Raw genomic sequence first — 115343 nt, 5'->3', positions numbered from 1 at the left:
GATGGTTCGGTCGTCGTCGAAGCATTCGAGGCGATCCATCGGCTAGTCGTACTCCAGAACACAAGGAGATACGACAGATGATGGTATGGCCCATTCGCGGCAGCTTCGGACAGCGGAAGGTCCGGGCAAGATGACCTCGCGGGGATCGATGACTGTCGAGTACCTGCTGCTCGGCCTTTTGGCGCTTCTTTGGGGATCGTCCTACCTCTTCATCAAGGTCGCGGTGACCGACATTCCACCGATCACCCTGATCGCTTTGCGGGTCAGCGGCGCGGCCCTGTTTCTTTTCGTCGTTCTGCTGGTGCGGGGCGGCCGGATGCCGCGCGATGCGAGGACATGGGCGATGTTGGGGGTTCAGGCGACCTTCAACAGCATCGGGGCCTGGACGGTGCTTGCCTGGGGACAGCAGTTCGTCGGCGCCGGGCTTGCCAGCGTCCTGAACTCGACCTCCCCGATCTTCGTCTTCCTGTTCACCACCCTGATCACCCGCCACGAAACGCTTGGCGGGCGGAAGCTCGCCGGCGCCATCCTCGGCCTTGCCGGCGTCGTGCTGATCGTCGGCGTGGACGCGCTCTCGGGCCTGGGCAGCGCGGTGGCGGGCCAGCTGGCCTGCCTGGCCGGTGCGATGCTCTATGCGGGCGCCGCAATCTACGGCAAGAGATTTTCCAAGGTCGGCGCGCTGGAGACCGCGCTCGGAACCATGATCTGGGCCAGCGTCGTTCTGGTGCCTTTGGCATTCATCGTCGAAGAGCCGATGACGCTGCGCCTTGGCGCTCCCGCCCTGGCCGCGACGGCCGCTTTGTCGATCTTCTGCACGGGAGCGGCCTTGCTCGTCTATTTCCGGCTGGTGCACACGCTCGGCTCGCTCGGCGTGGCGAGCCAGAGCTACCTGCGCGCCGGAATCGGCGTAGTTCTCGGGATTGCGTTTCTGGGCGAGACCCTGACGCTGCCGGTCGCAACCGGGCTCCTGGCCGCGATTGCCGGCGTGGCCCTCATCAATGCCCCGTCCGTCCGCAAACCGGCGAAGTCCATCGGTTAAGCGCAATCAGGTCGAACGGCGCTCCTCGATCTGCCTCCTCAAACCATCGGAGGGTCCAGCCGTGCAAAGCCTTCCTGCCGGCGATATGGGAAATGGGGGTAAGGCGCGGGCTTCGTGCTTGCCGCATCCAGACGCGCGATCTGATCCTCGGTCAGGGCCCAGCCGACAGCCCCCAGATTGTCGCGGAGCTGCTTTTCATTACGCGCTCCGATGATGACTGACGAGACGGTGGGGCGCCGGAGAAGCCAGTTGAGCGCGATCTGCGGAACGGTCTTGCCGGTTTCTTCCGCGATGGCATCGAGTACGTCGACGACCGTGTACAGATACTCATCGTCTACCGGCGGTCCGAATTGCGCGGTCTCGTGCAAACGACTGGCCTCGGGAATGGGATTGCCCCGGCGGATCCTGCCGGTCAGCCGCCCCCAACCGAGCGGGCTCCAGACGATCGCGCCCAACCCCTGGTCCGCCCCAAGCGGCATCAGGTCCCACTCATAGTCCCGGCCGACGAGCGAGTAGTAAGCCTGATTGGCGACATAGCGCGGCCAGCCGTGTTTTTCCGCCGCGGCGAGCGACTTCATGATCTGCCAGCCGGAGAAATTCGAAACGCCGGCGTAAAGAACCTTTCCGTCGCGCACGAGCTGGTCGAGCGTCGAAAGCACCTCTTCAACCGGGGTGAACGCATCAAACGCGTGCAGTTGGAGAAGGTCGATATGGTCGGTTTTCAAACGCCTGAGCGCGGCCTCGACGCCTCTGACCAGCTTGTACCGGGATGAACCGGCAGCATTCGGCCCGTCTCCCACGGGCAGGCTCATCTTGGTGGAGAGCAACAGCGTGTCGCGACGGCCTTTCACCGCCTCGCCCAGCACTTCCTCCGACGCGCCGTCCGAATAATTGTCAGCGGTGTCGAACAGATTGATGCCAGCTTCCAGACAAATGTCGACGAGACGGCGCGCCTCCATCACATCGGACGTGCCCCAATGGCTGAAGAGCGGTCCGGATCCGCCGAATGTGCCGGCGCCGAAGCTCAGCGCGGAAACCTTGAGGCCGGATTTTCCGAGATAGCGATACTCCATAATGATAATCTCCTTAGCGTAAAGCTGTGTGTCGGGATGGATGCGGGGAACGGGCATGTCGCCGTTCGAGCCCGAAAGCGCCGAGCGCGATCATGATGGCGAGGACGGGAAACGCCGCCGCGGCGAGCGGCAGCGCCTTCAACCCCGACCCTTGAGCAATCACGACGCCGCCCGTCCAGGCGCCGAGCGCGTTGCCAAGGTTGAAGGCCGCGATGTTGAGGCTGGCGGCGAGACTCTCGCCGGCTCCGATTGCCTTGGAAAGGACCCATGATTGCAGCGGCGGCACCGTTGCAAATCCCGCCGCGCCGAGAAGGCCCGTCAGCGCGATCGCGGCGACCCGGTTTTCGAGCCCGAACGTCATGGCCACAAGGACGATTGAAAGCGCGCCCATGCTGCCGATGAGCGCCGTTTTCAGCCTTGTATCCGCGAGCCTGCCGCCCAGCAGATTTCCCCCGACAAGACCGAGGCCGAAGACCAGCAGGATCGGTGAAACGGCGCTGTCGGCAAATCCGCCCACCTGGGTGAGTAGCGGCGCGATATAGGTGAACAGGGCGAAGACTCCGGCAAAGCCGAGAACCGTCGTCAGGAAGCCGAGCAGAACCGGGGCGCGGGAGACGGCTTTCATATCGGCCTTCCAGTCCGCTCGGCGCGCCGGCGACGTATCCGACGGGACGAAGAGGATGAGCACGACGAATGCCAGCATACCGATCCCCGTCACCGCCCAGAAGGTCGTGCGCCAGCCGAATTGCTGCCCGATCCATGTTCCGGCCGGCACGCCGAGAATGTTCGCCAGTGTGAGGCCCGTGAACATGATTGCGATGGCGGACGCCTGTCTCTCCCTGCCGACGAGGCTTGCGGCGAAGACCGAGCCGACGCCGAAATAGGTGCCGTGGGTCAGCGCCGTCAGAATGCGCGCCGCCATCAGCAGGCCGTAGGTCGGCGCCATCGCGCAGGCCGCATTGCCGATGATGAAGATCGCCATCAAGCCGATCAATACGTGCTTCCTGTTCATGTTTGCCGACAAGACGCTGAGGACCGGCGCGCCGGCCACGACGCCCAGCGCATAGCCGGAAATCAGCATGCCCGCCGCGGCGACGGACACGCCGAGATCGCGACCGACCTCGAGAAGAAGGCCCATGATGACGAATTCGGTGACGCCGATGCCAAAGGCACCGGCGGCCAGAGCATAGAGTGCGAGTGGCATGGCGGGTCCTGTCCGTGCGGTTTTCGATAGACAGATCCTAGCCCGCGAATTTATAGTGAATTAGTCGGCCGATAAGAATATCATAAGTGAATTCAATTCATATGTCTCGCATCAACATAAACCGTAGCGGTGAAATGGAAGTCTTCGTTCGGGTTGTCGAACTCGGCGGGTTCACCCATGCGGCGCGGCAACTTGGGATGACGCAGTCGGCCGTCAGCAAGCTGATCTCCCGACTGGAGGCCCGGCTCGGCACACGGCTTTTCAACCGCTCCACCCGGCGTCTCGATCTGACCGCCGAAGGCTGCTCGTTTTACGAGCGCGCATCGGCAATTCTGTCGGACATCGAAGAAGCCGAGCGGCATGCCGGGCGAGGCGAACAGCCTGTCGGGCGCATCCGGCTGAATACGAGCGCATCCTACGCGGCGCATGTGCTGGAGCCGGTCCTGCCGATGTTTCAGGAGCGGTACCCGGAGATTGTGCTGGACATCGTCCTGACCGACAGCGTGATCGACCTCTTGGCAGAGCGGACCGATGTCGTCGTGCGCGCCGGGCCGCTCAAGGATTCCAGTCTCGTCGCGCGCAAGCTCGGTGAATCGCCGATGATCATCGTCGCTGCGCCGGACTATCTTGAGCGCGTCGGAGAACCGGCATGTGTTGCGGATATCGAACGGCACAAAAGGATCGGCTTCGGCTATCCGCGCGAAATCGAAGGATGGCGTTTTATCTCCGATGGCGAACCCGCCCAGGCCTGTCCCGCAATCGGCATTCAGGCCAGCGATGGAGAAACCGTCCGCCGACTGGCAATCAGGGGGCTCGGCCTCGCGCGCCTTGCTGCCTTCACCGTGCGAGACGACATCGCGGCCGGCCGGCTGATGCCGGTGCTTGATGCGTTTCATACCGCTGACAATGAAGCATTCCACGCCGTCTATACGGGACAGGGCGGCCCTCTTCCCGCACGCGTCAGAACCTTGCTGAACTTCCTGGCCGAGCACGGGAAAGTGGACTGACCGTGACAGGTCTCGCGAGGTGCGGCCATATTACAGGACCTCGCAATTCGCGTTGATACCGCTTAAGAAGCGCTTTAGGCCGTAGATATCATTACCGGAAAAAACACTCCGAAAGGCATTTAAGAGGATGACTGTACAGGACAATCGCGCGACATCGGTGCTTTCCGAGATCATGAGTGATCACGCCTTCTGGCGGTCGCTGCGTCAGGATCTGCACGCACATCCCGAGCTCGGCTTTGAGGAACACCGGACCAGCGAGATCGTCGCCAGATTGCTCGAAGAAGACGGCATTGCGATCCATCGCGGACTTGGCGGCACTGGGGTTGTCGGCACGCTGAAGGCAGGCGACGGCAACCGGGCCATCGGCCTGCGCGCGGATATGGATGCGCTTGCCATGCCGGAAACGGCGGACCGGCCCTATAAAAGCACCGTCGAGGGCAAGATGCATGCCTGCGGCCATGACGGACACACGGTGATGCTTCTGGCGGCGGCGCGCTATCTGGCGCGGACGAAAGACTTTTCCGGCACGGTTCATTTCATCTTTCAGCCCGCCGAAGAAGGCCGCGGCGGCGCGAAGAAGATGGTAGAGGATGGGCTTTTCAAGCTGTTTCCCTGCGATGCGGTTTACGGACTGCACAATATGCCGGGTCTCGATATCGATGAAATGGCCGTGGTCGAGGGGCCGCAGCTTGCCTCTTCGGATAGCTGGCGCGTCACGTTCAAGGGCACCGGCACCCACGGCGCAAAGCCGCATCTCGGACGCGATCCGGTGACGGCTTCCGGCCATTTCATCGCAGCGCTGCAGACGATTGTCGGGCGGGTGGTCGATCCGCTTCAGCCCGCGGTCGTTTCAGCCTGCTCGGTGAGGGCAGGCGATCCGAATGCGCTCAACGTCATTCCGGATATCGTTGAAATCGGCGGAACCGCGCGCGCCTATTCGCCCGAAACCCGCGACCAGCTGGAAGAGGAAATAGGCCGGCTTGCGCATGGCATGGCTGCCTCTTTCGGCATTGAGGCCGAGTATCGGTTCATTCGCCGCATTCCGCCGGTCGTCAATGCGACGGAGCCGATGCAAACGGCGCTGCAGGCAGCTGAAACCGTCTTCGGCGAAAAGGTGCGCACGGCCTTTCCGCCCTCAACGGCTGGCGACGACTTCGCCTTTTTCGGAAATGAAGTGCCAGGCTGCTATGTCTGGCTTGGCAACGGTCCGGCCGTGGACGGCGCTTTGCACCACAACACGGCCTATGACTTCAACGATGACGCCATCGGCTACGGCGCAGCCTACTGGGTGCGGCTGACAGAGACCGAACTGCCCGTCAAGACCGACTAGAAAATCTGCCGCAGCACCGGGCTTTCCAGCACGGTTCCGGTTTCAGCATCGGCGATGCCCATATCGGTCTGGTGCGGGCCGGCGTTGCAGGCAAGCGTTGCACCGACCAGCGCCTTGAAGGTGAGATAGGGCGGCTCCCAGTCAACGATTGTTCCGGCAGCCTTGCGCACGGCCTCGAAATCACGGGCAACATCTTCAAGCGGTGCATCCGAGATCAGGCCCAGCAGCGGCAGGGCAAGCAGTGCTTTCACCTTGCCATCAGCCACTACGACCATGCCGCCGCCGCTCTCGATCAGCGCATTGGCCGCCACCGCCATATCTTCCGTGTTCTGGCCGAACACTGTGAGGTTATGGCTGTCGTGCGAAACCGTGGTTGCGAATGCGCCCCGCCATTCTCCCCATCCGCGCAGAAACCCGGTTTGCGGCTTCGCTGCTGCTTGACCGTGACGGTGGACGACGCTGATCAGCGTTGCGCCGTCTGGCGGACATACAAATCCGTTCTGCACATCCGCCTCCGCCTTGCCCCAGCGGGTAAACCGCGGTTGGTCGATGGTGGCGACCTCGACGCGCGTCCCCTTGGCCTTCACCCTGAAATCATCCGATGAAAGCGGCTCAACCTTCATGGAGCCCTTGAGCATGCCGGAAGGATGATCGGAAACGGCAGCATTGAGGCACCCGTCAGAGGCGATGACCTTGCCATCGACAATAACGTGGCGGGCCGCAAACGCCTCAAGATCCTCAAAAATCGCGATATTGGCGCGCCGTCCGGCCGCGATGAGCCCGAGATCGGTTCGGTTCAGACGCCGCGCGGCATTCAGCGTGGCCGCCTGCAGGGCCTGAACGGGGGGCAAACCGCGCGCGACCAGCGCCCGGATGAGCGCAACCATACCGCCTCCGGTCAACAGGTCATCCGGAAAGACATCGTCGGTGCACAGCGTCAGCGTCTGTGGCCAGACGGGCAGGCTCTTCAAAGCCGCGACAAAGTCATCGAACAGGTAAGGGTGCGAGCCGCGCAGCTCGATTGTCAGCCCGGCGCGCAGTTTCTCCAGAAGGTCATCGCCCGATGTCAGCTCATGATCGGAAGACACTCCGGCGCTCATGAAGGCCGCAAGCCTGTTGCCGGAAAGCCCGCGCGCATGACCGAAAACCGGTTTTTGTGCATGAAGTCCGGCATTGACGATGGCGCTCATGCGCGGACTGCCGGAAATAACGCCCTCCATATTCATGACTTCGGCGATGCCGCCGATTTCCGGTCTCTCAAGAAGTCCGGCAATCGTTTCCGGCCCGAAATCCGCGCCAGCGCGTTCAAGCCCCGGCGCTGACGGCACACAGGATGGCGCCAGAACGGTGGTATCGAGCGGCAGATCGCGCGCGGCCTCAATCGCCCAGTCAACAGCAGGAACACCGGCGACATTGGCCAGTTCATGCGGATCCCAGACAACCGACGTTGTTCCACGCGCCAAAACGGCTCTGGCATAGGTCGCAGGCGTCACCATCGAGCTTTCGACATGCATGTGCATGTCGATGAGACCCGGCGCGATGAAGGCGCCCGTCGCATCGAGACGGTGCGCGGCGTCGCTGCGGCTGCCGGGAGGGATCACTGCCGCTATCATGGAGCCGGAAAGGCCGATATCGGCCTTTCGCAGTTCACCGGTTGCGACATCCACCACTGTGCTGCCGGAAATCAGAAGGTCGAATGGCCGCTCACCACGGGCAGCCTCAACCGCTGCGGCGCGTATTCCGGGATCGTTAATGTTTTTCATCGCCGAGCCTCCGCCAGCAATGCGCCCATGATCGTGTCATGCGCGGCATCGGCATCAACCTCGGTGATAATCGATGCGTTGAAATCCGCCTCCGGTGCGAGTTTGTAAGCACGGGTTTCAACGACACTGCGTCCACGGGTGATGTGTCCGGCCGTTTCAAAGGCCAGATGAACCGGCTGCAGGGCAACAAGCGACGGGTAACAAAAAACCACTGCCGCCGCAGGATCAAAAAACGCCATTTCGGTGCGACCCCGCCTTGCGGCTATGTTGAGAAATCCTTCTGTTAGGTCGGCCAGAAGCGGTGCGTTCCTTCCGTTTTCAACGCGCAGCGCCGCTACATCGCCTGCGTTGATCGTGACCTTGCGGCAAAAATCGAGGTCGGCCATGACAAAGGGGATGCCACGCGAAAGCACGATTGAGGCCGCTTCCGGGTCAGCCAGTGCGTTGAACTCGGCGGAAGCGGTGTGGTTGCCGCTGGTGACGCCGCCGCCCATCCAGACAATCTCGCTGATCCGGCTGGCAAGGTCGGGCCGCGCCAGACAAAGGGCTGCGATATTGGTCGAAGGCCCAAGTGCCAGAATACGCTTCGGCCCGTCATCCTTCGAAAGCCAGTCGCAAAGGGCAACGAAGGCCGGATCGGATGGCGGAAGTGTCGCTTCCGGCAGGCTGAGCCCCGCCGTCGGCATGCCGGCATCGCTGAGGATCGAAGCTGCGGTTTCCACCGCCCCCATCACCGCCCGGTCAGCCCCGGCATGGATCGGGAAGGTCCAGTCGAAAACCCTTGCCGCCGAGGCGGCATTACTGCTGACCTTCGCCAGCGTCGTGTTCCCAAAGGTCAGCGACAGGCCGTCGATCCTCTCACCGCTTGCCTGAACGGTGAGGATGGCGGCGATGTCGTCGAACCCCATATCCGTGTCGATCCAGACGCCCATGATCGCCGCCTATCGCTTCAGGATAACGGCGTCTTCGACCCGAAGATCGAAGGCGAGTTGCTGGCCCAGGCTATGCGCCGGTGCGCTGGCATCCACATCGACCTTGATCTGACCAAGCGGTGTTTCCAGCACATATTCGCGCATCTGACCGACAAAGGCCGCGCCGATCACCGTGCCAGTGAAGGCCCCTTCGCCAAGGCGCACGAAACGCGGCCGCCATGCCAGACCCTTTGCATCCGCAGGAAGCGCTTCGGGAAGCAAGAAGGCTTCGCCTTTGCCTTTGAGCTTGCCCGCTTCAACCGTGAAAATGTTTTCGAAGCCGACGAAATCGGCAACGAAGGCGGATTCGGGACGGTTATAGATATCCTCCGGCGTTCCGAGCTGTTCGATGGCGCCATCTTTCATCACAACGATCCGGTCGGCCAGCGACAGCGCCTCCGACTGGTCGTGGGTCACGAACACCATGGTCAGATTGTTGGCCCGCTGCACCCGCTGAAGCTCGGTGCGCATTTCAAGACGCAAACGTGCATCAAGGTTCGAAAGCGGTTCATCCAGAAGCAGCACTTTCGGATCCATCACCAGCGAGCGGGCAAGGGCCACGCGCTGCTGCTGACCGCCGGAAAGATCGGTGGGGCGTCGGCCGGCATAATCGCCGAGGCCGACAGCGCTCAAGCCTTCACCAACGCGAGCAGAAAGATCCGAACCGCGCATACCCTTCAGTTTCAGCCCGAAAGCGACGTTTTCAAACACCGAAAGATGGGGGAAGAGCGCATAGGACTGAAACATCAGCCCGACCTCGCGCTTGTTCGGCGGAACGCGGGTGACATCGCGGCCATCCAGAAAGATCTCACCGCCCGACGGCGTCATCAGCCCGGCAATGGCACGCATGGTCGTCGTCTTCCCGCAACCCGAAGGCCCAAGAAGGGCGATCAGCTCACCTTTGGCAATTTCAAGGTTAAGCCGCTCAACGACGGTGTTCTTGCCGTAGGAGAGCGACAGGTTGTTCAGGGAAAGCAGAGTTTGGTCAGACATAGCGGGTAAAGCCCAGAAAACGCTCGGCGACAAACACAATGCCGATCGAGAGGAAAGCAAGAAGTGCGGCGAGTGCGGCGACGGATGGATCGTAAGTGGTTTCCATATAGCCGATCATATCGATGGGCAGCGTGCGAACGCCCGGCCCTGACAGGAACAGTGACACCGGCACCTGATTGAAACTCGTCACGAAGCCGAGAATGAAGGCCGAGAGCACGCCGCCGCGAATATTGGGCAGCACCACGCGGAAAAACGCCCCTGCCCGGCTGGCGCCGAGCAGGATCGCGGCCTCTTCGATATCGGAGCGCAAATTGTTGAGGCTCGCCGAAACCACGCGCACCGCATAGGGCAGGATCAGCGCGGTATGGGCGACGAACAGCGCCAGCGTGATCGACAAGGACAGCGGCACGACGAAATAGCGCAAGAGCGCCAGACCGACGATGATCCCCGGCACGATGATCGGAGAGGAGACGATCAGCCGCACGGTTTCCGCAACCGGAACCTTGTAGCGCGACATGGCATAGGACGCCGGAATGCCGAGGATCAGCGCGGCCAGCGTGCCGAAGATCGCCAGAAACATCGACATGGCGAAGCTGTCGCGGAAGCTCTCGACGGAGAAGACCTTGATCACCCATTTCAGCGAAAGCCCCGGCGGGGGAAAGGCGAGATTGTTGCCGGATGAAAGCCCCGCCATCACGATGACGATGAACGGGCCGATCAGAAAGACGAGCGTCAGCGCCAGCGGCAGGAAGATGAAGAATTTCGATCTCATTTGCCACCTCGCGCGGATGCGATTTTCTTGAGCAGGAAGTTGGCGGAAAAGGCCATGGCCATCAGAATGAAGGCAATCACACTGGCCGAGACCAGATCATTGGCAACGGTCACGCGCTGATAAAGCAGGGTTTCCAGCATCAGCACCTTGGAGCCGCCGAGAATGGCCGGCGTGATATAGGCGGTCATGGAACCGGTGAAAACCAGCGTTCCCCCGATGATCAGCCCCTCGCGGGTGAGCGGCAGGATCACCTTCCAGAACACCTGAAACCAGTTGGCGCCCAGAACGCGTGCGGCGGGCACGGCATCGCGCGGCATGTTTTCCAGCGCGGAAATCAGCGCAATGATCATCAGCGGCAGGAAAAGCTGCAGCAGGCCGATGGTGACGGCCGTTTCGGTAAAGAGAAAGCGGATCGGCTCGTCCGAAAGCCCGAGACCGACCAGCGCCTTGTTGATGATGCCGGTGCGCCCCAGAAGCACGATCCAGGCATAGGTGCGCGCCACCGGTGAAATCATCAACGGCAGAACGATCAGCCCGATCATCCGCCCCTTGCTCTTCTCGTGCAGGCTGACGGTGGCATAGGCCGCGGCATAGCCGATGATGGCGGCAATGACGGTCACCAGTGCGGCCAGTCTCAGCGTGCGGAAAAAGACGGTGCGGTTCAGCGATTTCGAGAAGAAATCGGCATAGGCCGAAAGCGTCCATTGGCCATCGATATGCACGCCCTGCGCCAAAAGCACCACGACCGGAACCAGAAACACCACTCCGGCGAAAAGGGCGGCCGGCAGAACAAGCGCCATGGCCTCAACGCGGCTTTGAAACATGAGGTAACTTTCTCTTGTCAAACAGCACGGCGGCGCAATCGCCGCCGTGCACAGGCAAACCCGGATGGGACAAGGTCTGCCGGTTTCAGCCGGTCTTACTGACCGACGTCTTCATTCCACTGCTCAAGCCACATATCGCGGTTATCCAGCAGAACGTCGGAGGGCAGAAGATGGAGGTTGTCAGCCGTTTCCGCGCCATAGGTCAGGTTATCGGCAACCGCGTCGGAAACCACGACCTCCTTGTTGGCGGGGCTGTCCACCAGCGCTTCTGCAAGCTTGGTCTGAACATCCGTCGACAGCCAGAAATCCATGAACTGCATCGCCAGATCTTCGTGGCCGCTGTCCTTGGTCATGACCATGACATTGAGGCCGCCGGTCTGGCCTTCCTTCGGCGTTGCCCATGCGATGGGAAAGCCCATATCGGTGAACCGGCCCCAGGCGAAACGGCCGATGGGTGCTGCCCAGATTTCCTCCTGCTGCATCAGCTGCGCCAGCTGCGAGGAGCGAACGTAGAAAGTGACGAAATCGTCGCGATGCTCGGCAACCGCATCGATCGGCGCCGTCAGATTGTAATCGTCATTGCCGATGGCCTTGCCGAGCATGTAAAGCGCGGGCGGGCCCTGATTGGTGGTGACATTGGGAAATGCGACGCGGCCAGCCAGTTCCGGGCTCAACAGATCCTCCCAGCTGTCGATCGACACCTTGTCGGAGCGGTAGGCGATCGATGTGGCGTAAAAGGTGTAGCCGACGCTCTTGCCATCGCCATTGGGATCCTTGGCGATATCGTAAAGCTTGTCGTAGCTGGACAGCTTCGAATAATCGATATCGGCGATCAGCCCCGCGCGCGCGGCCGAAAGCGCATCGGCCATCGACATGACGGCCATATCGACGACGGGGCTTTCCTTGTTGGCCTCCATCTTGGCCAGCCGCTCCACGCTGTTGCCGGTTTCAACGACAATGTCGCAATCGCAGATTTCCTCGAACGGGTCGTAGACGATCTCCTTGAACGCATCCTGCGCGAAGGCATAGACGGAAATCGTCAGCGTCTTGTCGGCGGCTGAGGCGGTTCCGGCCGAAAGCGCCAGCGCCGCGACAGCGGCAGATGTGAGAAAGGTCTTCATGGGTTCAGTTCTCCTTCAGAGGTTTTGGTGATCAATGGCTTTTCAGCTTCTTCTTGTGGAGCCGGTCCGGTGGATCGGCGGATGACAAGGGTCATGGGAACGCGGTCGCGGGCAGCCTTCACGGTCTGGCCGTCGGCTTCGGCTCGTGTTTCGATCGCCTGTTTGAGCGCGGTGATCGCGATTTCAGCGACCGCGGGCATATCCATCCGCACGGTGGTCAGCGCCGGGGTGACGACGCTTGCAAACATCAGATCGTCAAAGCCGGAGACCGACGCCATGGCCGGAACGCCGATCCCGGCATTTTGCAGATGGGTGAGCACCTTCAGCGCCTGCAGGTCGGAGACGGTCACAAAGGCGGTGAAGCCTTCCGCATACCACTGCGTCGCATCGAACCCGTCTCCTGCCGCCATTGACGGGCTGTCGAGCCAGATCGTTTTTGTCGTGGCGGCGGCAAGGGCTGCGCGTACGCCTCCAAGCCTGTCATTTTGAACAATGGAATTGCGATGATTGCCGATCAGCAGGATTTTCCGGTGACCAAGAGCGGCCAGATGCTCGCCCAAAAGAAAACCACCACCCCAGTGATCGGCGGAAACCGTGTTTCCGGGCGTCGACGGAGAATCGATCATCGCCACCGGACAACCGATATCGCCGACGCGCGTACCGCGCCGCGGCACCACGATCATGCCGTCAACGCCGTGATCCTTCAAATGCCGGATGGCTTCCGTCTGCGCCTGGATGCTGCCGCGCGAATCCGCAATCAGAACGCCGAGCCCGGCATCGGTCGCCGCGTTCTCGATCGCTTGTGCGATCTGCGGAAACAGCGGATTGCCGATATCCGGCAGGACAAGACCGATGACGCCGGTCAGCCCGGTGCGTAGTGCGCGGGCCGACAAGCTTGGCACATAGCCCAGCTCGTCCGCCACCTCCCGTATCCGTTTTGCCAGATCCGCCGAAACCCGCCCCTTGCCGGAAAGCGCATTGGAGACCGTTGCGGTGGAAATATCCAGCCGATCCGCGATCTCGGTCAATTTGGGCGGGCGCTGCTGCATTCGTGTCATATCTTGCTTAAACGATTAAGCAAACATGTCGAAAAACGAACGCAATGTCGAGTCTCGTCGGCGCTTTTTGTGTGACGAGGCCTTCCGGTTGGTTGAGCGCCCCGGCATGGATAATCCGGAATTGCCGATGCCTCTGTAGCTATTGCTTGCCGAATGGTGGCCCGACGGACACCGTGGCGGAACGCACTGCAATCACGGCCTGCTGCGGCTTCCGCAAGCTGAGCGGGCCGACCTCTCGGGAATGAAAAAGCGCGGGGCCTTGCGTCCCGCGCTGACGTTTTTCAGGCTGCGACGATGCTTAGCCGAGCACTTCTTTCACAGCGTCGACGGTGGCCGAGACGATGGTGTCGGCCTCCGCGCGGGTCAGGCAGAAGGGCGGGGCGTAGCCGATGATATCGCCCTGCGGCATGGCGCGGGCGATGACGCCGCGCTTGAGCATGGCTGCGGACACCGAGGGGCCGATCTTCTTTCCAGCGTCAAAGAAGGTGCGGCTGTCGCGATCCTCGACGAATTCGACGGCGCACAGCATGCCTTCGCCGCGGATCTCCCCGACATTGGCGTGGTCGCCGAGCGCGTCGGACATGGCCTTGTTGAGATAGGCGCCGGTCTCGCCGGCATTCGAAACAAGGTTCAGCTTGTCGAGAAGCTGCAGGTTGGCAACGCCCGCCGCGGCGCCGATCGGGTGCGCGGAATAGGTCCAGCCATGACCGATCGGGCCGTTCTCGTCGGTGCCCTGCTCGAGGACCTTCCACACCTTGTCGGAGATGATCGAGCCGGAAAGCGGAGCATAGGCCGAGGTCAGACCCTTGGCGATGGTGATGATGTCGGGCTCGATACCGTAATGGGCGGAGCCGAACATGGTGCCGAGACGGCCGAAGCCGGTGACCACTTCGTCGGCGATCAGCAGGATATCGTGCTTTTTCAGCACGTTCTGGATGGCTTCCCAGTAGCCGGCGGGCGGCGGCACGATACCGCCGGTTCCCAGAACCGGTTCGCCGATGAAGGCCGCGATGGTGTCCGCGCCTTCCCGCTCGATCAGGGCCTCGAGCTCGCGGGCACAATGCGCCACGAAGTCTTGTTCCGACATCGCCAGGTCGTCGCGGCGGTAATAATAGGGCGCCTCGGTGTGGATGACGGTGCTGAGCGGCAGGTCGAACTTCTTGTGAAACAGTTCAAGCCCGGTCAATGAACCGGTCATCAGGCCCGAGCCGTGATAGCCGCGCCAGCGGGAGATGATCTTCTTCTTCTCCGGCCGGCCGAGGATGTTGTTGTAGTACCAGACGAGCTTGATGTTGGTCTCGTTGGCATCCGAACCTGACAGGCCGAAATAGACGCGGCTCATGTTTGCAGGCGCGCGGTCGATGATCATCTTGGCAAGCGTCACCGAGGCTTCGGTGCCATGGCCGACATAGGAGTGGTAGTAGGCGAGCTCCCGGGCTTGCTCGGCGATGGCATCGGCGACTTCCCGGCGGCCGTAGCCGATATTGACGCAGTAGAGGCCGGCGAAGGCGTCGAGCAGCCTGTTGCCGTCGCGGTCCGAGATATGGACGCCTTCGCCGCCGGTGACGATCCGGTTCTTCAGTTCACCACGGGCGAACTGGCCCAAATGGGTCGAGGGGTGGAAGAAGTGATCGTGATCCCACTGGTCAAGCTGGTCGTTGCGAAGCATAGGCTTTCCTTTCGATTATCGTTCGTGTGTGTTGTTGCGCGGTTCCGCCGCAGGCTCACGCCCAGTCGCGGCAGACATATTTGACTTCGGTGAAGGCTTCCATGCCGAGACGCGAACCTTCGCGTTCGAGGCCGGACTGCTTCATGCCGCCAAAGGGGATCGGCGCACCGGTGACCTTGGTGCGGTTGACGGCAACCATGCCGAACTGCAGCGCCCGACTGGCGCGGTAGATGCGGCGCGGGTCCTGTGTGTGGAGATAGGCGACGAGGCCGTATTCGGTGTCGTTGGCGCGGGCAAGCGCTTCTTCCTCGGTATCGAAGGGCGCGATCGCGGCCACAGGGCCGAATGTTTCCTCATGCATGATGAGGGCGTCGGCGGGCACATCGGCAAGCACCGTCGGCGCGAAGAAGAGGTCGCCGGCTTCGTGCCCCTTGCCGCCGGTCAGCACGCGCGCACCTTTCTTGACGGCGTCCTCGACATGCTGGCGCTGTTTGGCGACGGCCTTTTCGTTCATCAGCGGGCCGATATCGGGATCGTCCATGCCAATGCCGACCGACAGCATGGCGGTGCGGGCGGCGAATTTTTCGCAGAAAGTCTCGTAGACCGAGCGTTCCACGAAAAAGCGGTTGGCGCCGAGGCAATCCTGGCCCGAGGTTGCGAACTTGGCCTTGATCGCCTCGTCGACGGCCTGGTCCATGTCGGCATCGGCAAAGAGAATGAAAGGCGCATGGCCGCCGAGTTCAAGCACGAGGCGCTTCACGGTGTCGGCGGAGCGCCGGTAGAGATGCTTGCCGATCTCGGTGGAGCCGGTGAAGGACAGCGCGCGAACGCGGGGATCGTTGAGCCAGGGCTCGACGATCGTGGCGGCATTCCCGGTGACGACGTTGAAGACGCCGGCGGGAAGGCCTGCGCGTTCGGCAAGCTCGGCCAGCGCGAGCGCGGAGAAGGGGGTCTCGGCGGAGGGATGAACCAGCACGGCGCAGCCGGCGGCAAGGGCCGCCGCGGCCTTCCGGGTGATCATCGCCGAGGGGAAGTTCCACGGCGTGATGAGCGCTGCAACGCCGAGCGGTTCGCGCCATACCTCGACTTCGGCATCACGCAGGTGCGAGGTCACGCTCTCTATGTTGGGGCGCTTGGCTTCCTCGGCGTAGAACTCGATGAAGGCCGCAGCATAGTCGATCTCGCCGCGTGCCTCGGAGATCGGCTTGCCCTGTTCGAGCACCATGATGCGGGCCAGGTCCTCACGATGTTCGCCCATCAACGCGAACCAGCGCCGCAGCATCGCCGAGCGCTCCTGCGGCAGGAGGCTCGCCCATGCGGGGAAGGCGGTCTGCGCAGCGTCGACTGCGGCGGCGCTGTCATCACCGCTCAGCGCCGCGACTTCACCGAACTCGGAGCCGTCGGCCGGATTGGTCACGCTGAGCGACGCGCCGTCGGTTGCCGCCGTCCACTTTCCGTCAATGTATGAGAAGCTGCGGAGCAGTTTGGGATCGTCGAGACGGGACATGTCCCGGCGGTCGGTATCGATGCGGTGCGCTTCTGCCATGTCTCTCTCCCGTTTTGTCCGTGGTGGATCGCCGCTCAGGGCGGGGCGATCGGATGCGACGAGACTATCGGGCGGTTTGCAGTCGGTTCCTCTTATCGGAATGTCCCGGGCAGAGGATTCCTCTTTTTTGCGGGGTCGAAAGGGAGAGAAATCAACCCTTGCCGGGTGGCGGCAGCAGGGCCTCGAAGGGAATGCGGCCGGATTTGACGGGCTTGGTGACGATATAGGTGAAGTAGCGCGCAAAGCCCGCGCCTTCGCCGAGCAACTGGTCGATCATGCGCTGGTAGGTGTCGATGTCCCTGCAGACGACATGCAGCAGATAGTCGTAGCCGCCCCCCAGCGCCCAGCAATTGACGATCTCGTCGTAGCGCTCGACAGCGCGCTCGAAACCCTGCATGGTTTCGACCCGGTGATTTTCGAGTTCCGCCATCACGAAAACCTCCACATGGGCGGCAATTTTCTTCAGGCTGATTTCCGCACGGTAGGCGGAAATAATGCCGGCCTTCTCCAGCCGCTGCAGCCGTTCCCAGCAGGGCGTGGCCGACAGGGAGACGCGCCTGGCGAGCTCCGTCTTGGAGATGCGCCCCTCGCGGTCGAGTACGGACAGGATCTTGATATCGCGGTCGTCGAGCTTGATCATTGCGGGTTTCCACGGAAAGGCGAGGGGCTTGTCAATTGTCCCTTTTTCGGGTCACACTAAATCATGACAATATGGCCTCCACAACCTGGGACGCTTCGTCGTCCCGCTTATCGTTCGCTGGCCGACGCGGTTATGCAAGCAATTGAAAGCGGTCAACTCAAGCAGGGTGACCGTCTGCCCACCCACCGCAATCTCGCCTACGATCTGGGGCTCAGCGTACAGACGGTGGGGCGCGCCTATGACGAGCTGATCCGGCGCGGCGTCATCAGCGGCGAAGTGGGTCGCGGCACCTTCGTGCGCGCCACCGGCAACGAGACCCGCACGCCCTATCTGCCGCGCAATCCCGACGGCCCGATGATCGATCTGTCGCTACTGAAGCCGGTGCTAGAGCCTATGCATGCCGCGTTGATGAAGCAGGCGCTTAAGGACCTCGCCGACGATCTGCCAACCACGATCTACGCGTCGTTCAGGCCGGCCACCGCACTGGGGAAGTACCGCGAGAATGCCATCAAGTGGCTGAGGCATTGCGGAATAGAGCTGCAATCGCAGGGTGTTATGATCACCAACGGGTCGAGCCCCGCTATGGCGCTGGCGGTCCTGACCGCGGCCAATGGCGGCGACCTGATCGCAGCCGAGACACTCACGCATCATACGCTCAAACCCCTTGCCGGCTATCTCGGCTATCGCCTGCGCGGCGTGCCGTCCGACGACCAGGGCATGATCCCCGAAGCGCTTGAACGGCTGAGCCTTCGCGAGACCGTTCGCGCAGTCTACCTGATGCCGGCAGGCCTTGGCCCGCAGGCCCGGATCATGCCGCAGGAGCGTCGTCGCGCGCTCGTCGAGGTCGCCCGGAAACGCGATATCATGATCATCGAGAACGATGCCTGGGGGCCAATGCAGGCCAAGCGGCCGGCGCCGATCGCCAACATGGCGCCCGAGCGGACCTTCTATTTCACCGGGCTGACAAAATGCGTGATGCCGGGCCTGCGGCTGGGCTTTCTCGTTATGCCCGAGGGGCTGGAAGCTGCGACCGCCAACCGCCATCTCGTTGTCAACTGGATGGCAACGCCCATGCTTGCGGAAATAGCCGCACGCTGGATCGAGGACGGGACCGCCGAGAAGCTCACACGCTACCAGGCCGACGCCTTCGCCGAACGCAACCGGCTGGCCGAAATCATTCTGGCGGGCGTCCCCTTCAGATCCTCGCCGAACGGCATGCATATCTGGCTGCCGATGCCCCCCGGCTGGAGCGAGGACGACTTCGTCTCCCATGCCCGCCAGCAAGGCGTTGCGGTGGCACCCGGAAGCGCGTTCGCGATTGCCGATGACTATCCGGAGCCGGCGGTGCGCGTGTGCCTTGGAGGGCAGTCGATCGAGACGCTTGACAGTGGTTTAAGGGTCATCAGCCGGATTATCCGGAGCCGCTTCGAGCCGGCGCTTTTGACCAATTAGGGCGGCCGCGCGCTGCCAGTCCGTTCGTTCTAAGGCCAAGCCAGCTGCCGTCCGACCCTGTTCGAAATTGTAATGATTTAATATAATCATTGACTCTAAATTGTCATTGTTTCACCGTTGCCAAATCAGAACAATAATAAAACTAGAGCGGGAAACACCGGCACGATCAATTCGGATCGTCGAAGCCGGAGACAGCGCAGACCGATTTCAAGGCAATATTCCTGCCCGGTACCGCCGCGGCAGGCCCCTATGCCATTGCGGTCGCGCACCAACACAATGGGAGCAACCATTTATGCGCATTAACAAGCAGATCCTTTTCAGTTCCATTGCTGCGACCGTGATGACCGTCGCGGGTCTCGGCAGTGCACACGCAGCCACCTGGAAGTACGCCTTCGAGGAAGCCATGGACGAGGTGCAGGGCAAATACGCCCAGAAGTTCAAGGAAGTGATCGAGGCCAATTCCGACCACCAGATCCAGCTCTTCCCGTTCGGCACGCTCGGTGAATCCGCCGATATCATGGAACAGGCCCAGTCCGGCATCCTTCAGTTCGTTGACCAGTCGCCTGGCTTCACCGGTTCGCTGATTCCGGAAGCCCAGGTCTTCTTCGTGCCGTACCTGCTGCCCACCGACCAGGAACAGCTCGCGCGTTTCTACAAGGACTCCAAGGCCGTCAACGAAATGTTCCCCGAGCTCTATGCCGAGCAGGGTCTTGAACTCCTCACCATGTTCCCCGAAGGCGAAGTCGCCATGACCACCAAGGAGCCGGTGGAATCCTGCGCCGACCTTGAAGGCGTGAAATTCCGCGTCATGACCAACCCGCTGCTGGTTGAAAGCTACAAGGCATTCGGCGCGACGCCGACGCCGCTGCCCTGGGGCGAGGTCTACGGTTCGCTGCAGACGAACATCATTCAGGGCCAGGAAAACCCGACATTCTTCCTGTATTCGACGAAGCTCTATGAGGTGACCGACTACATCACCTATGCCGGTCACAACAACTTCACCACCGCGGTGATGGCCAACAAGGACTTCTTCGACGGGCTGAGCGAGGAAGACCAGGCGCTCATCGAGAAGGCCTCGAATGAAGCCTACGACTACATCGTCGACTATCAGAAGGGTCTGGCTGATTCCGAGCTGAAGAAGATCACCGATGCCAAGCCCGAGATGACGGTGACGGTGCTGAATGAAGAGCAGCGCGCGTGCTTCAAGGACGCCGCCGCGGACGTGGAAGCGACCTTCATCGAGATGACCGGCGAGTCCGGCCAGAAGATTCTCGACCAGATGAAGGCCGATCTGAAGGCTGCCGAAGAAGGTTAAGTCCCGATACGGCTGGACTAATACCGAGGATCAGGAACAGGACCGGGCGGGTTGCAGCCCGCCCGGTCTCTTTCAGTATCGGGAACTTGTGAGATGACCGACAGCGGCGACAGTATTGACCGGCATGAATCCACTCTACCCGGCGTTCTGGGCGTGATCGACACGACCATCAGCCGGATAGAATCCTTCTTTCTCGCCACCGGCGTCCTGCTGATGGCACTGAACACGGTCGCCAATGTGGTGGGCCGTTTCGCGTTTCAGCAGAGCATCTTCTTTTCCGAAGAACTCAACCGCATTCTCATCATTCTCATCACATTCGCTGGCATCTCCTATGCGGCGCGGCACGGACGCCACATCCGGATGTCGGCGATCTACGACGCCCTGCCGAGCAATGTCCGCAAGCCGCTGATGATAGGCATCGCGCTGGTGACCGCGCTCTTCATGTTCGGGCTTTGCTATTACTCGATCGGCTACCTCCTGACGCAGGCATCGCGCGGTCGCGTGCTTCCCGCCCTTCAGATTCCCGTCTGGATCACCCTCGTCTGGGTGCCGGTCGGCTTCTTCATGACCGGCGCGCAATATGTGCTGACCGCCATCAAGAACATGACCTCGCGGGACATCTATCTCTCGACCAGCGTGCTCGAGGGATATGAAGAAGACGAACTAGAGATCTGAGGACGGCATCATGGCAGCTACAATTTTCATCGCGATGATCGTCCTCCTGCTTCTGGGTTTTCCGATGATGATCCCGCTCATCGTCGGCGCCTTCATCGGATTCGTCACGATGTTCGGCGGCATGGGGCAGATGGAAACCATGGTCCAGCAGATGCTGGCGGGCATCCGTCCGGCGTCGCTGATCGCGGTTCCGATGTTCATCTTCGCCGCCGACATCATGACGCGCGGACAATCGGCCGGACGTCTGATCGACCTGGTGATGGCTTTCGTGGGCCACATTCGTGGTGGTCTTGCGATTTCCACGGCGTCAGCCTGCACGCTTTTCGGCGCGGTCTCCGGTTCCACGCAGGCGACGGTGGTGGCCGTCGGTTCGCCGCTTCGGCCGCGCATGCTGAAGGCAGGTTACAAGGACAGCTTCATCCTGGCGCTGATCGTCAACGCCTCCGACATCGCCTTCCTGATCCCGCCGTCGATCGGCATGATCATCTACGGCGTCGTATCCAACACCTCGATCGCTGAACTCTTCATCGCCGGCATCGGCCCGGGCCTGCTGATCCTCGTGCTGTTTTCGATCTACAGCTACATCTACGCTGTACGCAACAACGTGCCGACCGAGGAGCGGGCAACATGGTCCGAGCGCGGCAGGGCGCTGCTTGCAGCACTCTGGCCCATGGGTTTTCCCGTCATCATCATCGGCGGCATCTATGGCGGCGTCTTCAGCCCGACCGAAGCGGCCGCGGCCTGCGTGCTTTATGCCTTGCTTCTCGAAGTCGTGGTGTTCCGTTCGATCACGGTTGGCGAGGTCTACCAGACCGCCAAGTCGACCGGCCTGATCACGGCCGTGGTATTCATTCTGGTGGGCGCAGGTGCGGCCTTTTCATGGGTGATCTCGTTTGCGCAGGTGCCGCAGGCAATCCTCGGCGCCATCGGCATTACCGAGATGGGGCCGATCGGCGTGCTGTTCGTCATTTCGATCGCCTTCTTCGTCGGCTGCATGTTCGTCGATCCGATCGTGGTTATCCTCGTTCTGGTGCCGATCTTCGCGCCGGTCGTGGATGCCGTCGGTCTCGATCCGGTGCTTGTCGGCGCCATCATCACGCTGCAGGTTGCGATCGGGTCGGCCACGCCGCCGTTCGGCTGTGATATTTTCACGGCGATCGCGGTGTTCAAGCGACCCTATATCGAGGTGATCCGCGGGACGCCGCCCTTCATCCTCATTCTCATGGGGGTCGCGGTGGCCCTGATCTTCTTCCCGCAGATCGCACTCTTCGCGCGTGATCTGGCATTCAGATAAACCGGGAGGAAAAAGAATGTTCAAAACGATTGTCGTTGCCGTCGACGGGTCGGAAGGCTCGAAGAAGGCCATCCGTTACGGCGCGCAGATGCAGGCGCAGTATGAGGGCGAGCTTCTCATGCTGACCGTATTTAGACACCACTCACTGCTTGAGGGTTCGATGTCGATGGTGCGTCCGCAGACCCCGGAGAATATAGACGACGCCATGCGCGGCTATGCCAAGGAAGTGGCGGATGAGGCCAAGGTGCTGGCCAGGGAAGCCGGCGCCACCAAGTTTCGCGCCTTCATCAAGAGCGGCCAGCCGGCGCGCACCATCGTGAAATTCTCCGCCGATCACGGTGCCGATCTGATCGTCGTCGGCAGCCGGGGCATGGGCGATATAGAGGGTTTTCTGCTGGGCAGCGTTTCCCATAAGGTGACGAGCCTGGCGTCGTGTCCAGTACTGGTCGTCTGACGCCGCAGCGCGTCTGTGCGTTTCCCGGAGAGCGTGATGGCAGAGCCACAAGTTTCGATGTCGCCACAACAGATCGGCTATGAGAGCCCTGGCGCAACTGTGCGTTTCGGTCTCATCGCTCTCGCGACCGACATGACGACGGAGCCGGACTTCGTGCGGATCTTTCCGCCCGAGGCGATCGCGCATACCACCCGCGTGCATTACGCCAATCCGACGACGCCGGAAAACCTGCGCAAGATGGCGCCGCTTCTCACCGATGCCGCGGCCCTTATCACGCCGGGCGTCCCGCTTGTCGGCATCTGCTATTCCTGCACGTCGGCATCGGCCACGATCGGGGTCGAGACGGTCGAGCGATCCATCCATGCCGTGCGGCCTGGCATCCCGGTGGTGCTGCCCACCGGCGCCTCGACGCTCGCTTTCAAGGCGCTTGGCGTGTACCGTATTGCCATCGTCACGCCCTATCTGCCGGAAGCAAGCGAGGCCGTTGCCGGATATTTCGCTTCACAGGGCTTCGATGTCGTAAGCCATCACTGCCTGGGGCTGGCTGATGATCGCGACATGGCGAGGCTTTCGAAGCAGACGATCGTCGAGGCGGCAATGGCGGCCGACGGTCCCGATAGCGAGGCGATATTCCTTTCGTGCACAGCCATGCCCGCGGTCGGCGCGATTTCAGAGATCGAGGAGCGAACCGGAAAGCCGGTGGTGACATCCAACCAGGCGAGCGCCTGGGAAATGCTGCGCCGCGGCGGATTCAGGGACTGGCGTCCTACCGAATACGGAAGACTGTTCACGCTTCAGCTTGACGGCGTGAACGCAGGATTTGCGGCATGACCCAATCGGATTTCATCGGTATCGGAGAAATCGAGGCGGCGCGCGAACGCATTGCTGCGACCATCCGTCAGACGCCGGTCAATGTCTCCGAAACGCTTTCGGCGATTTCCGGCGTGCCGGTGCATTTCAAGCTCGAACATCTGCAGCATACCGGCAGCTTCAAGCTCCGCGGAGCGGCCAATGCTGTATCCCTTCTGTCGGACGAGGAGCGGGCGGCAGGCGTTGTCGGCGTGTCCACCGGCAATCACGGCCGCGCTCTGGCGTATGCAGCCAAGGCTTCGGGCGTGCGCTGCGTGATCTGCATGTCGCGACTGGTGCCGCAGGTGAAGGTCGACGGCATCCGCGCGCTTGGCGCGGACGTCCGCATCGTCGGCAGGTCTCAGGACGAAGCCCAGGCCGAAGTCGACAGGCTGGTCGCCGAAGGCATGACGATGATCCCGCCTTTCGACCATCCCGCGGTGATCGCCGGGCAGGGAACGCTGGGCCTCGAAATCGTCGAACAGATCCCCGATGTCGAGACCGTCGTCGTGCCGCTTTCCGGCGGCGGGCTGATTGCCGGGGTGGCCGCCGCCTGCAAGGCGCGGAACAAGGATATCCGCATCGTCGGCATCACCATGGAGCGCGGCGCCGCGATGATTGCAAGCCTGAAGGCGGGCGCGCCGATCGAGGTCGAGGAACTGCCGACGCTTGCCGATTCCCTCGGCGGCGGGATCGGACTATCGAACCGCTACACCTTCGCCATGACCCGCGGTCTCGTCGATGAAACCTGGCTGCTCAACGAAGCCCAGATCGCCGCCGGCATGCGCCACGCCTACTGGCAGGAGCGGCAGATCGTCGAAGGGGCCGGGGCGGTGGGGATTGCCGCGATCCTCGCTCAAACCTTCAGGCCGAGAGGGCCGGTCGCGCTCATCCTGTCCGGCGGCAATGTGGACATGGAGCAGCATTTCCGGGTCATCGGCGGCGAGGATGTCGACCTCATGAAAGTGCTTGCCTGAGATGCCGAAAATCAAGATCCTCACCCAGTCCGATCTGATGAAAGCCGTGCCGCTCGATGGCGAGGCCGTCGATTGCGTCGAGAACGCATTTGCGGCCCTCGCCGGGGGAAAGGTGGTCATGCCGCCAATCCTGAGCCTCGCGATCAAGGAAGCGAATGGCGAAGTCGACGTGAAGACGGCCTATGTGCCCGGCCTCGACAGTTTTGCCATAAAGGTCTCGCCCGGCTTCTTCGACAATCCGAAGATCGGGCTGCCGAGCACGTCCGGGCTGATGATGGTTTTCTCGGCCAGGACCGGGGTTCTCGAAGCGCTGCTCCTCGACAACGGCTATCTGACCGACGTGCGCACCGCGGCCGCCGGCGCGGTGGCGGCAAAGCACTGCTCGCGCGAGGATTCCGCGACGGTCTGCATTTTCGGCGCGGGCATGCAGGCGCGGCTTCAATTGAAGGCGCTGCTGCTCGTCCGTCCGGTGAAAAAGGCGCTGATCTGTGCCCGCGATATTGCCAAGGCCGAGGCGCTGGCCGAGCGTATCGCCCGTGAGAACGGCATCGAGGCTGTGACGGTGGCCGATCCGCAAGCCGCCGTCGGCGCGGCGGATGTCGTGATCACCACGACGCCCGCGAGCGAACCCGTCCTGAAAGCGGGTTGGCTGAAGCCCGGCCAGCACGTCACCGCCATGGGTTCCGACCAGCATTCCAAGAACGAGATCGAGCCGGCATGTCTGTTGAGGGCCGATGCCTATGTGCCCGACCGACAGGCGCAGACCGCGGAACTCGGCGAACTGCGTTCGGCGATTGCGGCGGGCGTCGTGCCCGCTGACAAGCGGTTCGCGGAACTCGGAGAGATCATCACGGGCACCGCCATGGCGCGGCGTTCGCTGTCCGACCTCACGATTGCCGACCTGACCGGAACCGGGGTGCAGGACACGGCGATCGCAACGCTCGCCCTCAAGAAGGCGGCTCAATTGGGTCTCGGCGTCGCGTTCGACTCCGAGGCATGACCGGCCGCCACACGGCATAGAAAGCAAAAGACATGTCCGCACCGCAACTGGCCTTTTCACGCAGCGAGTTTGCCAAGCGCATCGAGAAGACGCGCAAGGCCATGGAAGACCGCGAGGTGGAGGTCCTGATCGTCTCTGATCCATCCAACATGGCCTGGCTGACAGGCTATGACGGCTGGTCATTCTACGTGCATCAGTGCGTCATCGTCGGTCCCGATGGCGATCCCGTCTGGTTCGGCCGCGATCAGGATCGCAACGGCGCCAGGCGCACCTGTTTCATGTCGAAAGACGACATGATCGGCTATCCGGACCACTATGTGCAGTCGGATGTTCGCCATCCGATGGATTTTCTCGCCGCTCGGCTCGCCGAGCGTGGCTGGGACAGGAAGCGCATCGGCGTCGAGATGGACAATTACTGGTACACCGCGCAGGCCCATGCCTCGCTGCGGCAGCACCTGCCCAATGCCGCCTTCGTCAACGCCAACAGCCTGGTGAACTGGCAGCGCGCGGTGAAGTCGGATCAGGAACTACTCTACATGCAGCGTGCGGCCCGCATCGTCGAGCGCATGCACCAGCGGATCTTCGAGAAGGTCGAGCCCGGGATTCGCAAATGCGATCTGGTGGCCGATATCTACGACGCCTCGCTGAGGTTCGACGATGATCTCGGGTTCGGCGGCGACTATCCGGCGATCGTGCCGCTCCTGCCATCGGGTATCGATGCATCCGCGCCGCACCTGACCTGGAGCGACGAGCCGCTGCGACTGGGCGAAGGCACCTTCTTCGAGATCGCCGGCGTGTATCGCCGCTATCACTGTCCGCTGTCGCGCACGGTCTTCCTCGGCAAGCCGACAGAGACCTTCCTCAACGCCGAAAAAGCCGTGCTCGAGGGCATGGAGGCCGGCCTCGAAATGGCGCGCGCCGGCAATCTTTGTGAAGATGTCGCCAATGCCTTCTTCGGCGTCTTGAAGAAATACGGGATCACCAAGGACAATCGCACCGGCTACCCGATCGGGCTCTCCTATCCGCCGGACTGGGGCGAGCGCACCATGTCGCTGCGCCCGGGCGACAAATCGGTGCTCCAGGAAAACATGACCTTCCACTTCATGACCGGTCTGTGGATGGAAGACTGGGGCTTCGAGATCACCGAGAGCATCGTCATCAAGGAAGGTGGGCCGGAATGCCTCGCCAACGTGCCGCGCAAACTGTTCGTGAAGGGCTAGACTATCCGTCTTGCCGCCTTGCGGCCTTCTCTATGACCCATCCGGTGCCTCAGTAATTTTTAGTGTAGATTTACTGGACAGAGGTCAAGTTCCCTTCTTTCGCCTGCTTACATGCCGATGCTCCGAATTGACGAGCGGCATCTGAACTGTCTCGCCGCGTCTGACGGTGGCCGCGGTTCTTGCTGAAAAGCCTTGTTCGCCGAATCGCGTCACCGCAGGCGAGGGATGACAACCGGAAGCAGCCGGAACCGATGCTTGCGCTTGCAGAAAATATGATATTTATAGTCATGTTTGAACCTGACCGAAGCGCTGAAGCGGTTTACGGTATCGTCATGTTCCATCGGCGGCAGCGCATGGGCCAACACGTTGAAAACGGTAACCTGTCTTGACCTATCGGCATTCGATGTTGAGCCATACGAAAGGCATTCGCCCGGTCGCGCCGGTCCAGTGGCGCGGGCTTGACGGTCTTGTCGGCGTCTATTGGGAGGCCGAGGGCGATCGGGACGCGAACGCCTATTATCTTTCGCCGGATCCGCGGATCGTCATCTTCTTCAACGATGTCTCGGACTGCATTCGCGTTTCGAACCGTAATGGCGCGTTTTCCGGGCATGAAAGGCCGCTGACGCAGGCGATCTACGTACCGGCGGGCGTTCCGATGTGGACGCAGTTCACCGCCCGGCATCGCTTTTCCCATCTCGATCTTCATCTGCATGAGGACAGGATGCTGCGCTTCATCGCGCCATCAATCGGCGCCTCCGCAGCCCGCGCCGTCTTGCGCCGTCCGGCCGAAACCCATGATATCGGTCCGATGGGCACGCTGGCGGGCATGATCGTCGACGAGGTGGCAAATCCCGCCCGCCATCCGCTCTATGCCGAAAGCCTTGTCGGCAGCCTCGCGACCGCACTGCTGGACATTCCCGCCGATGCCGGAAAGCCCGCTTCCGGCGGCCGGATCACCAAAGCGCAGATGAACCGGCTGCTGTCACGCTTCGAAGCATCGCCCCACGCGCGCATGACGGTTGCGGAGATGGCCGAGACCGTCGGACTTTCGGAAAGCTGGTTTTCGGAAGTCTTCCGGCAGACCACGGGCAAGACGCCGCTGCAATGGCAGCTTGCCAGACGCGTCGAACGCGCGAAGGATCTGCTCGTCGGAAGCGACATCAGCGTTGCCGATGCCGCCGCCGAGCTCGGCTTTTCCGATCAGGCGCACCTCACCCGCGTGTTTCGCCAGGTCACCGGAGAAACGCCGGCAGCCTGGCGCAAGACGGCGCTCCCAAGTGCGCGCTGACCCGCGCGAAATCGCGCGTTCCTTTTCTCACCAGGACTGGCGCAGCGTCACATAGACCGCGCGACCCTGATTGTACCAATCGGCGCCGTAGCCGCCATAGGCGACATGTTTCTCGTTGAAGAGGTTGGTGGCGTTGACCTGCAGCGTCGTGTATTCCGCGACATCATAGCTGAAGGCGGCGTCGAAGGTGATGTTGGGGTCGGATTTGACCTTGTTGTCCTCGCCGAAATAATAGGAGCTCTGGTAGCGCGCGCCGAGACCGAAGGTCATGTCGCCGCGCCGGCCTTCGCCTTCCAGCGTATAATCCACCCACAGGGAGGCGACATTGTTGGGAACGAAGCCGAGCTGGTTGCCGACATTGCCGCTCGTGCCGTTTTCGACGATGTCCGACATCATGTAGGAATAGGCCGCCGTGAGGCTGAAATTGTGCGGCAGTTCGGCCTTCGCTTCCAGGTCGATGCCGCGCACCCGCGCCTCGCCGATCGACTCCTGCATGCTGGTCGCCGGATTGGTGACGGTGATGTTGGTTTTCGTCAGATCATAGACCGAGGCGCTGAACAGCGCCGGGAAGGCCAGCGGGGCGTATTTGACGCCGACCTCATACTGCTCGCCGCGCTCCGGCTCGATTCCGAGCGTCGGCGGCGCCACCGACTGGGCATAGCTTGCATAAGTCGAGACTTCGTCGGTGATCCGGTAGGTCAGTCCCGCGCGGCCGGTAAACTCGCTGTAGTCGCCCTCGGTCGTGATGCCGGTGAGCCGGTTGCGCTGTTCCAGATCCAGCCAGTCATTGCGCAGGCCGACCGAGGCGATCAGCTTTTCGGAGAAGGTCAGTTCCTGCTGCAGGTAGACCGAGGCCGTGTTCTGGTCGTTCTTCGTGCTGGCATAGGGGCCGCTGTAGTCGGGGCCGCCGGAATAGACCGGGTTGGTCCAGTCAATGCCCGGCGCTACATCGTAATAGCTGTCATTGGTGCCTGAGAAGGTCTGGTACTGCAGGCCCGCAACCGTGCGGCTTTCGACATTGGCGAAGAACGTATCGTACTGGAAATGCGCGTCGATGACGAAATCGTCGTAGTCGCGGGCGCTGCCGAAGTAATAGCGGTCGGCGATCGTGTCGCCATTGTCGACCGGCTCGTAGACATAGGCATAACCGAACCCGGTCTTTGAGCTCGCATAGCGCGCCCGCGAACTGAAGGTCAGCCCAGAACCGAAATCATGGTCGAACATCCAGGTAACGGTGTTGCGGGTCACGTCGTTGTAATTGTAGTCCGGCTCGCCGAGGTAGAAGCTGCGGTCGAAATCCGACCCGATCGGATGACCGCCGCCGCCCGGCGTGCCATCGGTATCGAGATAGTCGTAGATCAGCGTCATCGTCGTGGCATCGTCGATGCGCCACGTCAGGCCGCCCATGATGAAGCTCTCGTCGTCATTGGAATAGTCATATTCCGCGTCGGCGTTCTGGAACTTGCCGGTCAGCCGATAGGAGAGCGTGTTATCCTCGGTGATGTTGTCGCCGAAATCGAAGCCCACCTCGGCGTGGTCGTAGGAGCCGCCGGTGATATAGGCCTCGCCGAACCGCTCGCTCCGCGGCGTCTTCGACACAAAATTCACCGTGCCGCCGGGATCGGAGACGCCGAAGATCGTCGAATCGGCGCCCTTGAGCACCTCCACCCGCTCGAAAGCAAACGGCTCCTCGCGCACGCCACCGAAGGGCGAGCCGAGCGAAAGACCGTCGCGATAGGTATAGGCGTCGAAGCCGCGAATCTTGTAGAAATCGAAGCGGTCGTCGGAGCCGTAGAAATCGGTGGTCACGCCGGCGGTGTAATCGAGCACCTGTTCCACCGTCTGGGCGTCGCGCTGCTGGATTTCCTTGGACGTGATCACGGAGACCGAAGCTGCGGTGTCGAGGAAGTCCGTCGCCAGCTTGCCGCCGCCGGAGCTTTCGAACGCAACGATGGAGGTGGCATCGCTGCTGCCCATGCCGCTGGTGTTGACCGTGACAGGCTCCAGAACGGTAGTCGCTTCGCCCTGATCCTGAGCGTGGAGGGGTATCGGGCTTGCGGCCAGCGCCGTGCAGCCAAGAAGGATAGCCACCCTCCGCCTGATCATTCCGTGCCGTCCATCATGTTTGCTTGTTGCGTGATTCATTGTCAGCTTCCAGAAATCGCGTCCCGCGGACTTTAGGTTCATTGCGGCAGAGCGCCGGCTCGCGGTTGCGAAGCGGCCTTTCCGGCGCAATCATCAGGTTCAGGTTGCGATTAACCTGATTAATTTAGTCTAGTATTGTATGTTTCCACGGTTTTGTAGGATTCCCCTGCAACTTCACTGGCTGCGGCAGAACGCCCTCGCGGTCGGCTTGACCCCCCTTATTGAACATGACAATTAGGGTCAACTTTAGCCACCCGGAGAGATCGCCATGTCGCGCTTGCCTGGTTTTTCCCTGCTCATTGCCGCTATCGCGCTGTTCGCTTCGACCGTCGTGCGCGCGGGTGAGCCCCTTGCCGAACCGATTATCGTCCCCCATGCCTTCGGCGAGACCGTGATCATCGAGAAGCCGGAGCGGGTCGCAACCGTTGCCTGGGCCAATCACGAGGTGCCGCTGGCGCTCGGCGTTGTGCCGGTGGGGTTTGCGGCGGCCAATTTCGGCGATGATGACGGCGACGGAGTATTGCCTTGGGTCACTGACAGGCTCGATGAACTCGGGGCCGACACGCCGGTGCTGTTCGACGAGGGCGATGGCATCGATTTCGAGGCTGTGGCCGCCGTCAGGCCCGACGTCATCCTCGCCGCCTATTCCGGCCTGACCCGCAGCGAATATGACACGCTGAGCCAGATCGCGCCGGTCGTCGCCTATCCGGATGCGCCCTGGGCGACGAACTGGCGCGACATGATCCGACTCAACAGCGCAGGGCTTGGCATGTCCGAGGAAGGCGCGGCGCTGATCGCGCGGATCGAGGCCGAGATTGCCGCCGAGGTTGCCGAATACCCGGAACTTCAAGGCAAGAAGGCGATGTTCATCACCCATCTCGACGCCACCGACCTCAGCGTCGTGAATTTCTACACGACGCACGATACCCGGGTGCAGTTCTTCGGCGATCTCGGGCTGGAAGCCCCCGAAAGCGTGATCGCGGCCTCGAAGGATGGTAGCTTCGCCGGGTCGATCAGCGTCGAGCGCATCGATGCCTTCGACGACGTCGATATCGTCGTTACCTATGGCGACGATACGCTTCTCGAGGCCATGCGGCAGAACCCGGTTTTCCGGCACATGCCGGCTGTCGAAAACGGCGCCGTCGTCATGCTCGGCCGCAATCCCCTCGGCACGGCGGCCAACCCGACCCCGCTTTCGATCTCGTATGTGCTTGATGACTATGTGGCAAAGCTTGCCGCAGCGGCCAGAAAGTCAACCGCAAAGCCAGAATGAGGCGGCAGGTTACGATAGCCTCCGGCATTGGTGTCGGCGGAAGAGCGTTCTGGCTGGCCGTGGCCGTTCTCGCTGTCGTCGTTCTGGCGGCGGCCTCGCTGGCGATCGGCACGCGCGGCGTGTCTTTTTCCGACATCGCCGCCGCCATTGCCGGGCACGATGAAACAATCGGCGAAGCCGTGGTGGCGATGCGCATTCCGCGCACGGCGCTTGCCGTGCTGGCAGGGGCAGCGCTCGGGCTTTCCGGCGCGCTGATGCAGGGCATCACCCGCAATCCATTGGCCGACCCCGGCATTTTCGGCGTCAACACGGGGGCGGCGCTGGCGGTGGTCATCGGCGTGGCCTGGTTCAATATCAGCTCCTCCAACGCCTATATCTGGACCGCTATATTCGGCGCGGGCGCCACCGCCGTCTTCGTCTATCTGGTCGGCTCGCTCGGACGCGGCGGGGCGACGCCGCTGAAGCTGACGCTGGCGGGAGCGGCAACCTCGATCGCGTTTGCTTCGCTGGTCATGGCGATCGTGCTGCCGAGAGGCGACATCGCCGGCGGCATCCGCTCCTGGCAGATCGGCGGCGTCGGCGGGGCCACATTTTCGCGCATCCTTCCAGTTCTGCCGTTTCTTGTCGTCGGTCTCGCGCTCGCCTTCATCTCCGCGCGCAAGCTCAACGCCATGGCGCTGGGCGACGAACTGGCCGCAGGCCTCGGGGAAAACGTTGCGCTCGGCCGCGTCGTTGCCGCGGTTTCGGCGGTTCTCCTGTGCGGGGCGACGACTGCGGTGTGCGGGCCGATCGGATTTGTCGGCCTCGTGGTTCCGCATGCCTGCCGCCTGATCGTCGGCGTCGATCACCGCTGGCTCCTGCCGTTTTCAGCCCTCGGCGGCGGCATCCTGCTTCTGGCGAGCGATATCGTCGGCCGCATCGCCGCCCGCCCCGGCGAGGTTGATGTCGGCATCATCACCGCGCTGGTCGGCGGGCCGGTCTTCATCTGGATCGTCAGGCGTCAACAGGTGCGTGAACTATGACGAGCCCTTCTTCGACCCTTCAGCGCGTCACGGCCACCAGAACCCGACGCAGCAACCGGCGGCGGCTCGGCATGGCGCTGTTTGTCGCCCTGATCGCAGCGCTGTTCGCGCTGACGCTGATGCTCGGCAAATCCTTCGCTCCGCCCGGCGCGGTGCTTCGGGTGCTGGCGGGCGAGGATGTGCCGGGACTATCCTTTACGGTCGGGCAATTGCGCCTGCCGCGCGCCTTGCTGGCGGTGCTGGCCGGCGCGAGCTTTGGCCTTGGCGGCGTCGCCTTCCAGACCATGCTGCGCAACCCGCTGGCAAGCCCGGACATTATCGGCATCAGTTCCGGGGCCAGCGCCGCGGCGGTGTTCGCCATCGTGGTGCTGAAGCTGAACGGGCCTGCGGTCTCGGTCTTTGCCGTTGCCGCCGGTCTTGGCGTTGCGTTTCTCGTCTATGGCCTCGCCGCAAAGAACGGGGTTGCCGGCACGCGGCTGATCCTCGTCGGCATCGGCGTTTCCGCGATGCTGGAAAGCATGATCGCCTATGTGCTGTCGCTGGCGCCGATGTGGAACCTTCAGGAGGCGCTGCGCTGGCTGACGGGTAGCCTCAACGGCGCCCGGCTGGATCAGGCGGTTCCGCTTGTCCTCAGCCTTGTTGTCTGCGGCGGGCTGCTTGTCAGCAGGACGCGGGATCTCGAAGCGCTCCGGCTGGGCGACGAGACGGCCGCGGCACTTGGCGTCGGCGTTGCCCGAACCCGTCTCGTGGTGACGATCGCGGCCGTCGGACTGATCGCGATCGCGACCGCGGTGACCGGGCCCATCGCCTTCGTGGCGTTTCTCTCCGGACCGATCGCTGCCCGGATCATCCGCACGGGCGGTTCGCTGCTGGTTCCGGCCGCCCTGATCGGCGCCGGCCTTGTTCTGTTTTCAGATTATACCGGGCAGTTCCTTCTGCCCGCGCGCTACCCGGTCGGCATCGTCACCGGGGCTCTTGGGGCACCCTATCTCATCTATCTCATCATTCGCGCCAACAGATCGGAAACGGCACCATGACCCGGCATGTTCTCAGCGCAAACAGGATCACAACGGGCTATGGCGACAAGACCGTTCTCGAAGACCTCAGCTTCATCGTGCCGGAAAACCGGATCACGGCGATTGTCGGAGCCAATGCCTGCGGCAAGTCGACCCTGCTCAAGACGCTGTCGCGGCTTCTGACGCCGAAGCGCGGAGAGGTATTGCTCGACGGCAAGGCGATCCACCGCACACCGACGAAATTGCTGGCGCGCTCGCTGGGCCTGCTCCCCCAGTCGCCGCTGGCGCCGGAGGGGATTACGGTTTCGGATCTCGTCAGCCGGGGACGTCACCCGCACCAGACCATGTTCTCGCGGTGGAGCGCGCGAGATGACCAGGCGGTTGCCCTTGCGCTCGACACGACCGGGACGGCGGACCTTGCCGACCGCGCCATCGACGAGCTTTCCGGCGGCCAGCGCCAGCGGGTCTGGATCGCCATGGTGCTGGCCCAGCAGACCGATATTCTGCTTCTCGATGAACCGACCACCTTCCTCGACATCAGCCATCAGGTCGAGGTGCTGGATCTTCTGACCGACCTCAACCGAAAGAACGGCACCACCATCGTCATGGTGCTGCACGACCTGAACCTTGCGGCCCGCTATGCTGATCATCTGGTGGCGATGAAGGCCGGACGGCTGCATGTGGCCGGCGCGCCGGAAGCGGTGCTGACCGAGGACCATATCCGCGCGATCTTCAGCCTCGAAAGCAGGATCATTATCGACCCGGTTTCCGCGCGGCCGATGATGCTGCCGATGGGCCGCCACTACAGCGATGCAATGCCATCCAAGAGCGAATGAAGGGAAGAAACATGTCGTTCCGCCTTGCCGGCATCGCCCGGCCAAAAGACCCGGTGGCTATGCTCGATACCCTGGAAGAGCATCTCGGCGAGCATTTCGATATCACCCGCTCCGGCGAGCGCTTGACGGTGAGGACTGAAACAGGCGAGGCGGTTCTCGCGGTTGACCGGGAAAGTCTGAATATCGCCCTTGCCGCGCCGAGCGCCGAGAAGCTGCAACTGGCGCGCACCATGCTCGCCGAATATCTGTTCTATTTCGCCGGTGACGACGCGATGGAGCTTGCGTGGTCCGATCCGCCTCCGCCCGCCGTTCCCCCGAACCTGCATGAAGTGCGGGTCGTCGCCACTGAGACCGTCACGCCGCATATGCTGCGGGTGAAATTCGCCTGCGCCGATGTGACGCCGTTCATCGGCGGCAACATGCATGTCCGCCTTCTGGTGCCGCCGAAAGGCCGGGAGCCGGTCTGGCCGGTGATCGGCGAAGACGGACGGATAAAATGGCCGGAAGGCGAGGATGCGTTGCTGATCCGGGTCTATACGATTCGCTTCGTCGATATCGAACGCGGCGAAGTCTGGGTCGATTTCCTCCAGCACCCTGCCCCGGGCATCGCCACGCCGGGTGCCGATTTCGCTCGCGATGCAAAGCCCGGCGACCGGGCGGCGTTTCTCGGCCCCGGCGGCGGCAGCGTTCCCGAGGCCGAAAGCATCTTCCTTGCCGGCGACGAGGCGGCCCTTCCCGCGATCGCCCGTATCGCCGAGGAGGCGCCGGCAGGAACAGGGCTGACGGCGATCATCGAAGTGGAAAGCGCGGCGGAGGAACAGGCGATCGGCGGGGCAGCCGAACTCGACCTCACATGGCTGCATCGCTCGTCTGCCGGAACCGAGGGACTGGCGCAAGCCATCCGCCATGCGCTCGCCGACCTCGACAGCGAAACCTTCGTCTGGATCGCCTGCGAAAAGAGCGACATCCGCGATATCCGCGCGCTCCTGAAGAACCGGCAGCACGACCGCAAGAAAATGTATGTTGCCTGGTACTGGGATCGCGACGGTGACGGCGTGCGCTGACAGCCCAGGCCCGACTACCGCGATTGATGCATGAAACGCGCGGCGCGTGCCAAACGCTGGGGTTGACTTTCGGATACCAAAAAGGCCAGGTCCCGCGCATGCTGTTGTACTTTAAGGGAGATTGACGATGCAGCGAACCGCAATGATGGCAGTCATGTCCACGGCCCTTCTCACCAGCGTAACCGTGGCGTCTGCCAACGACAACATGAGCGAGGACCAGTGCATGGCCGTCATGATGGCCATGTCGAAGCTTGAAATCTCCATGATCGGCAAGGCGCCATTCGATGACGCCACAGCCGCATTGGCGGAGGTTCGGCCTTCGCTTCCCGCAGACGTCACGCCAACCGTTGACGACCTGATCGTCGTGGCGGAAAAAGCGCAAGGATTCGAGACAGGGGATCCTGAGCACCCTATGGCAACGGGCGAGTTTCAGAAGGCGAGCCGCAGCTACCGCGAAGCTCTTGCGCCATATTGCCCTGACTTCAACCTGGACTACTGAAATCGGGGCCGAAAACAGGAAAGCTGAAAGCCTTTCAAACTGACCTCATTCGAGGCTGAGGTTCATCGACACAGCCAGCGTCACTTCACAGCACGATTTCGTCAAACACGCGCCGGCAGTCCATCTCGTATTCCAGACCGACGATCGGCGGCCGGTTATAGTGCCAGGCAAGTCCGTTGCGGTGAACACCGCGCGGCGCAAGCTCCGTCTCGATCAGCGGGTGGATGTCATGGACCGAATAGATCTGCGCCGCTGTCGTATCCGCCCACTTGCCGCCGAAAAACCCCATGCGGCGCTCCATCTCATCAAGCACGAAGGCCGCCTTCTCGCGGATCGCGTCGGGGCTGGTTTCTCCCGGGCGGACGATATGATCGCGGTAATTGGCCTTGCCTTCCGGCACCTCGCCGGAGCCGGCAATCGCGAAGGTTTTCGGTGCGTCATCGTCCTTCACCGTATAGCAGAAGGCATGGAAGCCGGGCTCTTCCGGCGCGACGATCTCGGGGCAGATATTGGAGCGGGCAACCGGATTGTCGTCGCCTTCCATGATGTTCCAGGCGATGAGCGTTTTGGCATAAAGCGTGTTGAAGGCCGCGAACCCCTCCTCGGAGAACTGGCCGGGCGAGCGCATCTCGCAGGCGCAGAAGGCTTCCGGCGGCCGGCCGATTTCGGCGAGATGGGCGGCGATGCGCTCAAAGCCTTCCTTCATCGGCACGACATCGAAGAAGCGGGCGCGGACGATGCGGTAGCCGTCAAGCGCCGCGACGCCGGCCGAATACTGCATTACGCCGGGAATATAGTGATAGCCGCCGGCCGCCATGGTTTTTGTCTGCATAGTCAATTCCTTCTGTCTGATATGTGCTGCGGCTCACGAGCCGACCGAAACGACACTTTCGATGCGCCTCAGGGCAGCGATGATGCTGTAGGCGGTGATCGCGCTGCTCTTCGGGTTGTCCGCGTCGGGCAGGTTTTCCGACACGGCCCTGATCGTGCCGCCCCTAGAGCGAATGGTGAGCTCATGGGTATTCATGGCGATGCCGGGATCGGCCCAGATCTCGACGGATGTCCGATCGGCGCCGAGCCCTGCAAGCGCGACGGTCGCCGCCACATTGATGTTCTTCGGAAAGGCCGCGATCGATTGCCGGGCAGTGCCGGAGAAGAGACGCATGGGCTCTTTGATCTCGGACGCCGCCACGGTGTTGTCGTCGATCCTGACGCTATCGCCGAAGGAATGCGGCGGCTTGCGGGTTTTCAACGCCACAGCCTCCAGTCCGATCTCGCGCGCTGCCCGCAGCCCGTCGAGACCGGCAACCGCACCGGATGGCGCAAGGATGGCGAGGCCTGCCGCGCGTGCGGCGTCGAGAAAGCCCTCGGCGATCAGCAATTGCCCGACGCTCGCGACAACGAAAGTCTTGCCGCCGTGGTTCAGCATCGCGTCCCCGAGCACCGAAAAGGCCGATGGCGGCAGACATTCGACCACGATATCTGCCGCTTCCGGCAGTTCGGCAAGCGGCAGAACGGTGGGAGAAGAACGCAGACCGGCAAGCCGCGCGCCCGCCGTCCTGACATCACGCAGGGCAACGGCTTTCAGCTCAAGACCCTCGATCCCCTGATCGAGGGCTTTTGCGACCCGCATGCCGATCGATCCCAGCCCGGCGACTGCGACCCTCAACGGTTCAGCCATAATTGACCACAAGGAGCTTGATGTCGGTCATGCTGTCCATCGCATAGCGCGTGCCCTCGCGGCCGAGGCCGGAATCCTTCCAGCCCCCGAAAGGCATTGTATCGATGCGGTAGATCGGCACGTCATTGATCATCAGCGCGCCGACATCCCAGTCCTCCAGCGCACGGAAGGCCGCTTTCATGTCGTTGGTGAAGAAGCCGCCCTGCAGGCCGAACCGGCTGTCGGCGGCGCGGCGCACGCCCTCATCGGCATCCTTCACCTTCGTCAGCGTCACCACCGGGCCGAAAATCTCATCGGCCTCGACCTTCATGTCGGATTTCGTGTCGGTCAGGACCGTCGGCGCGATGACGGCATGGTCGCGGGTGCCGCCGGTCAGAACGCGCGCGCCCTGCTCGACCGCCTCGTTGATCCAGCTTTCGATGCGCATCGCCGAGCGCTCATCGATGACCGGCCCGACATCGACCCCCTCCTCCATCGGATTGCCGACCTTGCAGGCCTCCACACGGGCCACCAGCTCCTTCTCGAAGGCGTCGTAGACCTTTTCATGCACGAAAATGCGCTGGACGCCGATGCAATACTGGCCGCCATAGACGACGCCGCCGCGCACGCAGCGCGCCGCCGCAAAGGCGATATCGGCATCGTCCGAGACCACGACCGCGCCATTGCCGCCAAGTTCGAGCGAGACCTTCTTCTTGCCGCTCAGCGACTTGATATGCCAGCCGACCGGCACGCTGCCGGTGAATGTAACCATGGCGATACGATCGTCGCGCACGAGCTTCTCGGCCAGCGGCACATCGCAATGCACCACCGTCAGCGCCTCCTCGGGCAGACCGGCCTCATACAAGACTTCAGCCAGCAGCCGGCTGGTGAGCGGCGTCTGCGGCGCGGGCTTGAGGATGACCGAATTGCCGACCGCGAAGGCCGGCGCCAGCTTGTGCAGAACCAGGTTCAGCGGAAAGTTGAAGGGCGTGATCGCGAGGATCGGACCGATCGGAAATCTGCGGGCAATACCGATGCGCCGGCCAAGCCCGTTGAGCGTTGCCAGATCGGCCTTCGACAGATCGAGCGGACTGCCATCGGCAGATGCGGTCTGGTATTCGAAGACCGCGCCATCGATATCGAGCGGCACTTCCTCACCGCCGAAGGCGCGGGCCTCGCGGGCCGCACCGCGCAGGTTCAAAAGCGAACGGGAGATCTCGCCGCGCGCATCATAAAGCGGCTTTCCCGCTTCCGCCGCAATCAGGCGCACGAACTCGTCCTTTCGCGCCTCGATCAGGTTCGCGGTGCGGTCGAGAATATCGGCGCGCACGAAACGCGGAAGCTTGCGCATCATGTCAAAGCCCTTCTCGGCTGTCAGGATGGCCTGTTCGACATCGGCCTCTTCGGAAACCGGCATATGCCCGACGAGGCTACCGTCATAGGGCGAGAGAATGGCGTCCTGGCGAGGATCGGGATTCTGGGAAGCGTGCATTGGAGTTGCTTTCTGTGTTTTCGCAAATGTCAGGCCGCGCCGATATAGGCTTCGCGCACGGCGGGCTCCTGACGGAGTTCTTCTGAAGTGGCTGCAAGGGAAATCCGGCCGCGATCGATCACATAGCCACGATGGGCAAGGTCGAGCGCGGTCATCACATCCTGCTCGACAAGCAGGATGGCGACGCCGGTCTTGTTGATCTCGATAAGGGATTCGCTCAAGAGCTCAACGGCGCGCGGGGCAAGGCCAAGCGAAAGCTCGTCGATCATCAGCAGTTTCGGACGGCTCATGATCCCGCGACCGATCGCGCACATCTGCTGTTCGCCGCCCGACAGTGTCGAAGCATCCTGATGCGCCCTTTCGGCAAGGCGCGGGAACATGGTCATGACCCGTTCGAGATCTTCCTCGACCGAGGCGTCCCTTTTCCTGAGATAGGCGCCCATCATCAGATTGTCCTTCACCGACATGGTGCGAAACAGCCGCCGGCCTTCGGGCACATGGGCAATGCCGCCCGTCAGGATCCGGCGCGTGTCGGCGCCCGCGAGTTCCTGGCCGTCGATCAGGATGCTGCCCGCCGTTGGCTGAAGCAGGCCGGAGATCGTGCGCAGCAGCGTCGTCTTGCCCGCGCCGTTGGAGCCGATCAGGCAGACGATCTCGCCGGCATTGACGGCAAGGTCGATGCCCCAGAGAACCCGGATTTCGCCGTAGCCGGCCTCAAGCTTATCGATCTGGAAGAATGGTTCAGACATCGGCCTTCTCCCCGGCATTGGCTTTCGCATAACGATTGCCGAGATAGGCCTCGATCACCTTCTCGTTTCGCGTGATCTCGTCCGGCCGGCCTTCGGCGATCTTGGCGCCGTGATGCAGGACAACGATGCGGGTGCAAAGGCTCATCACCACCTTCATCAGATGCTCGATCAGGATGATGGTGACCCCACGCGCCGCAATCGCCCGGATCATCTCAAGCGCCGTCTCGATCTCGGCCGGATTGAGGCCGGCATTGACCTCGTCGAGCAGCAGCACCTTCGGCTTCATGGCGAGGCTTTTGGCGAGTTCCAGCCGCTTGCGGCCGGCAAGGGTCAGTTCGCCCGCCAGCGTGTCGCGATGCTCTTTCAGCCCGAGAAACTCGATCGCCTCGTCGGCGGCGTGCATGGCCTCGGTGGTGGAGGCGGCCCCCGCGGCAAAGACCGCCGGCGCCATGACGTTTTCCAGCACGGTCATCTCGGGAAACGGCTGAACCACCTGATAGGTGCGCGCCACGCCGAGCCGGCTGATCTGATAGGGCTTCATGCCGTCGATGCGCCGGCCGTCATAGATGACGCTGCCGGAAGACGGCTTGAAGACGCCGGTTACCAGATTGACGACAGTGGTCTTTCCCGCGCCGTTGGGGCCGATGAGACCGACGATCTCACCGGGTTCGACCGCAAGATCGACATCATCGACTGCCGTCAGCCCGCCGAAGCGCTGGGTAAGACCCTTGAGTTGAAGAATGCTCATGGCTTGGTCTCCACTTTGTTTGCCGAGCGCTTGCGCAGTTTGCGCATGGCGGCGCCGACAACGCCGTTGGGCAGGTAGAAGATCAGTCCGACAATGAGGATGCCGAGAACGGCGGCGTGGATGGAGAGGAAATTGCGCCATACCACCTCCTCGATGACGAGGAAGATGCCGGAGCCGATAACCGGGCCAAGAAGCGTTCCGGGCCCGCCGAGCATGGTCATCACGATCGGGCGAATGGTCGTCATCACCGAGTAGACATCCGGCGGCTCGATGTAGAACACCCATGAAGCATAGAGCGCGCCGGCGGAGCCGACGAACAGGGCGGAAAGCACGAAGGCGATGATCTTGTAGAGCGTGGTGTTGATGCCGACCATGGAGGAGGCATCCTCATTCTGGCGGATGCAGCGAAGGGCAAAGCCGATGCGTCCGGCCGAGACATACCAGCTCATCAGGAAGGTGAGCACGGCAAGGGCCAGCATCGACCAGAAGAACAGGCGCGCCTGGGCTGTAACCGTCATGCGGATGATCGGCAGGTTGAGCCCCATGCCGCCGCCGGTCAGGCTGGTCCAGGAGGTGGTGACTTCCAGAAGCACTTCGGCGAGGACAAGGCTGGCGATAGCGAAGTAATGCCCCTTCAGGTGCAGGATGGCCGCGCCCATGGCGGCGGCGAAGGCTGCGGCCATCAACCCGGCCGCCGCCCAGGCAAGCGGCATGGCAAGGCCGAGCCCCTGCAGGATCGCGCCGGTATAGGCGCCGAGCCCGAAGAAAGCCGCCGTTGCGAAGGAAGGATAGCCGGCATAGCCGCCGATGATATTCCACGACTGGGACAGCACGGCATACATGGCGAACATGGTGCCAAGGCGCAGGATGTAATTGTCTCCGAACACAGGCAGGAAGGCGATGAGGGCGAAGAAACCGAGGGCAATCAGCGGATGTTTCATTCATACCCCCTGCGGCCCATGATGCCGGTCGGCTTGAAGATGAGGAGCAGGATGAGCAGGACGAAGGCGATCGTCAGACCGTGTTCCGGGCCGATGAACAGCGCGCCGAAACTCTGGATGAGGCCGAGCGCCAGCCCGCCGACAATGGCGCCGGCAATGCTGCCAAGCCCGCCAAGAACGCAGACGATGAAGGCGATCGACAGATATTCCGAGCTTGCCAGCGGCGAGATCGGGAAGACGAGGCTCAAGAGACTGCCCGCGGCACCGGCCATCAGCGCACCGATGCCGAAGGTAATCGCATAGATCGTCTTCACGTCGACGCCCATCAAGGCTGCCGCCTCCCGGTCCATGCGCACGGCGACGATGGCATGGCCGATCTTCGAGCGCACCAGCAGCAGATACAAAAGCCCGGTCAGAACGCCGGCAAGCAGCATCGCCACCAGCCGGTCCAGCGGAAACACCAGGCCGGCGATCACCTTGCTGCCAAGCGGATTGGCAAGCTGAACCGAGCGGTAGTCGGCGCTGAAGGCGAGCAGCATGCCGTTGTTCAACAGGAGATCGAGGCCGAAGGTCAGGACGAGCGTCGTCAGAACCGGCGCCCCCACGACCCGGTTGATCAGTCCGAGCTGCACCACATAGCCGAGCGCAAACAAAAGCGCGCCGGCGATTATGACCGAGACAAACGGGTGGATACCGAGGTGAACATAGGCGAAATAGGCGATGTAGGAGCCAAGAACCACGAACGAGCCGTGCAGCACGTTGATGACGTTCAGGACACCCCACACCAGCGAGAAGCCGACCGAGATACAGGCATAGAGCCCGCCCAGCACCAGCCCGTTGAGAAGGATCTGTGCGTATAGCATTGCTGTGTTTTCCGCTGTTTGAGCGGCCGACCGCGACAGCCGGCCGCAAAAGCGTTGAATGGCTGATGCCGGGATTTATTCGATGCCGCCGAAACGCATGTCGGCCTGCTTGATTTCTTCCGGATAGATGGTCTTGGTGGCGCCATCCTGGATCTGGAACACCGGCGGCTCGAGCGAGTCGATCTGGCCGTTTTCGCCGAAATGCACAGGACCGTAGAAGGTCATGGCATCCATCGCGGCAAGCGCATCGCGCACGGCGGTCGGCTCGATCGTGCCGGCATCCTCGATGGCAAGCTGCAGCACGACGCCGGCAGCCGCAGCGGAGGCTTCCGCATAATCGGGCGTGGCATCATATTTCGTTTCAAAGGCGGATACGAAATCCGAAGTCGCACCGAAAATGCCTTCGCCGTCATAGGCAACGGCCGGATGCCACCACGCGGCACTCGAGACATTGTTCGAATGATCGCCGGTCGCCTCGATGAATTCCTTGTAGGCGGGGCCAGCCAGCATCGTCAGCGCCTTCGGCTCGATACCGAGATCGGCCATCTGGCGGCGGATGAGAATGAGATCATTGATATAGCCGGTGGCGAAGATCCAGTCCGGCTTGGAGCGCATCAAGAGCGTCATGGCCGAGGCGTGGTCCATCGTTCCGATGGCATATTCATCAAAGGAGATGACCTCGATGCCGTTGTCGCCGGCCGATTTTTCCATTTCCTTGGCGATTGCGAGCGGGAACAGGTCGTTGCGGGCATAGATCGCGACAGTCGAGATGTCCTCACCGGAATCGGCAACGATCTTGGCAAGCGGATCGGTCAACGTATTGTTGGGCGTAAATGTACCGAAGAGATACTGATAACCCTGATCGTAAACCTCGACGGAGGAAGCCGTCGCGGCAACCATCGGGATCTGGTAGCGCTCGGCAACGGAGCTTGCGGCCTTGGCAGCACCCGAGCCGAAGGGCGCGAACAGGAAATTGACGTCATCAGCCGTGATCAGCCGCTCGGCGGTCTGTACGGCGCGCGGCGTCTGGCTTTCGTAATCGACATAGACGATCTCGACATCATAGGTCGTGTCACCGGCGGTGATGCCGCCGGCGGCATTGACGGTTTCGGCCCAGAGGTTATAACCGCGCTGCTGCTTCAAGCCCTCCGGGGAGAGCGGCCCCGTCAGCGGCAGCGGCGCGCCGACCCGGATCGTTTCATTGGCAAGTGCCGGCGTCGCCAGCAGCATGGTGGCGCCGGCAAGCGCGAGCAGCCACGACTTCGTAGAATGCGTCATTTCGGAACCCCTCAGTTCTCGTTGTTTTTTGATGCACCGTGAGATTTGGCGATCTCCGGATATCAACAAGGTAAGGGGAAAAGCGTGCTTCGCGGAAGTCGTAATTGAGGCACGCAGCGTTGCGCCCTACGCAACGCCGACGAACTCATCGGCCACTTTGCGGATATATTCCACCAGTCGGCCTGCGGCCGGGCTCAGTTCGATTTCCGCCCGCTTGCACACCTGGGTGGTCGACAGCGACAGGACATTCGACGCGATCGGGACGCCGATCAGCTCACCGGATTGCAGTTCGCGCTCGAAGGAAAAGGCAGGCAAAAAGACGATGCCCATGTCCTGAAGCGCGAACTGGCGCATCATGTCGATGGAATTGGTTTCCAGCCTGATCTTGAGCGCGAGCTGCTCGGACCTGACGACATGGTCGACCAGCTGACGAATGCCGAAGGATTGGTCCGGCAGGCCGACCGGCTGTTGCCGAACCTCTGCGAGGTCGAGCTCCCGCCGTCCGGCGAGCGGATGGTGGCGCGACATCACCGCCATGACAGGCTGGCGCAGGCTGACCAGCGTATCGATTTCATCGCGCGGAAAGGGCTGGAAGGAAATGCCGATATCGCAGCGCTCCTCGGCGACCGCCCGCATCACGCCATCGGTTCCGGCCACCAGCACCTGATAGGTGATATTCGGGTGGTGCTGACCGAAACGGGCGAGCGCGCGCGGCAGCAGTCCGCCGATCATGCCTTCGACCGTGTAGATGATGACATGACCGCTTTCGAGATTCTTCAGCGCGTCAATCTCGGCGCGCAACCGCTGCAGCTCCTTCCGGCGCCCTTTCACAAAGCGCAGGACCAGTTCACCCGCCGGCGTCAGCCGAACACCCTGAGACTGGCGGACGAGAAGTTCGGTTCCGTAAGCATATTCCAGCTTCTGGATCTGCCGACTGACCGAAGACGGCGAAATATGCAGCTTTTCCGATGCCTTCCTGATCGAACCGAGCTCCGCGACAGTTTCGAACTGAAAGAAGGCTGTTTCCATCTCGGCTTCCGTTTGAGTTTACCGAAACAGGCCGCAGGCCAGTCTCATTTCACCGGCTGACACTCTCACGTCAAGGCCGCGATGCTGACGAGACAGGCTTTCCAGATGCTGTGCTTTCCAAGCTATTGGGTGCGGAGACGTTTTGCAATGCGCACCATGAAGCCACGCTTAGCCCAAGCCCGGCCAGCGGGATATAAAAGTGGCAAAACAGAAAGCGCCTGACAGCTTTTGCTCGGCTGCCAGGTGGATCATCCTTCGCGTTTATGGGCAGAAGGGATCGATTGCGTTCGCCGTGCGGATGAGGCTCTCCATGTTCTTTGCGCTCTCGTCGCCATCCCAGTTGGCCGCAATGCGGATTGCGGTGATGTCGTCCGGCATCAGCATGACGCGGTTGTCGCCCCAGCCATCCATGGACGGGAAATAGAGCGTGCACTCATCCGATTTGAAGGGATAGCGCCAGAAGGCCTTGCCGTAATAAGGCTTTACTTTCTGTGCGGTCGTAAGCCCGATAGGTTCACTGGTGGTGGCGATATCGGCGATCATCTCGGCGCTGAGTATCTGCTTGTCACCAAACTTGCCGCCATTCTGGTAGAGCCGTGCAAGCTTCACGAGATCGCCGACCGTCGGGTAAAGGCCGTAAGCCGTAAGCGGCTGGCCTTCGCCGCCGTCATCCTCGATCGTCTTGTTGATCGGCATGTCATGAATGCCGATCGGCTCATAGACGTTTTCCTGAAGGAAGGCCCAGGCATTCGGGTTCGGGTCCTGCTTTTCCTTCAGGTAGTTGGTAACGGCGACGCCAACGAGGAACATATCCTCGTCCCGATAGCGCATCATCGCGCCGGGACCCCAGTCATAGGGCTTGGCGGCGTTGAGCAGCAGGTTGAGCTTTTCTTCCTGCGATTTCGCCTCATAGAAGGCGTAATAGTCGTCGGTATAGGGCGACCAGGATATTTTCGGCTCTGCCTCGCGCTGGCCGTAGCCCATACCGGTCGCCATGTTGAGCGCATCGCCGACCGTCACCTTGTCCCAGCCTTCAATGCCTTCGGCTTCCGGCACGAGGTCCGTGATCGTCATGTCGAAGATTTCGGGACCGTATTTCTCCGAAACGCTCAGCATCGCGGCAGCCGCCACCAGCGATTTCGACACCGACCAGACACCGAAGCGCTGGCGGTCGCAATAGGGCAATTCGCCGGCCGGCGTCGGGCAGGACTTGAGATAGAAGGTATCATCCACCATCAGACCGTCCAGAAGCAGCTCGTTCGGGCGGATGTCGCTGTCGAAGCCTTCGAGCTTCTCGGCGCCGACCTTTTCTTCCAGCTCGGACCACGGATGGATCGCTTCGGCGTCTGCCAACGCCGTTTCGTAATGCGCGGCGAGTGCATCGGCATCGTCAACCGTCGCGGATGTCAGTTCGGCAGGCAGGCTTCCGGCCGCGGTGAAATAGGTCTCCACGTAGAACGGCGCGGTTTCCGTCAATATCTGATAGCGGACATCGCTGACTTCGCCGTCCTTGTAGAGGAACATGGCAACGCCGTTGTGGGTCTCGCCCTCGATCATGTGAACCAGCGAGAACGGGAAGGAGGCGCGCGACCAGCCGTCGTCGCCGATCGACCAGACCTTTCCAGGCTGAACGATGATATCCCAGAAGCTGCTGCCGTTCTCCGTCGATCCAGCGCGGATGACGTCCTGCGTGGCAGGCACCAGATCATCGCCGACGGTGATGAACGAAAGATCGACGGCGGGGAAGAGTTGCGGGTTTTTGCCGAGAACCTCCGCGCTCGCGATCTCGGCAGGCTCACTCGGCATCGGGGCTTCGGAAATCGAGAGCGTGCCCTCGAAGGCCTCCTGTGCCGGCCCGGCATCTTGCGGCGGCACGAACAGGCTGTTGTCGACCAGCGCATAGTCGTCGATCGTTGCGGTGAAATCGTCAATCGTGAAACGGGTTTCATCGGCGAGGGCGGCACTCGCGGCCAGTGCGCCAAGCGACACCATCATGGGTAGAATCAGTCGTTTCATGGGCTTTTTCTCCAGTCTGTTGTCATTGCGGCCGGCTTCGCGATGGCCGCAGATTTCCGTGGCAAGGCCTGTCCGGCCTTGCGTCATTTAACTTCACGTCGAATCTGTTCCCGCCGAAAGGCCGGGTAAGGTGGCTCAGGCGTCGCTTACCTTCAGCACCACCGAACCCCGCACCTCGCCCGCTTCGATTTCACGGTGGGCGGCGGCGCAATCGGCGAGCGGGATCAGGCGGGCAATACGATGCTGCAGGCGGCCGGCTTCCAGCGCATCCTGAATATCGGAGACGGCGTGATCCTTGGCCTCATCCGGCATGGCGTAGACGATCACCATGCGGATGGTGATGTCGAGATACATCATCTTGAGGAAGGGCAGCTTCGGCTCCTTCTCGACCGTCGATGAATAGGTCGCGATGACGCCGCTTGTGCCGATGACCTTCAGCACATTTTCGAGATTGGCGCCGAACTCGACCTCCACCACGCGGTCAACCTTCTCGCCGTTGGTTGCCGCCAGAAGCGCTTCCGGCCACCCGGCATCGCGGTGATTGACGATGATCGATGCGCCGGCATTGCGGCAGGCATCGGCATCCGCATCATTGCTGGCAGTGGCGATCACGCGGGCGCCGGAAAGCGCTGCCCACTGGATGGCATAGAAGCCGACACGCCCTGCCCCGCCGGTGACAAGCACGGTCTTGCCATTGACCGATCCATCGGCAAAGACGCAGCGATGCGCGGTCATGGCCGGAATGCCGAGGCAGGCGCCGACTTCGAAGCTTGCAGGATCAGGAAGGCATGGCGCATGGGCCGACGGTAGCGCGACATATTCCGCAGCCGTGCCGAAACGACGGCCGTATTGCGCATTGAAGGTGAAGACCCGTTCGCCGACGCGCGAAGACGGCACACCCTCGCCCACCGCTTCAATCACGCCCGCGCCGTCGCTGTGGGGAATGACATAGCCGCCATCAAGCAGGTTCGGGAAGGAGGCCATCCGTTTCTTCGTGTCGGACGGATTGACGGCACTGGTGTGGAGCTTCACCAGCACCTCGCCGGGGCCGACGACCGGCGTTTCGATATCGTCGTAGATCAGCACCTCATCGGCGGGGCCAAAAGTTTCGAACCGGATGGCTTTCATCATAACGCTCCTAAAAGGGGACTGAGAGGCTTTCGGTGTGCCCATCGACGGCGATCACCTGTCCTGACACCATGCCCGCATCCTTAGACGCCAGAAACACGCACATGCGGGCGATATCGTCGGCGCTGACAAATTTGCGCATGGACGCCTGGCCCTCGTAGATCCTGCGCACATCGCCTGCATCCATGCCACGGTTCTTTGCATCGCGCGCAATGACGCCATCGATGCGCGGGCCTTCCACCGAGCCGGGGCAGATGGCATTGGCGCGGATGCCGAAGGGGCCAAGCTCCATCGCCAGCGTCTTTGTGAGCCCGATGATAGCCCATTTCGAGGCGGCATAGGAGGTGCGATTCGGATAGCCAAAAAGCGCCGCCGTCGAGGCGATGTTGATGATCGCCCCGCTCCCCCTCGCCTTCATCGCCGGCACCGCTTCCTTGAGGAAATAGAAGGTGCCGTTGACATTCACATCCATGGTGCGGCGGAAGTCTTCGGCATCGACCGCTTCCACCGGCGCGTTCATGCCGGAAATGCCGGCATTGTTGACCAGAAGATCGAGCCTGCCGCCGGTCGCCGCCAGAACCTCCGCCACCAGAGCGGCGACCGCCGCCTCATCGGCGACATCGCAGACGCTGGCGGTGACACCGGCGGTCTGCATGCTTTCGACAGCGTCGGGATCGACATCGCAGATGAACACGCGAAAGCCCTCGGCCTTCAGATTGAGGGCGATCGCCATGCCGATGCCGGAGCCGGCGCCGGTGACCAGAGCCACAGGGCCATCAGTTTCGGGTCTCATTGCAGACAAGCTCAGGCTCCTTCCGGCACGGCTGAAGCCGGCAGGTGCTCCTGAAGCAGCTCCAGCGTATCTTCCAGCCAGCCGATCCGCATTTCCGGCACGGAGCGCATCAAAAGCTCGGTGTAGTCGTCGAACGGCGGCGACAGGACCTCCTGCTTGCCGCCATAGCGCACCACCTCGCCCCGATACATGACCGCAATCGTGTCGGCGACTTCGCGCACTGCGGCGATGTCATGGGTGATGAAGATGTAGGTCACGCCGTCTTTCAACTGAAGATCGCGCAAGAGCTTCAGGATGCCCTTGGCGACCAACGGATCGAGCGCGCTCGTCACCTCGTCGCAGATGATCAGCTTCGGCTTGGCGGCCAGCGCGCGGGCAATGCAGACGCGCTGCTTCTGCCCGCCGGAAAGTTCGGCCGGATAGCGATCGATGAACTCCTCGCCGAGTTCGATACGATCAAGCAGTTCTATGATGCGGGCGCGTTTTTCCTTGCCCTTCATGCCGAAATAGAATTCGAGCGGCCGGCCGATGATCGTGCCGACGGTCTGGCGCGGGTTCATCGCCACGTCAGCCATCTGATAGATCATCTGCAGCTCCCGCAGGTTCTGCCAGCTGCGGCCCTTCAGCGCCGGAGACAGCACTTCGCCGTCAAAACTCACCTCGCCGGTATGCGGCGGCAAAAGCCCGGTCAGCACGCGGGCAAGCGTCGACTTGCCCGAACCGCTCTCGCCGACGATGGCCAGCGTCGTGCCCGGCTGGACCTCCATATTGATGTTCTTCAGCACATCGAAATCGAGGCCGCGATAACGCGCCGAAATCTCCTTCAGCGTCAGCACCGGCTTTTCGTCCGGATCGCGCTCGCGCCGCTCGACATTGATCGCCGAGACGAGATCCTGGGTATACTCTTCCTGCGGATGATTGATGATCTGGTCGCAGGTGCCGTATTCCACCGTCTCGCCACCGCGCAGCACCATGATGTCGTCGGCAATCTGCGCGACGACAGCAAGGTCATGCGTAATGTAGAGCGCGGCCACGCCGAAGTCGCGGATCGCCTTCTTGATTGCCGCCAGAACGCCAAGCTGGGTGGTCACGTCCAGCGCCGTCGTCGGCTCATCAAAGACAACAAGGTCCGGCTTCGGGCAAAGCGCCATCGCCGTCATGGCGCGCTGCAGCTGGCCGCCGGAGACCTGGTGCGGGTAACGGTTGCCAAAGGTTTCCGGGTCGGGCAGGCCAAGGCGGGTGAAAAGGTCGACGGCGCGCGCCTTTGCCTCTGACCGGCTCATGCGCTTGTGCTTGACGGTCGATTCAATGACCTGATCCATCAGCTTGCGCGCCGGATTGAAGGCGGCGGCGGCGGATTGCGCCACATAGGTGACCTCTGCCCCGCGCGCGGAGCGCAGCACCTTGCCGGGCGCCCGGCGCATTTCCCGGCCATTGAGCTTGATCGAGCCGCCCGTCAGCCCGACGCCGCCACGGCCATAGCCCATGGCGGAAAGGCCGATGGTGGATTTGCCGGCGCCCGATTCCCCGATCAGCCCCAGCACCTTGCCCGCTTCGAGCGACAGTGAGACGCCGTTGACGATGGTGATCTTCTGCGGCTTTTCACCCGGCGGGTAGCTTGTTGCCTCGATCTTGAGGTCCTTGATTTCAAGAAGAGCCTCAGCCATTGCGGCCTCCTTTCAGCGATGTCGTGCGTTCCAGAATCCAGTCGGCGACCAGATTGACGGAGATGGCGAGCGCGGCGATAGCGACAGCCGGAAGCAGGGCTGCGGGAATGCCATAGACAATGCCATCCTTGTTTTCCTTCACGATGCCGCCCCAGTCGGCATTCGGCGGCTGGATGCCGAGACCGAGGAAGGACAGCGTCGAGATGAACAGCACGACGAAGATGAAGCGCATGCCGAGTTCGGCAATCAGCGGCGAAATCGCATTCGGCAGGATTTCCCGGAAGATCACCCAGATCTGGCCTTCACCGCGAAGCTTTGCAGCCTCGACGAAGTCCATGACCGCGAGATCGGCGGCAACGGCGCGCGACAGGCGGAACATCCGCGTTGCCTCCAGCAGGCCGATGACGACGATCAGGATCGGGACTGTCACCGGCATCACCGACAGCACGACCAGCGCGAAGATCAGCGATGGAATGGCCATGATGAGGTCGACGAAGCGCGACAGAACCTGATCGAGCCAGCCGCCGACGGTGGCCGCAAAAAGCCCGAGCGTGGTGCCGACAACGAAGGCGACCATGGTTGCCGCGATTGCAACGAAAATCGTGGTGCGGCCGCCATAGATCAGGCGCGACAGCAGGTCGCGGCCGATATTGTCGGTGCCAAGCCAGTGCGCGGCGGACGCCGGCTCCCAGACATCGCCGACAACCTGGCTCATGCCATAGGGCGCAAGAAACGGCGCGAAGATGGCTGCGAGGAAGAAGCAGATGGTGACAAACAGGCCGATAAAGGCGGGATAAGGTATTCGTTTTATCATGTTCTTCTCCTCATCGCGGATGCCGCAGGCGCGGATTGGCGAGGATGGAGAAGATATCCGCCAGCATGTTGAGGGAGATGTATACGCCGGCAAAGATGATGCCGCAGGCCTGAACCACCGGCACATCGCGCTTGGCCACATGGTCGACCAGATATTGGCCCATGCCCGGATAGACGAAGACCACTTCGACCACCACGACGCCGACGACCAGATAGGCCATGTTCAGCATCACGACATTGACGATCGGAGCGATGGCGTTCGGAAACGCATGACGCCAGATCACCTTGAAGCGGGACAACCCGTTCAGTTCGGCGGTTTCGATATAGGCCGACTGCAGGACGTTCAAAAGCGCTGCCCGCGTCATGCGCATCATATGCGCCAGCACGACCATCACCAGAACGGTAACGGGCAGCGCAATGGCATGCAGCTTGGCGAAGAACGACATGTTCGCATTGATCATCGCGACCGACGGCGCCCAGCCGAGCTGCACGCCGATGTAGAAGATCAGGATGTAGCTCAGCATGAATTCCGGCACGGAGATCGATGCGAGCGTAATGGTCGAGATCAGCTTGTCCGGCCAGCGGTTGCGGTAGAGCACCGAAACGAGGCCGAGAATGATGGCAAGCGGCACCGAGATGATGGCAGCGCAACCCGCCAGAAACAGCGTGTTCGACAGCCGGCCCTCGATGGCGGTGGCGATGTTCTGACCGTTGGTCAAAGACGTGCCGAGATCGCCATGCAACAGACCGACAAGCCACGTGAGGTAGCGTTGATAGACCGGCGCGTTCAGACCGAGTTCGGCGCGCAGGTTTGCCAACGCTTCAGGCGTGGCGGACTGGCCGAGAATGGCCTGGGCGACATCGCCGGGCAGCATCTGGGTACCGGCGAAAATCAGGATCGATACGAAAAAGATCAGCATGAGACCCAGCGCTAACCGCTGGGCCACAAGCTTGAAGAGGGAGGCGTTCATGGGCGCCTCAAGCCTTCCAGCATTTTACGGGAGCAAGACCGTTCATGAGCTCGAAGACGCCATTTTCTTCCCAGCCCTGAACATCGGTGCTGACAGCCTGAACGAACTCGTTGAACATCGGGCAGATGAGACCGCCCTCGTCACGCAGGATCTGTGCCATCTGGCTGTACTGATCCTTGCGGGTTGCCTGATCCAGTTCACCCTTGGCCTGCAGAAGAAGCTCGTCGAACTCCTCATTGTAGAAGTGGGTGTCGTTCCAGTCGGCGCTCGACAGATAGGCCGTGGTGTACATCTGGTCCTGAACCGGACGGCCATCCCAGTAGGAGGCGCAGAACGGCGTGTTGTTCCAGACATCCGACCAGTAGCCGTCATCGGGCTCGCGCTGAATCTGCAGCGGAATGCCGGCAGCCTGTGCGCTCTGCTGGAAGAGCTGCGCGGCATCAACTGCACCCGGGAAGGCGGTTTCGGCAACGCGCAGAATGATCGGGCTGCCGTCATGACCGGAAGCCTTGTAGAGTTCGGCGGCCTTCTCCGGATCGTAATGGCGCTGCTCGATACTGTCATCGAACAACGGATAGCTTTCGTTGATCGGGAAGTCGTTACCGACCGAGCCATAGCCACGCAGGATCTTTTCGACCATTTCCTCGCGGTTGATGGCGTATTTCAGGGCGTTGCGCAGTTCCTTGTTGTCGAAGGGCGGCTGGTCGCACTGCATGATGAAGACGTAATGGCCACGACCAGCAACATGGTCGACAGTGATGTTCGGCGCACGGTCAAGAAGGCCTGCGACGCGGGGTGCGACCTGGTTGACGATATCGACCTGACCGGACTGAAGGGCGGCATTGCGCGCCGTCGCATCGTTGATGATGGTCATCTCGATCGTGTCGAAGTGACCACGGCTGTCGTCCCAGTAGTCCTCAAACTTTTCGAAGGTGTAACGAACGCCGGGTTCCGCCTCGACTATTCTGTAGGCGCCGGTACCGATACCGGCAGTCGGGTCTTCGCGGCCACCGCCCGGCTGGATCGCCAGATGGAAATCGGAAAGGAGATAAGGAAGGTCGGCCGTCGGCACGTCGACTTCGACGATCAGGTTTTCGCCATCTACGCGGATATCGGAGATGCCGCGCATGATGCCGAGCGCGCCGGACTTGGAATCCTCATCAGAATGGCGCAGCAGCGTCTGGCGCACATCTTCCGGCGTCATCGTCTCGCCATTGTGGAACTTGACGCCCTGGCGGATCTTGAAGGTCCAGGTCTTGGCATCGTCGGAGGCTTCGAAAGATTCCGCCAGACGCGGGTTCAGCGAACCATCGGCGTTCACTTCGAGCAACTGTTCGCCATAGGCGCGAACGACGTGGAACGGCACCTGGCTGGCAATCAGCGCCGGGTCGAGCGAGGTGGTGGACGAGCCGCCGCCAAGGCCCATGCGCAGCGTGCCGCCCTTGACCGGCTCCTGCGCCATGGCCATGCGGCCGAACATCGAATTGGCGGCCACAGCGCCAACGCCGAGCGCCGTGGTTCGGGCGATGAATGCGCGACGCGACATGCCGCTCTTCAACATGCTGGTTGTGAGAGATTTCCGAAATTTTTTCATTTTTGCTTCCGTCTTGGTTTGGGTTTGTCCGCAAACGAGGCGGCTCGCATGCCTCTCAGAGTGGGCGGAATAAAAGTGTTGGTACGAGCCCGAATGAAACTTTGCCCGGTCGCAGCTAACGGGTGCCGGGGCGCTCGCCGACAAAGCGGCCAGCGCCATCGGCATCGAAATCGGCATGCTTACGCTCGAATTCCGCCAGCTTTTCCGCGACCTCACCTTTCGGCAGGCAGGTGCGACGGGCATTTAGGTCGGTGTGCAGCAGCAGCGTCTCGACCGTGGCTGCCAGTTCGTCATCACCGCGGAAAAGCCGGTGGTAGAGATGCATCTTCTTGCCCTGGCCGGAGAGCAGCTGCGTCGTCGCCGTCAGCCGGTCGCCCTCGTGAACCTCGTTCAGATAGCGCACATGGCTTTCAACGGTGAAATAGCTGAGGCCGCCAGCGATATACGCGGCACCCGCGCCGATCAGCGCCATGAAGCCGTCCGTCGCCTTGGAGCCGGCCTCCAGATAAAAAGCCTCGTTCATGTGGCCGTTATAATCGGTCCATGACGACGGTACCTGGCGGCTGAGCGTCACGGGAAGGCCGTCGCGCTCGCCGGTGACAACAAGATCGGCCTCATGCGCCGACACGACCTTGCCGGCGGCGTTGTCGCTGATCTTCAGCGCCCGCAGGATACCGACAAGATTGTCGTCGCGCTCCCGCTCCAGTTCACGAATGGACTTATTCCCGGACTGGTCGTCCGACTGACCGGCGATCAGTTCGACAAGCGCGTCGTTGAATTCTGGCACGTCCATCAGCTTCGTCCACGGCCAGGACAGCGCCGGGCCGAACTGCGCCATGAAATGCTTCATGCCTGCCTCGCCACCGGCGATGCGGTAGGTCTCGAACAGGCCCATCTGGGCAAAGCGCAGGCCAAAGCCCATGCGGATCGCCTCGTCGATATCCTCGGTGGTGGCAACGCCGTCCTTCACCAGCCACAGGCTTTCCCGCCAGATCGCCTCCAGAAGGCGATCGCCGATATGGGCATCGATTTCCTTCTTCACCGTCAGCGGATACATGCCGATGGAGCGGAGGATCTCGGCGGCCTTTTCGCAGGTCGCCTTGTCGCCAACGAGCTCGACCAGCGGCAACAGATAGACCGGATTGAACGGGTGGGCGACGATGGCGCGGGCGCCCTTTTCATTCAGCTCAGACGGTTTGAAACCGGACGTGGACGAACCGATGATCGTACCCTGCCCTGCCGCCGCAGAAATGGCAGCGTGGGTTTCATGCTTCAGCGCCAACCGTTCCGGCACGCTTTCCTGCACCCAGATGGCGCCGGCAACGGCCTCTTCAAGTGTCGCGCAGAAGGCCAGCGTCCCCTCGGCAGGCAACGGCTTGTCGTAGAGAGCCGGCAGCGCGCGACGGGCGTTGGCGATGACTTCGCCGATCTTCCGCTCGGCTTCCGGGTCGGGATCGAACACCGCAACGTCGAAACCGTTCAGCAGGAAGCGCGCGGCCCAGCCGCCGCCAATCACGCCGCCGCCGATAATCGCTGCCTTCGCTAGACCATCTCCGCTCATCACGCAGCACCCTTCGGCGCGCGCTTGACGAGACCGAGCGTCTCACGCACGGCCTCCGGACCAACGATGCGGGCGCCCATATTCTCGGCAACCGTCACGGCCTTTTCGACAAGCTGGGCATTGGTGGCGAGCACGCCCTTCGACAGATAGATATTGTCTTCCAGACCGACGCGGATATTGCCGCCGGCCAGCATGGCCGCCGCCGCATAGGGCATCTGGTCACGGCCGAGCGAGAAGGCCGACCAGTGCCAGTCTTCCGGCACATTGTTGACCATGGCCATGAAGGTGTTGAGGTCGTTGGGCGCGCCCCACGGAACGCCCATGCACAGCTGCACCAGCGCCGGCGACGTCAGAACGCCTTCCTTGACCAGCTGCTTGGCAAACCAGAGATGGCCGGTATCAAACGCCTCGATTTCTGGCTTCACGCCAAGATCGGTCATCATCTGCCCCATGGCGCGCAGCATGCCGGGCGTATTTGTCATCACGTAATCGGCTTCGGCGAAATTCATCGTGCCGCAATCGAGCGTGCACAGTTCCGGCAGGCATTCGGCGATGTGGACGACGCGTTCGGCAGCGCCGATCATGTCGGTTCCGGCCTCGTTGACCGGCACCGGCCTTTCCGTGGAACCGAAAGTGATATCGCCGCCCATGCCGGCGGTGAGGTTCAGCACCACATCGACCTCCGCATCGCGGATGCGGTCGGTCACTTCGCGATAGAGTGCGGGAAGGCGCGACGGCGCGCCGGTTTCGGGATCGCGGACATGACAGTGAACGATGGCGGCGCCCGCCTTGGCGGCATCGATGGCGCTTTGTGCAATCGCTTCCGGCGAACGGGGAACATGGGGCGAGCGGTCCTGGGTACTGCCTGAACCGGTTACGGCACACGTGATGAAGACATCCCTGTTCATTGTCAGCGGCATGAATACTCCTGTTGTGTCGCTCCCGTCGTGGAGAGGCGGAGAGCGAAAATTCTCGTCGCGCACAAACCGGCCCTGAGGTTGATGGTCGGGTGCGGATTCCAAGTTTTTCTGGCGCAGATTGACGCCCTGCGCAGCGTTTAACATGCAGGTATGAATCGGACTTCGGATGCGACAGGCATCCCGGCACGCGGCGCGCTGCCATGTGCATGACCCGGTGGAAAAACAGTCACATGCCGCTTGGGATGGGCATGCCCCCGTCAGGGAAGACTTCGTCACCGGCTCGTCCGATTGTCCAGGCGACGGGCCTGAGGCGCGCTGTCGCGAGGACTGACGGTTTCGATGGGCAGGAGAATAGGGTAGCCATGCGCAGGCGTTTTATCCTATTCTGCCATTTTATTGTCCAATAAAGCCAATTTCGCCCCATGAACGTCACATTCCTGCTCCTTGATGGCTTTTCGAACCTGGTCTTCTCCTGTCTTCTCGAACCGCTTCGCATGGTTCACGATCTTTATCGGGAAGATATCAGATGGCAGGTCATCAGCGCTGACGACGCGCCGGTTGAGAGCTCGTCGCACCTGCTGCTCATCCCCACGGCAAAGCGCGAGGACATCGAGGCTTCCGATCTTCTGGTCATCGTCTCCAGCAACGGCTACCGCCAGCATCCGACGCCTGAAAACCAGCGCCTCGTGATGGCGCTCGCCCGACAGAGCCGCTACGTTATAGGCGCGGACGCCGGCGCCTGGATGCTCGCCTCGACCGGCCTCCTGGACGATCTGACGGCAACGCTGCACTGGTCGGTAATCAGCGAATTTGCGGAGACCTTTCCGGACGTTCACGTCAGCCAGGCAAGCTACGTCAAGGAAGGACGGCTGTGGAGCTGCGGCGGCGCCTCGACGGCGCTGGAACTGATTCTCGCCTTCATCACCGAGGAGTTTGGCGCGGCCAGAGCGTTCATGGTGTCATCCATGTTCATGCATGATGCAAGCCCGCAGCGCGACGGCGCGCGCATGCCGACGGCGCTTTCCGTGCCAGGTCGCAGCAAGATGGACGCCATCATCAACATCATGGTGGAAACGATCGAAAATCCGCTTTCTCTCAGCGCGCTTGCCGAGCGCGCCCACATGTCGACCCGCACCCTCAACCGGCTGTTCAAGGCCGAGCTCGGCATGTCGCCGGGGCAGTATTACCAGAACATCAGGCTGGCCCACGCCCGCGAAATGGCGGAAAACACGGCGCTGGGCCTGCGCGAAATCGCGATCCGCTCCGGCTATTCGAACGCCCCCGCCCTCAGCAAGGCCTTTCGCAAGGCCTATGGTCACCCGCTGCGCAAGATCGAAACGAAGCCGTGACCGGCCTTCAGCCGCCATGGCATAGGAGCGAGAGCCGCTCCGTGATCCGCCGGAACATATCCGCCGCCCTCTGGCTGCGGTGGCGGGCCCGCAGCCAGCCATGCACCAGCCCTCGCCCCGTCTCGACCTCAACGGTGGCGCCGACGGCTTGCGCGGCGGCCTGATAACGCAGCGCATCATCGTGCAGCGGATCGCATTCGGCGGGATAGATGAAGGTCGGCGGCAGGCGGGTGAGATCGCCGGACCGCGGCGTGGCGCCTGGATCATCCGGCGTGCCGCCGCGCACATCGCCATAGCCGCGCAACTCGTCGCGGGAAAGCAGCGGCGCATGGGCGTGGGTCTCGAAGCTTCCGCCCTCCGGCGCGAAGCCGAGCGAGGGATAGATCAGCACCTGCCCGGCAAGCGCCGGCCCCATCCACGTTCCGGCCACGCAGGCGCAGAGCGACGCGCCGGCACTATCGCCGCAAAGCACAAGCCGGTGCGCCTCCGCAAGCGCGCGCACGACGGACATCGCATCATCATAGGCGGCCGGATGGCGATGCTCCGGCGCCAGCCTGTAGGCGACGGACACCACCTGAGCGCCGGTCGCGACGGCAATTTCCGCGCAAACATCGTCATGGCTCTCCAGCCCGCCCAGCACAAAGCCGCCGCCATGGGCATAGACAATCACCGTATCGGTCTCTGCCCCATAAAAGCGAACCGGCACGCTGGCGACCGTCCCGTCAAGAACCGTAAGCCCTACCGGTCGTCCGGCATGAAAATGCGCCGCCATGCGATTGTAAGCCGCCCGCTGCCCGTCCCAGTCGTCACCCTTCAGGTCCGAAGGGTAGAAGGCCACTGTTTCATCGACGAAGGCGAGAATGGCCTGGTCCAGATAAGTCGTATAGTCCACGAAGACGCTCCCTCGGCTGCAGGGATCGTTAGCCCATCTGCCCATCGGCAAACAAGTTCTGATCGAACAGGCGGCCGGGAAAGGCCGTTTCCAGCGCATCCATGGACCGGTATTATGGGCGCATATACCAGCGCCGGCTTCGCCGCGCTCGCCGCCAATCCGGAAGCCGACCGATCATATGCAAGCAGTTGAAAAATGAGGCGCGCTTTCGGGCGGCCACGGGCCTGCGGACCTAGGGGACCGCACCTGCCTCTGGCCTGGCGGAAGGATTCTCCACACATAGCCGGAGGCCCAACCCGGAGAATGCCTCGCCCCCTTGAGCGCCGACGATGCGAAGCCGGGACCCAGGCTTGCCTTTGTTGTCAAAGCTTCATCTTCCATTCATCGGACTGTCGTCATGGCAGAATAATTGCAAGAAGCCATCACACTGCAATTATGATTGCAAAGGATCATCCCCATGAACAGACTTTCCGCATGCCTTCTCGCCGGCGCACTTACCCTGACGGCATCCGCTGCTTTCGCGGCCGAGACCACCGTCGAATTCTGGCACAGCTTCGCCGACGATCGCGAAAACGGCAAAGCCCTTGCCGAGATCATCGACAATTTCGAAGCCGCGAACCCCGACGTCCATATCGATGCCCAGTTCATCGGCAATTACAACGACATCGTCGCCAAGCTCCAGGCGGCCATTCCGGCCCGCCGCGCGCCTGACGCGGTGATTATGGAGGTCACCCGCTACGGCCTGTTCGCCGATCGCGGCGTGCTTGAAGATCTTTCCGAACAGCTCGCCAACGATCCGCTTTCCGGCGATCTCTTCGACTTCGCCCGCGAGGTCGGCGTCTATCAGGACAAGAACTACATCATCCCGTTCAACTCCTCGACGCCTGTTCTCTACGTCAACAAGGACGTTTTCGAGAAGGCCGGCTACGCCGAGCTGCCGCCGCTCGTCACCTATGACGACATCAAGTCCGCCGCCTCGAAGATCACCGATACTCTGGGCGGTGAAGATGTCATGGGCATGACGTCCCCGGGCCAGTTCGCCCGCTGGGGCCTGATCATGTCGAACGACAGCGACCTGATCGACTCCAAGTCCGGCGACATTCTCATCGACAGCCCGAACACGGTCGAAGCCTACGAGTGGATGGCCTCGCTGGTGAAGGACGGCGTCGCCTCGCCTGACGGCGTCACGGAGGAATCGACCGACAAGCAGATCTTCCTCTCCGGCCACGCCGGCATGATGATGAACTCGACCGGCGACTACGGCGACGTCAACAAGGCGCTCGGCGATAGCGTCGTCGTGCTGCCCATGCCCTGCAACAAGGTCTGCTCGGTTCCGATCGGCGGCGCCGGCATCGGCATCCTGTCCTCCGCCGATGAGGATGTGAAGGACGCGGCCTACAAGTTCATCTCGTTCGCGGCCAACCCGGAATCGAACGCGATCTGGTTTGCCGCGACCGGCTACATGCCGATCAACAAGAAGACCGCTGACCAGCCGCGTGCGGCCGAAGCGATCGCCAACGAAGAGGGCATCACGGTTGCCATCGACCAGCTCGACTTCGCCCGCGGCCGTCCGCGCCCGCCGGTCGTCACCTGGATGCGCGCCAACGAATACGACGTCTGGCAGGCCATGGCGCTCGGCACCAAGGACGTGCAGCCGGCGCTTGAGGACTTCGCCGCCCGCACCCGCGAAGAGGCGACCCGCCTTTCCAACTAAGCCCTGAATTCAGGTCATCCCAAAGGCCCGTGCGCCCATCCCGGCGCGCGGGCCGAACCGCAACCGGCCTGCCGCCCTGTCCGTGACGGCCAAGGAAGCCCGCTTATGCTGCGCAAGCTGACACCCTATCTCTTCGTCCTGCCGCTGATGCTGTTCATCGCGGTGTTCACCTATATCCCGATCGTCACCAGCGTCGATCTCAGTTTCCGCCAGTGGGACTTCATGTCGGCCGACAAGCCCTTTGTCGGCTTCGACAATTACCGGGTCCTGTTCCGCTCGGATGCGTTCTGGAATTCGCTGTGGGTCACGACCGTCTTCGCCGTCATCTCCGTGCCGATCCGGCTCGGCCTGGCACTCTGGTTTGCAAGCGCACTGACCCGCGAGACGTTTGCCCGGCGCATCCTGCGCGGCGCCCTGTTCCTGCCGTCCGTGACCTCGACGGTCTCCATCGCCGTGGTGTTCTCCTGGGTGTTCGCCACCGATTTCGGGATGATGAACGGCCTTCTCGGCATGGTCGGCATCGACAAGGTGCGGTGGATGCAGAACCCGGACCTGGCGCTCGGCGTGCTGATCTTCATCAACACCTGGAAACAGCTCGGCTATGACGTGGTCATCTATATTGCCGGCCTGCAGGCGATCCCGCAGGAGCTCTACGACGCCGCTGCCGTCGACGGCGGCAGGAAGGCGCATGTGTTCCGCCGGGTCACCTTTCCCCTCGTCATGCCGACCACCTACTTCCTGCTGGTCATTTCGGTGATCGAGGCTTTCCAGGTGTTCACACTTGTCGACGTCATGACCAAGGGCGGGCCGGCGGGCGCCACCGACCTTCTCGTCAACCGGCTCTACCAGATCGGCTTCACCCTCTTCGATATCGGCCAGGGCTCGGCGCTCGCGGTCCTGCTGTTCATCCTTCTGGTGGGGCTTGCCGTGTTCAAGTCGCGCGTCCTCGGACGGAGGGTTCATTATGAAGCCTGACAACCCCATCCTCTCCGGCCTCGCCCTTGTCGCCGGCCTGCTCTTCCTGTCGCCGGTGCTCTATTCGATCTGGATGTCGTTCCAGACCTCGACGGCCTACTATACCGGCACGGTGCATTTCACCCTCATCAACTACGAGGTCGCTGTCGGCCAGTACAATTTCGCCCGCTATCTGTTCAACAGCATCATCGTTTCCGGCGCGGTCACCGTCATCGGCACGGCCTTCGCCACGATGGCGGCCTTCGCCTTCGCCCGCTTCACCTTCCCCGGCAACAACCTGCTGTTTGCCGCAACGGTGGCGACGCTGATGATCCCGAGCCATATCAGCCTCATCCCGAACTATCTGACCCTTGCCGATGCCGGCCTGCTGGACACCTATGCCGGGCTGATCCTGCCGGCGATCTCGAACGGCTTCGCCGCCTTCTTCCTCCGGCAATATATCCGCGGCATTCCGCGTGCGCTCGATGAGGCCGCCTATATGGATGGCGCGACGCCCATGAAAGTGCTGTGGCGCGTGATCGTGCCGATCGCCAAGCCCGCCATCCTTTCGATGGGGCTCTACATCTTCATCGGCGAGTGGAACAACTACATCTGGCCGCTGGTCGCCACCAGCCGCGAGAACCTCTACACCCTGCAGGTCGGCCTCGCCCATCTCTACCGCCTCAACCCCGGCGAAGGCCTCATCGACTGGCCGCTGGTGATGGCCGCCTCCACCATCTCGCTCCTTCCGGTGATCCTCGGCTTCGTCCTCGTCGAACGCCACCTGATCCGCGGCATCACCATGGGCGCCGTGAAATAAACATGACCATGACTGGAAAGACCACAGTGACACGCATTGCATCCCATCGCGGCGGTACGCTCGAGTTCGGCGACAGCACCTGGGCGGGTTTCACCGCGACAGCGGCCATGGCCGTCGACGAGGTCGAGTTCGACCTGCACCCGACCGCCGACGGCCGCATCATCGTCCATCACGACGCGACCCTCGACCGCACCACCGATACCTGCGGCGTGATTGCGGCGATGACGGCCGCCGAGGTGCGCGCTGCGGTCGTCGACCATACCGGCGCCGGGTTCCGCCATCCGCTCTACGTCGAGGAGCTCTGCGCCATCTTCGCCGAAAGCCCCGTCGCCTTCCGCTGCGAGATCAAGCCCGGCCACGACGGTCGCCCCTATCCCGGTTTCGTGCCGAAAGCCATCGCCGCGCTCGATGCCGGCGGAAAGCTTGCCACCGCGACCTTCTCCTCCTTCCTGCTCGACACGCTGACAGACCTTGCCGCAGCCACAGAACGGCCGGCGCTGTGGCTGGTCTCGCCCGCGATCCTCACCCAGCTCGGCGCGCGCGGCGTGATCGAAATCGCTCGGCTGCGCGGCATTACCGAAATCGGCGTCAACATCGATACCGCCAGCAACGCGTTGAAGGCGATGGTGGAAAAGGCCGGCCTCGGCTTCGGCTGCTGGGCCGCACATACCCGACCACAGATCGAAAAGGCCTTCGATCTCGGCGTCAAGGTGTTCACCACCGACCGCCCGACCCTTGCCCTTTCCATCCGTAATGCCCGCCAGGAGACAAGACCATGAGCCGCATTACACTGAAGAATATCCGCAAATCCTATGATCGCGGGCCGACCGTGCTGCACGGCGTGTCGATGGATATCGCCCCCGGCGAATTCATCGTCATCGTCGGCCCCTCCGGCTGCGGCAAGTCGACATTACTGCGCCTGATCGCGGGGCTCGAAACCTGCCGCGAGGGCGACATCATCCTCGGCGGCAAACGCTCCAACGACATCGCCCCGCAGGACCGCGACATCGCGATGATCTTCCAGAACTACGCGCTCTATCCGCACATGACGGTGCGGGAAAACATCGCCTTCGGACTGGAACTGCGCGGCATGCCGAAGAAGGCGCGCAACGCCAGGGCTGAGGACGTTGCCCGCACGCTGCAGCTCGAGCCCTATCTTGACCGCAAGCCCGCAGCCCTTTCCGGCGGCCAGCGCCAGCGCGTCGCCATGGGCCGGGCAATCGCCCGCGAGACCTCGACCTTCCTGATGGACGAGCCGCTCTCGAACCTCGACAACGCGCTGCGCGTCGTCATGCGCCGCGAGATCAAGGAACTGCACAAGACGCTGAAGGCCACGATCATCTATGTCACTCACGACCAGACCGAGGCGCTGTCGCTTGCCGACCGGATCGCCGTGATGAAGGACGGCCACCTGCAGCAGTTCGACACGCCCGAGGCGATCTACGACCGACCGGCGAACCGCTTCGTCGCCTCCTTCATCGGCGCGCCGGAAATGAACTTCCTCGAAGCCGCCAAGCTGAAGAGCGCCGGCATTCCGTCTGACCTGACCATAGGCCTGCGTTCGGACGCGCTGACGCTGGTCGGCTCGAAACCCGCGGGCACCGCGCTTCCCGCCAGCGTCACCCTGAGCGAAATGACGGGCTCGGACGTCGTGCTCCATTGCGAGACGCCGGCCGGCCGGGTTACGCTGACCGCCCACCGCAGCGCGCTTCCCGCCGATCTCGATGATTGCTGGATCGCCTGCGACATGAAGGCCGCGCATTTCTTCGACAGCGAGACCGGCGCGCGCCGTGAATTCGCCGTTCAGGAAGGCTGACACCGGGCAGGACATGGACAGAGCAGATGATATTCCCCAACACCTGAGTGAGCTCGTGGCGATCAATGCCGGGCGGCTGACGGCGGCCGATACCCGCCTCCTCGACGTGCTGATGCAGAACCCGATGCGGGCCGCGCTTGAAAACGGCCGCGAGATTTCAAACCGTGCCGGGCTTCACCCCTCCTCCGCCGTCCGTCTGGCGCGCCGGCTCGGCTTCGACGGCTATCCCGAGTTCCGCACCTTCCTGCAGAACAGCCTGGTCGACGAGGGCGAGGATTTCGACAATGGCGCCGCCCGCGTGGCAGCCCGGCTGCTGCGCGCCGATGAGGGCGCCCTCGTCTCCTCTGTCATCGACAGCGAGATTGCCGCCCTTGAGACCGCTCGAAAAGCGGTCAATGACGGCCAGATCCGGCGGTTTTCCGAGACCGTTCGCGATTGCCGGCGGATCTTCGTGGTCGGTCTCGGCCACTTCGGCGCGCTCGCCCACCTGGTGAACCTCCGCCTGAACCGCTCCGGCTACAACGCCACCGACCTGACGGCAACGCCGAACCTGATGCGCGAAACGCTGATGACCATGGCGGAAGACGACGTGCTCTGGCTCTTCGCCTTCCGCAGCCCACCGCCGCTGATGCATGATATTCGCGCCGTGGCGGCCGACCGCGGCGCAACGACGCTCGCCATTACCGATGTCGCCGGCGGCCGGTTCAACCCGCCGCCGGATCATCACATCACGGTCTCGCGCGGCGCGCTTGGCCAGTCGCAATCGCTCGTCGTGCCCATGACCGTCGCCAACACCGTGATCCTCGACCTCGCCGCGATCGACAATGGCCGGTCGATCAAGGCCATCGAACAGTTCGACCGCTTCCGCGAGGAAGGCCCGCCATTCAGCTGGGGCTGAGGATTGCTTTCGACCTCCGATCTAAGAGTATCCGTCTTGGTCAAGCTGGCTTTTTGACCAAGACGGATACTCTAGCGGCATCGGCTTTCTCGTTTCGGCAAAAAAGTTGCGCTCCAAAACAGCCGCTATGGGACCGTAACCTGACAGGCAGGTCTCCAAAGCGTCAGGGGCCGCACCATCTTTCGTACGGCCCCTTTCCGGTTGCGAACAAAATTCAGGACGCGGCGTCCTTGTTGACCCCGCCCTTCGTGGCGATCTCTGTCATGCGGCGGTCGCCGTCATAGGTCTGGTCGAGACAATTCTGCAAAATCGCCGCGTCACCGTCCAGACCGAGGCGGTTGGCGAAGGCGGCCAGCGTGCCGTAGCCCGCAAGTGCGTAATGTACCATGCGCTGGTATTGTGGGATGATGGCGGCGTCGCGCACGTCAGCGTCCGTGATCTCATCGGACAGGCCATGCTTGCGCGCTTCCTTCACGAGGCCTTCCATACCCTTGCAATGCTCCGCGTTTGGCTTGATGCCGTGATCATTGCACAGCTTTTCTATCTGGGCGATACCGTCGGCAATGCCGTTGCCGCCATCGATAAGCGCCTCGGACAAATCCTCGTCCTTTGCGGCGCGGCCGAGCTCGGTCACGACGGGCAGGCACTGCGTGTTCGCGCTCCAGATGTCCTGCAGCTGGTCGAGGTAGATGTCTTTGAGCGAGTTCATAGCCATGTCGGAATCCTTTGTTCTGTTTAGTCCCCCAACGGGTGGCGCCATCGAAAGTTCCTCTGCTCGACATGGCTTGGCGGTATTGAATAGCCCCGCCAATTATAGAAAACTTCGTGTCTGGATATGGGGACAGGCGACGATCATGGGAAATCGATTGCTCCATCTAACGCTTCGAAGTTGATTGGCGCGCCGACCACGCTCCAGGCTCGCGGAGCAAGTCAGATTTCTATCTGCATGCCGAGTTCGACCACTTTTTCAGGCGGCAGTTTGTAGAAAGCCGTCGCCCTGACAGCGTTGCGCGTCAGCACCGCAAACAACTTCTCCTGCCAGCGGCGCAGGAAGGAGGCATCCTGAGAGGGAATGATCGTCTCGTGTCCGACGAAATAGGTCACGTGATCGAGATCGATGCTGTCGTCGATCTCGCCGAGAAGCCTGAGCGCGACCGGGATATTCGGTGACTGCATGAACCCGTAATGCGCGTGCACCACCGAGAAATTCTGCCCGAGATCCTTGACCTCGAGCCGCTGGCGGGCGTTGACCTTCGGCACCTCCTCGCTTTCCACATGCAGGAGAATGATCCGCTCGTGAAGCACCGGCAGATGCCAGAACTGGTGCAGGAGCGCCGGCGGCACGTGCGGCAGCGACGCCGTCAGGAAAACCGCCGTTCCAGGGACCCGCGGGACGTTCTTGTGACGGAGTTCGTCCAGGAACGCATCCATATATTGTCCGTTCCGGTTCAGATAGGTGATGAGCCGGCCACGTCCGGATGCCCAGGTTCGCATGATGATGAAGATGCCCGCACCGACCGCCAGAGGAAGCCACCCGCCGTCCATGATCTTGAGGCTGTTGGCCGCCAGAAAGGTCAGGTCAATCAGGGCAAGACAGATTATGAGCGGCAGGACGAAGCGGGCTTTCCACTTCCACCGGTAAACCATCACGAAATAGAGCAGGATCGTGGTGATCACCATGGTCGTGCTGACGGCAATGCCATAGGCCGCCGCGAGGTTTTCCGAACTGCGGAACGCCAGCACCAGCGCCACGGTGGAAACGGCCAGGAACAGATTGATCGAGGGCACATAGATCTGCCCTGTTTCTTCCGCGGAGGTCTGGCGGATCTCGACGCGGGGGAACTGCCCGAGTTGGACCGCCTGGCGGGTCAGCGAAAACGCCCCCGAAATCACGGCCTGGGACGCGATGATGGTCGCGGCCGTCGCAAGCAGCACCAGCGGAATGCGCAGGAAGCCGGGAGCCAGGCCATAGAACGTTTGTCCCGCATGGGCGCTGTCGGACAGCACCAGCGCGCCCTGCCCGAAATAGTTGATCACGAGGCAGGGAAAGACACAGGCAAACCAGGCGAGCCTGATCGGCGGGCGGCCGAAATGGCCCATATCGGCGTAAAGCGCCTCGCATCCGGTGACGGCAAGGAACACAGCGCCCATCACCATCGCCGTGACCCCCGGCCTCGCGATGCCGAATTCCACCGCATAAAGCGGACTGAGCGCCTTCAGCACGACGGGGTGCTGAATGATCTGCGCGAGGCCGAGCAGGGCGATCACCAGGAACCAGACGAGCATGACCGGTCCGAACAGCACCGCGACGCGGGCCGTGCCGCGCCATTGCACGGAAAAGAGCCCGAGCAGGATCACGATGGTGATCGGGACGACAAAGTCGGCGATCGTCGGTTCGATCGTCTGGATGCCTTCGACGGCGCTCAGCACGGAAATCGCCGGCGTGATCATGCCATCGCCATAGAGAAGGGCGGCGCCGAACAGACCGATCACCAGCAGAACGCCTTTGCCCCTGCGCGATGCTCCGCGCCAGGGCTGGAGGAGTGCGAGAAGCGCGAGAACCCCGCCTTCGCCATGATTGTCGGCGCGCATGACCAGCAGCAGGTATTTGAGGGAGACGACAATCACCAGCGACCAGACGATCATCGACAGAATGCCGAGCACCGATATCTCGTCCGGCGTCGCCATGCCGAGCGCCGTGCGGAAGGCATAGAGAGGGCTCGTGCCAATATCGCCATAGACGATGCCAAGCGCCGAAACCGACAAAGCCGCCATCCCTGCCGGCTGTTTTTCGTCCTGCCCAGTCGCCACCGTCCCGCCTCCCGAGAAATACGCGCGACCCATTCGACGCGGTTTTGTGATGGTTTCAGATTTTCCGCGAATATCCAATGGGAAGCGAGACAAACATGTCACACGCCGCAACGGCCCCGGGTTCCACGCCCTTCAATGGCAGATCCGCGAAATGAGTCCCGTTGGCTTATTCTTGATGTTCTTGACGGACGAACAGCCGTCGGCACTCGTCTTCCAGGACAGCAGCTTCGTGAGGGACGGGCAATCCATTTGAACGGCGGCATGATCACCAATGGACGGTTTGCCGACCGCTGTCCGCGGAGCCGCAGCATGGCCGGATCGCGAGGATCGCTGCCAATGGCTGCGCGTCGAAGGTCGCCACCTGCTTCGGCACAAAGTCCGCGCCTTTATGTCGGCGGCTTCTCCACGCTGCGCAAAGATGGCCGCCTTGTCGACACCGCGCCTCAAGGCATCGTTACCGCGCGGAAGAGACAGTTGGAATCTTCTCACCGACATTGGTGTGACACAGCCGGTGTTGATGGGCAGCGCCAGATAGCAATCGAACCATCAACCCCGCATTTCAGAAGGTCTTCTGAAAACAAAACGCCCGGGCAAGCCAAGCGCTTGGCTATCCGCAATGGCCCGTAAAATGGCGCGCTGTCTGTCGGCTTGAATAGCCCGATGTCCGCCTGCGCATTATCGGGTCTGGGTGGTTGCCGCAAAAGCTAAAACCAAGGCATCGATCACCGCCTGAAGTCTCGGCTCCATGTCGAGCCCGGCACGGACCGCTTGTTCCACGTGAGCGGGATGGACGAAGACCGTGACCGCGTCGCGCACGACACCGGCGGCAACGTTGACATCCCGGATGTGGAATTCGCCACGTTTCACGCCATCCTCCAGCACCTGCCGGACCAGAGCGGTCATGCGGCGCCCGTAATCAGCGACGAGATCCGGGCGCTCCGTCACGATCCGACGGTAGAGGCCATGGATTTCAGGGTCATCACCGAGCTTGGCCCGCTTGCTGCGGTGGAGCGCCAGAACAAGGCCGCGAAGCCGCTCTGCCGCCGGGCCTTCGGCCTTTGCGAAGCGGGTCGCCAGGTCAGCCTCCTCGTCCATGGTGCGCGCAGCGAGGGCGTCGAAGATCTCCGCTTTCGACTGGAAGTGCCGGTAGATCGCCGAATGCGACAGACCCATGGCCTTGGCGATGTCGACGACGTTGGTCTTGGCCTCGCCGAAACGGCGGACTTGTTCGGCCGCCGTGTCGAGGATGCGGTCACGGGGATCGGAGACGGTGTTTTCCATGCGCGATTCCTAGAGCCCTTCAGGCTTAAATGGAAGCGTTCTGCGGCAAGGAATTTGCGCCAGGACCAAGGGCTTTGGCGCAGGGCATAGCCGAAGCTATGTCCAAGCCGAAGACCGCCGGTAATGGCGCAAATTCATGCCGCCCTTCGGGTTTGCCGAAACCGGCCCTCCACTTTGTCGAAGCCCTTCGCCATAGCTATGGCTATGCCGCGCGGGCTTCTTCGCGTGGAATGACCGGTTTGGGCAAACAGAACTGTTTCCATTTAAGCATGAAGGGCTCTAGTCGATCCAATGGGGTTGGGCAATAAGTAACATATTTCATATTTTGTATTGTGTAACATTCGGCGCTGTGGCACCTTGCCTGGCACAAACGACATCCAGGAGATCGTCATGAGCCAGTTGCCCTCCCCGTCCCGCCTTGCCCTCGTCACCGGCGGATCCGGCTTCGTCGGCAAACATCTCATCCGCCGTCTGCTCTCGGACGGCTGGCGTGTCCGCGCGCTCGGCCGCAGCGCCAAAGCCTTGGCGCAGGTTCAGGCTTCGGGCGCTGAACCCGTCATGGCCGATCTTTCGGACCCTGAAGCGCTCACATCTGCCATGGACGGAGTCGAGGTCGTGTTTCACGTCGCGGCACATTTCAAGCTCTGGGGCCCAATGGCCATGTTCCGCCGGATCAACGTCGACGGCACACGCAACATCGTCGCAGCGTCCGAGCGGTCCGGCGTGCGCCGCATAGTCTATGTCAGTGCCGCAGCCGTCGTCATGGGTCGCCCCGAACCGATGCGTGGCGTGAGCGAGGACGCGGCCTTGCACCGGATGCCATTTGCCCCCTACGCGGCCTCCAAGGCCGAGGCAGAGGAAATTCTTCTCGCCGCGAATGGACGCCGCGACGGCTTCTCGACGGTGGCGATCCGCCCGCCCTTTATCTGGGGCCCGGACATGCCGATGCTTGACCATATGGTCGAGACCGTCCGCGCGGGGCAGTTTCAATGGGTTGCAGGCGGCGGGCAGGCGATGTCCACCTGCCATGTCGACAATTTGTGCCATGCCCTGCTCCTTGCCGCCGATCACGGATCAGGCGGAGAAGCCTGGTTTGTGAGCGACGGCGAGGATACGACGTTGAAGTCGTTCCTGACCCGCCTTCTCGACAGCCGCGGCGTAACAGCGAAGGAGCGCAACGTGCCGTTCGGCGTCGCCTGGGCAATGGCCGGGCTAATCGGCACGGCCTGGCGGGTCTTCCGCCGCGAAGGCGAGCCGCCGATCACCCGGCAGATGCTGCGGCTGATCGGCAAGGATTTCACCATCGACATCCGCCGTGCGCGAGAGGAGCTTGGCTACGCACCGGTGATCTCGCCGGCTGAAGGCATCCGCGAGATGCGCACGAGCGTCGTCAATCAGCAAGGTGCTGCGATGCAAAGCACGCACATGGCGGCCGTCTCCTGAGCCTTGCGTTGTAGGAACTGTACAAGGAACATGCGGGCGCATCGACAACGTCTTCACGTCAGGCGCTTGGACCAGAAGCGAGGCTTCGTTCGCTGCGCAGAAGCATCGGTCGCAGATTGTCTTGTGATCAACTGTCAGACTGCGATTTCTTGGGTGATTGCAGGTGTTCGGAGTTCAGCGCAAGTTTTCTCCGCTCCTCCTCGCGCCACGTTAACCACTGCGCCCTCAATTTGCCGCGCGACACACCGATGACCTCGTCAAGCACCTCCACGCGCGCCATACGCTCCGTTCGAAAATGCCGGAAGGCCTGCCGGCGCTCGCACCATGCGATCAGAAGGCTGTGCCGATCGGCATAGCCGAGAAGGACGGGCCAGACGATCCGGGTGGTGTTCACCCCATCGGCCGAACGATATTCGATCTTCAGCTTATGCCCGTCCCTGATCGCAGCCCTGAGCGGCCGCGTGTCTTGAGAGCCCGCAAGTTCATCAACGTCCGCCCTGATGCCGACGGCAGGCTGGGCGATATAGGGAAGAAACGTCTCGGGCACCACTGATGTGATCTTTGCCAACACATCGTCAGCCGCGGTGTCCAGCGCTGCGTCGCCGAGTTTTTTGACCATCTTAAGCCCGAGCATCACGGCCTCGATCTCGTCGGGTGTCAGCATCAGCGGCGGCATGTCATACCCGGCATCGAGAACGTAACCGAGGCCGGCTTCGCCATCGATCGGCACGCGCTGCCCAATCAGATGCGCGACATCACGATAGACGGTGCGTTTGGAGACTTCGAGCTCTTCAGCAATGGCGGAGGCGGTGACGGGTCGCGTCGAGCGCCGAAGAATCTGGATGATCTGAAAAAGACGTTCCGCTTTTCGCATGCCTGGTGACTCCTGCTGCCACAAGGGTGTCAGCATGGCTATGTCAGAAATCAAGGGCAGCAACAACGCCTTCAAGACAATCGTTTCAAAAGGAACAGCTCATGAAATTCGCCTCCACCCGCCTCATTGCCTCCGACATCGCCGCAATGGTCGCCTTCTACGAATTGGTAACGGGCTATCAGGGCGACTGGCTCGCCCCGGTCTTCGCCGAGATTGTCACCCCCGGGGCAACCCTCGCAATCGGCAGCGCGGCGACCGTCGCCCTGTTCAAGGAAGGCAGCGCGGAGCCGAGTGCCAACCGCACAGCCATTCTCGAATTCATGGTCGCCGATGTGGACGCCGAGTTCGAACGTCTGAAAGACCTCGTTGAAATCATTCATGAGCCCAAGGACATGCCGTGGGGCAACCGCTCCATGCAGATGGCCGATCCCGAAGGCACCCGCGTAGCGCTCTACACGCCCGTGACGGATGCCGCGAAGGCGCGGTTTGCCGGGCGATGAGAGAAAACGGAATGGGACCGGGCATAGGCTGTCGGGTTTCGGCGATCAAGACCCGGAAAACGGTCGCCATCGCGACTGTTTAGTCGCATCGGCGTCCGGCCCCAACCGGTCATTGTCGCAAAAGGCGGTTCAAGCGATCTGACGTTCGATCGCGGTTTTATCGATCGCGGAGAACACAACGGCTATCTTGCCGCCCTTCACCTCGTAGAACACGTTTTCTGCGAAGGAAATGCGCCGGCCATTGATCTTCAAGCCAAGGAAATCGCCCTTTGGTGAGCAATCAAACATCAACCTTGCCGCAATAAGGGGTGGGTCGCATGCCAGACGATCTATGACGAAATGCAGGTCGGGGATGTCCTCGAAGTCTTTGACCAGCATCGAGCGGTAGCCTGACAGCCCAAACGACCGACCATTGTGTTTGACATCATCGGAAACGTACCGCCCCAGCTCATCCCAATCTCGTCGATTCAGGCAACCTATGTAGGCGTGATAGAATTCTTGCAGCGTCATGTTGAAGATACCATTCGTTCAATCCCTTTTCCGTCGTATGGACCAAGACGTGAGGGGTTCACTTTGCTATTCGCTCGCACCATGCGTCGAAAGGTTCGCCACGGTAAGAGTAATCTCCTCGCGTTTTGCTGCAGACGCAAGGTTCGGTGTTGACGCGCAAAAGCTGCCACTTTGAACAGTTGAGGAGCACACAAGCAGCGCCGCCAGCGCGCCAAAGATGTCCTCCGGTAAGCGGCCACGAAGCCGCCGTCGACCTGAGGCCGTCTGTGTGGCATCGAGCGAGCAGCGCGCATTCGGATAAGCGCCTGCCGTGCGCGCTGCCACACTTGAGGCGACCGGTTGGGCAAACAGAGCCGCTTCCATTTCAGCCCTGGAGGGCTCACACCTAGGGACGGTCCGCGAACGGTTTTCCGAATTCGGCCTCGAATTCCTGTTCATCCCAGAAGCCGATCAGGATGCCGGGCGGCTCCCTGCCCGTCATCGCCTCGATGCGATCGGGAGACAGGGTGATGCGGTTATGGTGCTGCCGTGACCAGGCGAACAGGGCCTGCGACATGGTCGCCCGCTGCAAGACGTGCTCTTCCTGTTGGCTTCCGCCCAGATCGTTCAGCTCCAGCGGGTCCGCCTCAAGGTCGAACAGCATCGGCCGGAAGCCTTCGGCATGCACGTACTTCCAGCGCTGATCGCGTATCATGATCAGCCGCGCATCTTCCTGCGGGTTGCCGATGATCTTTCGCGCCTCGCGGGTCGCATAGTCATACTCCGAGATCGCGTAGCGGCGCCATGTCTGCGTCGGTCCCGTCTTGTGGAGCAGCGGATCGAGCGGCCGCCCCTCCATGATGTGCGGCTTGTCCTTGCCGCCGAAGAACCGGAGGAAGGTGGGCGCGAGATCGATCGATTCCACAAGCTCCTCGCAGACCGTGCCGCGCGTGGCATCGGCCTCACGGCGCGGGTCATAGACGATGAGCGGCACGCGCACGGACTGGTCGTGAAACAGGTCCTTCTCGCCCATCCAGTGATCGCCGAGATAATCGCCATGGTCGGAGGTGAACACGATCATCGTATTGTCCATCAGGCTGCGTTCTTCCATCCAGGAAAACAGAATGCCCATCTGGTCGTCGATCTGCTTGATCAGCCCCATATAGGCCGGGATCACCCGCTCGCGCACCTCGTCGCGCGCGAATGTCCTGCAGATGCGCGATTCGAGATAGGCCCGAAACACCGGATGGTCCGTCTCCTTCTCGGCGTCGGACCGAATCGGCGGGACGACGTGCTCCTTGCCATACATGTCATGGTAGGGCGCGGGCACGATATAGGGCCAGTGCGGCTTGATGAAGGACAGGTGGCAGAGCCAAGGTTGGTCTCCGGCCTGCGCCATGAAATCCATCGCGCGCCGGGTCATATAGGGCGTTTCCGAAAGCTCTTCCGGAATGTCCGCCGGCAGGTTGGAGTATTTCAGCAGCCAGCCCGAAAGCCGCTCGCCATCCTCTCCAAGCGCCGCGTTGGCGTGCTCTTCCCAGGGGTTGTCGCTGTCGATGCCCGCTTCGCGCAACGCATCCTGATAGGCAACATCCGGGTCGTAGGGACCGTAAGGGTGCATGCCGTCATCGCGTTCGAACGGTTCGAAGCCGCACTCGGAGATGTGTATCCCGATCGTGGATTGCGGGTCTATGCCGAGCCATTCCATGCCCTGTTCGTCGGCGACCATGTGGGTCTTGCCGACGATTGCCGGGCGCACGCCGATCTCGCGCAGATGATCGCCCAGGGTCGGTTCGCCCACGCGGAGCGGAAAGCCGTTCCATGTCGAGCCATGCGAACGGCAATAGCGCCCGGTATAGCTCGACATGCGTGACGGCCCGCAGAACGGCGACTGCACATAGGCCTTGTTGAACCGGACGCCCCGCGCGGCAAGCCGATCGAGGTTCGGCGTCTTCAGGTGCGGGTGTCCGTAGCAGGAGAGGTAGTCCCAGCGAAGCTGGTCTGCCATGATCCAGAGGACGTTTCGGGGTTTTGTCATGATGGACTCGCTTCCAGAGCGGTTCCGCCTTTCGCGGAAACGCGGAACCGCTCACTTTCTATGTTTTTATGCAGTACCGGACGGTGAACCTTTGTCCGCTTCACCTGGCATTAATCTGAGGAACACCGCTCTCCGCGGTTTGTCATTTTGACAGGCGAACCACTTCGGACTTGTAGAAGTCGAGAGCCGCCGCGCCGTCGATCCCCTTGGCATTGGCCGACTCGATCCATTTATCGGACCAGGTTTGTCCCGCCGCCGTCAGCTCCGCTTCTAACGCCTCCGGCGCCTCGATCACCTCGATCTTTTCTTCCCGCTCGGCCAGCGCCTTTTCCTCGATTCCGGTCCAGATGCTGCCGGCGCGCTCGGCGAAGGCGGCGCCCGACAGCGCGCGGATCTTCTCCTGATCGGCCGGGTCGATCTTTGCCCAGGTGTCGTCATTGATGAAGAACGAGAAGGTGGGCGTGTTGATCTTCAGGCGGGTAACGGTCGCCGATTTCGCCGAGGGCATCACGTTGAACGCCACGGCATCGGACGCCGGAATGCCGACGAAACCGTCGACCACGCCGCGCTGGATGAGTTCGGTCATCTGAACCGCCGGGCCGGCGACCACGGCCGAGCCTGCCTGCTTCAGGATTTCCGCCGTCGCGCCCGGCGTCGCCCACATCTTCATCGACTTCATGTCTTCGAGCGAGCGAATAGGCTCATCCGTCAGGGAATAGAAATCGGCGCCCGGCGCCACGAACAGACCGAGGAGCTCGACACCGTCATATTCGTCGTTGGAAGACAGGTATTTCTCGTAGGTGTTCCACAGCGCCAGCGAATTGGCCCGCCCGTCGGAAACGCCGGTGAACGGAAGCTGCGAAACCTGCGTTCCGGTGACTTCGTTCTCGATGAACCCGTTCATCTGGATCGCGGCGTCGAAGACGCCGGCGCGCGCCGATATCAGCTGCTCGGGCGGCGGCGCCATGGTCTGCGGCAGGATGGCAACGCGGACGCGGGAATCGGTCGCCTCCGTGACATCCTTCGCCCAGCCGCCAAGTACGTCCTGACAGATGAAGTGCTGGGGCGGAAAGAAGCAATTCAGCAAGATCCGCGTCTGTGCGCTCGCCGTTTGGGTAACGGCCCCCGTGAGGGCCATGGCGCCCGCGAGGGCGCATGCCAGTCTGGTCGTCGTGTTCATGTTGTTCCTCCCGTTTCGATTTATTGTTCAGGTTATGGCGTATTGGCGAAGTCCGGCAGCACGGTTGCGATGGCCGGAAACACCAAAATGAGAACGAGCACCGCGATGAGCGCCGCCACGAACGGCATCACCCCGACGAAGATGCTTGCAAGCCGGACGTCCGACATCACGCTTCGCACCACGAAGACATTCATTCCGATGGGCGGCGTGATGAGGCCGAGCTCGGTGACCATGACCACGACGATGCCGAACCAGATCAGATCGACATCGGCGGCGATCAGCGCGGGCAGGAAGACCGGCACGATCAGGAGAAGGATGCCGAGCGATTCGAAGATCATCCCGAGCAGCAGGGCGATCAGCGCGATGCTGGCCACCAGACCGAGGGGGCTGAGCCCCATATCCTCGACAAGGAACATCAGGTCGAAGGGCATGCCGGACAGATTGATGAACTGCGCGAAAACCAGCGTGCCGAAAATGATCATGAACAATGCCGCCGTCGTCACAGCCGCCTCGACCAGGATCTCGACCCAGACGGACAGGGAGCGCAGGCTTCCGCGCGCGAAGGCGATTGCCGCCGCGCCGGTCGCGCCGATGCCCGCGGCCTCGGTCGGCGTGAATATGCTGGCGTAAATGCCGCCGAGCACGAAGACGAAGAGAAGCAGCACGGCGATCACCGAACCGCCCGCGCCGCGTTTGCGCGCGGCCGGTGCGCCCGTTCTTGCGGGGCCGGCTTGCGGGTTCAGCGTCGTCCAGATCGCGACCGTCAGCAGAAAGGCGGTGACGAGAAGCAGCCCCGGCAGGATGCCGGCAATGAACAAGGTGCCGATGTCCTGTTCCGCGATGATGCCGTAGATCACCAGCGGAACCGAGGGCGGGATCATGATGCCCAGGGTACCTCCCGCCGCGATCGTGCCGGTGGCAAGACGATCCGAGTAGCGGTAGGCGCGCATCGACGGCAGCGCCACCCGCGTCATGGTGGCGGCCGTCGCCAGCGAGGAGCCGCAGACGGCAGAGAAGGCGGCGCAGGCAAGCACTGTTGATTGCGCCAGACCGCCGCGAAGGTGGCCGAGCCTAGCGTGGGCGGCTTCGTACAGGTCCGTGGATATGTCGGCGCGGTAGATAAAGGCGCCCATGAGGACGAACAGCGGGATGATGGAGAGGTTGTAGTTCGTCGCCGTCTCGATGATCTGGCTGCCGGTCATGGTCAGCGCGGCCCCGAGCCCGCGCTGCAGGGCAAAGCCGGCAACGCCCACGAAAAGGGTCGCGAAGCCGACGCGGACACCGAAGAAACAGAGAAGCAGTACAATCGCGAAACCGATGAGCGCTGTCGTCATTTCTTGCGCACCGACGTGGTTATTTGCAGTCCGGCGGCGACGGCGCAGAGCACCGCACCGGGCAGAGACATCCAGGCGCTTGAGAATTCGAGAACGACCGTCACGCGTCCCATGCGGATCGCATCGACCCCGTTGCGCGCCAGCTCGACGCTTATCAGGAGGAGGCCGATGGTCGAGACGGCGCCGATGACGATGTCGCGCGAGCGGCCGAACATCCGCGACAGCGGCTGGTCGAACACGTCAACCGCGATGTGCTGGTCCTGATGGGAAACAAGCCCCATGGCGCTGAAAATGGTGATGGCCAGCATGACCTGGATGATTTCGGCCGCGCCGTAGATCGGCGCCGAAAAAAGGTAGCGGCCGACCACATCGGCAAAGGTGACCGCCATCATGGCGAACAGAAAGAGCGCGGTTATACCCCGCAGCAATCTGAGGTCCCAGCGCGTCCTGGAAACGTCTGCTTTCATCTGGCGATATCCTCCCGGAACATCCGCCAGGTCTCCTCCCCCACGAATGTCCGTGTTCAGACTGCAGGAGTCTAAAAATTCTTGCAAATTGTATAATCGCAAGTTTTTATTCCCTTATGGAATATTAAAAACAGCCAGGAGCGCGCGTGAAGCTCGACCCCCGCCACCTCATTCTTTTTGCGACACTCGTGGAACAGGGGTCATTTTCGCGCGCGGCGCGGGTCCTGGGAATTGCCCAGCCGGCGGTCAGCAAGACGGTTGCCGCGCTTGAAGCGCGCCTTGGACAGGCCCTGTTGTTGCGGCGAGGCAGGCCGCTCGAGCCGACCGAGACCGGCAGGCAGCTGGCCGCCAGCGGCAGGCAGTTGCGGACGATCGTGGAGGACGCCTCGCAGAAGGCGCAGATGATCAAGCAGGGGCGGCTCGGGCGCCTGCGCGTCGGGGCGCCGCCGTTCTTCTGCGAGGACGTGCTTGCCCAACTCGTGCTGCGTTTCCATGATGAGAACCCGCTTGTCAGCTTCGAACTGGAGACGGGCTACGCGCCCGAACTGCGTGATCGCGTGTTCGAGCGGAAACTGGATATCGCTCTGGTTCCGATGGCAACGACCGGCACCTCGGACGGCATGCCCCAGAGCCACCTCATGGATGTCACCCATGCGATCGTCGCCCGGCAGGAGTATCGCCTGCCGACGGATATCAGCCTGCGCCAGTTTTTCGACGAGGCGCTCTGGCTCGACCACGCCGGCGAGAGCATTCTGCAGAGCTACGCCCTCAACGCCTTCACCCGGATGGGCGTGACGCGCCGCGAAAGCGTTTCTTCCGTCAAATCCGGCAATGCGCTGTTCAACATGCTGCTGTCGATCGACTCGCTTGCCGTCCTGCCGATCGTCACCGTGCTCCCGCATCTTCGATCGCAACGGCTGAAGATCGTGTCGATTCCGGCGGAAATGCCGATCGTTCCCTTCGGCCTCATCACCCACAACGCAATCGAATCGACGCCGCTCCTAAAAGCCTTCCGCACCCTTGTCGAAAACGCGTTCGAGGATCTGGCAAGGGACGCGGCCGCAGTCGCGAGCCGGTTCTGAGCGACACTTGCGGCGCTCCGGCCGAGCCTGTCCGTTCGGTTGCTTGAGGATTTCCGGTGAAAACCGGATCACCGGAAATCCTCTATCTTTTTATTACGCGCATCCGGACGGAAAACCGGTATCCACTTTTCCTGGACGCGCTCTGGTCTCCAGACGTCTTTGCGGTTTTATCAAGACATCGCCGGCTGATGCCAGCGTCTTGAAGTCCGCGAGCGGGCGGTGCGGATGTGGACGGTGATACCGAGTTCAAGTCGCTTGTCGAAATTGCTGTCCAAGATTGATTCAAGGCGCTGTTTTTCGGGAGGGCCGTGGGTTTTCTGCAGTGCGCCCATCCCTTGGAACGCCGACTGTTAGTTTTCCCTGCTCGCATCACGTCGGAGGGCTGGCAGCGCCACCGGGATTGCGCAACGCGATCGGTACGTTTTATCCGATCGCGGAAAGAGGATGATGCCGGTATAGTGGCTACGCCAATCCTCCAACTTTTCTCGCGCCTCGGCAAAGGTCATGGACCAGTTCGCGTTCAGACATTCTGGATCGTGGCCGACTTTTGCGCCGCCGATCTCGTGCGGACAACCGGTTATCCCACCTGAGGCTCTAAAGCCGTGCAAACCATGTCGCAATCGACGGAAATGCGACGATCATGGCAAGTGATACCAGCATGGCGCCGACGAAGGGCATGGTGCCCCTGAAGATATCCGAGACCTTCAGCGACCGGTCCTCGACGGCGGTCTTGATGATGTAGACCGACAGGCCGAAGGGCGGCGTCAGCAGCCCGACCTCCACGGCCACCACCGTCAGCACCCCGAACCAGATCAGATCGAACCCGGCGGCCTCTGCGACCGGAAGCGCAATCGGCAGCAGGATCAGCATGATCGAGATGGAATCGATAAGACAGCCAAGCGCGATGATCAGCAGTAGATAGATAAGCAGGAAACCATAGGGACCGATCGGACCGGAGAGCAGGGTTTCGGCGAGAAACCGCGGCACGCCGGAAAGCGCCAGCATGCGGCTGAAAAAGGTCGCGGCCAGGATTAGGAACAGAACCGAGACGGTAATCTGCCCGGTCTCGACAAGAAGCCGCCAGAACGAGCGCGGCGTCAGCGAGCGGCGCAAGAGCGCGATCAGCAATGCGCCAAGCGCACCGGCAGCGCCTGCCTCTGTCGGGTTGAGGAAACCGCCATATAGTCCGCCGAGCACCAGAACCATCAGGAAGACGATCGGCACGGCCTTGCGAACAAGCGCCAGCCAGCCGATTTCCTCCTCCTCCAGCACCGGTTTTTCCGCCGTGAAGACAAAATCCGGCTTCAGCCACGCCAGCAGAAATATGGTGATCGAGAAGGCGATGGCCAGCAAGACGCCAGGTCCGACGCCCGCGAGAAACATCCGGCCGACCGATTCCTCCGCCAGTACCGCATAGACGATCATCAGCAATGACGGCGGGATCAGCATGCCGAGAACGGACGAGCCCGCGACGACCCCGGTGGCGAATTTGGCGGTATAGCCATGGCGCGTCATTTCCGGCACGGCGACCCGGCTGAAGACGGTGGCAGACGCAATCGAAACGCCGGTAATGGCGGCAAAGACCGCGTTGGCGAACACGGTCGCGATGCCGAGCCCTGCGGTGATCCGTCCCATCAGCCGCTGGAACACGTCGAACGTGTCCTTGCCGACCTTCGAGACCGTTACCAGAAGCCCCATCAGCACGAATAGCGGCACGATGGCGTAAAGATATTCCCTGAGCGAATTGTTCGCGACCGCGCCGAGCATGCGCATGGAGACAACCTCGCCGCGAATGGCAGAAACGCCGACAAAGGAAACGAACAGCATGCTGACGCCGATGGGCATGCCGAGATAGATCAGCACCAGCAGGGCGGCGACCGCCAGACCTCCGATTTCAAGCGGACTCATGGTCGCTCCCCGGCTTTAACAGTGGCGGCAATGTCGCCGACCGCCCGAAACAGAAACTCACATGCGGCAACGGCGACCCCGAAAACGATGAAGGCGCGGAACGGCCAGACCGGCAGCGTCGCAATGCCGGAAACGCCGATATACTCCCCCGATGTCCAATCCTTCTGAAGGATCAGAAAGCTGGACCATGCTATGAGGCCGATCATCGCCGCGCCCGTCAGGTTGAAGAGCGCCGACAGTATGCTGCCGGCCACCGGCCGTTTCAGCCTGAAGCCGGGAAAGAAAATCTCGGTCCGGGCGAGCCTGTCGGCGCGGATGGTGGTGGCAAGCTGAAGCGACACGATCATCACCAGAAGAAGCGCGCCAAGCTCGGAGACCAGCGGCAGCGAGGAACCCAGCAGGTTGCGCATGAAGATATCGGCGGAGATGACCAGCATCAGCACAAGAATGAGCACCGTGCCGAGCGCGGCAAGACCATCGACGAGGACCTGCCACGCCCGGGCAAGGGCGTTCGGGGAGCGCCCGCCGGGCTGGCGGGCGTTATCTGTTGCGGACGACATATGCGCGCGCCGCCTACTGGTCCCAGTCGCGCATGGGCGTTTCACCGCGCTCGCGCAGGCCGTCCATATAGGCGCTCAGGAATTCGCGTGCGGGAAGTCCCTGCGCTTCCAGGTTATCCGCCCATTCGCCGGCAAGATCCGGCAGCATCGCAACCCAGGCCTCGCGCTCTGCCTCGGGCATCTCGACAAGCGTTACCGGCGGGTTCTGGTCCGCGCCCAACGCGACCATATCGGTCAGGGCTGCCTCATGGCCTTCCAGCAACTGCTTGCCGTGGGCCGCGGTGTAATATTTGCCGGCCTCGATCATCGCATCCTGAACTTCTTCCGGCAGCGTGTCCCAGACATCGCGGTTGATCGCGATCGCGCCCGAGAAGGACACGGCCGCATCGAAGCGGTTGAGATAGGGCGCGACCTCATAGAGCTTCGCCGGCTTGGCTCCGAGCGCGAGCGTCAGCACGCCGTCGGAAACGCCGGTCTGGATGTCGGTGTAGAAGGTGGTGAGCGCGCCGTCCACGGCATTGGCGCCGGTGCCTCGCAGCCAGGTGCCGAGCACACCGGGGGCCGAGATCTTCATGCCCTCGATATCGGCGATGCCCTCGATCGGCTCCTTGGTGTAGATGTCGTACATATCGGTGCCGGTCAGGCCGAGAACCTTGAGATTGTACTGTTCCCATTCCTCGCGGAAGGCCTCGTTGTTCTCCATCAGGTCTTCCATCACCTCGAGCTGAAGCTGCGGATTGGCGGTGGAGAACGGCGCATAGCTCGTTGCCTGGCTGAGCGGCAGCTTGGCCGGCTCCAGCAGCGAGAATACCCAACCGATATCGGTGATGCCTTCTTCGACGGATGAAAGCGTGGCATTGGCCTTGTAGAGCTGGCCGCCGAAAGCCTCGTTCCAGTTGATCTTGTAATCTCCGGTCTCGGCGAGAATCTCATCGGTCTTTGCCATGAAGTGGGTCTGGATCATGCCCACCCACGGGATCACCGTCGGATGGCTGGAAGCCACCGTGAGGTTGATGGTTTCCTGCGCCAAGGCCGCCGAAGGTATCGTCAGCATGACGGCAGTTGTCAGTCTGAGAAAATTACGCATTTTTGCTCCTCCCGAAAGATGCGTTCAGTCCATCACGAATGTCTGTGTCGAGTAATCGAGCCGGATTGAAACCCGCCCTTCATTGATCATCCAGGGACGCACCCTGAACCGTCTGGCGCCAGCCTTGTGCATGGGATCATTGCGGGCGATTTCGGTCGCGGCTTCCGCACTTTCGGCGCGGATGACCACCAAGCCCTCGCCTGCCCAGCGCTCGCCGTCATCGGAGAAGAGCGGGCCTGCGGCATAGAGCACGCCGTCCCGTTCCAGCCCGACCTGATAGGCGAGATGGGCCTCCATGTTCTCAAAAACCGGCCCCATGCCGTTGGTCGCTTCGGTGAAGATGGCGAACAGCTTTTTCTGCAGCATGGCCTTGCTGGCCTCCATCACGGCTGCTGCCGGAACCGTCTCTTCTGTCTCTTGCATGCCGGTCACCTCCTCCCTCTGTCCGCGACGAAATGCGCGCGTCAGCCCGCCTTGCGGCGGGCAATCTCGGCGCGTATTTCCGCACCGTGTTGGTCAAGCAATGGCGGCGCGACAATGTCTGTCTCCACCTGCTCGTCGAAGCTGTAGGGCGGTCGCACCGTCTTGGTCTTCCCCTTTTCGGGGTGATCCATCTCGACGGCGATCTTCAGATGCTGCGCCTGCGGATCATCGAGCGCTTCATCGGAATCATAGGCCGGCGCGTGGGGTACCCCTTCCTCAAGCAGCTTTTCGCACCATTCGTCGCGCGTCATCGACTTGAAGACCGGCGTCAGGATTTCGATGAGGTCATCCTGATGCTGGATGCGCTCCAGCCGTTCGGCAAAACGGGGGTCGTCGGCAAGCTGCTCCTGCCCTGTCGCCTTCAACAGCCCTTCCCAGAATTTCGCCGGCGAGGACATGTGGATCGCCACCCATTTGCCGTCCGAACACTCGAATGTGTAGCTCTGTGAAACGGTCGGCCGCGAGAGCGGGCCCATGATCTCATCCACGGCGAAATAATGTGTGAAGCTGTCGAGGTTGAAATGGGTCATCGCCTCCAGCATCGAGATATCGATGCGGCGGCCCTTTCCGGTGCTTGCGCGCTCCAGAAGCGCGGCGAGAATCGCCATGGCCGCATATTGCCCGGTGAGCGCGTCGGCAATCGCGGGGCCGATGACCCGCGGATTGGTCGGCGGCGTCACAAGCCGCAGGAAACCGCTGGCTGCCTGGGCCACGGTATCAAAGGCCGGGCGGTCGCGCGCCGGGCCCGACTGGCCGAAACCGGAAATCGCGCAATAGATCAGATCGGGCTTGACCTTGCGCAGATCAGCTTCGCCGACGCCCAGACGTTCGGCAACGCCCGGCCTGAAGTTCTGGATGAAAACATCGGCTGTCGAGACGAGATCACGCAGAAACGCCAGTTCGTCCGGATCCTTGGTATCGATCGCGATCGAACGCTTGTTGCGGTTATAGGTCTGGTAATGCGGCGAATAGAGACCGCCCTTGAAGGCGCGGAAGGGATCGCCTGCTCCCGGACGCTCCACCTTGATCACATCGGCGCCGAGATCGCCGAGATGCATGGCGGCGGCCGGCCCGGTGATATAGGTGCCGAGTTCGACAACCCTGATATTCTTGAGAATCTTGACCAATCGGCTTCTCCCTATTCCGCGTTCTTGTTCTTGGGTTTCTCGCCGTCATATTCGATCGCAAGATCCGCCTTGTGCGACATGATGAAACCGATGGAACGCCGGCTCTCTTCCAGAAGGTGCGCGGAAAGACCGGCTGTGCGGGCGAGGATCGGCACCGCCTTCAACGCGTCGACCGGCCAGCCGGCATCAAGGATTGTTGCCGGGATGGCGCCGGACACATTGATTGGCAGCGGACGGTTGACGATCTTGGGCGCGACATCCGCAAGCACACGAAGCGCTTCGATATAGCGACCGGCAATGCCCTCCTCGTCGGCGATCGCAAGCAGCCTGTTGGCGCGCGGATCACCGGCCGAATGCTGGGGATGGCCAAGGCCCGGCACCTTCCGGCGTTCGGCCTTGAGCTGGGTCACGGCTTCCGTTGCCGCCTTTTCTATATCGCCGCCCATCTTGTCTGCGGCCTCGACAACGGAGACGAGAAAGCGGCCGGCCTGTTCCGAAGACCCGGCAACCACGCTGCCCATGCCGAGAATGCCGGCCGCCATCGCGCCCTGCCAGGCATCGGGCCCCGCGGCAAGCGTCATGCGCGCGGCCTGGACGCTGGGGACCAGACCATGCTCGGCAATGGCGACCAGGCAGGAATCCATCATGCGTCGCTGGGCAGCGCTCGGCTTTTCACCGGTGACGAGAAGCCAGAAATAGTCGCTGAAATCGATTTTGCCGATCAGGTCGTTGCACAGGTCATGGCCGCGCACAGTGATGCTGTCTGCATCGGATTCGGCAATTGCAGTGAAGGCGCCGTCTTGTTTTCCAATTCGCACAACAAACTCCCTTTTCGGTATGCGAAATAATTTCCTCTTGCCGAAATCGTAGAGAGCAATTAGTCTAGCGTCAAGTTGAAAGCGCAATGCCCCGATCAGGAGGATCGGCAAGCCGCCTTCATCGGGAGGAAGATCAGGTCCCGTACGGAGGGAATGAGCCTTGTTTTCATTACGCGGCTCACCCACTCTGGCGCCTTAGGGATCTTGTTCTTGAGGAAAACTGACGTGGCTGAAATTCTGAAATTCGTCGAAGACAGCGACAGGCCTGCCGAATTCGTGGAGGCGCTTGCCAAGGGGCTTGCGATCCTCGAATGCTTCGACGCCGCCCATTCCGAGATGACGCTGAGCGAGGTGGCGCGCCGCGTCGGCCTTTCGCCGGCAGCCGCGCGCCGCAGCCTGATCACGCTGCAGACGCTCGGCTATGTCGGCCAGACCAACAAGCATTTTCACCTGCGTCCCAAGGTGATGACCCTGAGTTCGGCCTTCTATTTCTCCGCCCATATCGACGAGGTGCTGCAGCCCAATCTGAGGGCGCTGGTCGAACAGTTCGGCGACGCGTCTTCTGTGGGCACGCTGGACGGCGATCATGTGATCTATGTCGCCCATGTCTCGGTGCAGCGCGCCCGCCGCGCCGCCGCCGTCATCGGCGCGCGCTATCCGGCAGGCGCCACCTCGCTTGGCCGCGTGCTTCTCGCCGGGCAGTCCGACGAGGCGCTGGAACACTATCTCAGGACGGCGAAGCTCGAAGCGCTGACCTCCAAGACGGTTACCGACCCTGATGTGTTGCGCGAGAAGATCATGGCCGTCCGCGCCGATGGTTATGCGACGACCGTCGACCAGCTCGACTACGGCATCACCGCGCTTGCGGTTCCCATCAGGAATTTCGAAGGCCGCACGATCGCGGCGCTCAACACCTCGGGCTACACCGGCATGGTGACGCCCGAGAGCATGATCGCAGAACGGTTGCCCGCGCTCAGGGAAGCCGCATCACATATCGCGCATGCCATGAGCCGATATCCGGTTCTGCAATCGACAATGGGAACCTGACCGAGGGACAGGTTTTCCGCGCAGGTTTGAGGGAGGAGAAACCATGTGCAGGCTTTGTGACATTTCCAGACGCCATCTGCCCTACCCGAACTTCGGGCCCACGGGCGGCGGCATGGGCGCATCGGCGTACGCCACGCCGGTTGCCGAGGGTGTTCCGGAAGCATGCGGCCGTGAAGGCCAGCGCACGCTGATCAAGAACGGCATCATCCTCTCCATGGATGACAGCGTCGGCGACTTCGAGAAGGGCGATATCCTGATCGAGGGATCGCACATCATCGAAATTGCGGAAACCATTTCTGCGGACGACTCCATCGTCATTGATGCTTCCGGCAAGATCGTCATGCCCGGTTTCATCGACACGCATCACCATCAGTTCGAGACCGCGCTGCGCGGCCAGCTCGCCAACGCCATCCTCATCAATGACGGCCTGCCGGCGAGCGCCCAGAACTATTACGAGACCGTGCTGCAGTCCTTCTCCCTCGTCTACCGGCCCGAGGATGTCTACATCAACGAGCTGTTCGGCGCGCTGTCGCAGCTCGATGCCGGGGTGACGACGGTGATGGATGTCAGCCAGATCCACCACTCTCCGGCCCATTCGGATGCGGTGATCTCGGCGCTGAAGGATTCGGGCCGCCGCTCCGTCTTCGGCTATTTCGAGGGCTGGGGCGACGACGCGCAATATCCGGGCGACGCGGCGCGGCTGCGCGAACAGTATTTCTCCTCGAACGACCAGCTCATAACCATGATCATGGGCGGCGAGATCTACCTGCCCTTCCATGAACAATCCTGGAAGGCCGGGCGCGATCTGGATCTCCCGATCGCGCTGCATGTGGTCGGCACGTTCGGCATGCAGCCGACCTTCGACGGGCTTGGCGCGGGCGGCGCGTTCGGCGAGGACAATATCTTCATCCACATGACCGGCATGTCGGATGACGGCTGGAAATATGCCCGCGACGCCGGGGCCCATATCTCGCTGTCCGTGCCGATCGAGATGCAGATGCGCCACGGCACGCCGCCAATCCAGAAGGCGCTCGACCACGGCATGAGCCTTTCGCTCTCCACCGACGTGGAATGCACGATGACCGCGGATTTCTTCACCCAGATGCGCGCCATGGTCACCATGCAGCGCATGTTCGCCAATGAAAAGGCGCTGGCGGGCGAGGAGTACCCCGCCCTTCTGACCGCCCGCGAGGCGATCCGGGCGGCCACGATAGGCGGCGCGGAGGGCCTGAAGCTCGACCACCGCACCGGCTCGCTGACGCCGGGCAAGGATGCCGACATCATCCTGCTCGACGCCGAGGCGCTCAATGTCGCGCCGCTCAATAATGTTCCCGGCACGGTCGTCACCCTGATGGAACGCTCGAATGTCGACAGCGTGCTGGTGGCGGGCAAGGTGCGCAAATGGCAGGGCAAGCTCATCGGCGCCGACATCGCCCATCTGCGCGGCGAACTGGAAAAGAGCCGAGATTACATTTTCGAAAAGGCCGGCATCGCCCGTTCGCTGTTCGGCGACTGAGACGGCAGGCCGGGACATGAGGAATGAGCCCGCGCGCGGCGATTTCAACCGCGCGGGCTCTCAAGGATATCCGACAAGAGGAGAGAGAATTGGCAAAACTCGTTGCAACACTGGCGTCGACCCACCACCCCTTCTACCTGAAGGCGACCACGGCGCCGCCCGACCAACAAATGCCAGAGGCGCCGACATGGAAGCGCAAGATCGAGGCTTACCGGGAGACGCTGGCAAAGGCGGAACCGGATGTTCTGGTGATGATCGGCTCCGATCATTTCCACCAGATCTTTCTCGACAACTGCCCGCAATTCCTGATCGGCAAGGCGGAGCGCTACGACGCGACCTTCTATAATGAGGAACGCGAATTCGGCATTCCGAAATATGTGCTTGAGGGTGACGAGCCCATGTCGCGCTTCATGCACCAGCACCTGATGAACCAGAACTTCGACTTCGCCTTTTCCAACGAGCTGAAGATCGACCATTCGATCATCTGCCCGATCATCACCGTGCGGCCTGAGAACGACCTGCCGGTCGTGCCGATCTACACAAACATCTTCGCGCCGCCCCTGCACACGCCGAAGCGCTTCTATGAGCTCGGCCGCGCGATCCGCAAGGCGATCGACGACTACCCGTCCGACAAGCGCGTTGCCGCAATTGGCACGGGGCATCTGTCGCTCGAACTCGGCGGCCCGCGCCAGTTCATGGAAACGGGGCCGGATCCGGAATTCGACCGGCAGGCGATCGAATGGCTGAAGAGCGGCGATATCGACGCTATTCTCGAAAACGTCACCCATGAGAGCATGGCCCAGAGCGGCAATGCCACCCATGGCTTCCTGAACTTCATTCTGATGCTTGGCGTGGCCGGCCCGGAAGGGGCGGACTATGTCGACAATCTCGACCTGTTCCACACCATGGAAGCCTATTTCACCTGGTATCCCAAGGAGGCCGCGGCATGAGCAAATATTACGTCAACAAATTCCTCTATACGGTCGACCGCGACCCGGAACTCTTGCAGCGCTATATCGACGAACCGCGCACCTTCGTCGCCACTTGGGAACAGTCGATCGGCCCGAAGCTTCTGGGCAATGACGTCGAGGCTTCCACCGTCCACGCCTTGACCGATGAGGAGCGCGAGGCGCTGATCAACCATGACTATGTGGCGCTGTTCGAGATGGGCGCGCATTTCTTCCTCAACCTGACGATCTTCATCGGCATCTATGACGAGCCCTATATGAGCAAGAGCGGTCCGCTGTCGTTCCAGCGCGAAATGGCAGCAAAACTGCAGCACTGGCGCGGCAAGGATTATCCGAGCGTCGAAACCTGAGGTTCGCCGCCTCCCGGCGGGATGGCCCGAACAGCCGGCGTTTTGAAGTCATCGCTGCAATTCAATTGATGATTGCTGCCTTCCTGCTTCACTTCGAGGCAGGAGGGCGCCAACATTTGGCGGGGTACTTTGCGGCGATCTCCAGTTCTTAGGCCAGGCGGCCGAAAAGCTGCCCGCGCCTCAGTTTGGAGTGCAAGACGACAACTTCCGCGAGAAGATGCATCACAACGCTGAAGACGAGGTGTTCTCAAAATCCGGAGAGCCGCTCAAAGACGAGATGCCGGGCCGGTGAGGACCGGAACCAGTTGGGCGGAGAGCACCGACCTGGACCTTAGGCCCTAACCGGCCAGATCGTCAGGGCGCTGATCTCAGCGCCGCGCAGCGGAACGCGCGGGTCTCCTGGTGACGCCGCTCATATCCATCCTGACCTTGTCCAATTCCTCGGCATAGCGGCGCAGCACGTAGCTTTCGCTCAAGATCCCGAGCACATGGTTGGAACGCCGGTCGGTCACCACCACCAGAGCGTCGGAGGCCTGGTCCTCGAACTGTTGTGCGGCCTGGCGCGCTGTCATTTCCGGCGTGAGCACAGCCTCCTTCAGGGCGAGGAAGTCTTCGAGCGGCTGGTCGAGCATTTCCTCGTCGAGCGCGTATATTTCCGGCATCAGCGCCATGCCGACATAGGCGTCGTCTTCATCGATGACGACCACCTGCTTTGCTGAACCGAGCGGGAAGTCCCGCCGGAAGGTCCGGACGGTCATGCCGGCGCGGGCGGTGCGGATGTCGCGGCGCATCATCCGCCCGACCGTGAGCGAGCGGATCAGCCCGATATCATGCGCGCTGCGGATGGTCTCGCCGCGCTGATGGAAACGCCAGGTTGCGAAGGAATAGCCGAAGAACTGGCGGATCAGCACGGACGAGACGGCGGCCACCGCCAGCATCGTGATCGCCAGCGACAGGGAACCGGAATCCTCGAGCGTCAGGAACACCATGGTCAGAGGCCCGCCGACCACGGCGGCGGCAAGCCCGGTCATGCCGGCAAAGGCTGCGATCCGGTTGTCTGCGATCATGCCCGGCGCGATCCGGTCCAGCACCAGGAAATAGACAAGGCCGATCAGCGCGCCGATGAACAGCGAGGCGAAGAACAAGCCGCCGCGGAACCCGCTGCCGAGCGAGACCGCCGAGGCCAGCATCTTGGCGACAATCATGAACAGAAGCAGCCATAGAGAGGTCGGTGGGTCTTCCAGAAGAGACTGCATCGCGCCATGACCGGATGACAGCACGAAGGGTGCAAACGCCACGGCAAAGGCAAGAACCGCCCCGCCGAAAATGGGTCTGACGAGGGACGGTATCCTGAGCTTTCCAAACAACTTCTCGGTTTGGCTGACCAGCAGCATCAGCGCGACGCTGCAGATCGCCGTCACCACAGCAAGCCCCATCAGCGCAACGAACATGTTGAGGTCGATGCTGGGCAATCCGCCGAGCTGCGTTCCGTGATGGCCGGTGAGCCAGCCGGAAATGAAGGTCGCGGCGATGCAGGAAACCATGACGGGCGCGAGTGCGGCGATGGTGTAGGTTCCGATCACCAGTTCGAAGGCATAGAAGGCGCCGGCGATCGGGGCCTGGAACGCAGCCGCGATGGCAGCGCCTGCTCCGCATCCGAGAAGAAGACGCATGTCCGATCGGCGCGCATGCAGAAATGCGCTGAGCTTGGAGCCGAAGGCCCCGCCCATCTGGGCATAGGCCGCCTCCAGCCCGATCGACGCGCCGAACCCGTTGGAGATGATGGTCTGCAGCGTGATGACAAGGCTGTCCTTGAAGGAAAGATGACCGCCATGCAGCGCATTGGCCTCGATCGGGTCAACCATGCGCCGCCCGTTGCGCTTCACCAGATAGGCAACCGGCACCAGCAGCAGGCCGCCGACCAGCGGCACGCCGAGCGCCCAGAGGCCGAACGTGCCCGTCGCTGCGCTCAGCCGCTCGTCCGGCCCGAGCCCGAAAAGCAATCGCTGCAATCCATGGGCCGCAGTCGAAATGGCGGCCTGGGCGAGCCCTGCGGCAATGCCGATAACGGTGGCGATCGCCACCAGCCATATCTCGCTCCGGCGCACCAGCAGCCGCAGTCGCAACACTGGCGAAAGAAGATGCATCCAGGCATTGGTGGCGCGCAGCGTGGAGCGGAGCACCGGGGAATTCAGATCAGGCAGTATGGACACGGGAGATCACTGGTTCTCATCGACAGGTTCAGGTTCAACGACGACATGACGCAACACAATTTTTGATGGGCCCGCCAGGTCACTGCAGGGCGGAGGGATGCCGGGGATTTTGAGTTGGCGCGTCGGCTGGATTGACGTCTATCAACAGGACCGCATGCGATCCAATCACAACAAAACGTCCTGCGATAACCTGACTTGATCGCTTTTCCTGCGCGATCCAGCCTGTGGAGCTCAGCCACCATGTCACATCGGCCTCATGATGTCCGTGATCCGCCTGCGGCTATCCTCTGCCGCCTCGAGCCCCAGCCAGACATAGGCCTCCGCCGGCGCGTCATGCGCCAGCATGTAGTCACGCAAGCCGGCATAAAGGCGCGCCTCGACGGCGGCATTCCGGATCGGATTCTGCTGCTGCGGATCCTTTTCGAGGTCGAACAACAGGAAGCCCTGGTCCTCGAACGTGCCGTTGATGTTCGGCGGACGCCTTGCTGTTGAAAGCGCGTCAATCTGCAGCAGCGGCATGTTTCTGCAGAAGTCGAAGGGTGGCGAGAGCGTGGCCGTGCCGATCTCCTCGTCATTGAACGGCCCGGTCATGTGCTGCGGCATCAGCGTGTATTCGTGGAGCCCGTCGGCGAGCACGTCCGGCGGATAATGCAGCATGACGTAACGCCCGTCGGTCACGCCCACTGGGCCGCCAAACAGGCCGAAGGCGACAACCCGGCCGGGCTCGGGCTCGGCAAGAAGGGAGCGGCCGGTGACGGGCGAAGGTGCCTCGACCCCGAAGAACTCGAGGATGGTCGGCATGATGTCGGTGGTCTGCGTCACCGATTGTGCGCGCTCGCCTGCCCTTTCCGGCATCTGAGGATGGCAGAGCATCAGCGGCGTGTGGACGATCTCCTCGTAATAGGGCATCCGGCCCTTGCCCCACCAGCCATGTTCGCCGAGCAGAAAACCGTGATCCGTGCCGAGCACGATCGCGGTATCCTTCCACATGTCATGTTCGTCCATGTAGTCGAGAAGACGGCCGAGATACTCGTCGCACATGCGCAGAAGCGCTGCATAGTTCGCCCGGATCTCCGCCACCTCTTCGTCGGTTTCGTTGACGCGCTTGTAATCCGGCCAATTGAACACGGCGCCCTGCCAGGTGCTGTCGCCGTCGCGGCGGAAGCGCTCCGGCGCGCGGAAGGGCTCGTGTGGATCGAACAGTTCGAGCTGCAGCATCCAGTTGTCCGCGGCGCGATTGCTGTCGAGGAAATCGAAGGCCGAGGCGAAGCATTGCGCGATCGGATAATCCGCCTCACGCATCTGGTGCATATTGTTGATCATATGCTGGACCCGGCCGGGCTTTTTCGCCGGATCGTAGTGGCGCGCGTCATAATCCCGCAGGAAGGCATCGAGCGGTGGCTCGGCCAGCCCCTTCCAGGCGTCATACTCCTGGCCGCGGATGAATTCCCAGCTGTCGTATTTCGTATGATAGCCGGTTCCGCCATCCTGGAAATAGTGGAAATGGTCGGTCACCAGATGGGTGTAGATGCCTTTTTCCCGCAGCAGGTCGCAGAAGGAAACATCATAGGGCTCCATCGGCCCCCAGCTGCGGTGGAAGAAATTCGCCCGGCCGGTCTGCAGGTCGCGCCGCGCCGGGATGCAGGGTAGGCTTCCGACGTAATTACGCTCGAAGGTCACGCCGCGGGCGGCGAGCCGGTCGAAATTCGGCGTCTCGATATCGCCGCCATAGGCGCCAAGGGCCAGGCGGTTGAGCGAGTCAAACAGAACGAAGATAAGCCGCACGGGCGCCTCCTACATAGTGCGATCTGTGGCAGCGCGAATGAGACCGCGCCGAAGAGACCGCCTTGCAAAGTTGACCGGCCGCGCGGGGCAACACGCAGCCGCCCCGGTCGCAAATGCGCAACCGGTTCATGTGTTTTCATGAGGCCGGGACAGGCTGTTCCGGCCGTGGTCTCATGGCTCAGGACGCGATAACGAGGCTCTTGAGAACCTCCGCGCTGTCATGCTCCGGCACGTCGCCGATATCGGCCTGTTTGGCATCGAGTTTGGCGAGCATCGCCTTGAAGATCGCGCCATAGGCGGGGTCGTTTGCGACGTTGAAGAGCTCCATCGGGTCCTTGTCGCAGTCGAACAGTTCCCATTCCGGCGGCGCATCGTTTTCGCGCGCGCCGTCCTGTCCGAGCGCCTTGTTGTACCAGTAGATCAGCTTGTAGCGCTGATCGCGCACGCCGTAATGCGCCCAGGCTTCGTGGATCTCGTCATTGTGCATCCAGTAGCGGTGATAGGCGAGTTGATCCCAGTCCTCCGGCGTCTCGCCGCGCAGCATCGCGCGCATCGATGTGCCCTGCATATAGCTCGGCTTGGCGACGCCCGCCCAGTCGAGGAAGGTCGGGGCGAAGTCGACATTGCAGGCGATGTCGCTGGAGGTGCGGCCGGCCGCGATCTCCGCCGGATAACGGCACAGGAACGGCATCTGGTAGCTTTCCTCATACATGAAGCGCTTGTCGAACCAGCCATGCTCGCCGAGGAAGAAGCCCTGGTCGGAGGTGTAGATCACTACCGTGTTTTCAGCGAGGCCCAGTTCGTCGAGCGTGTCGAGCATCCGCCCGACGCCGTCGTCGATCGCCTGCACGGTGCGCAGATAGCGCGACATGTAGCGCTGGTACTTGAATTCGGCGAAGGCCTTCGGATCGTCGAAGGTGAAGGTCTTCCCGGTCTCCGCGCAGATCACCGAGATCGTCTCGCCGTCCTTCAGTTCCGGGATCTTGCGCATCGGCCAGCCGTCGACCATCAGTTCGCCTGCGGTTTCGGCGCCGCCCTCCGGCTGGACGAGGCCGAGGTCCTCATAAAGCATGTCGGACTTGATGCGCATTTTCGCGGCAGCGGCCGCGGCAGCGCGGTTTTCATAGGTGTCCTCGAAGGTCGGCGGCAGCGGAATGCTGCCCGGCTCGTGGATATCCCTGTAGCGCGGATGATACTGCCAGTTGCGGTGCGGCGCCTTGTGGTGGCACATCAGGAAGAAGGGCTCGTTCTTGTGGCGCTCGATGAAATCGACCGACATGTCGGTGATGATATCGGTGGCATAGCCCGGCACCCGCCGGTAGCCATCGGGAAAATGAAAGCCCGGATCCCAGTAGTCGCCCTGCCCCGGCACGACCGCCCATTCATCAAAGCCGGTCGGCTCGTGGGCCGGGCCCTCGCCCAGATGCCACTTGCCGAAGATCGCGGTCGCATAACCGCCGGCCTTCAGCGCCTTGGCGACATTCGGCAGGCGGTTGTCGATATGGGTCGAAAGCGTCGTCACGCCGTTCACATGATTATGGGTGCCCGTCAGGATCGCCGCGCGCGACGGGGTGCAGATCGAGTTGGTCACATAGGTCGCATCGCTCCGCACGCCTTCATTGGCCAGACGGTCGAGGTTCGGCGTGTTGTTGATGCCAGCGCCGTAAGCCGAAATGGCGCGCGAGGCATGATCGTCGGACATGATGAAGATGATGTTGGGGCGGGTCATGGTTTCACTCGACATTGTTCGTGGGGTTCGATGCCGGACGGCGCGGCGAAAGCCAGCCGAACATCCGGCTTTTCCAGGAGCGCGGCAGGCACAGCCAGAGGATCAGCAGGGCGTTGATGGCAAGGATTGTGCCCGAGATTGGACGACTGGTGAAAATGCTCCAGTCGCCGCCGGAAATCGTCAGCGAGCGGCGCAGGTTCTGCTCGCAGATCGGCCCGAGGACGAGACCGATGACGATCGGCGGCAGAGGATAGTTGAACACCCTGAGGGCAAGGCCGATGGCGCCGAAGGCAAGGGCCGTCCAGAGGTCGAAAATCGATGACGAGATCGAATAGACGCCGAGCACGCAAAGAAGGGCGACCACCGGCAGCAACATGAATTTCCGCACCCGGATGAACAGGATGAAGACTGGCGTCAGAAGTACGCCCGCCACCAGCAGATATATATTCGCCGACATGTATGACAGGAAAATTCCGCCGACCACATCGAGATTGTTCTCGAACAGACCCGGCCCGGGGAAGAAGCCGAGGATGATCAGGGCGCCCATCAGCACGGCCGATGAGGCATCGCCCGGAATGCCGAGGGCGAGTGTGGGAATCAAGGTTCCGCCGACTGTTGCGTTATTGGCCGATTCCGTCGCGACCACGCCCTGAGGATTGCCCTTGCCGAAGCTTTCCGGGCGTTTCGACCGGGACCGCGCCATCGCATAGGCCATGAAGGACGAAGGGCCGCCGCCAAGCCCGGGCATTGCACCGAAGAAGGTGCCCAGAAGCGACGAGCGAAACAGGTTCCAGCCATCGCGCAGGGTGTGAAGGATCGCGCCAAGGGAGGGCCGGGTGATTGCGATATCCGGCTTGACGTTGAAATTGCCCTGCCGCGCCTGCGACACGATCTCGGAAATCGCGAAGATTCCAATCACGACGGCCACAAGGTTGACGCCGCCCAGAAGGCCGACGAAGCCAAACTGGAACCGTTCGATATCGGTGAACTGGTCATAGCCGATCGTCGAGAGTAGCACGCCGAAAACGCCGGTCATCAGGCCCTTGACCGTGGCCTCGTGGCTGACAACGGCGATGGTCAGAAGACCGGTCACGGCGAGCGCGAAATATTCCGGCGGCGCAAAACCGAGCGCAAATTCCGCAAGCACGGGCGAAAAGAAAACCAGCACGACGCCGCCGATAATGCCGCCGAAGGCCGAGGCCGCGATCGCAAGACCCAGCGCTTCGCCGGCCTCGCCCTTCTGCGCCATCGGATAGCCGTCGAGAAGGGTTGCCGCAGAAAGCGGCGTGCCGGGTATTCTGAGCAGGATTGCCGAGATGGCGCCGCCGCAGGAGCCGGCGACGAAGATCGAAATCAGTAGACCCATGCCAGCCACCGGATCGAGATGGTAGGCGACCGGCAGCAACAGGATGATGCCCATCAATGGCCCGAGCCCGGGCAGCACGCCGATGACGAGGCCGATCAAGGTGCCCGCAAGAATGGCCATCAGCGAGGAGGCGGTGAAGAACAGGCCAAAACCGGCGATGAGAGGCTCGAGTGTCATGTCATAGAACCTGAATAGGACCTTCGCTCACCAGATGGTCAGTTCGAATACGCCGACAGGCAGCCGGACATTCAACAGCGCACCGAACACATAGCCTGCGGCCAGCGTTGTCAGCACCGCCCCGGCAATGAGCGTGACCGGCGAACGGTTTCCAAGGATCAGCATCAGCAGGAGCATCAGGGCTGGCATCGCCAGATAAAACCCGATGACCGGCAGCACCGCCGTGAAGGCCACAAGAGCGGCGAAACTCGCCGCTGCCCTGACGAGCAGGAAGCTCTCCTCGGGCGCGGACGCATCCTCGGCCGCGGGAACGGAGCCATCGCTAAACCGCTCTTGGCCGATAAGAATCCGCACCGCCTGGACGGCGCCGAAGATCACCAGCAGCCACGCCAGCCCGTTCGGCACGAGCGCGGCGTTATATTGCGGCGGCCCTCCGGCGGCATCCAGTTCAACGAAGACCGTGCTGGTCTGCCAGAACACGATGCCGGCGATCGCGAAGAAGAAAGCGACCGGCAGCAACAACAGGGCCTTTTCGCGCGATGATGACATGTTTTCTCCCGTGAGCGCCCGCCGGACCGTATTCAGATCCGGCGGGCGTGCAATCAATTGGCGGAACGGATGGCCTTGGTTTCCCACTTCACCGCCTCAACGCCGCTCTCAAGCTGGGAGCGAACGCTGTCGCAGGTCGCAAGATATTCATCCGGCGCGTAGCCGAGCGGCTGGAAACCGACCGCCTTGATGCTCTTGAGAACATCGGGGTCGGACATGGCCGCCTTCATTGCATTGCGCAGCACCTCGACCCGGTCGGCCGGCGTGTCGGAGCGCACCAGCCACCAGTCCCAGCCGGCGGGCGCGAGACCGGAAACGCCGATATCGAGGCCGAAATCGGAGGGCCGCGGCGCGCCGCCATAGGTCTCGCTGGCGTCTTCGGTGTCGGAGAGCGTCATCAGAACCTTGAGCTGATCCTTATTGGCCTCGTAGACGCCCGGATTGATGATGATCCAGTCGAGGATGCCGTTGCGCAGATCCTTCACGCCGAGCGCCAGATCGTCATAGGGCACGGCACGCGAGACGGTATCCATCTTCTGCATGACGCTGGCGGCGATCAGGTGCGGCAGCGAGGTGCCCGAGCCGTTATAGGCGGTCTTCGCCGGGTTGGCCTTCAGATATTCGATGAACGACGGAAAATCCGACCAGCGGGTCTCGTCGGGACGCATTGCGATCGCGAAGCCGTTTGCCGTGGCGGCATAAAGCGGCGTGAAATCGTCGCAGCTCCAGTCAGCCTTGCCGAAGATCGGCGAGATGACGAGCGGCGCGACATAGCCGTCCATGATCGTGTAACCGTCAGCGGGTTCGCTGAGAAACGACTTCATGGCCAGAACGCCGCCGGCGCCGGGCTTGGCGACAACCGGCATGGCCTCGCCGAGTTCCCTGGACATGGCCTCGGCAATCAGCTGGCTGACACCGTAGGTCGGCGTGCCCGCAGCCCACGGATAGACGACCTGAAACTTGCGGTCCGGAAAATCGGCAAGGGCGGCTCCGCTCATCATGGCGATTGCGGATACGGCAAGCAGGCTCTTCTTGAGCAAAGACATTCAATTCCTCCCTGGTAATCAGCCGGAAAGCGCAAAACCGTCCTTTGACTGCCGGCTGTTTTCGGAAGCTGACATTAGTCAAATGGATATCAATTTTCTAATTCCAATTTTGATCATTCCATTTACTTTTTTTTATAGGAAACGATAATGAACACCGTTAAGACCGATGCCGTACCGGAGCCTTGCCTGAAAATGCGTTTCCTGCTTTCCCGCCAGTATCAGCATTTCAGCGCCGTTTACCGCCAGGGCAACCTGCGAAAGGCAAGCCAGGTTGCCGGCGTGACACAGCCGGCGCTGACCAAGAGCATTCGCCAGATCGAGGAAACGATCGGCGCGAAGCTGTTCGAGCGGACGCCGCAGGGCATGACCCCCACCGCAGCCGCGGAACGGCTCCACGCGCTTTACGAAAGCTTCGATCAGCAATCCCGCTATACGCAGTTGGAGCTTGCCGAAATCCTGACCGATACCGGTCCACAGATCAGGATAGGCGCGGGTTTCGTCTGGGCATGGCACCGGCTTTCCGATGTGATCGGCGACTATGTTGCCGCCGAGCCTTCCGTGCGGGTGAAACTGACCACCGGGATTACCGATACCCTCCTTCCCCAGCTTGAGAACCACGAGATCGATATCGCGGTCTGCGACCTTCAGGGCATCATACCGCCCGCCGGCTATGTAAGTCGCATGCTCTGGTCCACGGAGCGGCGTCTCTGGGCAAGGGCAAGCCATCCGCTGGCCGGGAAAAAGGGACTCACCCTTGAGGACCTCTCCACCTGTATCTGGACCGGCTACTCAACGGACACGCGGATGTTGGCGACGCTGGAACGGCAGTTTCGGCATGTCGGGCTGAAGAAACCTGTGATGCAGGTCGAATCCTCATCGCTGATGGCGCAACTCAACGTGATGGCAAATTCCGAGTTCGTGGGCGTGATCGCCGACGATATCGCGGCGGAAGCATCGCGTCGCGGATTGGTCCCGCTGGACTTCACATCCGACGACTGGGCGCTCCATGCGGGCGTCATCTTCCCACGCGAGGCGGAAAACCAGCCCGCCTTCCGCCATTTGCTGGCGCTGCTCCAGAAGCGCTGAGAACCAACCCTCTTTTCGGATCGAGGCAACATCAGACGCTGCCTGCCGGATATCCGCCCGGGTCGAACGTCATGTGGAGGCTGAAGACACGCGTGGTGCCGCGGCTGGAGGGTTCCAGGAGGCCGGTCTCGCGCAGGGCGGCGCGCGGCTGCTTCTCGTGTGTCGCCGGTTCTATGCAGAAGAGATTTGTGCCCTCCGTTGCGTTGCGCAGCGTCTGGAGGCAGGGAAGCGCATCGCCGTCATATTCAAGTGTGTAGCGCGGCGGCGCCTCGCCGCAGCCGGCAAGAGCGACCTCGACCGGCCCCGTGCCGGACGGGCGGGTGCGGATGCCATCGGGCGACAGCGCGTCCGGTATGTCCTTGCCGGCAAGCGTCAGCCTCGAGCCCGGCCCCGCCAGAGGAAAGCCGAAATTGATGTGGTACATCGCCATCAGAGGCAGCGATCCCGAAAGCACTGTCACGCGGTCGGTGAGCGTGAGTGTCCGGCCGCCGAGGGGAACGACGATCTCACGCTCCAGCCTGACGCTCGCCTGCCCGAGCACGAATTGGGTCGCCTCAGCCAAGACACGGAAATTGCAATCATCGCCATACCAGTCGGCGGCACAGGAGACGATCTTCGCCGGCATGCGCGCCATCCGGCCATGCAGGGGATAGGAGCGCCCCTCCTCCGTATCGGGCTGGCGGATGTGGTCGAAGCCGCAGGTCGACATCAGGCCGGACAGCGTCGTGTTCTCGCCGACGGAGTGGGTTCCGCTCATGCCGATCGGCCCGGTCCAGCCGAAGGGCACGTCATTGCACCAGACCTGACCAATGTCGCAGCACCGGTCGGGCAGCAGTTCGACGCGCAGGCCGCCGCCGCTGTCGATCTGGATCAGGCGGGCGCCGCTCGCCGGGCCATCGGCTTCCGCAAACTGCCTGATGCCCGCCACCTTGACGATGTCCGGGATCAACGCGGCGAGCTCGTCGCGCTTCCAGTTCCTGCCGTAGAGTTTCATGCTCGCCTCAGTTCAGCAGGTTGCGTCCGTCTTCGGCGTCGAAGAGATGCCAGGCATCGCGGGCGGGCAGAATGGCAATGGTTTCGCCCTGCTGCGGCAGGCGCTGGCCGCCAGCGTCGCCTTCGGCCGCGCGCACAGCGATCCCGGTTCCGCCCAATTCGCCGAACACGAAAATTTCGTGGCCCAGCCACTCGATCACGTCGACGACAATGTTGCTGCCAATGTCGCCGCCAGCGGGCACGATCTGGAAATGCTCGGGGCGGATGCCAAGGTCGACGGTCTGCCCGGCGCCGATCCGTTCGGCCAGCAGAGCGATGCGTTCCGGCGAGGCCGGCAGCGTCATCGCTTGCGGCCCGTCGAACGCTACCTTTCCGTCCACAACCGAAACCGTTCCCCGGAAAATGCTCATTTCCGGCGTGCCGAGAAAGCCGGCCACGAAGCGGTTTGCGGGATTGAGGTAGAGGTCCTTCGGCGAGCCGACCTGCTGGATTCTGCCATGGTCCAGCAGTGCGATGCGATCGGCCATCGTCATCGCCTCAACCTGGTCATGGGTCACGAAAATCGAGGTCGCGCCAAGCTTGCCGTGGAGGCGGCGGATTTCCAGCCGCGTCTGCGCCCGCAGCTTGGCATCGAGGTTCGACAGCGGCTCATCGAAGAGAAAAAGCTTGGGATTGCGCACGATGCACCGCCCCATCGCGACGCGCTGGCGCTGGCCGCCGGAAAGCTGGCCAGGCTTGCGCTTTTCCAGGCCCTCGAGGCCGAGCATGCTCACGGCTTCGCCGACGCGACGATCGATCAGCGCCCGGTCCTCGCCGCGCATGCGCAGCGCGAAGGACATGTTCTGCTCCACCGTCATATGCGGATAGAGCGCATAGGTCTGGAACACCATCGCCATGTCGCGGTCGGAGGGGTCGGTATTGGTGATGTCCTCGCCATCGACCTTGATTGTGCCGCCGGTGATGTCCTCAAGGCCGGCGATCATCCTCAGGAGCGTCGATTTACCGCTGCCCGACGGGCCGACGAGGCAGACAAACTCGCCGGAGGGAATGGTGAGGTCGAGATCGGGGATGACGGTAAGGTTGCCGTAGCTCTTGCAGACGTTCTGAAGTTCGACTTGTGCCATGATTCACCTACTTGACCGCGCCGGCCAGAAGACCGCGCACGACGAAACGTTGACCGAACATGATGAGGACAAGGGCCGGCAGCATCGAAATCACCGAAGCCGCCGCCATTTCGCCGTAGCGAATCTGATGCTCCTGCGCGAAGGTGGCGATCGCCACCGGCGCCGTCATCGTGTTCTGGTCGGAGAGGTTGAGCGAAATCGCGAAATCGCTCCAGGATTGGATGAAGGCAAGCGCGCCCGCAGCCGCCATTCCGCCGAAGGAAAGCGGCAGGATGATGCGCCGGAAGATCTGGCCGTAGTTGCAGCCGTCAAGCCGGGCCGCTTCCACGAGTTCGCGCGGGATCGCGAGCATGAAGCCGATCATCAGAAACATCGTCTGCGGCAGCATGTGCACCGTGTGGGTCAGCACCAGCGCCAGGTAGCTGCCGTGCAGACCTGCCTGGGTGGCCATGACATACCACGACCCCACGAATGTCAGCGTCGGCAGCATGTGGAAGACCAGCGCCCATCCGAGCACCAGGATCGAGACCCAGCGCGGCGGGTTAAGCCTGACGATCGTGAAGGCCGCGACCGTGGCGATCAGCAGGGTGAGCGCCGTCGCGGAAACGGCGACGATCGCGCTGTTGAGCAGGTTGGCGAGGAAGTCCGACTGCCGCGAGAACAGGATCGAAACGTAGTTGGCGTCGGTCACCGGCGCGACCATCTTGCCCATCAGGATGTCGATCGGCCGTTTGAACGAGTTCGACAGGATCCACACCATCGGCGCCACGATCAGCAGCGCATATCCCCAGGCGACCATGTCGCCGCCGGTAAACCTTCTGGTTCTCGTTTTCATGGCTTGCTCCTGCGCATGCGGCGGCTGCGGATGACGAGGTTGACCACAACCGTCAGCACCGCGACGGCCAACAGGGTGAGCAGAGACATCGCCGATCCCATGCCGACCCTGTCCTGACCGAAGAAGGTGCGGTAGATCGAGAAGTTGATGACCTCTGTGGATGTGCCCGGCCCGCCGCCGGTCAGCAGAAAGATTTCGTCGAAAACCTTGAATGACAGCACCAGCCTGAGGCCGAGCGTGATCAGGATGGTCGGCATCATCATCGGGATGATGATGTGGATGAGTTCCTGCCACTTCGACTTCACGTCAAGCCGCGCTGCCTCGAGGATTTCGTCATCGAGGGTTTCGAGCCCGGTCAGCAACAGCAGAAAGACGAAGGGCGTCCAGTGCCAGATGTCGACCCCGATGACCGAGGCGAGCGCGAAACGTTGGTCGCCGAGAAAATCGACAGGACCCAGGCCGAAGAGGCCGAGAACCGCATTGACGATGCCGAAGTCGCGGCCGAGCATCAGCCGCCACATGGCGCCGATCACGATCGGCGGGATGACGATGGGCAAAAGGAAAATCGCGGTCAGAAGCCCGCGTCCGACGCCCGAGGACCGTCTGACGGCAAGCGCCATGGAGAACCCGATGATCATCTGGATGCCGACCGCGAAAACCGCGAAGATGATCGTGTTCTTCACGCCAGCCCAGTAAACCGGCTCGCCGGTGAAGAGCTCGCGGAAATTCTTCAGGCCGATGAAGCTGATATCCGGCTGGCCGCCGCTCCACTCAACGCTCGACAGGCTGAGGCCGGCGAGGTTGAACACCGGATAGATCGTGAGCACGACCAGCAGGACCACCGCCGGCGCGAGCGATGACACCTTCCAGATGCGGTTGGCCTTTCCGGCGCGGCCGATTTCAGACGTGCGTTTCTGCATGACAATGTCCCGAAGGTCCGGCCTGCGCCAAGGAGCACAGGCCGGAGCAGCTCAATTACAGATGGTTGGGCTCTTTGACGTCGTAACCGGCGTCCGTCAGGATCTTGTACATGTCATCGGCCGAAGCGTTAAGCGCCTCGGTCGGCGTGATCTCGCCGATGACCGCACGGTTGAGATGGACGGAGATCGCATCCTTGATCTGCGTGCCCTCGACCAGCGGCATATTCATCTGGGCATTGGCCGCATTTTCGGAAAAGGCCGGAATGAAGGCGAAGGCCGGGTCGCTCGCCTCTTCGGCGTCACCAAGATCGTCACGAACCGGAACGCCGCCGTCGAGAACGTAGTTGACCTGGTTTTCCTTCTCCAGGAACCATTTGAAGAAATCCAGGGCCGCCTTTTGCTGGCTTTCCGGTACGTTCTTGGCGATTCCGCCGACCCACTGACCGGCGGCCGACGAATGAATGCCGCCGGGGCCCGCCGGAATGAGGGCGGTTGCGATCTTGTCGGCGACGATCGAGCTGTTGGGGTCGGTGAGCGAGGAATAGGCGGCCACCACCGCGATCGCCTGCGCCGCCTTGCCGGTTGCCATCAGCTGGATCAGTTCGGCCTGCGCGATCGCGCCCGGATTGGGCGGCCCCGCCTCGTTGCCGAGGGCGATGTATTCCTCAAGCGCCGCAAGGCCCTCTTCGCTTGCAATGGTCGGCGTGAAATCGCCCTTGGCAGCGTCGGCGAAGAACGTCGCCCCGTAGCTGAACAGGTAGGGCGTGAAATTGTAGAGGATCGAATCGCGCGCGGCGCGCGGCACGAAGCCATAGATGTTCGGCGGATCGTTCAGGGCCTTGGCATTGGCCAGAAGATCGTCCCAGGTCTCGGGCACCTTGAGGCCGGCCTCCTCATAGAGGTCCTTGCGATAGTAGAATATCTGGACATTGCCGTTGGTCGGGACGGACAGCAGCGTTCCATCCGGATCGAAGCTGTGGGTTTCGGCATTCCAGTAGGTCGAGTTGCCGAAGGTCAGCACGCTTTCGGGCAGGCTGAAGTCCGGGTCGATCTCCTTGAGCGGCTTCAAAAAGCCGCCAGCATAGATCTCGGCCATGCCGCTGGCGTTCAAGTTGAGGATGTCATAATCGCCCTCGCCGGCGCGCAACGAGTTGCGGGTCTTCTCCAGCATGCCGCCGAACGGCGTCACGTCGAGGTCGAATTGCGTGCCGGTCTCCTCTTCATAGGCATCCACCATGGCGATGAAGCCGTCGAGCCAGGGCGACTGATTGATCAGCACCCGCAGCGTCGTTCCCTCCTGCGCGTGGGCGGCGGCTGCCATTGTGAGCGTCATGGCGGCCGTCGCTGAAAGCGTCAGCATGCGTTTGCGTATGCGTTGAACTGTATCCATTGTCATTCTCCTCCCGTTTTAGTTGCGAACGAACGCGCCGGCGCATCAAGCCCCAGCCACGCGTAGAAATCATCAGTGGCGTCGTGCGCCTTCAGGATACCCCTTAAGCCATCCTCGAGACGCGCGATAATCGCCGGATCATCGACAGGTGTCGACTGCCCCGGATCTTTGGTCAGGTCATAAAGCGATGTCCCGAACCGTCCGTGGGTATCCTTGTAGAGGCCGGGCCCGCGCTTTTCGGGCGAAAGTCCCGGAACGCGCAGCACGGGGACGCCCTTGGTGAAATCGAGCGGCGGATGAAGGGTCGCATCCGCGAGCTCCTCCACCGAGAACAGCGATTTCAGATGGGTCGGCATCAGCGTGTATTCCGCGGGCGCCGGGCCGTCGCGATCCGGCGGATAGCGGAAATAGGTGTGCCGCCCATCGGTCACGCCGACCGGACCGCCATGCATGCCGAAGGCGATGATCCGCTCTTCGTCATCCTCATCCAGCCGATCAAGGATCGGGCGGCCGCGCGTCTCCTTCGGCGCCTCAAGGCCGAAAATGTCGAGCATGGTCGGCATCAGGTCCGGCGTCTGCGTCAGGGCGTCGATGCGGGTTCCGGCGCGCTCGGTATGGTCTGGATGATGCATGATCAGGGGGATGTGCGAAATCTCGTCGAAATAGGGCGGGATGTTCTTGCCCCACCATTCATGCTCGGAAAGCAGGAATCCGTGATCCGTCGACAGAACGAGGCAGGTGTCCTTCCAGAGATCGTGTTCGTCGAAATAGTCGAGCAGCCGGCCGAAATGATGGTCGCACATGGCAACGAGGGCGTTGTAGTTCGCCCTGATCTCGGCGATCTCTTCAGGCGTGTTGGTGCACGGCCCGTAGCGCGGCCAATCCAGGATTGGGCCGTCGTAATCAGTCGGCAGCGCCTTGCGGTATTTCTCCGGGACGTGAAACGGCTCGTGCGGATCGAAGCACTCGATCTGCAGCATCCAGTTGTCGGCATCGCGATTGCTATCAAGGAACTCCAGGCCCTTGGTGATGCATTGCGGGCCCGGGAAATCCGCCTCGTCGCGGATGAAGGAACGGTTGATCTGGTGCTGCAGCCGATTCCGTTCGCCCGGCTTGTTGTAGTGGAGATCGGAATAGTCCCGGGCGAAGCGTTCGAGCGGCGGCTCGACTACGGCTTTCCACGGGTCGAATTCCTGGCCGCGAACCAGGTCCCAGGTGCGGTAGCGGTTGTGATAGGTCGCGCCGCCGTCCTCGAAATAGTGGAAATGATCGGTGATCAGGTGCGTGTAGACATTCGCCTTGTTCAGGATCGCGGGCAGCGAATTGTCGAAGGGTTCGAGCGGCCCCCAGGAGCGATGCATGAAATTGAGCCTGCCGGTGTGCATGTCGCGGCGGGCCGGCATGCAGGGGAGACTGCCGACATAGTGATTGTCGAAGGTCATCGCCCGGTTGGCGAAGCGATCGAAATTCGGCGTCGCGACCTCACGCCCGCCATAAGCGCCCAGAGCGCGCCGGTTCAGCGTGTCGAACAGGACAAAAACAAGCTTCATGTATGGTCTCCCTGCCGCGATACTAGACATTTGCCAATTCTTGAAAAATACATTCGGAGCGAATAGCGATAACCCTGAGATATCGCAGGCGCGCGCAACCACTGTCTCCGTCGGAGGAACGGGACTATTCCGGCAATGAGGCTTTTGATGATTTCAGGGCTTTGCGCGGGCCACTGGTGCGGGCGATCCCTCTCCCTCACGCAGCGGTTCCGTCACCGCATTCAGGGAACGGATCATCTGGGTGATCGGCGCAAAATCCGCGAAACTCCTGTGGAACGTGATCCCGGTCGGAATGCTCCAGCGAAAGCCGTCAAGCGCGACTTCCTTCAGGTCGCGCCCTTCAGAGGTTGCGCTGAGAGGCACCGGCATGCAGCCGATGAACTGATGCTCCGCGATCATCTTGAAGGCGATCTGCAGGGAATGGGATTCCAGCGCAACGCGAGGCTCGGGCAGGCCGCGGGCTTCGAAATAGTTACGGATCTGGATGTTTGCCTGCTGGCCGCTGAAAAGGCAAAGCCATGGATAGTCGAGCGTGTCGGCCGGCTCGACGCGATCCTTGAGAAACAGCGGGTGCTGGCTGGAGGCGAAGATCGCGTTCTGCTGCTGGTAGAGTTCGATGGTCCTGAACTCGGCGCCGAGATTGAAGGTGCCGCCTTCGGTGCGCGGGATGCCGCCCGCATAGACCCGGATATCGCCCGTTTTCAGCATCGGCAGCAGTTCGCTGCCCACGCCGGTTGATACCTGCACCTTCAGATGCGGGAAACGCCGACGGAGGTCGGCGAGCATGTTGGGGAAGTGAACGGAAGAATAGACGGGCCCGCCGCCGATACGCATCGTCCCGCCAAGGCCCTTGGACTGCGCGCCGACCTCGACGATCGCAGCGTTCCAAGCGGCCTCGACCTCTCGCGCGCGGATATGCATCATCTCGCCGGCTTCCGTCAGCCGGACGCCGCGCGGCAGGCGCAGGAACAGTTCCGTCCCGAACGCCTCCTCCAAAAGCCGGATCGATTTCGTCAGCGCCGGCTGGCTGATATTCATCGCCCGCGCGGCGCCATGAAAACTGCCGGCATCCACCACGCCGAGAAAATGCTGAAACCGCCAGATGTCGTGCATTGCCGCTCCTCACTCCTGCTCTTTGCCGCGAGGATAGATTGGGCCGGCAAAGATAACCAGAGGGTATCGCAGGTATCGGCTTGAACAAACCGAACCGCACCCGCTTCAACGTGAAGGGACCCGGCAGGAACATAGCGAGGCACCCATCGCAACGCTTGCCTCCCGCAACGCGGATGCCTGTTCCTCACCCGGCTTCGAGTTGATACCAGCGGTAGACCTCCGCTGGCGTATCGTGGACCTTAAGCTCATCGATCATCAGCCGGTACAGGCTTTCGGCTGTGGAGGCGTCCTCGATCGGCGACCGCTGCTTCGGATCGGCCTTAAGATCGTAAAGCCGGGTGCCGGGGTCGGCGAAGCCCTTGCCGTCATTATAAGGCACACGCTTGGCATCCCGACGCGCGTCGATCTTGAGCACCGGCACGCCCTTTGTGAAATCGAAACCTGGATGAAGCTGGGCGGTGCGCAGCTCCTCGATCGTGAACGGCGCCGTCATGTGGTTCGCAACGAGCGTGTACTCACTGAGCCCCTCGCGGGAAAGGTCCGGCGGATAGTGATAGAGCACATGCTCGCCGTCGGTCACGCCGATCGGGCCCGAAAAAACCCCGAAGACGGCAGCATCGCGGATGGCTTCCTCGCGCGCCAGGAGCGGCATGATGCTTTGTGCGGTCACCTCCTGCGGCGTGTCCAACCCGTGGATATCCATGAAGGTCGGCATCAGATCGGTCGTCTGCGTCAGTTGTTTGCGCCGCGTCCCGGCAAGATGTCCGTGATCGGGATGATGGATCATCAACGGAATGTGCGAGACCTCCTCATAGTAGGGCATGCGGCACTTGCCCCACCAGTCGTGCTCGGAAAGCAGGAACCCGTGGTCTGTGGTGAGCACGACGCATGTGTCCTTCCACATGTCATGTTCGTCCATATAGTCGATCAACTTGCCGAAATACGCATCGCACATGGCGACGAGCGCCGCGTAGTTCGCGCGAATCTCCGCGATTTCCTCGGGGCTTTCGGTCACCCGGTCATAATGCGGCCAGTCAAGCACGCCGCCATTATATCCCGTCTCGCAGGCCGCCTTGAAGCGATCCGGGGCATGAAAGGGCTCATGGGGATCGAAGCACTCCAGCATCAGGAACCAGTCATCGGCCGCGCGGTTGCGGTCGAGGAACTCGAAGGCGGAGGCAAAGCATCGAGGGCCGGGAAAGTCCTCTTCCGCCAAGATTGTCTCGCGATTGATCGCATGCTGCAGCCGCTTGTCAGGCTTTTCCGTATTGTAATGGCGGGCATCGAACTTTTCCCGGATCCGATCAAGCGGAGGATCGACCATGGCGACCCAGGGATCGTATTCCTGCCCGCGAATGAAATCGTAGCTCGAGAACCGCGTGTGAAACCCATGCCCGCCATCTTCGAAATAATGCAGATGGTCCGTGATCAGATGGGTATAAACGCCGCTCCCCTTCATGATCTCGGCAAAGGAATTGTCGAATGGCTCCAGAGGTCCCCATGAGCGGTGGGGGAAATTGAGGCGCCCGGAATGCATATCGCGGCGAGCGGGCATGCAGGGCAGTGAGCCCACATAGTGACGGTCGAACGTCACCACGCGCGCGGCGAATCGATCAAAGTTCGGCGTCTTGACCTCGGTTCCGCCGTAAGCGCCGAGCATAGCGCGGTTCAGACTGTCAAACAGGACGAAAATGGTTCTCATGGATGCTCCTCCCGCAGGAATATGGCCGAGCTATCGCTGAAATGATAATGAATGTTCGTTGGAGCGTGATAACTGCAAGATATCGCCCTGCCCCGGCCGCTTGGCTGTCCGCCACTGCCGCAATGCCGCTCAAATGAGTCTCCATGGGGCGCACTCAAATTGTGATTGATCCACCCTTCGATCAATCACATTGTTGTCACCGCACGAATTTGTCCCTTGAAGCCCGTGTTGCCCGGGCAAACGCTGCGGCATCGCACCGGTGGACGTCGGCCGCATTCCAACATTTGCAATCCGGGCTTCGTACGCAGTAGAAGCTGCCATGCTCATTGAGGACCGGGACGAAGGCCATGCTAGATTATGTAACCCATCTGTTCCGGCTGAAGGCCATTATCGAGGAAGGCAGCCTCGGACGGGCGGCGCGGCGGCTAAACGTCACCCAGCCGGCGCTTTCGCGCTCGGTCTCCCAGCTTGAGAAGCATTTCGGCCAGCCGATCCTCATCCGCCATTCCCGCGGGGTCGAACCAACGCCATTTGGCGAACGGGTGCTTTCCTCGGCGCTCGGCATCGAACGCCACTGGCAACTCGCCGAAAAGCTGCTGCAGACCGATCCGGCCGAGGGCAAGACCTCGATCAGGATCGGCGCCGGGCCGATCTGGCGCGGCGCGATCCTGCCCGAGTTCGTCAACCAGCTTCAGAAGGATTTTCCCAAGGTCGTATTCGAACTGCTCAGCATCGAGCCGCGCGGCAGCCTGCGGGACCTGAAGGAGGGTCGCCTCGATTTCATCTTCACCGGCGTCGACCTCACGCCGGGTGGAGAACCCGGCATATCGGTCATGCCCTTTGCCCGGATCCTCGCCAATGTGGTCGGCCGCAAGAACCATCCGATCTTCCGGCATCGCGGCCCGGACGGCACGATCGCGCCGATCCGGCTGCTCGATTTTCCCTGGGTCGTCTACAGCGCGATGCCGAACTATCGCGACATGATGCGCCATGCGATCTATGAGCATCTCGGCGTCGAACCAGAGGTCCGCGTGGTCTGCGACGGGCTGATGCCGACACTGAGGCTGCTGGAACTCGGCGATTTCCTGGCCGTGATGCCGCATTCGGTGATCAACCGCGACCTGACGCCCAATCTGACGGTCGTGCCCGCGGGGCTCACCCCGCGCCGCAACACCGCCGCCGTCTTCTACCGATCGGAAATGGATGACTGGGAGATCGTGCAGGCCATCCGGCGGCTTTGTCTGCAACGTTTCGGTCCGCTGGAAAATCAAAAGCCATAAGCATCGTTAATGGCGGACATCGGTTATTGTGCTTGTACTGCATGGGTGAGCGAACCATTCTCCGCCGCACGAGGAGATTTCGCTGCCCACGGCCTTCATTCGAGCGCCGCACGGCAGAGCGAATGACAAGGAGGAGAGCCCATGACCTTTCAATTCAACGGATGGCGGAAACGCGTTTCCGCCGCCGCACTTGCCGCTGCTCTGGCCGTGCCCGGAGCGGCGTTCGCCGAAACGCTGACGATCGCCACACCGAGCGATGCCCAGCCGAAGAACATTCTTCCGATCCGCGCCGGCAACACTTCGTGGCTGCAGGCGGTGTTCGAGCCGCTGGTGCGGATCATGCCCGGCACGGATGACCCGCAGCCGGTGCTCGCCAGGAGCTGGACCGTTTCCGAGGACGGCAGGACCGTGTCCTTCGAACTTCAGGACGGCGTAACCTTCCATTCGGGCCGTCCCTTCACGTCGGCCGACGTGAAGTTCACACTGGAAACGGCCGCCGACAAGGCCTCCGCGTCCCAGTTCGACTTCATCGCCCGCGCGATTTCCGAGATTGCGACGCCAAGCGACACCGAGGTCGTCCTGACACTCGAAAAGCCGATGCCGAACCTGTTCGAGTTCCTGTCGCAGACGGTCATTGTGGACAAGGATAGCTACGACAAGCGCGCCGACGGCAAGGAGCTCGTTGGCACCGGACCCTACAAATTCGTCGAGTGGGTGCCCGGCGCCTCGATCCGCCTGGAACCCTATGACGGCTATCGTGATCCCGACGCTCATGCCTTTGACGATATCGATATCGCCATCATCACCGATCCGACCGCGATGATCGCGGCCCTGCGCTCGAACCGCGCCCAACTCGCCATGCAGATGCAGCCGCGCGACGTGATCGAGCTTTCCGGCAACCCGATGTACCAGACCACGCCCACGGCCGGTTCGCTCTATCCGCTCGGCGTCAACGTCACCGACGCGCCGTTCGACGACAAACGCGTGCGCCAGGCGATCGGCTACGCGATCGACCGGGACCGCATCAACCAGCAGGTCTTCGACGGCCTTGGCAATCCGACCGATCTCTTCTGGCCGACGTCTGACGAACAGGCGCAGCACTATGCCTATAACCCCGAAAAGGCCCGCGAACTGCTGAAGGAGGCCGGCGCCGAAGGGGCGACCGCCACCGTCGCGCTTCATGCCCTGCCGTCGCAGCGGGCGATTTTCGAGATCGTGCAGAACAACCTCACCGATGTCGGCTTCAAGGTCGAGGCCAATATTCTCGACACCGCGACCTACGGCCAGCAGCAGATCGCCGGCGATCTCGGCCCGGTGTTCATCCAGCTCCACGGCATGGACGGCTTGAGCCCGGCAACGCTGCTCAGCGCCGCGCCAGCTTTGCGCGAGGGCAATCCATCGCATTTCTGGAACGATGACTATGTGAAGCTGCGCGATGCCGTGCAGAGTGCTTCGACCAAGCAGGCATCTGACGAAGCGGTCAAGGCGCTCGGCGACTATATCCTCGATGAGGCGTTCAACCTCAATATCCTGACGGCGCCGACGCTTTCGGTCTCGGCAACCAGCCTTCAGGGCGCCGAATACACCACGACCGGCTACCTCGTGCTCAATCACGCCTCCGGCGGCTGAGATTCGGCATCGGGCGGACCGTCACCTGGCGGCCCGCCCTTAATCCCTCCATGACAAGAGCCTGCCACCGTGCGTACCATTGTCCTGATGTTCGACAGCCTCAACCGGCTCTATCTTCCGGCCTATGGCGGAACCCGGTTCGATCTCCCCAATTTCCGGCGGCTGGAAAGCCGGACCGTGACCTTCGACCGGTGCTATGCGGGCTCCATGCCCTGCATGCCCGCCCGCCGGGAGATGCACACCGGCCGGCCCAATTTCCTCCATCGCGGCTGGGGCCCGCTCGAGCCGTTCGACGACAGCAGCTATGAAATCCTTGGCAGGCACGGCGTCTACACCCATCTCGTGACCGATCATGTCCACTACTGGGAGGATGGCGGCGCGACCTATCATCCGCGCTTCTCTTCCTTCGAGTTCATTCGCGGGCAGGAGGGCGATCCCTGGAAGGGGCATGTCGCCGATCCGGTAATCCCGCCATCGCTCAATTGGCGCAGCGGCAAGGGCTGGCGGCAGGACTGGATCAACCGGACCTATACCGGCACCCGCGACACCCATTTCCAGACGAAAACCCTGAATGCCGGGCTGGAATTCATCAACACAAATGTCGGCGCTGACAACTGGCTCCTGCAGATCGAATGTTTCGACCCGCACGAACCCTTCTTCACGCCCGAAGAATATCACGGCCTTGCGGGCGTGCGCGAAGACATGCCCCATTATGACTGGCCGGATTACCGGCCGGTACTCGAAGACGAGGACACCGTCGACCAGGTTCAGGCGCGCTACGGCGCGCTCTTGAGGATGTGCGATGACAGCCTCGGTCGACTGCTCGACCGGATGGACGCGGGCGACATGTGGAAGGACACGATCCTGATCGTGTGCACCGACCATGGCCTGCTGATCGGTGAGCGCGACTGGTACGGCAAGAACGTCCAGCCCTGGTACGAGGAAACCATCCATACGCCGCTATTCGTCTGGGACCCGGTCTCAGGCGGCCGCGGCACCCGGGATGCCGGCCTGGTCCAGACCGTCGATTTCGCCGCGACCTTTCTTGATGCCTTCGGGATTCAACCGACGCCCGACATGCAATCGCGCTCGATCCTTCAGCATCTGCGCACAGGCGCTCCGGTGCGGGAAACCGCGCTCTTCGGCATTTTCGGCGGTCATGTCAGCATCACCGACGGTCGCTACGTCTATATGCGCGCCTGCGCCACCCCGCAGAACCGGCCGCTTGAGGAATTCACACTGATGCCGACGCGGATGAAGGCGCGGTTCTCGCCGGGCGAGCTCAGCGACATCCGGGTCGCTCCGCCCTTCTCCTTCACCAAGGGGGTGCAGACCATCGTCACGCGCGGCGGCGCTTTCGGCAATCCCCATCATTTCGGAACGCTGCTGTTCGACCTTGAAACCGATCCGGACGAAACGACCCCGTTGAACGATCCCGCGCTCGAGACCCGGATGGCAACCATGCTGGTCGAGGCCATCCGCGAGAATGACGCGCCGGCCTCGCAGTATGAACGCCTCGGCCTGCCGCAAACGGGCCCGGTCGAGGCGCGGCATCTCCTGATCGAAAAGCAGTGGCCCCAGATCGAACGCAGCCGCCAGCGTGACTGGAAACGGGCTCCGGTGGAAAGCTACGGTCCCGCCGCCAGCCTCACGATTGCCGAAGTCTTTGCAGACCCGGCCCTGAAAGCCCTTGTCGACGAGACATTCGGTTTCGCGCTCGGTCCCGCAATGGTCGAGCGCTTCGGTCGCAACAGCCTCTGGGCGCTCGCCGTCATGTCGCCCGGCGTCACGCCCGAGGATCTGCATGCTCTCGACGGCCGGCTCGGCCGACATCTACCCGCATAGGAAGCTCATCATGCAACCGAACATTCTTCTGGTTTTCCCGGACCAATTGCGCTCCGACTGGGTGGAGCCGCGCGCGACGGTTCCCGTCCGGACGCCGAACGCCAAGGCACTTGCCGAACGCGGCGTCAATTTCGAACAGGCCTGGACGCCGTCTCCGATCTGCGCGCCGGCCCGCGCCTGCATCGCCACCGGCCGCCGTTATGATCGTAGCCCGGTGCAGCACAACAACCAGAATGTGCCGGCGGGCGCCGACACGATCTACCGGCGCATGGCCGACAACGGTTACGAAACATCCACGGTCGGCAAGCTCGACCTTTTGAAGGGCTTCATGGACTGGGGCGCGGATGGAAAGCACATGACGGAGACGGGCGAAAGCCGCCTCGCCGATCTCGGCTTCACCCGCGGCATCGACAATGCCGGAAAGCATGACGCCATCTATGGCCGCGAGCGCGGCGCCCGCGAACCCTACATGACCTATCTCGCCGAAATCGGGCTCGCCGACACCCATGACGCCGATTTCCGCCGCCGCGACCGCGCCAATATTCCCGCGACCGTCAACGAGATCGCCGCAAGCGATCTTCCGCTGCCCGACGCCTATACCAATCCCGATCTCTCGCCGCTTCCGGACGAGGCCTATTGCGACAACTGGATCGGCCGCCAGGCGATGAAGGAACTGGAAGGCCTGAAGGACACGGGCAAGCCCTGGTTCCTGACCGTCAACTTCGCCGGACCGCATGAGCCGCTCGACGTGACCGCGCGCATGCGCGACCGCTGGAAGGATGTCGCCTTCCCGGAACCGGTCGATGGTTCGCCCGACCCGCGACACCAGATGATCCGGCAGAATTATGCCGCGATGATCGAGGTCATCGACGACTGGCTCGGACGCTTCCTCGCCTTTCTCGACGAGACCGGTCAGCGCGACAACACACTGGTGGTGTTTGCCTCCGACCACGGCGAAATGCTCGGCGACCACAGGCTCTGGGCGAAATCCGTGCCCGACGAGAATTCCGTGCGGGTTCCGCTGATTGTCGCCGGCGCCGGGGTTTCGGCGAAAGACCGCATCGTCCGGACGCCGGTCTCCCTCCTCGACATGGCAAAGACCTTCCTTGATCTCTCGGGCGCTCCCGACGCGGGGATGGAAGGTGACAGTCTGCGGGGCCTGCTTGAAGGCGGAGACGAGCCCGACGACAAGCTGGTCTTCGCCGGCCTCGGCCCATGGCGGACAGTGACCGACGGCCGTTTCAAGCTGGTTGCCGGCGACTGGCGGGCGGTCCGGCCGGGCAAGATGCAGTTCACCGCGTTCGATCCGGCGGGCCTCGATACGGTGGCGCTGTTCGACCTCGATGAAGATCCGGAGGAACGCCACGATATTGCCGCCGCGCATCCCCAGATCCGGGAGCGTCTGCTAGGCGCGATCCGAGACGACATGGCGCGGGCATGAAGCCGGCGGGCGACCCGCCGGCAAATGCGGAAGGTTCCGCCCATGGCGCGGCCGGCGGCGACGAATGTTCGCGTCCTAGAGCCGGGCCTGTTCCTGCCCGCAGAAGGCGTCGACCGGGCTTTTTCCGGTGAAGGGCTTTTTGCCGGTCATGCAGTCGAGCACCGCCTCCTGCATCTCGTCGGAGGTCGCATAGGCATTGATGACGGCGGGCATGCGCGGGGCGTCGTAGAGGTAATAGGGATAGCCGAAGGAGACTAGCGCGGTCGGCACCTCGTGCCAGGGCCGCTTCATCGCCATCCGGAAATCGCCCATCAGCCGCGCCCAGTCGAGGAAGATGTGGCTGCGTGTCAGCAGCGTCTCCTCCGCCAGAAGATAGAGCACGAGGTCATAATCCCCCGGCTGCCACGGATCGCCGGGGGCGAACACCGTCACCTCGAAACCGCGGGCGCGCATCATATCCGGCAGGGCAAGCTGCATCGGTTCGCCATGGATCGGCGAGACGATACCGCCGGAGATGACCAGCACCCGGCGATGGGTTTCCGGCGACAGCGGAAACAGGTTCGCCACGTCCTTCACCAAGGTCGGCGCGCGGGCAAAAGCCTCCGCGGCGGTCGCCTTCGCCTCAGGCGTTGCCAGCCGGGCAAGGGGTTCGGCTTCCACCGCGCGGCGATGAAGGCCGAGCGCTGCCTTCAGGCCCAGAACCCGCGTCAGCGCTTCGGTGACGCGCGCCTCCGGTAGGCTGCCATCGTCGAGCGCTGCACGGACAAGGGCGATATCGCCCGGAAGATCGCCGGTGAACAGCACCATGTCGCAGCCGGCGCGGAGCATTTCGACCTTGGCCGGGCCGGCCGCCATATAGGACGTCGCGCCCGCCATCTCGGAGGCATCCGAGACGATCAGGCCGTTGAACCCCAGCCGGTTGCGCAGCAGTTCCTGATTGAGAAGCCGCGAAAGCGACGCCGGCCGAAAGAGCTCTTCCGGTTCGGCATCCGGATCGACTGCGCGCACGAAGGACGGCAACGCGATGTGGGCGGACATCACCGACAGGACATTGTTTTCGATCCCGGCGCGATAAAGCCTGCCGAACGTCGCCTCCCATTCGTCCATGGACAGCGGATTGACTGTGGTCACCAGATGCTGGTCGCGGTCGTCATAGCCTTCGCCCGGCCAGTGTTTCAGGCAGGCGGCGATGCCGTGGCGCTGCAGCGTTTCGATCTGGACCATCGCGTGACGCTCGATCAGCGCCGGATCGGAACCGAAGCCACGGGTGGCCACGATCGCAGAGCGGAACGCGGCATTGATGTCGACAACCGGCGTGAATGACCAGTTGGTGCCCACCGCCCGCGCCTCGTCAGCCATCAGCGTGTAGATGCCGCGGGTCAGCGCCGCGTCATCGGCCGCCGCGAGCGCCAGCGGATTGGGCACCTGCGTGCCGAAGGGGAAGGACATGCGCGAGCCTTCGAGATCCGCCGAGACAAGAAGCGGAACCTTCGAGCGTTGCTGCAGGGTTTGAAGGAGCCTCACCTCAGCCGCCCCATCCGGCGAGAAGAAGCGGGTGATCCCGCCCGGCCTGAGCCTTTCGATTTCCGCCGCCCATGGCTCGGCCGGTCCGTGCAGACCGATGACGAAGAGCTGGGCGATCAGACCTTCCATGTCGCCTTCGAACGCGCCGGCGGATTGCGCCACCCAGGCGATGTCATCCTCCGAGAGATTGAAGGGCGGCTTCTCCAGAAGATGGAGGGGCAGATCGTCCGGTGTCATGCATGTTCCTCCCTGCAAGACGCTTTCATCTGTCTCTGGATAGCCTTCGGGGAGGACGGTCGACAATGTTTTTATTGGGACCGGCCATAAACGACGGTTATGCCGCCACGGGTTCGAAAGCGGCAGGCAGGCTGGCTCCCCGCATCTGAAGTTCTGCCCTTTTGCCGGCCGCTTCAAGTTCTCGAGCGCCTGCGGCTCAACGTCCGGAGCACGATCGAAACCTGGCTTTCCGCCGAGTCCAAAACAGTTGTTGGCGGCATGCCTCGATACGACGCCTCGGCTCGGTATCATGCATTGCGGCTACCGCCCCACCTGACGGACTGCGGAAATTGACTTGTGTTAAACCTAGTAAGTGCTAGGTTGTTTTAAGAAGGCGTCGGGAGTGGAGCGG

Annotated in this window: 100 protein-coding genes; 38 read left to right on the top strand and 62 right to left on the bottom strand. The window is 62.1% G+C overall.

Translation table 11 applies throughout. The features are described from left to right. Positions 1-85: 85 nt before the first annotated feature. A complete protein-coding gene (locus V6765_RS21865) occupies positions 86-1039 on the top strand; it encodes a DMT family transporter (protein WP_448432725.1) in 954 nt (317 codons plus the stop codon). A gap of 38 nt (positions 1040-1077) precedes the next feature. On the opposite strand, the gene V6765_RS21860 is transcribed toward V6765_RS21865, so the two are convergent. Then, entirely contained in the window at positions 1078-2112 is a 1035-nt protein-coding gene (locus V6765_RS21860) for an aldo/keto reductase (RefSeq protein ID WP_448432724.1), read from the bottom strand. Between the two features lie 13 nt (positions 2113-2125). Then, positions 2126-3316, bottom strand: a complete 1191-nt coding sequence (locus tag V6765_RS21855) for an MFS transporter (protein ID WP_448432723.1) — start codon at positions 3314-3316, stop codon at positions 2126-2128. Positions 3317-3417: 101 nt separating this feature from the next. Here V6765_RS21855 and V6765_RS21850 point away from each other — a divergent pair, with 101 nt between their 5' ends. Continuing rightward, complete coding sequence (locus V6765_RS21850; protein ID WP_448432722.1) at positions 3418-4323, top strand: LysR family transcriptional regulator; 906 nt, start codon at positions 3418-3420, stop codon at positions 4321-4323. Positions 4324-4495: 172 nt separating this feature from the next. Then, a complete protein-coding gene (locus V6765_RS21845) occupies positions 4496-5653 on the top strand; it encodes a M20 aminoacylase family protein (RefSeq protein WP_448432779.1) in 1158 nt (385 codons plus the stop codon). On the opposite strand, the gene V6765_RS21840 is transcribed toward V6765_RS21845, so the two are convergent. The 10 genes from V6765_RS21840 to V6765_RS21795 form a co-directional block, all read right to left on the bottom strand. Continuing rightward, positions 5650-7416 carry an adenine deaminase gene (locus V6765_RS21840; RefSeq protein WP_448432721.1) on the bottom strand — a complete coding sequence of 589 codons (1767 nt, stop codon included), beginning with the start codon at positions 7414-7416 and terminating at the stop codon, positions 5650-5652. The genes V6765_RS21845 and V6765_RS21840 overlap by 4 nt on opposite strands. Continuing rightward, on the bottom strand, positions 7413-8348 hold the full coding sequence (locus V6765_RS21835) for a nucleoside hydrolase (protein WP_448432720.1): 936 nt from the start codon (positions 8346-8348) through the stop codon (positions 7413-7415). The genes V6765_RS21840 and V6765_RS21835 overlap by 4 nt, the downstream gene beginning before the upstream one ends. Positions 8349-8357: 9 nt before the next feature. Further along, a complete protein-coding gene (locus V6765_RS21830) occupies positions 8358-9380 on the bottom strand; it encodes an ABC transporter ATP-binding protein (RefSeq protein WP_448432719.1) in 1023 nt (340 codons plus the stop codon). Beyond that, positions 9373-10152, bottom strand: coding sequence for an ABC transporter permease (locus V6765_RS21825; RefSeq protein ID WP_448432718.1), 780 nt, complete (start codon positions 10150-10152; stop codon positions 9373-9375). Before V6765_RS21825 ends, V6765_RS21830 begins: the two co-directional genes overlap by 8 nt. Further along, complete coding sequence (locus V6765_RS21820) at positions 10149-10976, bottom strand: ABC transporter permease (RefSeq protein WP_448432717.1); 828 nt, start codon at positions 10974-10976, stop codon at positions 10149-10151. Before V6765_RS21820 ends, V6765_RS21825 begins: the two co-directional genes overlap by 4 nt. A 95-nt stretch (positions 10977-11071) precedes the next feature. Then, a complete protein-coding gene (locus V6765_RS21815) occupies positions 11072-12097 on the bottom strand; it encodes an ABC transporter substrate-binding protein (protein ID WP_448432716.1) in 1026 nt (341 codons plus the stop codon). Beyond that, positions 12094-13146, bottom strand: a complete 1053-nt coding sequence (locus V6765_RS21810; protein WP_448432715.1) for a LacI family DNA-binding transcriptional regulator — start codon at positions 13144-13146, stop codon at positions 12094-12096. The genes V6765_RS21815 and V6765_RS21810 overlap by 4 nt, the downstream gene beginning before the upstream one ends. 307 nt (positions 13147-13453) lie before the next feature. Beyond that, a complete protein-coding gene (locus tag V6765_RS21805) occupies positions 13454-14824 on the bottom strand; it encodes an aminotransferase (protein ID WP_448432714.1) in 1371 nt (456 codons plus the stop codon). 55 nt (positions 14825-14879) lie between these two features. Beyond that, positions 14880-16370 (bottom strand): NAD-dependent succinate-semialdehyde dehydrogenase, encoded by a 1491-nt coding sequence (locus V6765_RS21800; protein WP_448432713.1) that lies wholly within the window; start codon positions 16368-16370, stop codon positions 14880-14882. 151 nt (positions 16371-16521) lie between these two features. Continuing rightward, positions 16522-17010, bottom strand: a complete 489-nt coding sequence (locus V6765_RS21795) for an Lrp/AsnC family transcriptional regulator (RefSeq protein WP_448432712.1) — start codon at positions 17008-17010, stop codon at positions 16522-16524. 63 nt (positions 17011-17073) lie between these two features. Here V6765_RS21795 and ehuR point away from each other — a divergent pair, with 63 nt between their 5' ends. From ehuR to V6765_RS21745, 10 genes are all read left to right on the top strand, one after another. Next, positions 17074-18462 (top strand): MocR-like ectoine utilization transcription factor EhuR, encoded by a 1389-nt coding sequence (gene ehuR / locus V6765_RS21790; RefSeq protein WP_448432711.1) that lies wholly within the window; start codon positions 17074-17076, stop codon positions 18460-18462. Between the two features lie 292 nt (positions 18463-18754). Further along, positions 18755-19777: a TRAP transporter substrate-binding protein gene (locus tag V6765_RS21785; RefSeq protein ID WP_448432710.1), complete on the top strand. Its 1023-nt coding sequence runs from the start codon at positions 18755-18757 to the stop codon at positions 19775-19777. Between the two features lie 93 nt (positions 19778-19870). Continuing rightward, a complete protein-coding gene (locus V6765_RS21780) occupies positions 19871-20452 on the top strand; it encodes a TRAP transporter small permease (RefSeq protein WP_448432709.1) in 582 nt (193 codons plus the stop codon). A gap of 10 nt (positions 20453-20462) precedes the next feature. Next, the gene (locus V6765_RS21775) at positions 20463-21746 is read left to right on the top strand and encodes a TRAP transporter large permease (RefSeq protein ID WP_448432708.1); all 1284 of its coding nucleotides are present in this window, start codon (positions 20463-20465) and stop codon (positions 21744-21746) included. A gap of 16 nt (positions 21747-21762) precedes the next feature. Then, entirely contained in the window at positions 21763-22200 is a 438-nt protein-coding gene (locus tag V6765_RS21770) for a universal stress protein (protein WP_448432707.1), read from the top strand. Between the two features lie 36 nt (positions 22201-22236). Continuing rightward, the gene (locus V6765_RS21765; RefSeq protein ID WP_448432706.1) at positions 22237-23031 is read left to right on the top strand and encodes an aspartate racemase/maleate isomerase family protein; all 795 of its coding nucleotides are present in this window, start codon (positions 22237-22239) and stop codon (positions 23029-23031) included. Beyond that, complete coding sequence (eutB, locus tag V6765_RS21760) at positions 23028-24026, top strand: hydroxyectoine utilization dehydratase EutB (RefSeq protein WP_448432705.1); 999 nt, start codon at positions 23028-23030, stop codon at positions 24024-24026. Before V6765_RS21765 ends, eutB begins: the two co-directional genes overlap by 4 nt. 1 nt (position 24027) lies before the next feature. Further along, on the top strand, positions 24028-25026 hold the full coding sequence (gene eutC, locus V6765_RS21755; protein WP_448432704.1) for an ectoine utilization protein EutC: 999 nt from the start codon (positions 24028-24030) through the stop codon (positions 25024-25026). A gap of 32 nt (positions 25027-25058) precedes the next feature. Continuing rightward, complete coding sequence (gene doeA, locus V6765_RS21750; protein ID WP_448432703.1) at positions 25059-26246, top strand: ectoine hydrolase DoeA; 1188 nt, start codon at positions 25059-25061, stop codon at positions 26244-26246. Positions 26247-26631: 385 nt separating this feature from the next. Further along, on the top strand, positions 26632-27534 hold the full coding sequence (locus tag V6765_RS21745) for a helix-turn-helix domain-containing protein (RefSeq protein ID WP_448432702.1): 903 nt from the start codon (positions 26632-26634) through the stop codon (positions 27532-27534). Between the two features lie 27 nt (positions 27535-27561). On the opposite strand, the gene V6765_RS21740 is transcribed toward V6765_RS21745, so the two are convergent. Beyond that, a complete protein-coding gene (locus V6765_RS21740) occupies positions 27562-29679 on the bottom strand; it encodes a TonB-dependent siderophore receptor (RefSeq protein ID WP_448432701.1) in 2118 nt (705 codons plus the stop codon). A gap of 268 nt (positions 29680-29947) precedes the next feature. On the opposite strand from V6765_RS21740, the gene V6765_RS21735 reads away from it, so the two are divergent. The 6 genes from V6765_RS21735 (at position 29948) to V6765_RS21710 (ending at position 35389) form a co-directional block, all read left to right on the top strand. Continuing rightward, positions 29948-30952, top strand: coding sequence for an iron-siderophore ABC transporter substrate-binding protein (locus V6765_RS21735; protein WP_448432700.1), 1005 nt, complete (start codon positions 29948-29950; stop codon positions 30950-30952). Beyond that, on the top strand, positions 30949-31974 hold the full coding sequence (locus tag V6765_RS21730; protein ID WP_448432699.1) for a FecCD family ABC transporter permease: 1026 nt from the start codon (positions 30949-30951) through the stop codon (positions 31972-31974). Before V6765_RS21735 ends, V6765_RS21730 begins: the two co-directional genes overlap by 4 nt. Then, complete coding sequence (locus V6765_RS21725) at positions 31971-33011, top strand: FecCD family ABC transporter permease (protein ID WP_448432698.1); 1041 nt, start codon at positions 31971-31973, stop codon at positions 33009-33011. Before V6765_RS21730 ends, V6765_RS21725 begins: the two co-directional genes overlap by 4 nt. Beyond that, the gene (locus tag V6765_RS21720; RefSeq protein ID WP_448432697.1) at positions 33008-33826 is read left to right on the top strand and encodes an ABC transporter ATP-binding protein; all 819 of its coding nucleotides are present in this window, start codon (positions 33008-33010) and stop codon (positions 33824-33826) included. Before V6765_RS21725 ends, V6765_RS21720 begins: the two co-directional genes overlap by 4 nt. 11 nt (positions 33827-33837) lie before the next feature. Next, positions 33838-34890: a DUF2218 domain-containing protein gene (locus V6765_RS21715; protein ID WP_448432696.1), complete on the top strand. Its 1053-nt coding sequence runs from the start codon at positions 33838-33840 to the stop codon at positions 34888-34890. Positions 34891-35017: 127 nt separating this feature from the next. Continuing rightward, positions 35018-35389 carry a hypothetical protein gene (locus V6765_RS21710; RefSeq protein ID WP_448432695.1) on the top strand — a complete coding sequence of 124 codons (372 nt, stop codon included), beginning with the start codon at positions 35018-35020 and terminating at the stop codon, positions 35387-35389. 85 nt (positions 35390-35474) lie between these two features. Here the strand turns inward: V6765_RS21710 and cnbZ are convergent, their stop codons facing one another. The 18 genes from cnbZ to V6765_RS21620 form a co-directional block, all read right to left on the bottom strand. Beyond that, positions 35475-36221, bottom strand: a complete 747-nt coding sequence (cnbZ, locus tag V6765_RS21705; protein WP_448432694.1) for a 2-amino-5-chloromuconate deaminase CnbZ — start codon at positions 36219-36221, stop codon at positions 35475-35477. A 33-nt stretch (positions 36222-36254) separates the two neighbouring features. Beyond that, positions 36255-37070 carry an aspartate dehydrogenase domain-containing protein gene (locus V6765_RS21700; protein ID WP_448432693.1) on the bottom strand — a complete coding sequence of 272 codons (816 nt, stop codon included), beginning with the start codon at positions 37068-37070 and terminating at the stop codon, positions 36255-36257. Further along, the gene (locus tag V6765_RS21695; RefSeq protein WP_448432692.1) at positions 37063-38541 is read right to left on the bottom strand and encodes an aldehyde dehydrogenase family protein; all 1479 of its coding nucleotides are present in this window, start codon (positions 38539-38541) and stop codon (positions 37063-37065) included. Before V6765_RS21695 ends, V6765_RS21700 begins: the two co-directional genes overlap by 8 nt. A 29-nt stretch (positions 38542-38570) precedes the next feature. Continuing rightward, positions 38571-39290: an ABC transporter ATP-binding protein gene (locus tag V6765_RS21690; protein WP_448432691.1), complete on the bottom strand. Its 720-nt coding sequence runs from the start codon at positions 39288-39290 to the stop codon at positions 38571-38573. Then, positions 39283-40038, bottom strand: a complete 756-nt coding sequence (locus V6765_RS21685; protein ID WP_448432690.1) for an ABC transporter ATP-binding protein — start codon at positions 40036-40038, stop codon at positions 39283-39285. Before V6765_RS21685 ends, V6765_RS21690 begins: the two co-directional genes overlap by 8 nt. Next, positions 40035-40979 (bottom strand): branched-chain amino acid ABC transporter permease, encoded by a 945-nt coding sequence (locus V6765_RS21680; RefSeq protein ID WP_448432689.1) that lies wholly within the window; start codon positions 40977-40979, stop codon positions 40035-40037. The genes V6765_RS21685 and V6765_RS21680 overlap by 4 nt, the downstream gene beginning before the upstream one ends. Then, positions 40976-41842: a branched-chain amino acid ABC transporter permease gene (locus V6765_RS21675; protein ID WP_448432688.1), complete on the bottom strand. Its 867-nt coding sequence runs from the start codon at positions 41840-41842 to the stop codon at positions 40976-40978. The genes V6765_RS21680 and V6765_RS21675 overlap by 4 nt, the downstream gene beginning before the upstream one ends. Before the next feature lie 75 nt (positions 41843-41917). Further along, positions 41918-43120, bottom strand: coding sequence for an amino acid ABC transporter substrate-binding protein (locus V6765_RS21670; protein ID WP_448432687.1), 1203 nt, complete (start codon positions 43118-43120; stop codon positions 41918-41920). Between the two features lie 126 nt (positions 43121-43246). Then, positions 43247-44149, bottom strand: coding sequence for a LysR family transcriptional regulator (locus V6765_RS21665; protein ID WP_448432686.1), 903 nt, complete (start codon positions 44147-44149; stop codon positions 43247-43249). 261 nt (positions 44150-44410) lie between these two features. Continuing rightward, positions 44411-46165: a serine hydrolase domain-containing protein gene (locus V6765_RS21660; RefSeq protein ID WP_448432685.1), complete on the bottom strand. Its 1755-nt coding sequence runs from the start codon at positions 46163-46165 to the stop codon at positions 44411-44413. Between the two features lie 135 nt (positions 46166-46300). Continuing rightward, positions 46301-47293: an NADPH:quinone reductase gene (locus tag V6765_RS21655; protein WP_448432684.1), complete on the bottom strand. Its 993-nt coding sequence runs from the start codon at positions 47291-47293 to the stop codon at positions 46301-46303. A 10-nt stretch (positions 47294-47303) separates the two neighbouring features. After that, positions 47304-48086: an SDR family oxidoreductase gene (locus V6765_RS21650; RefSeq protein WP_448432778.1), complete on the bottom strand. Its 783-nt coding sequence runs from the start codon at positions 48084-48086 to the stop codon at positions 47304-47306. Positions 48087-48097: 11 nt separating this feature from the next. Then, positions 48098-49753, bottom strand: coding sequence for an ABC transporter ATP-binding protein (locus tag V6765_RS21645; RefSeq protein ID WP_448432682.1), 1656 nt, complete (start codon positions 49751-49753; stop codon positions 48098-48100). Beyond that, positions 49746-50567, bottom strand: a complete 822-nt coding sequence (locus tag V6765_RS21640) for an ABC transporter permease (RefSeq protein ID WP_448432680.1) — start codon at positions 50565-50567, stop codon at positions 49746-49748. The genes V6765_RS21645 and V6765_RS21640 overlap by 8 nt, the downstream gene beginning before the upstream one ends. Before the next feature lie 10 nt (positions 50568-50577). Next, positions 50578-51537: an ABC transporter permease gene (locus V6765_RS21635; protein ID WP_448432678.1), complete on the bottom strand. Its 960-nt coding sequence runs from the start codon at positions 51535-51537 to the stop codon at positions 50578-50580. Positions 51538-51544: 7 nt separating this feature from the next. Further along, positions 51545-53131: an ABC transporter substrate-binding protein gene (locus V6765_RS21630; protein WP_448432676.1), complete on the bottom strand. Its 1587-nt coding sequence runs from the start codon at positions 53129-53131 to the stop codon at positions 51545-51547. A gap of 115 nt (positions 53132-53246) precedes the next feature. After that, positions 53247-54692: a carnitine 3-dehydrogenase gene (locus tag V6765_RS21625; protein ID WP_448432674.1), complete on the bottom strand. Its 1446-nt coding sequence runs from the start codon at positions 54690-54692 to the stop codon at positions 53247-53249. Further along, the gene (locus V6765_RS21620; protein WP_448432672.1) at positions 54692-55612 is read right to left on the bottom strand and encodes a 3-keto-5-aminohexanoate cleavage protein; all 921 of its coding nucleotides are present in this window, start codon (positions 55610-55612) and stop codon (positions 54692-54694) included. The genes V6765_RS21625 and V6765_RS21620 overlap by 1 nt, the downstream gene beginning before the upstream one ends. 422 nt (positions 55613-56034) lie before the next feature. Here V6765_RS21620 and V6765_RS21615 point away from each other — a divergent pair, with 422 nt between their 5' ends. Continuing rightward, positions 56035-56961: a GlxA family transcriptional regulator gene (locus tag V6765_RS21615; protein WP_448432670.1), complete on the top strand. Its 927-nt coding sequence runs from the start codon at positions 56035-56037 to the stop codon at positions 56959-56961. 7 nt (positions 56962-56968) lie between these two features. Here the strand turns inward: V6765_RS21615 and V6765_RS21610 are convergent, their stop codons facing one another. After that, positions 56969-57853, bottom strand: a complete 885-nt coding sequence (locus tag V6765_RS21610) for an alpha/beta hydrolase (protein WP_448432668.1) — start codon at positions 57851-57853, stop codon at positions 56969-56971. Positions 57854-58310: 457 nt separating this feature from the next. Between V6765_RS21610 and V6765_RS21605 the strand changes: the two genes are divergently transcribed. The 6 genes from V6765_RS21605 (at position 58311) to V6765_RS21580 (ending at position 64055) form a co-directional block, all read left to right on the top strand. Then, a complete protein-coding gene (locus V6765_RS21605; RefSeq protein WP_448432666.1) occupies positions 58311-59567 on the top strand; it encodes an ABC transporter substrate-binding protein in 1257 nt (418 codons plus the stop codon). A gap of 105 nt (positions 59568-59672) precedes the next feature. Further along, positions 59673-60542, top strand: coding sequence for a carbohydrate ABC transporter permease (locus V6765_RS21600; RefSeq protein WP_448432664.1), 870 nt, complete (start codon positions 59673-59675; stop codon positions 60540-60542). After that, positions 60532-61341: a carbohydrate ABC transporter permease gene (locus V6765_RS21595; RefSeq protein ID WP_448432662.1), complete on the top strand. Its 810-nt coding sequence runs from the start codon at positions 60532-60534 to the stop codon at positions 61339-61341. Before V6765_RS21600 ends, V6765_RS21595 begins: the two co-directional genes overlap by 11 nt. Positions 61342-61343: 2 nt before the next feature. Continuing rightward, a complete protein-coding gene (locus V6765_RS21590; protein WP_448432660.1) occupies positions 61344-62120 on the top strand; it encodes a glycerophosphodiester phosphodiesterase family protein in 777 nt (258 codons plus the stop codon). Beyond that, complete coding sequence (locus V6765_RS21585) at positions 62117-63157, top strand: ABC transporter ATP-binding protein (RefSeq protein WP_448432658.1); 1041 nt, start codon at positions 62117-62119, stop codon at positions 63155-63157. Before V6765_RS21590 ends, V6765_RS21585 begins: the two co-directional genes overlap by 4 nt. Positions 63158-63170: 13 nt before the next feature. After that, entirely contained in the window at positions 63171-64055 is an 885-nt protein-coding gene (locus tag V6765_RS21580) for a MurR/RpiR family transcriptional regulator (RefSeq protein WP_448432656.1), read from the top strand. A 214-nt stretch (positions 64056-64269) separates the two neighbouring features. Here the strand turns inward: V6765_RS21580 and V6765_RS21575 are convergent, their stop codons facing one another. The 3 genes from V6765_RS21575 to V6765_RS21565 form a co-directional block, all read right to left on the bottom strand. After that, positions 64270-64770 carry a ferritin-like domain-containing protein gene (locus V6765_RS21575; RefSeq protein WP_448432654.1) on the bottom strand — a complete coding sequence of 167 codons (501 nt, stop codon included), beginning with the start codon at positions 64768-64770 and terminating at the stop codon, positions 64270-64272. A 215-nt stretch (positions 64771-64985) separates the two neighbouring features. Continuing rightward, a complete protein-coding gene (locus V6765_RS21570) occupies positions 64986-66866 on the bottom strand; it encodes a potassium transporter Kup (protein WP_448432652.1) in 1881 nt (626 codons plus the stop codon). 675 nt (positions 66867-67541) lie between these two features. Next, positions 67542-68147: a TetR/AcrR family transcriptional regulator gene (locus V6765_RS21565; protein WP_448432650.1), complete on the bottom strand. Its 606-nt coding sequence runs from the start codon at positions 68145-68147 to the stop codon at positions 67542-67544. Between the two features lie 390 nt (positions 68148-68537). Between V6765_RS21565 and V6765_RS21560 the strand changes: the two genes are divergently transcribed. After that, positions 68538-69590: an NAD-dependent epimerase/dehydratase family protein gene (locus V6765_RS21560; protein ID WP_448432648.1), complete on the top strand. Its 1053-nt coding sequence runs from the start codon at positions 68538-68540 to the stop codon at positions 69588-69590. Between the two features lie 127 nt (positions 69591-69717). Here V6765_RS21560 and V6765_RS21555 read toward each other — a convergent pair whose 3' ends face one another. Further along, positions 69718-70464, bottom strand: a complete 747-nt coding sequence (locus tag V6765_RS21555) for a helix-turn-helix transcriptional regulator (protein WP_448432646.1) — start codon at positions 70462-70464, stop codon at positions 69718-69720. 101 nt (positions 70465-70565) lie between these two features. Between V6765_RS21555 and V6765_RS21550 the strand changes: the two genes are divergently transcribed. Next, positions 70566-70964 carry a VOC family protein gene (locus V6765_RS21550; RefSeq protein ID WP_448432644.1) on the top strand — a complete coding sequence of 133 codons (399 nt, stop codon included), beginning with the start codon at positions 70566-70568 and terminating at the stop codon, positions 70962-70964. A gap of 129 nt (positions 70965-71093) precedes the next feature. Here V6765_RS21550 and V6765_RS21545 read toward each other — a convergent pair whose 3' ends face one another. From V6765_RS21545 to V6765_RS21525, 5 genes are all read right to left on the bottom strand, one after another. Next, positions 71094-71474 carry an ester cyclase gene (locus V6765_RS21545; protein WP_448432642.1) on the bottom strand — a complete coding sequence of 127 codons (381 nt, stop codon included), beginning with the start codon at positions 71472-71474 and terminating at the stop codon, positions 71094-71096. A gap of 385 nt (positions 71475-71859) precedes the next feature. Next, positions 71860-73491 carry an alkaline phosphatase family protein gene (locus V6765_RS21540; RefSeq protein WP_448432640.1) on the bottom strand — a complete coding sequence of 544 codons (1632 nt, stop codon included), beginning with the start codon at positions 73489-73491 and terminating at the stop codon, positions 71860-71862. A gap of 142 nt (positions 73492-73633) precedes the next feature. Beyond that, positions 73634-74671 carry a TRAP transporter substrate-binding protein DctP gene (gene dctP, locus V6765_RS21535; protein ID WP_448432638.1) on the bottom strand — a complete coding sequence of 346 codons (1038 nt, stop codon included), beginning with the start codon at positions 74669-74671 and terminating at the stop codon, positions 73634-73636. Positions 74672-74703: 32 nt separating this feature from the next. Then, positions 74704-76005 (bottom strand): TRAP transporter large permease, encoded by a 1302-nt coding sequence (locus V6765_RS21530; RefSeq protein ID WP_448432636.1) that lies wholly within the window; start codon positions 76003-76005, stop codon positions 74704-74706. Further along, positions 76002-76472: a TRAP transporter small permease gene (locus V6765_RS21525; RefSeq protein WP_448432634.1), complete on the bottom strand. Its 471-nt coding sequence runs from the start codon at positions 76470-76472 to the stop codon at positions 76002-76004. Before V6765_RS21525 ends, V6765_RS21530 begins: the two co-directional genes overlap by 4 nt. Before the next feature lie 146 nt (positions 76473-76618). Between V6765_RS21525 and V6765_RS21520 the strand changes: the two genes are divergently transcribed. Beyond that, positions 76619-77554 (top strand): LysR family transcriptional regulator, encoded by a 936-nt coding sequence (locus V6765_RS21520; RefSeq protein WP_448432632.1) that lies wholly within the window; start codon positions 76619-76621, stop codon positions 77552-77554. A 594-nt stretch (positions 77555-78148) separates the two neighbouring features. Here V6765_RS21520 and V6765_RS21515 read toward each other — a convergent pair. From V6765_RS21515 to V6765_RS21490, 6 genes are read right to left on the bottom strand one after another with little or no spacing between them, the layout of a single operon-like run. Then, positions 78149-79462 (bottom strand): TRAP transporter large permease, encoded by a 1314-nt coding sequence (locus V6765_RS21515; RefSeq protein WP_448432630.1) that lies wholly within the window; start codon positions 79460-79462, stop codon positions 78149-78151. Then, positions 79459-80022, bottom strand: a complete 564-nt coding sequence (locus V6765_RS21510) for a TRAP transporter small permease subunit (protein WP_448432628.1) — start codon at positions 80020-80022, stop codon at positions 79459-79461. Before V6765_RS21510 ends, V6765_RS21515 begins: the two co-directional genes overlap by 4 nt. A 13-nt stretch (positions 80023-80035) precedes the next feature. Further along, positions 80036-81109, bottom strand: a complete 1074-nt coding sequence (locus tag V6765_RS21505; RefSeq protein ID WP_448432626.1) for a C4-dicarboxylate TRAP transporter substrate-binding protein — start codon at positions 81107-81109, stop codon at positions 80036-80038. 24 nt (positions 81110-81133) lie between these two features. Beyond that, positions 81134-81532: a YciI family protein gene (locus V6765_RS21500; protein WP_448432624.1), complete on the bottom strand. Its 399-nt coding sequence runs from the start codon at positions 81530-81532 to the stop codon at positions 81134-81136. A 41-nt stretch (positions 81533-81573) separates the two neighbouring features. Beyond that, a complete protein-coding gene (locus V6765_RS21495) occupies positions 81574-82719 on the bottom strand; it encodes a CaiB/BaiF CoA transferase family protein (protein ID WP_448432622.1) in 1146 nt (381 codons plus the stop codon). An 11-nt stretch (positions 82720-82730) separates the two neighbouring features. Next, positions 82731-83537 carry a citryl-CoA lyase gene (locus V6765_RS21490; RefSeq protein ID WP_448432620.1) on the bottom strand — a complete coding sequence of 269 codons (807 nt, stop codon included), beginning with the start codon at positions 83535-83537 and terminating at the stop codon, positions 82731-82733. Between the two features lie 225 nt (positions 83538-83762). Between V6765_RS21490 and V6765_RS21485 the strand changes: the two genes are divergently transcribed. The 4 genes from V6765_RS21485 to V6765_RS21470 all read left to right on the top strand — a co-directional run bounded on the left by V6765_RS21485 (position 83763) and on the right by V6765_RS21470 (position 87418). Then, on the top strand, positions 83763-84584 hold the full coding sequence (locus tag V6765_RS21485) for an IclR family transcriptional regulator domain-containing protein (protein WP_448432618.1): 822 nt from the start codon (positions 83763-83765) through the stop codon (positions 84582-84584). Positions 84585-84627: 43 nt separating this feature from the next. Next, entirely contained in the window at positions 84628-86100 is a 1473-nt protein-coding gene (locus V6765_RS21480) for an amidohydrolase family protein (RefSeq protein ID WP_448432615.1), read from the top strand. An 89-nt stretch (positions 86101-86189) separates the two neighbouring features. Beyond that, complete coding sequence (locus tag V6765_RS21475; RefSeq protein ID WP_448432613.1) at positions 86190-87050, top strand: DODA-type extradiol aromatic ring-opening family dioxygenase; 861 nt, start codon at positions 86190-86192, stop codon at positions 87048-87050. Continuing rightward, positions 87047-87418, top strand: a complete 372-nt coding sequence (locus V6765_RS21470) for a hypothetical protein (protein WP_448432611.1) — start codon at positions 87047-87049, stop codon at positions 87416-87418. Before V6765_RS21475 ends, V6765_RS21470 begins: the two co-directional genes overlap by 4 nt. 368 nt (positions 87419-87786) lie before the next feature. On the opposite strand, the gene V6765_RS21465 is transcribed toward V6765_RS21470, so the two are convergent. The 6 genes from V6765_RS21465 to V6765_RS21440 form a co-directional block, all read right to left on the bottom strand. Next, positions 87787-89631, bottom strand: coding sequence for a chloride channel protein (locus V6765_RS21465; protein ID WP_448432609.1), 1845 nt, complete (start codon positions 89629-89631; stop codon positions 87787-87789). Between the two features lie 243 nt (positions 89632-89874). Beyond that, entirely contained in the window at positions 89875-91416 is a 1542-nt protein-coding gene (locus V6765_RS21460) for a sulfatase (protein ID WP_448432607.1), read from the bottom strand. Between the two features lie 178 nt (positions 91417-91594). Next, positions 91595-93145 (bottom strand): sulfatase family protein, encoded by a 1551-nt coding sequence (locus V6765_RS21455; RefSeq protein WP_448432605.1) that lies wholly within the window; start codon positions 93143-93145, stop codon positions 91595-91597. A 4-nt stretch (positions 93146-93149) separates the two neighbouring features. Next, positions 93150-94688 carry a tripartite tricarboxylate transporter permease gene (locus V6765_RS21450; protein ID WP_448432603.1) on the bottom strand — a complete coding sequence of 513 codons (1539 nt, stop codon included), beginning with the start codon at positions 94686-94688 and terminating at the stop codon, positions 93150-93152. Positions 94689-94715: 27 nt separating this feature from the next. Beyond that, positions 94716-95237, bottom strand: a complete 522-nt coding sequence (locus V6765_RS21445; protein ID WP_448432601.1) for a tripartite tricarboxylate transporter TctB family protein — start codon at positions 95235-95237, stop codon at positions 94716-94718. 53 nt (positions 95238-95290) lie between these two features. After that, positions 95291-96283, bottom strand: coding sequence for a Bug family tripartite tricarboxylate transporter substrate binding protein (locus V6765_RS21440; RefSeq protein WP_448432599.1), 993 nt, complete (start codon positions 96281-96283; stop codon positions 95291-95293). 147 nt (positions 96284-96430) lie between these two features. Here V6765_RS21440 and V6765_RS21435 point away from each other — a divergent pair, with 147 nt between their 5' ends. Then, a complete protein-coding gene (locus tag V6765_RS21435; protein ID WP_448432597.1) occupies positions 96431-97369 on the top strand; it encodes a LysR family transcriptional regulator in 939 nt (312 codons plus the stop codon). A gap of 31 nt (positions 97370-97400) precedes the next feature. Here the strand turns inward: V6765_RS21435 and V6765_RS21430 are convergent, their stop codons facing one another. The 8 genes from V6765_RS21430 to V6765_RS21395 all read right to left on the bottom strand — a co-directional run bounded on the left by V6765_RS21430 (position 97401) and on the right by V6765_RS21395 (position 106996). Further along, positions 97401-98363: a DUF4432 family protein gene (locus V6765_RS21430; protein ID WP_448432595.1), complete on the bottom strand. Its 963-nt coding sequence runs from the start codon at positions 98361-98363 to the stop codon at positions 97401-97403. A gap of 7 nt (positions 98364-98370) precedes the next feature. After that, positions 98371-99486 carry an ABC transporter ATP-binding protein gene (locus V6765_RS21425; RefSeq protein ID WP_448432593.1) on the bottom strand — a complete coding sequence of 372 codons (1116 nt, stop codon included), beginning with the start codon at positions 99484-99486 and terminating at the stop codon, positions 98371-98373. Between the two features lie 7 nt (positions 99487-99493). Beyond that, a complete protein-coding gene (locus V6765_RS21420) occupies positions 99494-100321 on the bottom strand; it encodes a carbohydrate ABC transporter permease (protein WP_448432592.1) in 828 nt (275 codons plus the stop codon). Then, a complete protein-coding gene (locus V6765_RS21415) occupies positions 100318-101241 on the bottom strand; it encodes a carbohydrate ABC transporter permease (protein ID WP_448432590.1) in 924 nt (307 codons plus the stop codon). Before V6765_RS21415 ends, V6765_RS21420 begins: the two co-directional genes overlap by 4 nt. Positions 101242-101296: 55 nt before the next feature. Beyond that, positions 101297-102631 carry an ABC transporter substrate-binding protein gene (locus V6765_RS21410; protein ID WP_448432588.1) on the bottom strand — a complete coding sequence of 445 codons (1335 nt, stop codon included), beginning with the start codon at positions 102629-102631 and terminating at the stop codon, positions 101297-101299. A 2-nt stretch (positions 102632-102633) separates the two neighbouring features. Further along, positions 102634-104181 (bottom strand): sulfatase, encoded by a 1548-nt coding sequence (locus tag V6765_RS21405; RefSeq protein WP_448432586.1) that lies wholly within the window; start codon positions 104179-104181, stop codon positions 102634-102636. A gap of 153 nt (positions 104182-104334) precedes the next feature. Continuing rightward, positions 104335-105294 carry a LysR family transcriptional regulator gene (locus tag V6765_RS21400; RefSeq protein WP_448432584.1) on the bottom strand — a complete coding sequence of 320 codons (960 nt, stop codon included), beginning with the start codon at positions 105292-105294 and terminating at the stop codon, positions 104335-104337. 184 nt (positions 105295-105478) lie between these two features. Beyond that, on the bottom strand, positions 105479-106996 hold the full coding sequence (locus tag V6765_RS21395; RefSeq protein ID WP_448432582.1) for a sulfatase: 1518 nt from the start codon (positions 106994-106996) through the stop codon (positions 105479-105481). 347 nt (positions 106997-107343) lie between these two features. On the opposite strand from V6765_RS21395, the gene V6765_RS21390 reads away from it, so the two are divergent. The 4 genes from V6765_RS21390 to V6765_RS21375 all read left to right on the top strand — a co-directional run bounded on the left by V6765_RS21390 (position 107344) and on the right by V6765_RS21375 (position 113191). After that, on the top strand, positions 107344-108276 hold the full coding sequence (locus V6765_RS21390) for a LysR family transcriptional regulator (protein ID WP_448432580.1): 933 nt from the start codon (positions 107344-107346) through the stop codon (positions 108274-108276). A gap of 141 nt (positions 108277-108417) precedes the next feature. Further along, positions 108418-109905: an ABC transporter substrate-binding protein gene (locus tag V6765_RS21385; protein WP_448432578.1), complete on the top strand. Its 1488-nt coding sequence runs from the start codon at positions 108418-108420 to the stop codon at positions 109903-109905. Between the two features lie 69 nt (positions 109906-109974). After that, positions 109975-111750 carry a sulfatase gene (locus V6765_RS21380; protein ID WP_448432576.1) on the top strand — a complete coding sequence of 592 codons (1776 nt, stop codon included), beginning with the start codon at positions 109975-109977 and terminating at the stop codon, positions 111748-111750. Between the two features lie 10 nt (positions 111751-111760). Continuing rightward, positions 111761-113191, top strand: coding sequence for a sulfatase family protein (locus V6765_RS21375; protein ID WP_448432574.1), 1431 nt, complete (start codon positions 111761-111763; stop codon positions 113189-113191). Between the two features lie 75 nt (positions 113192-113266). On the opposite strand, the gene V6765_RS21370 is transcribed toward V6765_RS21375, so the two are convergent. Then, complete coding sequence (locus V6765_RS21370) at positions 113267-114952, bottom strand: glycoside hydrolase family 3 protein (RefSeq protein WP_448432572.1); 1686 nt, start codon at positions 114950-114952, stop codon at positions 113267-113269. Positions 114953-115343: the final 391 nt, after the last annotated feature.

Source organism: Martelella sp. FOR1707 (assembly GCF_053484265.1).
The sequence above is the reverse complement of the archived record's forward strand: the minus strand, read 5'-3'. Positions and strand labels throughout refer to the sequence as shown.

What these genes read in the sequence shown, in the direction of transcription:
- V6765_RS21835 (WP_448432720.1), bottom strand. Translation starts at nt 8,348, where the DNA reads ATGGGCGTCTGGATCGACACGGATATGGGGTTCGACGACATCGCCGCC.
- V6765_RS21595 (WP_448432662.1), top strand. Translation starts at nt 60,532, where the DNA reads ATGAAGCCTGACAACCCCATCCTCTCCGGCCTCGCCCTTGTCGCCGGC.
- V6765_RS21845 (WP_448432779.1), top strand. Translation starts at nt 4,496, where the DNA reads ATGAGTGATCACGCCTTCTGGCGGTCGCTGCGTCAGGATCTGCACGCA.
- eutC (WP_448432704.1), top strand. Translation starts at nt 24,028, where the DNA reads ATGCCGAAAATCAAGATCCTCACCCAGTCCGATCTGATGAAAGCCGTG.
- V6765_RS21810 (WP_448432715.1), bottom strand. Translation starts at nt 13,146, where the DNA reads ATGCAGCAGCGCCCGCCCAAATTGACCGAGATCGCGGATCGGCTGGAT.
- V6765_RS21575 (WP_448432654.1), bottom strand. Translation starts at nt 64,770, where the DNA reads ATGGCTATGAACTCGCTCAAAGACATCTACCTCGACCAGCTGCAGGAC.
- V6765_RS21555 (WP_448432646.1), bottom strand. Translation starts at nt 70,464, where the DNA reads ATGCGAAAAGCGGAACGTCTTTTTCAGATCATCCAGATTCTTCGGCGC.
- V6765_RS21795 (WP_448432712.1), bottom strand. Translation starts at nt 17,010, where the DNA reads ATGATCAAGCTCGACGACCGCGATATCAAGATCCTGTCCGTACTCGAC.
- dctP (WP_448432638.1), bottom strand. Translation starts at nt 74,671, where the DNA reads ATGAACACGACGACCAGACTGGCATGCGCCCTCGCGGGCGCCATGGCC.
- V6765_RS21735 (WP_448432700.1), top strand. Translation starts at nt 29,948, where the DNA reads ATGTCGCGCTTGCCTGGTTTTTCCCTGCTCATTGCCGCTATCGCGCTG.
- V6765_RS21470 (WP_448432611.1), top strand. Translation starts at nt 87,047, where the DNA reads ATGAGCAAATATTACGTCAACAAATTCCTCTATACGGTCGACCGCGAC.
- V6765_RS21400 (WP_448432584.1), bottom strand. Translation starts at nt 105,294, where the DNA reads ATGCACGACATCTGGCGGTTTCAGCATTTTCTCGGCGTGGTGGATGCC.
- V6765_RS21375 (WP_448432574.1), top strand. Translation starts at nt 111,761, where the DNA reads ATGCAACCGAACATTCTTCTGGTTTTCCCGGACCAATTGCGCTCCGAC.
- V6765_RS21865 (WP_448432725.1), top strand. Translation starts at nt 86, where the DNA reads ATGGCCCATTCGCGGCAGCTTCGGACAGCGGAAGGTCCGGGCAAGATG.
- V6765_RS21480 (WP_448432615.1), top strand. Translation starts at nt 84,628, where the DNA reads ATGTGCAGGCTTTGTGACATTTCCAGACGCCATCTGCCCTACCCGAAC.
- V6765_RS21840 (WP_448432721.1), bottom strand. Translation starts at nt 7,416, where the DNA reads ATGAAAAACATTAACGATCCCGGAATACGCGCCGCAGCGGTTGAGGCT.
- eutB (WP_448432705.1), top strand. Translation starts at nt 23,028, where the DNA reads ATGACCCAATCGGATTTCATCGGTATCGGAGAAATCGAGGCGGCGCGC.
- V6765_RS21850 (WP_448432722.1), top strand. Translation starts at nt 3,418, where the DNA reads ATGTCTCGCATCAACATAAACCGTAGCGGTGAAATGGAAGTCTTCGTT.
- V6765_RS21415 (WP_448432590.1), bottom strand. Translation starts at nt 101,241, where the DNA reads ATGCAGAAACGCACGTCTGAAATCGGCCGCGCCGGAAAGGCCAACCGC.
- V6765_RS21510 (WP_448432628.1), bottom strand. Translation starts at nt 80,022, where the DNA reads ATGTCGTCCGCAACAGATAACGCCCGCCAGCCCGGCGGGCGCTCCCCG.
- V6765_RS21640 (WP_448432680.1), bottom strand. Translation starts at nt 50,567, where the DNA reads ATGATAAAACGAATACCTTATCCCGCCTTTATCGGCCTGTTTGTCACC.
- V6765_RS21730 (WP_448432699.1), top strand. Translation starts at nt 30,949, where the DNA reads ATGAGGCGGCAGGTTACGATAGCCTCCGGCATTGGTGTCGGCGGAAGA.
- V6765_RS21805 (WP_448432714.1), bottom strand. Translation starts at nt 14,824, where the DNA reads ATGCTTCGCAACGACCAGCTTGACCAGTGGGATCACGATCACTTCTTC.
- ehuR (WP_448432711.1), top strand. Translation starts at nt 17,074, where the DNA reads ATGACAATATGGCCTCCACAACCTGGGACGCTTCGTCGTCCCGCTTAT.
- V6765_RS21780 (WP_448432709.1), top strand. Translation starts at nt 19,871, where the DNA reads ATGACCGACAGCGGCGACAGTATTGACCGGCATGAATCCACTCTACCC.
- V6765_RS21560 (WP_448432648.1), top strand. Translation starts at nt 68,538, where the DNA reads ATGAGCCAGTTGCCCTCCCCGTCCCGCCTTGCCCTCGTCACCGGCGGA.
- V6765_RS21455 (WP_448432605.1), bottom strand. Translation starts at nt 93,145, where the DNA reads ATGACCCGCCCCAACATCATCTTCATCATGTCCGACGATCATGCCTCG.
- V6765_RS21700 (WP_448432693.1), bottom strand. Translation starts at nt 37,070, where the DNA reads ATGGCTGAACCGTTGAGGGTCGCAGTCGCCGGGCTGGGATCGATCGGC.
- V6765_RS21500 (WP_448432624.1), bottom strand. Translation starts at nt 81,532, where the DNA reads ATGCAAGAGACAGAAGAGACGGTTCCGGCAGCAGCCGTGATGGAGGCC.
- V6765_RS21775 (WP_448432708.1), top strand. Translation starts at nt 20,463, where the DNA reads ATGGCAGCTACAATTTTCATCGCGATGATCGTCCTCCTGCTTCTGGGT.
- V6765_RS21860 (WP_448432724.1), bottom strand. Translation starts at nt 2,112, where the DNA reads ATGGAGTATCGCTATCTCGGAAAATCCGGCCTCAAGGTTTCCGCGCTG.
- V6765_RS21665 (WP_448432686.1), bottom strand. Translation starts at nt 44,149, where the DNA reads ATGGAAACAGCCTTCTTTCAGTTCGAAACTGTCGCGGAGCTCGGTTCG.
- V6765_RS21450 (WP_448432603.1), bottom strand. Translation starts at nt 94,688, where the DNA reads ATGACACTCGAGCCTCTCATCGCCGGTTTTGGCCTGTTCTTCACCGCC.
- V6765_RS21800 (WP_448432713.1), bottom strand. Translation starts at nt 16,370, where the DNA reads ATGGCAGAAGCGCACCGCATCGATACCGACCGCCGGGACATGTCCCGT.
- V6765_RS21545 (WP_448432642.1), bottom strand. Translation starts at nt 71,474, where the DNA reads ATGACGCTGCAAGAATTCTATCACGCCTACATAGGTTGCCTGAATCGA.
- V6765_RS21855 (WP_448432723.1), bottom strand. Translation starts at nt 3,316, where the DNA reads ATGCCACTCGCACTCTATGCTCTGGCCGCCGGTGCCTTTGGCATCGGC.
- V6765_RS21670 (WP_448432687.1), bottom strand. Translation starts at nt 43,120, where the DNA reads ATGACGCATTCTACGAAGTCGTGGCTGCTCGCGCTTGCCGGCGCCACC.
- V6765_RS21785 (WP_448432710.1), top strand. Translation starts at nt 18,755, where the DNA reads ATGCGCATTAACAAGCAGATCCTTTTCAGTTCCATTGCTGCGACCGTG.
- V6765_RS21530 (WP_448432636.1), bottom strand. Translation starts at nt 76,005, where the DNA reads ATGACGACAGCGCTCATCGGTTTCGCGATTGTACTGCTTCTCTGTTTC.
- V6765_RS21405 (WP_448432586.1), bottom strand. Translation starts at nt 104,181, where the DNA reads ATGAAGCTTGTTTTTGTCCTGTTCGACACGCTGAACCGGCGCGCTCTG.
- V6765_RS21825 (WP_448432718.1), bottom strand. Translation starts at nt 10,152, where the DNA reads ATGAGATCGAAATTCTTCATCTTCCTGCCGCTGGCGCTGACGCTCGTC.
- V6765_RS21600 (WP_448432664.1), top strand. Translation starts at nt 59,673, where the DNA reads ATGCTGCGCAAGCTGACACCCTATCTCTTCGTCCTGCCGCTGATGCTG.
- V6765_RS21765 (WP_448432706.1), top strand. Translation starts at nt 22,237, where the DNA reads ATGGCAGAGCCACAAGTTTCGATGTCGCCACAACAGATCGGCTATGAG.
- V6765_RS21395 (WP_448432582.1), bottom strand. Translation starts at nt 106,996, where the DNA reads ATGAGAACCATTTTCGTCCTGTTTGACAGTCTGAACCGCGCTATGCTC.
- V6765_RS21675 (WP_448432688.1), bottom strand. Translation starts at nt 41,842, where the DNA reads ATGCTATACGCACAGATCCTTCTCAACGGGCTGGTGCTGGGCGGGCTC.
- V6765_RS21440 (WP_448432599.1), bottom strand. Translation starts at nt 96,283, where the DNA reads ATGTCTTTGCTCAAGAAGAGCCTGCTTGCCGTATCCGCAATCGCCATG.
- V6765_RS21630 (WP_448432676.1), bottom strand. Translation starts at nt 53,131, where the DNA reads ATGAAAAAATTTCGGAAATCTCTCACAACCAGCATGTTGAAGAGCGGC.
- V6765_RS21605 (WP_448432666.1), top strand. Translation starts at nt 58,311, where the DNA reads ATGAACAGACTTTCCGCATGCCTTCTCGCCGGCGCACTTACCCTGACG.
- V6765_RS21820 (WP_448432717.1), bottom strand. Translation starts at nt 10,976, where the DNA reads ATGTTTCAAAGCCGCGTTGAGGCCATGGCGCTTGTTCTGCCGGCCGCC.
- V6765_RS21725 (WP_448432698.1), top strand. Translation starts at nt 31,971, where the DNA reads ATGACGAGCCCTTCTTCGACCCTTCAGCGCGTCACGGCCACCAGAACC.
- cnbZ (WP_448432694.1), bottom strand. Translation starts at nt 36,221, where the DNA reads ATGCAGACAAAAACCATGGCGGCCGGCGGCTATCACTATATTCCCGGC.
- V6765_RS21370 (WP_448432572.1), bottom strand. Translation starts at nt 114,952, where the DNA reads ATGACACCGGACGATCTGCCCCTCCATCTTCTGGAGAAGCCGCCCTTC.
- V6765_RS21505 (WP_448432626.1), bottom strand. Translation starts at nt 81,109, where the DNA reads ATGCGTAATTTTCTCAGACTGACAACTGCCGTCATGCTGACGATACCT.
- V6765_RS21585 (WP_448432658.1), top strand. Translation starts at nt 62,117, where the DNA reads ATGAGCCGCATTACACTGAAGAATATCCGCAAATCCTATGATCGCGGG.
- V6765_RS21580 (WP_448432656.1), top strand. Translation starts at nt 63,171, where the DNA reads ATGGACAGAGCAGATGATATTCCCCAACACCTGAGTGAGCTCGTGGCG.
- V6765_RS21445 (WP_448432601.1), bottom strand. Translation starts at nt 95,237, where the DNA reads ATGTCATCATCGCGCGAAAAGGCCCTGTTGTTGCTGCCGGTCGCTTTC.
- V6765_RS21565 (WP_448432650.1), bottom strand. Translation starts at nt 68,147, where the DNA reads ATGGAAAACACCGTCTCCGATCCCCGTGACCGCATCCTCGACACGGCG.
- V6765_RS21515 (WP_448432630.1), bottom strand. Translation starts at nt 79,462, where the DNA reads ATGAGTCCGCTTGAAATCGGAGGTCTGGCGGTCGCCGCCCTGCTGGTG.
- V6765_RS21720 (WP_448432697.1), top strand. Translation starts at nt 33,008, where the DNA reads ATGACCCGGCATGTTCTCAGCGCAAACAGGATCACAACGGGCTATGGC.
- V6765_RS21645 (WP_448432682.1), bottom strand. Translation starts at nt 49,753, where the DNA reads ATGGCTGAGGCTCTTCTTGAAATCAAGGACCTCAAGATCGAGGCAACA.
- V6765_RS21540 (WP_448432640.1), bottom strand. Translation starts at nt 73,491, where the DNA reads ATGACAAAACCCCGAAACGTCCTCTGGATCATGGCAGACCAGCTTCGC.
- V6765_RS21660 (WP_448432685.1), bottom strand. Translation starts at nt 46,165, where the DNA reads ATGAAACGACTGATTCTACCCATGATGGTGTCGCTTGGCGCACTGGCC.
- V6765_RS21385 (WP_448432578.1), top strand. Translation starts at nt 108,418, where the DNA reads ATGACCTTTCAATTCAACGGATGGCGGAAACGCGTTTCCGCCGCCGCA.
- doeA (WP_448432703.1), top strand. Translation starts at nt 25,059, where the DNA reads ATGTCCGCACCGCAACTGGCCTTTTCACGCAGCGAGTTTGCCAAGCGC.
- V6765_RS21430 (WP_448432595.1), bottom strand. Translation starts at nt 98,363, where the DNA reads ATGAAACTCTACGGCAGGAACTGGAAGCGCGACGAGCTCGCCGCGTTG.
- V6765_RS21635 (WP_448432678.1), bottom strand. Translation starts at nt 51,537, where the DNA reads ATGAACGCCTCCCTCTTCAAGCTTGTGGCCCAGCGGTTAGCGCTGGGT.
- V6765_RS21685 (WP_448432690.1), bottom strand. Translation starts at nt 40,038, where the DNA reads ATGAGCATTCTTCAACTCAAGGGTCTTACCCAGCGCTTCGGCGGGCTG.
- V6765_RS21390 (WP_448432580.1), top strand. Translation starts at nt 107,344, where the DNA reads ATGCTAGATTATGTAACCCATCTGTTCCGGCTGAAGGCCATTATCGAG.
- V6765_RS21425 (WP_448432593.1), bottom strand. Translation starts at nt 99,486, where the DNA reads ATGGCACAAGTCGAACTTCAGAACGTCTGCAAGAGCTACGGCAACCTT.
- V6765_RS21525 (WP_448432634.1), bottom strand. Translation starts at nt 76,472, where the DNA reads ATGAAAGCAGACGTTTCCAGGACGCGCTGGGACCTCAGATTGCTGCGG.
- V6765_RS21435 (WP_448432597.1), top strand. Translation starts at nt 96,431, where the DNA reads ATGAACACCGTTAAGACCGATGCCGTACCGGAGCCTTGCCTGAAAATG.
- V6765_RS21715 (WP_448432696.1), top strand. Translation starts at nt 33,838, where the DNA reads ATGTCGTTCCGCCTTGCCGGCATCGCCCGGCCAAAAGACCCGGTGGCT.
- V6765_RS21690 (WP_448432691.1), bottom strand. Translation starts at nt 39,290, where the DNA reads ATGTCTGAACCATTCTTCCAGATCGATAAGCTTGAGGCCGGCTACGGC.
- V6765_RS21770 (WP_448432707.1), top strand. Translation starts at nt 21,763, where the DNA reads ATGTTCAAAACGATTGTCGTTGCCGTCGACGGGTCGGAAGGCTCGAAG.
- V6765_RS21590 (WP_448432660.1), top strand. Translation starts at nt 61,344, where the DNA reads ATGACCATGACTGGAAAGACCACAGTGACACGCATTGCATCCCATCGC.
- V6765_RS21695 (WP_448432692.1), bottom strand. Translation starts at nt 38,541, where the DNA reads ATGCACGCTTCCCAGAATCCCGATCCTCGCCAGGACGCCATTCTCTCG.
- V6765_RS21420 (WP_448432592.1), bottom strand. Translation starts at nt 100,321, where the DNA reads ATGAAAACGAGAACCAGAAGGTTTACCGGCGGCGACATGGTCGCCTGG.
- V6765_RS21625 (WP_448432674.1), bottom strand. Translation starts at nt 54,692, where the DNA reads ATGAGCGGAGATGGTCTAGCGAAGGCAGCGATTATCGGCGGCGGCGTG.
- V6765_RS21830 (WP_448432719.1), bottom strand. Translation starts at nt 9,380, where the DNA reads ATGTCTGACCAAACTCTGCTTTCCCTGAACAACCTGTCGCTCTCCTAC.
- V6765_RS21410 (WP_448432588.1), bottom strand. Translation starts at nt 102,631, where the DNA reads ATGGATACAGTTCAACGCATACGCAAACGCATGCTGACGCTTTCAGCG.
- V6765_RS21620 (WP_448432672.1), bottom strand. Translation starts at nt 55,612, where the DNA reads ATGCCGCTGACAATGAACAGGGATGTCTTCATCACGTGTGCCGTAACC.
- V6765_RS21650 (WP_448432778.1), bottom strand. Translation starts at nt 48,086, where the DNA reads ATGAGACCCGAAACTGATGGCCCTGTGGCTCTGGTCACCGGCGCCGGC.
- V6765_RS21740 (WP_448432701.1), bottom strand. Translation starts at nt 29,679, where the DNA reads ATGAATCACGCAACAAGCAAACATGATGGACGGCACGGAATGATCAGG.
- V6765_RS21815 (WP_448432716.1), bottom strand. Translation starts at nt 12,097, where the DNA reads ATGAAGACCTTTCTCACATCTGCCGCTGTCGCGGCGCTGGCGCTTTCG.
- V6765_RS21655 (WP_448432684.1), bottom strand. Translation starts at nt 47,293, where the DNA reads ATGAAAGCCATCCGGTTCGAAACTTTTGGCCCCGCCGATGAGGTGCTG.
- V6765_RS21710 (WP_448432695.1), top strand. Translation starts at nt 35,018, where the DNA reads ATGCAGCGAACCGCAATGATGGCAGTCATGTCCACGGCCCTTCTCACC.
- V6765_RS21615 (WP_448432670.1), top strand. Translation starts at nt 56,035, where the DNA reads ATGAACGTCACATTCCTGCTCCTTGATGGCTTTTCGAACCTGGTCTTC.
- V6765_RS21680 (WP_448432689.1), bottom strand. Translation starts at nt 40,979, where the DNA reads ATGAAACATCCGCTGATTGCCCTCGGTTTCTTCGCCCTCATCGCCTTC.
- V6765_RS21550 (WP_448432644.1), top strand. Translation starts at nt 70,566, where the DNA reads ATGAAATTCGCCTCCACCCGCCTCATTGCCTCCGACATCGCCGCAATG.